This is a genomic window from Pectobacterium parvum, from assembly GCF_020971565.1.
GTDB classification, from domain to species: domain Bacteria; phylum Pseudomonadota; class Gammaproteobacteria; order Enterobacterales; family Enterobacteriaceae; genus Pectobacterium; species Pectobacterium polare.
The window spans coordinates 2,362,418-2,477,760 of the sequence record NZ_CP087392.1; the positions used below are offsets into that span (position 1 = coordinate 2,362,418).

The following is a 115,343-nucleotide window of genomic DNA, read 5'->3' on the forward strand; positions in this document are numbered from 1 at the left end:
GCTGGCTGTCCGTTGCCATTATGGGGGCTATTTGGCCGCTGCTGGTGATGACCGGTATGCACCGCGTGTTTACCCCGACGATCATTCAGACCATCGCTGAAACCGGCAAAGAAGGCATGGTAATGCCGTCTGAAATCGGTGCGAACCTGTCGCTGGGCGGATCTTCACTGGCGGTTGCCTGGCGCACCAAAAACCCGGAACTGCGCCAGACGGCGCTGGCGGCGGCGGCCTCGGCCATTGTTGCCGGGATCTCTGAACCGGCGCTGTACGGTGTCGCTTTGCGTCTGAAGCGTCCGCTGATCGCCTGTTTAATTACCGGTTTTATCTGTGGTGCCGTTGCCGGTATCGGCGGGTTGGCAAGTCATTCAATGGCGTCGCCGGGGCTGTTTACCAGCGTGCAGTTCTTCGATCCGACCAACCCGATGAGTATTGCCTGGGTATTCGGTGTCATGCTTCTGTCCGTCGTGATTTCCTTCTTTGTCACCTTGCTGCTGGGCTTTGAAGACATCCCAGTCGAAGAAAAACCGGAAGAGAAACGCGTGCAGGGCGATGAGGTTTCCGCGCCGCAGCACGCAGCGAACACGAATTAAATGAAGCACTAATTAGTACAAAGGAGAATAGCGTATGTCTGCATCAACATTTCCCAATGGATTCTTATGGGGGGGCGCGATTGCGGCCAATCAGGCAGAAGGCGCGTACCTCGAGGGCGGTAAAGGGCTGACGACGGTGGACATGATTCCCCACGGAGTCAATCGTCTGCCGGTGAAACTGGGGCAAGAACCGCGTTTCGCGCTGCGTGAGGATGAGTTTTATCCCAGCCATCAGGCGATCGATTTCTATCATCGCTATAAAGAAGATATCGCGCTGATGGCGGAAATGGGGTTCACGGTGTTCCGTACCTCGATCGCCTGGAGCCGACTCTATCCGAACGGCGATGAGTTGACGCCCAACGCGGACGGCATCGCCTTTTATCGCGATATGTTTGCCGAGTGCAAGAAGTACAACATCGAGCCGCTGGTGACGCTGTGCCATTTCGATGTGCCGATGCATCTGGTCACCGAGTACGGTTCATGGCGTAACCGGAAAATGGTCGAGTTCTTCGCCCGCTACGCACGCACCTGTTTTGAAGCCTTTGACGGGCTGGTGAAATACTGGCTGACGTTCAATGAAATCAATATCTTGCTGCATAGTCCGTTCTCTGGCGCGGGGCTGGCCTTTGCCGAAGGGGAAAATCAGGAGCAAGTGAAATACCAGGCCGCGCACCATGAACTGGTAGCGAGCGCGTTGGCGACGAAGATTGCGCATGAGGTTAACCCGGAAAATCAGGTCGGCTGTATGCTGGCTGGCGGCAATTTCTATCCGTGGTCGTGCAAACCGGAAGATGTCTGGGCGGCGCTGAATAAAGATCGGGAAAACCTGTTTTTTATCGACGTGCAGGCACGCGGCACCTATCCGGCGTATACCGGCCGTTTGTTTAAAGAGAAGGGCATCACGATTGCGTCCGAGCTGGGCGATGATGAGATTCTCAAGAACACGGTGGATTTTGTGTCCTTCAGCTATTACGCCTCCCGCTGCGCCTCGGCGGATATGAACGAGCACAATAGCAGCGCGGCGAATATCGTTAAGTCGTTAAAGAACCCGCACATCAAGGCGAGCGAATGGGGTTGGGGAATCGATCCGCTGGGCCTGCGCATCACCATGAACATGATGTATGACCGCTATCAGAAGCCGCTGTTTTTGGTCGAAAACGGGCTGGGCGCGAAGGACGAGATTAACGCACAGGGCGAGATTGATGATGACTATCGCATCAGCTACCTGCGCGAGCACATCAGCGCGATGGCGGACGCCATTGGTGACGGTATTCCGGTCATCGGCTATACCTCATGGGGCTGTATCGATCTGGTCTCTGCCTCCACCGGTGAAATGAGCAAACGCTACGGTTTCATCTATGTCGATCGCGACGACCGGGGCGAAGGGACGTTAGCCAGAAAGAAAAAGAAATCGTTCTACTGGTATAAAAAGGTCATCGCCAGCAACGGAGTTGACCTAAGCTAAAGGCAATAAGGTTACTCAGCAATTCCTGTTATAGCACCCTGACGGAGACGTCTGGGGCTATTTTTTGTCGTGTACCTGCTGAACCATATTTATGAGGATATGGCTTCGGGTCGGCGCGATGATCGCCCCGGATTGACTGCCTGCCTGAAAACACTCCGCGAAGGAGACACATTGATGGTATGGAAGCTCGACCGTCTCGGTCGAGACCTGCGTCATCTCATCAACACCGTGCATGACCTGACTGTGCGTAGAGTTGGATTGAAATTGCTGACAGGGCACGGCGCAGCGATCGATACGACGACGGTGGCCGGTAAACTAGTCTTCGGTATTTTTGCGGCCCTAGCGGAATTTGAACGTGAGTTGATTTCTGAACGGACGGTTGCCGGATTGGCTTCGGCCCGTGCGCGAGGACGTAGCGGCGGTCGGGCATTCAAGATGACAGCGGCCAAGTTGCGTCTGGCGATGGCGGCAATGGGGCAATCGGAAACTAAGGTAGGCGAGCTTGGCATTACCAGACAGACGTTATACCGACATGTTTCTCCGAAAGGTGAATTGCGACCAGATGGAACAAAATTGCCAAACCGGAATTAATGTTTTTGGTTTTTAGATAAAAATAGAAATATGCTTTTATTTTATAAAAAATTAATCTGAGGAATATAAATGAAAGTTTCCAGTATTAAAGAGCAGCTGGTTGTTTTATCAGAATATAATAATTCAGCAGCAATCATAAAAAAAATCTACCCAGATATCAGAGCTTCTTTTTTTTCAGAAAAACCCAATGTATATGACCAAAGTTACATAATAGGTTCAACCAGAGAGGCAGCAACGTTTAAACTTGATGGATACATTAATAAAAAAATAGCCATAGATTCTGATATTAAAAAGATGTACTCGGAATGCTTAATTAATACTGACGGCATTTCCCCCAGTGAGGCTAACACCCGAGAGGGAAGTTGGGGGACTGTTATTTCAGGGAGGCGTCCAGTGGGACAATTTTCTGTTGATAGCCTGTATTCACCAGAATTACACGTAATACTTGAATTGCCAAATATCGGTTGTAAGATTTTCCCCAAAGAAAACAATGATTTTTTATATATGATAGTAGTATACAGAAAAAATTGTGAACAAGGGGAAAAGCATGCAAATCGTTTTGTTGAATTATACAATGAAAAGATAGAGTTAATGAGTGCGCTAGCAGATGAATCGCATGAGACGAAAGTTATAAAGTCAGAACTGGTTATTGCGAGGGAAATGGGCAGAATATTAAGCTATTTGCCAGAAGAAATAGACAACTACATGCATAAACTGAATTCGTCTGCTTTACAAACGTCAGCAACGCCACACATTAGTGATAAAGTAAAAAACAATTCTCGCCATACAAAAATAATAATAGGATGTGGAGAGTTGCACAAAAGGAAAATGATGGATGAAGGAACCCATATAGGCGAACATTTACAATGTGATACTATGGATTTAGATCCAAATATGGGAAGCAGCATTTTAGCTGACGTAACGTTACCGTTACATCCGCAAATGCATAATAAATACAATGCAGTAATGTGTGAAGGATTACCGCCGGAAGTGTATCATTCTGATATGTTTTATACAAATCTTAAGTTGATGACGCAAAACAAAGCATCATTTGTTTTTAGTGGGCTAACAGAAAACACCAAAAAAATTCTAACTGAAAAATTGAAATCTCACAGGCTGAACTTCTCAGAAACTGAAAGTATATCAGATCTCCCTCAGTCACTGTTTATAGATGAGGAATTGTTCTGGAATATGAGGTTAGAATACTCAGCAGAATTTAAGAAGCATCCACCAGTTGTTGCTAATAAATAAATTAGCCAATAAAAGTACGAACACGCTAAGTTTATTCATTAAAGAAATTCTTGGGAAATCAACTTATTCCCCCGAGCTAATTTCTGAACAGACAGTGCCGGATTGGCTTCGGCTCGAGCACGATGACGTAGTCGCGATTAGCCTTTGAAGATCTTTGTGCATAATCGAACGAATTAATTATGCAAGATAGCGCACAATCGAGCTATGGTGAGCATTCCGGTTTATCATCGTCAGTACTCAACAACGCCGTTATGCCAACGCGATAGGAAGGTAAAACACCATGAGTCAGTCGCTTCCCGATATTCCCTTTTTTCATGAACTCGCCACGCTGGCCAGTCAGGAAACGTTACCGCGTTTTCGTGCCCTTACCGCAAACCAAATTGAGACGAAGCCAAAAGAGGGCTTTCGCTTTGATCCGGTCACGGAAGCTGACCGAAAGGCTGAGCGGATCATCCGTGAGCACATCACTCACCATTACCCCGGTCACGCGATTATGGGCGAAGAGTTTGGCCTGAGCGGGGAAGGTCCGGTGCGTTGGGTCTTGGATCCCGTTGATGGAACCCGGCCTTTCTTATGTGGGTTACCCGTGTGGGGAACGCTCATCGGCCTGCTGCACCATGAACGCGCCGTGATGGGGATGATGAGCCAGCCGTTTACTGGGGAGCGTTTCTGGGCCGATGGTTCACAGGCATGGCGTAGCGATCGGCATGGGGAAATGCGTTTAAGCACGCGCAAAGGCGTGTCGCTCGAACAGGCGATTCTCCACACCACCGCCCCGGAACCGCTGGCGATGCACCCTGCGGTTCGCTTCGCCGATCTAGCAGAAAGCACGCTCATGACGCGCTACGGCGGCGAATGTTACGCGATGGCGATGCTGGCAGCAGGCCAGATTGATATCTGCGTGGAATTTGCATTACAGCCTTACGATATTGTTGCGCTGATCCCGATTATTGAGCAGGCGGGCGGCATCATTACCGATCTCAACGGACAACGAGCGGAAGCGGGCGGCACGGTAGTCGCGACCGGTAATCCCGAGCTACACCAACAGGTGTTAGCCATTCTGAATGGAACGCGGTCATAACCGCTTGTTTGTAAACCAGCAAAAGATAACTGCTAAGAAGGAATCATGATGAAAGTGGCACACGTGGCGTTATGGACGGCCGATCTGGCCGCGCAGGCGGCATTTTGGCAAGAGTTATTCTCCGCTCAGGTGGGGGAAAAGTATGTGAGCCGGAATCGCCCCGGTTTTGAATCGCATTTTGTTCAACTGAGTGAAGGCGCATCTATTGAGTTGATGACGCTGCCAGTGCTGGCAGAAGCCTTAACCAATAAAGAAGGCTGCGGCTGGGCGCACGTCGCGATTTCGGTCGGGAGCAAAGCGGATGTGGAAGCGTTAGCCAGCAAAGCAGCGGAACGCGGCATTCTGATTGCCCAACCTCGAATGACGGGGGACGGATTTTACGAAGCGATCGTCAGCGACCCAGATGGTAATCTGATTGAGATAACCTCAGATTGATTCGAGACCTCTTCCACCTGATAGCACGGTCCCTACGGTATCTCTTTGGTGCATTGAAGCATCTACGTAAAAAGGCCAGACACTGTCTGGCTTTTTATCATCTGGCTATCATCTAATTCTTCACCAATAGCACGTCATACTGTCATGTGTGTGACGTGTTCCGGCGAGTTATCAGGCCGAGGCTGTTGTAGTGACGGCGTCCACAGGCGCGTCGGTGACATCCTGCGTCATGCGCGTCAGTTTCGGCGCGGTCAGCAGCATCAGAACGGCGATGACGCCCGTGACGATACCAATCTGCATGAAGACATTGCTATAAATCTCAAGAGACGCGTGCGGATCTACGACGTTCTCAGGCACGGCCATCATATTAGCAACGTAGCCCGCGATAATGGCGGCACCCGCTGACGTCAGGAACCAGGCCCCCATAATGAAGCCCATCAGACGCTGTGGTACCAGTTGAGCGACCATCGCCAGACCCAGACCGGAAATCATCAACTCCCCGATACTTTGCAGGCCATAGCAGAGGATCAGCCAGTTGACGGACACAATACCCTGTTCGTTTGCCATGCTGGCACCCCACGGCAGCACCAGAAACGCGCCGGAGCATAACACCATACCCACCGCAAACTTGTGCGCCATCGGCAGCTGGTCGCCCATTTTGTTGTAAACCGCAGCCAGAATCGGGCTGGCAACCATAATCCAGAACGGGTTGAGCGCCTGATACTGCTCTGGCTCAAAGGTAAAACCTAAAATCGAGTGTTCAACGTTGCGAATAGCAAAGAAGTTCAGCGATGTTGGCATCTGGTTGTACAGCACAAAGAAGACAACGGCTTCCAGCATCAGCAGTAGTGCGACAATCATTTTCCGGCGTTCCGCACCGCTCACCGCCAGCATCTCTTTGATGAAAATGGTAACAACGGCCAGTGAAATAAGCGTCAGAATCCAGCGTGCGACGCTCTGGTTGTGCAGCAGCCAGGTGGAAAGGGCGACCAGCGCGACAATACCCGCGAGCGTGACGGCGAGCTTCGGCAGATTGATCGGTTGGAAATCTGGCTGAGAACCTTGTGTGCTAACCCACTTGCGGCAGAACATAAAGTTAATCAGCGTCAGAATCATACCCACTACGCTCAGGGAGAAGGCTACGCTCCAGCCATAGTTCGCGGCAAGTACCGGTGTAGCCAGCATAGAAAAGAAGGAGCCGATGTTCACCGCCATGTAGTACATGGTGAAAGCACCGTCCAGACGCGGATCGTCTTTCGCATAGCTGGTAGACAGCAGGGCTGACGGGTTGGCTTTAAACAATCCGTTACCGACGGCAATGGTCGCCATACCGATGTACACCCACGTCACGCTGTGGCCTGAATAGGCAATCATGGTGTAACCGATCGCCAGCACGATAGCTCCCAGCACGATCACACGTTTGGTGCCGAGGACTTTATCACCCAGCCAGCCGCCAATGGCGACGAAACCGTATACCAGCGCACTGAATGAGGAGAAAAGGGTAATGGAATCTGTTTCGGACATGCCCAGCATTTTGACCAGATAAACCGCCATAATGCCTTGCAGACCGTAGTAACCAAAACGCTCCCACAGCTCGATGCTAAAGATGAGATAAAACGCTTTTGGTTGTTTGAAAGCGTTCATGCTGACGCTTTCAGGGGATTCGCTGTTGTTGTTTGCTGTTGACACAAAGACCTCTGATTTTACCTGTCTCGTTTTTTTTAACGAGAAAATAACAAGAGTGAAGCAGTGAAACTGCAACCTCTTTTGACTAGTTATGGGGAGGAAAAACGGCGCTATATTGACGCGATTTTACGGACAGGCAAGTCATTTGACATGTTTTGTTACAAGTGGTTTTGGGTGTTGGATAAAACCAGAAATTAAATGTTATGCAGAGTTTAATTTCATAACTTTCTTTTGCTTCAAATGATTATATTGGTTTTACCTATTTGTTTTTCACAAAAGGGATATAATCTTCCTTTTACTTAAAATCAAGACAATATCATTAACTATGAATGAATATGCGGTTTAATATTTTGCATATCACTAAATATGCAGTGAGTATAAAAACACATCAATAGCGTGCAATAAGATAAATATCGATATAGTCACGCTGTGTGACTTTAAATCACTAAATTTTCTATTAAAAATAACTTATTAGCCTTAAATAGTGGTTATCTGTACTTTTATACAGGCTTTTTGATAGAGGAATACGCTACAGCACATCGAGTAAACCGCCTGAGATCATCGTTGTCTGAGCAGTAAGATGCAGAGAACACACAGATCACGCCGATCGTGGGGGAGCAAAAGACGAGGTGGGGTGAGGAATAACGGAGAAGGCGATCTGGTGAGAAGGATTCCACCAGACCATGATAGATCAGGCGTCTACCTTTTCGCCAAATTCACATAAATCTTCAATCAGGCAGGAACCACAGCGCGGTTTGCGTGCGATACAGGTGTAACGACCATGCAGGATTAACCAATGATGGCAGTCGACTTTAAATTCTGCCGGAACCACTTTCAGCAGTTTTTCCTCTACCTGTTCGACATTTTTACCCGGTGCGAATCCTGTCCGGTTACTGACGCGAAAGATGTGCGTATCAACAGCAATTGTCGGCCAGCCAAACGCAGTATTCAGGACGACGTTTGCCGTTTTTCGTCCTACGCCGGGTAAGGCTTCCAGCGCGGCGCGATCTTCGGGAACCTGTCCCTGATGCTTTTCCAGCAATAAACGGCAGGTCTTGATGACATTTTCTGCTTTGCTGTTAAACAGGCCGATTGTCTTGATGTAGTCTTTCACACCGTCTACGCCGAGCTCAAGCATCGCTTCCGGCGTGTTGGCAACAGGGTAGAGCTTTGCGGTTGCCTTGTTCACGCTGACATCGGTTGCCTGTGCGGAAAGTAATACGGCGATCAGCAGTTCAAACGTCGTGCTGAAATGTAACTCAGTCGTCGGATGGGGATTGTTGTCGCGTAAACGCGTTAAGATCTCAACCCGTTTGACCTTGTTCACAGCGATTCCCCTACAGCACCCGTTGTTGGCACCGCTTTCCCTTCGGCGGCAGCGGCACGGGCTCGGCGTTGTTTCATTTTCTCATCGATCAAATATTTCACGGCCAGCAACAGTCCCAGACCGATAAACGCGCCCGGTGGCAGCATCGCCAGCAGGAATGGGGAATCGAGGTGGACAACCTCAATGCGCAGAGCTTTAGCCCAACTGCCCAGCAGCAAATCTGCGCCGTCGAATAATGTGCCGTTACCCAGAATTTCACGTAAAGAGCCGAGCACCACCAGTGCGCTGGTTGCGCCTAACCCCATTGCCAGACCGTCAATAGCGGAGGGGAAGACGGCATTCTTGGAAGCGAAGGCTTCTGCCCGACCGATAACGATACAGTTCGTCACGATCAGCGGGATAAAAATCCCCAGCGATTGATATAAGCCATAGGCATAGGCGTTGATCAGCATCTGCACGGTACTGACCACCGAAGCGATGATCATGACGTAAATGGGAATACGGATTTCCGCCGGTACCCAGCGACGCAGCGCAGAGACGGCCATGTTGGTACAGGTGAGAACCAGCGTAGTTGCCAGCCCTAATCCCAGCGCGTTAGTCGCGGTTGATGACACGGCCAGCAGGGGGCAAAGGCCCAGCAATTGAACCAGTGCCGAGTTGTTCTTCCATAATCCGTCAATGAAAAGTGCTTTGGTCTGACTCATTGATTCTCTCCACAGGCGGACAGTGTGTTGATTTGTGGCGGCAGCTTTTGCAGGTAAAGGGCGCTGCGTTTTACGCTGTTAATGACGGCGCGCGGCGTAATGGTGGCGCCGGTAAATTGATCAAACATTCCGCCTTCTTTCTTCACAGCCCAGCGGACATCCAGCTCGTCCTGTACCGTTTGTGCACTGAATCGGGTGATCCACTTCGAGATTCGCACTTCGATTTTATCACCCAGTCCAGGTGTTTCATGATGCTCGGTAACGCGAACACCGAGTACTTTACCGTGAAAATCGGCCCCGACCAGCAGCCGAATAGCACCCGAATAGCCATCCGGCGCAGTACTTTCCAGTGCGGCGGCAATCGGCTCACCATTCTGGCGGGCGATGAACACGCGGTGTGGCGCTGACGATCCGAGTGCAGGGTTAGTGACAATGTAACACTCTTTTTGCATGTCACTGTTGTATAACTCGGCGGGAACCACCTGATCCAACAGCATCTTTTGCTGCAACATCGCCTGATGCGAGATCGTCGGTTCCGTCAGCATATTCACCACGGCGGTTAATGCAGTCGTGCCAGCAGCAAACAGGGCCAGTGTTGTCGCGTGGCGGCGCATTGTCGTCATCATGGGCATCTCCTCAGCGATGGTGGCCATAAGCGCGTGGCTTGGTGTAATAGTCGATCAGCGGCACAGTGATATTTGCCAGCAGAACGGCAAACGCGATGCCGTCCGGATAGCCACCGTAGGTACGAATAAGCCAGACTAGTAACCCAATCAGTGCCCCGAAAATCAGACGCCCTCGGTTGGTGGTTGATGCGGTAACGGGATCGGTGGCGATGAAAAATGCGCCGAGCATGGTGGCACCCGACAGCAGATGTAGCATCGGTGGCGCGAATTCCTCAGGCGAAATGATCCAGCTTAGCGAAGCGCAGAACATCAGCGACAGCAGGAAACTGACCGGAATATGCCAGCGAATGGTGCCGCGCATCAGCAAAAACAGTCCGCCGATAAGAAAACCGATATTCACCCACTGCCAGCCAATACCGGACAGCGATTGAGCAAACATCGGCTGTTGCAGAATGTCCTGCGGCGTTTGGCCAGAGCGCAGGCTGGTTTTAAACGAATCCAGCGGGGTGGCTTGGCTGACGCCATCAACGTTGTGCATCAGCTGCTGCATGGTGTACCCGTCAGGCGTGTGTCCGGTAAAAATGATAATTAACGCATCATGGAAGCCGACGGGAATGGTTTGCAGCGGCGCGGGCGGCAGCCAGCTTGTCATTTGAACTGGGAAAGAGATTAGCAGCACCACATAGCCAATCATCGCGGGGTTAAAAGGGTTTTGCCCTAAGCCGCCATACAGTTGTTTAGCGATAATGATCGCGAAGACAGTTGCCATGACCACCATCCACCAGGGCGCAAGTGGCGGCAGACTGATGCCGAGCAGCACCGCGGTCAATAGTGCGGAGTTGTCTGCCAACGTGGTGCGTACGGCAAATTTCCTCAGTGACAGTGTCACACCTTCTGCAATAAGCGCGGTGGCCGACGCCAGCCCGACCTGAATCAGGTTACCGTAGCCAAAGAAGTAATACTGCGCCAGCATACCCGGTAGACAGGCCAGAATGACCAGCAGCATGATGCGCTGTGTGCGCTGCTGGTTATGCGTGAACGGTGAACTCGCAATTCTAAAAGCCATTTATTCCTCTTGATATGACGATGCCTGCGCGGCTTTACGGGCTTTAACGCGAGCGATAGCGGCGGCAACGGCAGCCTTACGCGGATCTTCCGGCTCTTGTACTTCAACAACGGCAGTCGGTTCTGCTACTACGTCAGGAGCAGCCGCCGAAACAGGCTCTTCAGTGTTTGTTGCAGCTTGCTGCGCGGCTTTACGGGCTTTAACGCGAGCGATAGCGGCGGCAACGGCAGCCTTACGCGGATCTTCCGGCTCTTGTGCTTCAACAACGGCAATCGGTTCTGCTACTACGTCAGGAGCAGCCGACGAAACCGGCTCTTCAGTGTTTGTTGCAGCTTGCTGCGCGGCTTTGCGAGCTTTAACGCGCGCGATAGCGGCGGCAACGGCAGCCTTACGTGGATCTTCCGGTTCTTGTACTTCAACGACGGCAATCGGCTCTGCTGCCACCGCCGCTTTGCGTGGGTCATCAAGATCGGCAGAAGGAACATTGGCCGCAGGCGTTTCCTGCTGCGCCCGTTCTTCACGCGCTAAGGCTTTGCGGGCAGCGCGCGCGGCGATGGCCGCGCTGTTATCCGGTTGTGCATCGGGGATTACCTCGATTGGCGAACCGACCTCTGTTGCGGCGGTTTGCTTACGGCGTACGCGCTCCAGTGCGGCCTGAACAGCATCTTTATCCGTGGTGGATACGCCAGCCGCCGCCTGTTTATGGCGCAACTCGCGAGCGGCTTTTTCTCGTTCCAGACGGGCTTGTTTAGCGTCAAAGCGCACTTTGGCCTGCGCGGCACGCTGTGCCTCTTCATCGATGGCCCGAATTTCAGCCTTTTCCTGACGGTAATACTGCACCAGCGGAATATTGCTAGGACAGACATAAGCGCAGGCACCGCATTCGATGCAGTCAAACAGATGGTGATTGCGGGCTTTTTCGTGTTCCTGCCCGCGGCTGAACCAGTAAAGCTGCTGCGGCAAGAGTCCCGCCGGACAGGCATCGGCACATTTGCTACAGCGAATACAGGATTGTTCTTCAGCAACTGGCTCCATTTCTGCATGTGACGGCGCGAGCAGGCAGTTGCTGATTTTGACGATAGGGACATCCAGCGACGGCAGGGTAAAGCCCATCAGCGGCCCGCCCATCACGACCCTCGGCTGCTTATTGACGTGGAAACCGCCCTGTTTGAGCAGGTGGCGTACCGGTGTCCCTAGTCGTGCCCAGACGTTGCCAGGTTGGCGCAAAGCTTCACCAGTCAGCGTCACCACGCGTTCGGTGAGTGGTTCGCCGTCGATCACGGCACGTTTGATAGCAAAGGCCGTACCGACGTTCTGCATCAGTACGCCAATGGCGGCGGAGTGTTTACCGAACGGGACTTCCTTGCCAGTCAGAATCTTGGTGAGCTGCTTGGCACCGCCTGACGGATACTTGGTTGGGATGACGCGCAGCTGTATGTCGCTGCGTTTACCCAAGGCCAGCCGCAGGGCGCTGATGGCTTCCGGTTTATTATCTTCGATACCAATCAGAATGCGTTTGGGCTGCAACAGGAATGACAAAATCTCGACGCCCTGAATAATCTCCTCGGCGCACTCCTGCATGAGTCGATCGTCGGCGGTGATATAGGGTTCACACTCTGCGCCGTTGATAATTAGGGTTTCAATCCCGCGCATCCCGCCTTGTAACTTGGCTGCGGTAGGGAAACCGGCGCCGCCCAATCCCGCGATACCAGCCTGATGCAGATGGGCAAGCAGGGTATCGACGCTTTGTGCACGGTAATCCGTCAAGGTCTGGCGTTCGCACCAGCGATCCTCGCCATCCGGCACGATGATAATACTGAGTTCGGACAGGCCAGATGGATGCGCCGTCATATGCTGACGAATGGCGTTCACCGTTCCCGATGTCGGTGCGTGAACGGGCAAGGTGCGGCCTTTTCCCCGCGTTAACGGCTGACCGCGCAGGACTTTATCGCCGACGCTGACACAGATCTCGCCTTCCGGCCCTAGATGCTGCTTGAGCGGAATAATGAACTGTTCTGGCAGCGGGATCTGGCGCAGTGGTATCTGGCTGGACTGCGTCTTCATTTCCGGCGGATGAATGCCGCCGTCGAAATCCCAGATCCTGTCTTTTTTAAAGGCGGAAAACAGCTTAAGCATGTCGTTCTACTTGAATAACGCGTACTGGAATCGTATCGAGATCCCATTTCCAGTTAGCGGGAGTCGGCGCGATAGGACGTAATTCGATACAGTCCGTCGGGCAAGGGGAGACGCAGAGATCGCAGCCGGTGCACAAATCGCTGACGACGGTGTGTACAGCTTTGGTACTGCCGATGATGGCATCAACCGGACACGCCTGAATGCACTTTGTGCAGCCGATGCAGTTGCTCTCATCGATCCAGGCAACCTGGCGTGTGGGAGTTTGAACGTCGGCATCGCCTTCCAGCGGTTGCGGATCGACATTGAGCTTTTCAGACAGCTTCAGCATCATCACTTCGCCGCCAGGGCCGCATTTATTAATATTTTCCCCATTCAGCGCGACCGCTTCGGCGTAAGGCCGACAGCCGGGGTAGCCGCACTGGCCGCACTGGCTTTGTGGCAGCATGGCTTCCACTTCTTCCACGATCGGATCGTTTTCGACCTCAAACCGACGGGAGGCGTAGCCGAGCACCAAACCGAATACCAGCGCGAGAGCGCTTAATGCCGCAATGGCAATCCAGATAGGGATCATCAGAATTTCACCAGTCCGGTAAAGCCCATAAACGCCAGAGACATGAGGCCTGCGGTGATCAGCGCGATAGACGAACCGCGGAACGGCGCAGGAATATCCGACACGGCAAGACGTTCACGAATGGCGGCAAAAAGCACCATCACCAGCGAGAAGCCGGCCGCCCCGCCAAAACCATAAATCGTCGATTGCAGGAAACCGTGTGACAGGTTGATGTTGAGCAGAACAACGCCAAGTACCGCACAGTTGGTGGTAATAAGCGGCAGGAAGATCCCCAGCAGGCGATAGAGCTCAGGGCTGACTTTGCGCACGAACATCTCGGAGAACTGTACCACCACGGCGAGCACCAGAATAAACGCCATGGTGCGCAAATAGAGGATATCGAGCGGAACAAGGATAAATTCGTTGATAAGCCAAGAGAACATGGAGCCCAACGTCATAACAAACGTGGTCGCCATTCCCATGCCAATTGCCGTCTCCAGCTTTTTGGACACGCCCATAAAGGGGCACAGACCAAGAAACTTCACTAAGACGAAATTATTTACCAGAAGGATGCTAACAAAGAGCAATGCGTATTCGGTCATTACGGTGCCTAAAAAACAAAACCTGACTATTATCAGGCATTGTTGGGTTTTCGACAACATACCCAAAGTAGGGTTATCACCATTCTTCTCCAAAGGGAGAAGGTCAGATTCGCTTAATAAGGGAGGATCCGAGCTATCATACAGCAAATGCACGGTGCGTTCTGAGTAATAGCTCGAAAGGAAATTATTGCATAATTATTCTTTTTCCCGCTAATAACTATATTGATTGCTAACCACGACTAAAGAACGTGGTGCCATACGGATTTTGGTACGCAACCGAGATCGAACAAACGCCCGCCAGATGCTAACTCAGCCCGCCGATGGTCCGCAGCACGGTACATGTTGATGATTTCCTGACTATCGGTCAGAGAATAGTTGAGATGATCAAAGAGTTTTTCCAGACTTTCTGTTGAGCTGACTTTTCTGAATTTGAGCAAATAATCATGAACGGTCATGGTGATTGGTCTAATAGTTATGTAATTGAGATGACTAAGTATATGCAAGCAAGAAAGCCTGTCTAGAGGGGGATGAAAAAAGTACGTTTATTTGTTAATAACAAATAAACGTAGATGAAGAATGATGAGTTGACAGGAAAATATCGCTGATTTTAATGCCAAATCTAGTATCAGGAGGTGAGAATCAGACGATAGGAGAAGTTGAGAGCGAAAGGACGATAAGAAGGGGCAGATTATTAACGCATAATTTGCCCCTGGCAATAGTGTTGTTTATCGATTACAAAGTTTGTAATACACCTCGTTCCAGCGCAGCGCATCTTTGAATTCGTGGAGTTGGGTTTCGTTGTCGATCACCAGCAGTTCAATGTTCTGCATCTCGGCGTAGAGCCGTATGTGTTCGAGATCCAACGCCTGACTAAAGACGGTGTGGTGCGCACCGCCGGCCAGAATCCAAGCTTCGGCCGCCACTTCCAGCGATGGCTGCGCTTTCCAGATGGCGCGGGCAACCGGCAGTTTCGGCAGCGGGCGCGGCTGTTCGATGGTATCGACCAGATTAACCAGCATCCTGAAACGGTCGCCCATGTCGATTACGCTGGCGTTGAGAGACGGCCCAGCCGGCGTTGAGAAAATCAAACGAGCAGGGTCGGCTTTGCCGCCAATACCAAGGTATTGCGCATCCAGAATCGGTTTCTGCTCTTTCGCAATCGTTGGGCAGACTTCCAGCATGTGGGAGCCGACGACTAGATCGTTACCATTCTGGAAGTTATAGGTGTAGTCCTCCATGAAGGACGTACCACCCGGCAACCCGCCGGCCATCACTTTCATAATGCGCAGCAGCGCGGCGGTTTTCCAGTCGCCTTCACCACCGAAACCATAGCCTTGCTGCATTAGGCGCTGTACCGCCAGACCCGGCAGCTGTTTCAAGCCGTACAAGTTTTCAAAATCGGTGGTGAACGCGTGATAGCCGCCTTGCTCCAGAAAACGTTTCATTCCGAGTTCGATCTGTGCCGCATCCAGCAGGTTCTGACGATTAGCGCCGTTGAGTTTCACCGCGTCCGTTAACTGGTAGCTGGCTTCGTATTCTTCGACCAGCGCATCGATATCGCCTTTAGTTACGGCATCGACCACGTCGGTTAAATCTCCTAATCCCCAGGCGCTGACGGAGTAACCAAACTGGATCTGCGCGCCGACTTTATCGCCTTCGGTGACGGCGACTTCACGCATGTTGTCGCCAAAGCGCGCAACCTTCAGCTGTTTGCTTTCCTGAATGGCGGCGGCAACCCGCATCCATTTGCCGATACGATCATGGGCGTTCTTATCCTGCCAGTGGCCGACGACAACCTGATGCGCCTGCCGCATCCGGGCACCGATGAAGCCAAATTCACGTCCACCGTGTGCGGTTTGGTTCAGGTTCATGAAATCCATGTCCATGGTGTCCCACGGTACTTCGGCATTGAACTGGGTATGGAATTGCAGCAGGGGTTTACTGAGTACGCTCAGGCCGCCAATCCACATTTTGGCCGGAGAGAAGGTATGCAGCCAGGTCAGCAGGCCGATACAGTTATCCTGATAGTTGGCATCGCGACACAGCGCCAGAATTTCGTCCGGCGTTTTCACCAGCGGTTTCAGTACCAGCTTAACGGGCAGGTTGGCCTGTTGATTCAATCCGGCGACGACTTTTTCCGCGTTCTCTTTTACCTGACGTAACGTTTCCGGCCCGTAGAGATGTTGGCTACCGATGACGAACCAGACTTCAAGCTGCTTAAAATGATCCATGATGACTCCTGTAACGTGATCCCCTGAGGGATAAAATTAGTTTTTTTCCGTAGACATTGGGCTATAGGCTGGTTCCGCGAGGCGGCACCACTGCTGATAGCGCTCATAAAGCTGCTGATAACGGGGGACGCGCTGGCTGTCTGGCATTAAGGTGCGCTCTATGCCGCTGGCCATATGCTGCTGTGCCGTGGGGATATCGCCGTGAACGCCAGCGGCGACGGCGGCAAAGATCGCGGCACCCAGAGCACAGCACTGATCGGAGGCGACAATCTGCAAGGGGCGATTCATCACGTCGGTACAGACCTGCATGATGACGGGAGATTTCCGTGCGATGCCGCCCAGCGCCAGCACGTTCTCGACGGGTACGCCCTGATCTTCAAAGCATTCCATAATCGCGCGTGCGCCAAAGGCCGTGGCAGCAATGAAACCGCCGAACAGCGTGGGGGCATCGGTGCCCAGATTGAGATCGGTAATCACGCCTTTCAGTCGCTGATTGGCGAACGGCGTTCTGCGGCCATTAAACCAGTCCAGCACGACAGGTAGGTGATCCAGCGTCGGGTTTTCCGCCCAGCTGTGCGTCAGTCGCTCCAGCAGTTTGGCTTCCATCGCCTGTAATGACGTTTTGAGTTCAGGATTGTCTTTCGCGGCTTCCTGTAACGACCAGCCCAACAGTCGCCCAAACCAGGCGTACATGTCGCCGAAAGCGGACTGCCCAGCTTCGAGACCGATATAACCGGGAACAACGCTGCCGTCGACCTGCCCACAGATACCGGCGATGGTGCGCTCGGCAATGCGTGCGTCGTCGGCGATCAGAATGTCGCAGGTGGACGTGCCAATGACTTTGACTAGCGTATAAGGTTGTGCGCCCGCGCCGACGGTGCCGACGTGGCAGTCAAACGCGCCGCCCGCCAGAATAACCGTTTCGGGGATGCCGAGCCGCTGTGCCCACTCGGCGGTGATGGTGCCGACCGGCTGTTCAGCGGTCCAGGTGTCGGTAAACAGCGGGTACTGTAATGTCTCGGTCAGGCAGGAATCGAGTGCATGCAAGAAATCTTTCGGCGGTAGTCCGCCCCAGCTTGGGTGCCAGAGTGATTTGTGTCCGGCGCTACACCGTCCACGACGAATATCGGCTGGCGCTTGGGTACCAGAAAGCAGGGCGGGTACCCAGTCACACAGTTCTATCCAGGAAACGGCCGCCTGACGCACCGCGGCATCGTCGCGGGAAACATGCAGAATTTTGGCCCAGAACCACTCGGACGAATAAACGCCGCCGATATAGCGGGTGTAATCCGGGAATTGGCCGCTACGGCACAGCGCGTTGATGGCTTCTGCTTCTTCTATTGCCGTGTGGTCTTTCCACAGCACGAACATCGCATTGGGGTTGTCGGCAAACTCGGGGCGTAGTGCGAGGATCTGGCCTTGCTCATCAACCGGTGCAGGGGTTGACCCGGTTGAATCCACGCCAATACCGATGATGCTCTGCCGCTGTTCAGGCGTCAGGCGAGAAACCACGATCTTAACCGCCTGTTCCAGCGATTCAATATAGTCCAATGGGTGATGACGGAACTGGTTGTTGGCAGGCTGACAATATTTCCCCTCGCGCCAGCGGGGGTAGTAGACCACCTCTGTTTCCAACTCTTGCCCGCTTTGGCAGTCAACGGCTAAGGCGCGTACCGAATCACTGCCGAAGTCGAGACCAATCGTAATAGCGCCCGCACTCATGCTTTGCTCCTCATTAATCCCAGAACGTTGGTGTTTACGATGGCAGGGATAACGAGAGGCGGTGAGGAGCGGTTAGCTGGAAGTATGTATTTTTCTGTCGCCAGCAGCCATTTTGTGATGCTGGTCAAAGGTTAATGATTGGTTAAATTCGCTAAATGTATGCACAAACCTGTCATTGTTCCGGACTGTGATAAAGCTCTACATTCTTGCCGGGAATAACGACTAAAACATAAAGCGTCTGAATGCTACTGAGTAAAGGAATCGTGCTAAGCCTGTGTTTTTCCTTTATCCAGACCGGAAATACCCTACCAGGAACTCGAACTCGTTTCAGCGTTGCTGACGAATGAAAAGATAATTACACCGGAGAACATCATGCATAAATTCACTAAGGCGCTGGCAGCAATCGGGTTGGCCGCTGTTATGTCACAATCAGCTATGGCAGAGAACTTAAAGCTGGGCTTTCTGGTTAAACAGCCGGAAGAACCCTGGTTCCAGACGGAATGGAAGTTCGCTGATAAAGCAGGGAAAGACCTTGGTTTTGATGTGATAAAAATCGCAGTTCCTGATGGTGAAAAGACCCTGAACGCGATCGACAGTCTGGCGGCCAGTGGCGCGAAAGGCTTCGTTATCTGTACGCCGGATCCAAAGTTGGGGCCAGCCATTATAGCGAAAGCACGCAGCTACAATCTGAAAGTGATTGCGGTTGATGACCAGTTCGTGAATGCCAAAGGCCAACCGATGGATACCGTGCCATTGGTGATGATGGCGGCCACCAAAATTGGCGAGCGTCAGGGGCAGGAACTGTATAAAGAGATGACTAAACGCGGCTGGAAAGTAGAGGAAACCGCCGTGATGGCGATTACCGCTGATGAGCTGGATACCGCACGTCGCCGCACGTCTGGCTCTATGGACGCGCTGAAAACCGCAGGGTTCCCAGAAAAACAGATCTACAAAGTGCCGACCAAATCTAACGATATCCCCGGTGCATTTGACGCCGCTAACTCCATGCTGGTTCAGCATCCGGGCGTGAAAAACTGGCTGATTATCGGCATGAACGACAACACCGTACTGGGCGGCGTGCGTGCAACGGAAGGTCAGGGCTTTAAAGCCGCAAACGTCATTGGTATCGGTATCAACGGCGTGGATGCGGTGAGTGAGCTGTCTAAAGGTCAGGCAACGGGCTTCTTTGGTTCACTGCTGCCAAGCCCGGATATCCACGGTTACAAGAGTATCCAGATGTTGAATGACTGGGTGACCAAAGGCGTTGAGCCGGAGAAATTCACCGAAGTGACCGACGTAGTGCTGATCACTCGTGACAACTTTAAGGTCGAACTGGAGAAAAAAGGCCTGATGTAATCACGCCTGATTTCGTAAAGACGCGGATAACACCGATCAGCATGACGCTGGTCGAGGTTATCCGCGCTCTACCTGCATTGTTATGAGGAAGCAGACATGACAGCACAGTCACCCTATTTGTCGTTTCATGGGATTGGCAAAGAATTTCCCGGTGTTAAGGCGCTTTCGGATATCAGTTTTTCCTGCCATGCCGGCCAGATCCATGCATTGATGGGGGAAAACGGGGCGGGCAAGTCGACGCTGTTAAAGATCCTGAGTGGTAACTATTCACCGTCAGCGGGCGAAATTCATATTCAGGGCAAGCCCGTGCAGTTCAACAACACGATGGATGCCCTGAATGCGGGCGTTGCCATCATTTATCAGGAACTGCATCTGGTGCCGGAAATGACGGTCGCCGAGAACATCTACTTAGGTCAGCTGCCGCATAAATATGGCATGGTGAACTATTCGCTGCTGCGCTATGAAGCCAAACTTCAGTTGCAGCATCTGGGGTTGGATATCGATCCTGATACCCCGCTGAAATACCTCTCTATCGGGCAATGGCAGATGGTGGAAATCGCCAAGGCGCTGGCCCGTAACGCCAAGGTTATTGCTTTTGATGAGCCGACCAGTTCGCTGTCTGCCCGTGAAATCGAGCAGCTTTTCCGCGTGATTAAGGAATTGCGCAGTGAAGGCCGGGTCATTTTGTACGTTTCGCACCGGATGGAAGAAATTTTTGCGCTGAGCGATGCCATTACCGTGTTTAAAGATGGCCGCTATGTGCGCACGTTCGACGATATGCAGCAGGTGAACCATGAGTCGCTGGTACAGGCGATGGTAGGGCGTAACCTGGGGGATATCTATGGCTATGCGCCGCGTCCGCACGGCGAAGAGCGTCTGACGCTGAAAGACGTGAAAGCACCGGGTGTGAAATCCACGGTTTCCCTGAACGTGAAGCGGGGGGAAATTGTCGGGCTATTTGGTCTGGTGGGGGCGGGCCGCAGCGAACTGATGAAAGGGCTGTTTGGCGCGACCAAAATCACCAACGGTCAGGTGCTGCTGGATGGCAAACCGCTGGTGGTGAATTCCCCCATTGATGCGATTCGTCAGGGCGTGATGCTCTGCCCAGAAGATCGTAAAGCCGACGGCATCATTCCGGTGCACTCGGTGCGTGACAACATCAATATCAGCGCAAGGCGTAAGAGCCTGAAAGCCGGTTTTATTATTAATAATCAGTGGGAGGCGGATAACGCCGCGAAGCGCATTGACGCGTTGAACATCAAAACGCCGTCCGATGAACAGCTGATTATGAATCTTTCCGGGGGAAACCAGCAGAAAGCCATTCTTGGCCGTTGGCTGTCCGAAGAGATGAAGGTCATTTTGCTCGATGAACCCACGCGCGGCATTGACGTCGGCGCGAAGCACGAAATTTATCATGTCATCTATGAACTAGCGAATCAGGGGATCGCGGTGCTGTTTGCCTCCAGCGATTTACCAGAAGTGCTTGGGCTGGCCGACCGGATTATCGTCATGCGCGAAGGTGCCGTCTCCGGCGAACTGCTGCATACCGATGCCACGGAGCAGAAGGTGCTCAGTCTGGCCATGTTACGAACCCCCGATATCGAATCTGCGGTTGCCTGACCGCGAAGGAGCAAAATAATGTCAACGGTTACGTCTGCAACCTCAGAAAAAAAGAAAAACGGCGCGGGATTATCTCGCATTTGGGATAACTACGGCATGCTGGTGGTGTTTGCCGTGCTGTTTCTTGGCTGCGCGATTTTCGTCCCCAACTTCGCCTCGTTTATCAATATGAAAGGGCTTGGGCTGGCGATCTCCATGTCCGGTATGGTCGCCTGCGGAATGCTGTTCTGTCTGGCTTCCGGTGATTTTGACCTGTCGGTCGCGTCTATCATTGCCTGTGCTGGCGTAGCGACGGCGGTGGTGATCAATATTAGTGAAAGCCTGTGGATCGGCGTCGGTGCCGGGCTGCTGCTGGGCGTGGCGTTCGGTTTGCTTAACGGGTTTGTGATAGCTCGTTTGAAGATCAATGCGCTGATCACCACGCTGGCAACGATGCAGATTGCGCGCGGTCTGGCGTACATCATTTCCGATGGTAAAGCGGTAGGGATTGAAGATGAGCGTTTCTTCGAACTGGGCTATGCCAACTGGCTGGGCTTGCCTGCGCCAATCTGGATCACCATCGGCTGTATGATTCTGTTTGGCCTGCTGCTGAACAAAACCACCTTTGGCCGTAATACGCTGGCGATTGGGGGCAATGAAGAGGCCGCGCGTCTGGCTGGGGTGCCGGTCGTACGTACCAAAATCATCATTTTCGCCTTGTCTGGTCTGGTGTCGGCGGCAGCGGGGATCATTCTGGCATCGCGTATGACTAGCGGCCAGCCGATGACTTCCATCGGGTATGAGCTGATCGTGATTTCTGCGTGCGTGCTGGGCGGTGTGTCGTTGAAAGGCGGGATCGGTAAAATTTCCTATGTCATCGCCGGTGTGCTGATTTTAGGTACGGTGGAAAACGCAATGAACCTGCTGAATATCTCGCCGTTTTCCCAGTATGTGGTACGCGGTCTGATTCTGCTGGCGGCGGTTATCTTCGACCGCTACAAACAGCTGTCGAAGAAAACGGTATAAATGCCCGTGCGGCAGGTCAGAGCCTATCCCAGTAGGCGTTATTGGTGCAGTCAGTTTGGACTCGGACAGCGCGCAGAAACCGGAACGTACACGTAGTACGTGAGGATGTCGAGCACTGCCCAGGTTCAAAATGGCAAATAAAATAGTCCTAATGGGATGGCTCTAAGTGAGCCTGCCGCTTTCTCTCATTACTAGTGTGTACCGGAGGCTCGATGTATCACCGTATGGCGCATGACTCTCAGCCTAATCCGCTGCTGCCGGGATATTCGTTCAACGCTTATCTTGTGGCAGGTATGACACCGATTCTGGCAGAAGGGCCGCTCGACTTCTTTATCGATCGGCCCGATGGCATGAAAGGCTACATCATTAACCTCACTATGAAAGGTCAGGGACAGGTCTTTGATGGCGATGAGACCTTTTTCTGTAATCCTGGTGACCTGCTGCTGTTCCCGCCGAAATCGAAGCATTTTTATGGTCGTTCATCTAGCAGCGACTGCTGGTATCACCGCTGGGTCTATTTTCGCCCGCGTGCCTACTGGGCTGACTGGTTGGAATGGCATACCAAAAGCAGCGGTATTGGTCGCATGAGCCTGCCGAATAACCAACTGTTGCTGGAATTCGACAGGCTGTTTGCCAATATCGAGCAGACCCAGCGTTCCGGGCGTCGCTTTTCAGAAGAGTTGGGTATGAATCTGCTGGAGCGACTGTTGCTCCGCGCGATGGAAGAAGATCCGCAAAGCCCGCAGAAGATTATGGATCCGCGTGTGATAGAGGCCTGCCAGTTTATTACCAGCAATCTGGCTGGAGAGCTGCGTATTGACGAAGTCGCGCGGCACGTTTGTCTGTCGCCTTCTCGACTGGCGCATCTGTTCCGTGAACAGGTAGGCATTAACATTCTGCGCTGGCGTGAAGATCAGCGCGTGATTCGCGCCAAACTGTTATTGCAGACGACGCAGGAATCTATCGCCAACATTGGTCGCGTGGTGGGGTATGACGATCAACTGTATTTCTCACGCGTGTTCCGTAAGCGGGTTGGCGTTAGCCCCAGCGATTTCCGCCGTCGCAGCAGTGAAATCAACTATCCGGCAGCCAAAACGCTGCCCGTGGCGTGGGAAGAACGGATGCCCAGCGCTGTGAGCGGTTAGCGAGCCAAAACGAATCAGATTCCCCTGGCTATTATCCCACTCTGCAATCTGGCGGATGACGGGTATATACTGAGTGAGAAATCACAAAGTTAAAATAAGCTAAGGGGAATCGTCATGAGTGAGACCGTTCGTGTTGGACTGCTGGGCTATGGCTATGCCAGTAAGACATTCCACGCGCCGTTGATTGCAGGTACGACGGGTATGGAGCTGGTGGCCGTGTCCAGCAGCAGTGCTGAAAAAGTGCATGCAGATTGGGCAAATCTGCGAGTAGAGAAAGACCCTCAGGCGTTATTTAACGATCCCGATATTGACCTCATTGTTATTCCTACCCCCAATGACACGCACTTCCCGCTGGCGAAACAGGCGCTGGAAGCGGGCAAGCATGTCGTCGTCGATAAACCGTTTACCGTGACGTTGTCACAAGCATATGACTTGGGTACCATCGCCGACCGCGTTGGAAAAATGCTTTCTGTTTTCCATAACCGCCGTTGGGACAGCGATTTTCTGACGCTGAAACAGCTGCTGGCGGCAGGAACGTTAGGAAATGTGGTGTATATGGAATCGCATTTCGATCGCTTCCGCCCCGAAGTGCGCCAGCGCTGGCGGGAAGACGGCAGTGAAGGCAGCGGGATTTGGTACGATCTTGGACCGCACTTGCTGGATCAGGCGCTGGAGCTGTTTGGCTTGCCGGTGGCGATTCAGGTCGATATGGCACGGTTGAGACCTGGCAGTAAGGCAATAGATTATTTCCACGCAACGCTGATTTACCCGCAACGCCGGGTTGTCCTGCATGCCAGCATGCTGGTGGCGGCGGCGTCTGCCCGTTATATCGTGCATGGCACACGCGGCAGCTTTGTTAAATACGGTCTTGACCCACAAGAAGATCGCCTGAAAGCGGGCGAACGTCCACCGCTGGCCGACTGGGGACAGGATAAGCACGATGGCGTGCTGACGTTGTCTCGCGATGGCATAACGGCGGAGCAAACGATCGCCACGATTCCGGGGAACTATCCGGCTTACTATGCGGCAGTGCGCGATGCGCTGACGGGTAAAGGCGAAAACCCCGTCAGCGTGCATCAGGCGATTCAGGTGATGGAACTGATCGAGCTAGGGCTGCTTTCCCACGAGCAGAAAAAAGCCGTCACGGTGAAAAATAGCTAGATTTACCGCGTTTTATTCCAGATAGTTAATGGTTTGTTTAAACAGGCGATCTATAGGATCGCCCTAGATTGCTGAGAAAATCAATCGAACGGTGAATGGGTCGAGGGTAAAAATGCGGTATATGCGTCTTTTTACGCCCGATTTACGATGTTCGGAAGGCGCTTCTGATGCCTTTATCTCATTACCACCGTTTTCTGTCTGTAAACAGATTTATCGGCTCAGATTTCTGGATTCACATTTAGTCATAGATAACTTTGGGCGATCTTCGAATCGCCCGTCTTGTTAGGGTGTTCATTCGGCTGATAAGAGGCTAGGGGAAAGGTGTTGAGCATGGGGTGGTTACAACGGTTACGCATTGATAAATTCTTATTGGTTCTGATTCTGGTGGTGGTGACAGCGTCGGTTCTTCCGGCTGAAGGCTCCGTAAAGGTTTTCTTTGAGCATCTGACCACCGCGGCGATTGCTCTGCTGTTCTTTATGCACGGCGCGAAGCTATCGCGGGAAGCGATTACCACTGGCATGGGGCACTGGCGTTTGCATCTGGTGGTGTTTGCCAGCACGTTTATTCTGTTCCCGCTGCTGGGAATCGGCATGAGTCTGCTGTCGCCCGTTGTGCTGACGCCGACCTTGTATCTGGGCTTCCTCTACCTGTGCGCGCTACCAGCGACGGTACAGTCAGCGATTGCTTATACCTCAATGGCGGGTGGTAACGTCGCAGCAGCGATTTGTAGCGCCTCGGCATCCAGTATTTTGGGCGTATTTCTCTCGCCGATTTTGGTCGGTTTGCTGATGCATACGCAAGGGGGAGAAACGGATACGCTGCACGCTATTGGTTCTATTATCATGCAGTTAATGGTGCCTTTCGTGATTGGCCATCTGTCTCGCCCGTTGATTGCCAAGTGGGTTGAGCGTAACCGTAAGCTGATTAATATTACTGACCGGTCATCGATTCTTTTGGTGGTGTATGTCGCCTTCAGCGAGGCGGTTGTGCAGGGGATTTGGGGACAGATCAACGTCTGGTCATTGCTCGCCGTCGTCGGCTGTTCGATAGTGCTGCTAGCGATTGTGCTGGTGGTGAATACGCTGGTCGCCCGTAAGCTGGGCTTTAATACTGCCGATGAAATCACCATCGTATTCTGCGGTTCGAAGAAGAGCCTGGCGAATGGGATCCCGATGGCAAACGTGCTATTTCCTGCCGCTGCGGTTGGTGCGATGGTGCTGCCGCTGATGATTTTCCATCAAATTCAGCTGATGGTCTGCGCCGCGCTGGCCCAGCGCTATGCCAAGCGGATAAACAAGGAACAGGATACGCACCGTCAGTAAGAGATTATCGGTCTCTCGTATCATGCAAAACGCCCTCGGTCTTACACAGGCCGAGGGCGTTGTCATTTGTAACAAACACGTGTAACTACGCGGAAACACAAGAAATAATCTATTACAGTGATAGTTTCGCAGGGGTGTTACTTTTCTGTTGCGTTACGTTATAACAATAGTCGCTCATCGAGATGTGTTAGCGATAGAGCAAGACACAGTTAATGATAATTATTATTTTGAGATCGAGGGAAATATGTTTAAAAAAACGGTGTTAACTTTAGCGATGTTAGGGACGCTGGCTTCCGCATCTGTGCAGGCTGCTCAGGGTACACAATGCGTAAAAACCAGTCAAAAAGAGATTGCGTCGTTATTTGACCGTTGGAATGCATCGCTGAAAACGGGCGATGCGAAGCAAGTTGCGAAAAACTATGCGTCAGACGCGGTGCTGCTGCCAACGCTGTCCGATCAACCGCGTACGACTGACGCAGAGCGTATTGATTACTTCGAACATTTCCTGGCGAAAAAGCCGGTTGGTAAGATTGACACCAGCACGATCCGCATCGGCTGTAATAAGGCCGTTGATACCGGAACCTACACCTTCACATTCGGTGATGGTAGCGTAGCCAAAGCGCGCTATACCTACACTTACGCTTGGGACGTGAAACAGAAGCAGTGGTTGATTACGTCGCACCACTCCTCAGCAAACCCAAGCTGATCTCTGTAATTTATCTTTAACAGGTGCGTATCAAACGGCTAACAAAAGTTAGCCGTTTTTTGTGTGCTGATGATAAAAATTACTGCGTAGCACCGCGTTTGCGCAGAACCTTTTCACGCAGTTGCTGCTTTTCCTGCTCGCTGATAAACGCAATGTTCAGGCCGTTTTCCTGCGCTTTGCGCGTTTCTACCGCCGTCAGGCCAGCAAGCGGGGCTGCGACCTCATATTCGTGACGAATCTCTATACCCTGAACTGCTGGGTCGTCCGTATTAATAGTTGCAGGGATTTCATAACGCAGGAAGTGGATCAGCGGATGTTTATCCAGTGTTTCCACGGTGCTGGTTTGAATGTTAGAGGTTAGGCAGGATTCAATGCCGATCCCATGCTCTGCCATGTGCGTCATCAAGCGAGGATCGATAATGGCGGTGACGCCGTGCCCGATGCGCTCTGCACCCAGATGGTTAATCGCTTGCCAGATACTTTCTGGCCCAGCCGCTTCCCCCGCATGAACGGTGATATGCCAGCCGGCATCGCGAGCTTGTCGGAAATGCGAAGTAAACTGCGCGCCAGGATAGCCCAACTCATCACCCGCCAGATCGAGTGCGACGATGCGATCGCGTTGTGACAGCAGGGCGTCCAGCTCTTGCTGGCAGGCCTCAGTGCCGAATGTCCGACTCATGATGCCAATCAGACGGATATCGGTATCGAAATCACGACTGCCAGCAGTAATACCGTCGATCACGGCTTCAACAACGCCAGCAATCGGCAGTTTATGATTCATTGCCATATAGTAGGGAGAGAAACGCAGTTCTGCGTAATCCAACCCAGCTTTCATGGCATCTTCAACGTTCTCGTAAGCCACGCGGCGGCAGGCATCCAGTGAACCGAGTACGGCTACGCCCCAGTCGAGCTTTTGTAAAAAGCTCAGTAAGTCAGGTTCATTCTTGGTGACTTGGACGTGAGGGCGGAGCATGTCAAGATCGCTGGCAGGTAATGCAATATTGTACTGGCGGCCTAGCTCCAGAATACTCTGGGCGCGGATATTGCCATCCAAATGGCGGTGGATGTCTGTCAATGGTAAGCGAGAATCAATCATAATATTATTGTCTGATTACTGTTTTTCGTACGACAAAGTATAAAAAGAAATCGTGGTAAATAGCTAATTGTTACCGTCGAAATTCATGTGATATGGACAATCATTGAGCAAAAACAATCTGTTATTACTTTTCCTGACCCGTAGAACGGGCGTTCAACTTAGGAATAACGCGGATATAAATGAGTTCGCTGAGCAACTCGACTAACGTTTGGCAGACAATCACGGCCGGAAGCAGCGGCAGTGCGCCGGGTATTGCCAACGCCAGCGGCAGAATAACCAGAGAATTTCGCGTGCTGGCGCTGAAGGCCACGGCACGCCCGCCAGCCGAATCCAATCGAAACACGCGGGCAGTGAACCAGCCGAGCAGTGGTGCCAGCAGCGCAAAGAGCAGATAAAACGGCACCGCGAGCAGCACCGATGCCCAGGTGGTACGGAGTTGAGGAATGACCGCCGCAATGACGATAAACAGCACCAGAGCGGTAACCGGAACGGGAAGATAGCTCAATGCATTCGCAAATGTTGCCATTGTGCGTTGGCGCGCCGCTAGCCATTGCAGAAGCGCGGCCAGCGCTAAAGGCACGGCAATCAGCCAGATAAACGCGTCGATAAAGGGCGCGAAGACGATAAGCCCCGCAGCATCGTGGCCGAGAAATAGCGTCAGGTAGAAGGGCAAGGCCAGCATTTGCAGCAACAGTAAAATAGGCGTTGCGGCCAACAGGCGGGCGGCATCGGCCCGACCCAGATATGCAAATGTCACTACGTAGTCAATACAGGGTGCGAGTAACACCAATATGATGCCCAGCTTCACCAGTGGATCGGCGGGGAGAAAGGGCAACAGCGCCGCGACCAGCAAGGGTATCACGATGAAGTTGGCAGTCAGCAACGCGCCGATGAATCTGACTTGAGTGATGCTTTTTCCGATGGTGGTCAGCGGCACTTGCAGAAACGTGACAAACAACATCAGCGCCAGCGCCGGATTAATCACGACATCCAGTTGCTCTGTCCCCGGCAGCGCCAGAGCTGCTGCCACTGCCGCGATCACGGCAACAAAATAGATCGCGGCCTGATGGGCTTCCATGAAGGGCTTCAACGCGGACATGGTGTTATCTCAAAATCAAACTGGAGAGGTAGGGCAGGAAAAACGGTGGCGGCAAGTGCGGCCACCGTGTGTTTTAGCACGTCATACGATGTGCTGACTTATTGCGCCGGAGGTGTGACGGGTTCTTCCTGTGCGCCAGGCAGAGACTCTTCACCTTGTTCCGTTGGAACGGAGAAATACGGCGCGATGAAATCAGCCAGTGGTATTTTGTTGCCGTTGAAATCAATTTGACCATCGGCATAGTGCAGTGAACTGGTAATGGCGTTGTCTTTTGTGACGCTCAGTTGGTTACCCTCACCAATCTGGGCCATCATTTCAACCTGTTGTTTCGCCATGTCAGCGAGCTGCTTTTGCTCTTCATCGTTCGCCGGTTTCGGTGCTGCTTGTATCATTAGCTCTGCCAGCATATCCAGCGGAACATTGAGTTTGGCATCGAGTTTTTTGACCGACTGACGAATAATTTTTTCTTCATCCGACAGGGTGGCATCGTTCGCTTTATCTGTGCTCTGCAACGGGTCGGTTAAATCCAGCGCCAGCGTGAACGTGCCTTCACCCTTGCTGTTTTTCCAACTGATCGGGGAAATCGCAATGCTCGGGTTGCCTTTCAGCAACTGTGGCAGATATTGCAGAACAGACATGGCGACATCCTGCTGATAAGCGTCAGGATCGATAGCGGCCGGATCCTGCAACAGTTTCTGCACTTTTTCCTGATAGGCGGTGAGGAACTGTTTGGTGCCCGCGCCATCAAGCTGTGAAATGGACATGCTGACGTTACCAGAGCCCAGATTGCGGTCGCCGATGATTAACGATCCCAGCGTCACGGCCATTTTGCCTGCCAGATTCTTGTCGTCTTCCGTTGCGCTACTTTTCAGGGAGAAATCGTTCAACGTAACGGGCTCGCCACCTTCTACGGTAAACGTCATCGCTTTGAAGGACAGATTACCATCGCCTAAATCCAGATCGAATTTGCCTTTTTGATTGGTGCCTTTGATGGAGAAATCGGTGAGATCGACGTTCTCTGTTTGACCCCAGGCATTTTTCCTTTCCATCTTCACGCTGCTGATGGTGGTATCCAGCTTGCTGCTGCGCAGGTCGTGTCCGATATCCACCACGGCTTGCGCGCCGCTGAAGGAAAATTTCTGTTCTGGTGTCTGATGGTCGATAGGGGCCAGCGTAACGAGTGACTGCGTATCACCGCTGTAAGCGACGCGAGTTTCGGCCGTAAAGAACGGCTTATCTTTCGTCAGCTCAAACCAGGCTTTGATGGCGGGTGTGTTGGCCAACTCGGTATGGACAGATGCCATCGCCGGAGCGAGGTTGAATTTCTTGAGCTGTGCTAGCGGGAACGGCCCGTGATACACGGTTTCGTTGAAGACCAGTTCTTCGCCAGGCGCAAGGAACTGCGCCCCTTTTGCTGTGCCGTCTGTCTGTAAAACATAGGCCAGGGTACTGCTGAAAATGCCGCCCTGGTAGTCGCGATAGACCACTTTCAGGCCCGCGTTCGGGTAGGCTTGCTTGAGCTTGGTATTCAGCGTATCGGTAAAACCATCAATTTGCTGAGCCATCTGTTTGCCGGTGTACCAGGAGGCGCCGGTCCAGACTGCACCCAGAGCAACAATAACGCCTACGGCGACTAACGACTTCTTCATTTTTATTCATCCTTTAGTAAAAAAATGCGCGTTTTCAACGCGAAACGCTGGCAGCTTACCCAGAGATAACTGCTGCGTATGGAACAAGTTATCGGTTAAATACGCGAGCGAGACGCCCCTGTCCCTCAACCGTTATCGGTGACTCACTGGCTGAAATGAAGCAGGACTCTCCCGGACGTAGCGAGAGCCGCTGCTCATTTTTTTGCAGGACGGCATCGCCGTCAATACAAAATACAATGGCGGCACTGTTCTGGCTGAGCGTCTGTGGGCTTTGGCTCAGTTCGTGCAGCGAAAAAGCAAAATCCTCAACAGGAATCGGGAAGCTGAGTTCATTACCCTGTCGGTGTGGTGTCGTCAGCAACTGGTTTGCGGGTTTGGCTTCGAACATGACATTATCCAATAGCTCTGGAATATCAATGTATTTCGGCGTTAACCCAGCACGCAGCACGTTATCCGAATTCGCCATGACTTCTAATGCCACGCCTTTCAGATAAGCATGCGGCGTTTGCGCAAACAGGAACATGGCTTCGCCGGGTTGCAGCGTAATGACGTTCAGCAGCAGCGGAGAGAACAATCCGCTGTCGTCGGAATAGTATTGGGTGATCGCGCGGATGGTCGCCCAGGGCTCGTCATTTTGACTATTTAGCGCGGCCTTCAAGACGCCGAGCGCCCGCGATTTTTGCTCACCTTCCATACTCAACAGGTTGGTGAACAGCATGGCGAGATTCTTCGCGTCGGGCTGTTGTAAAAACGCGGTGATTGACGGATGTGCGCTGGCGACGGGCTCTAGCAACTGCACAATTTCAGATAATTCTCGGAACCCATTCATAGCCTGAAAGGGCGTTAATGCGTAGACCAATTCCGGTTTGTGATTGGCATCTTTGTAGTTTCTTTCGGCCGCATCGAGCGGGATGCCCGCGGCATTCTCTTTCACAAAGCCTTGTTCTGCCGACGATTTACTGGGGTGAACCTGTATGGAAAGCGGCTGTTCCGCGCACAATACCTTAAACAAAAAGGGCAATTCGCCAAAACGTTGCGCGATCGTTGCGCCAAGATGGGTGGTCGCGTCTTCGGCAATCACATCTCGCAGGCTGCGGGTGTTGCCTTTTTCATCAATAATCGCCGAACTGCTTTTAGGATGGGCGCCCATCCAAAGTTCTGCCATCGGTAAATCGTTAGGGTTATCAATGCCATATAGCTCATTTAAGGCGTGCTTGCTGCCCCAGGCGTAGTGCTGGACGCAATTGAGCATTTTTTGCATGTCGGCTCCCTGCTATTACATTAATTGTTAATTTCTGTGATGCTGGCTGTTAATTACCTGAGTGATTATGAATACACTGCATCTTCTTCGCTTCATGGTAATGTTTTATGTAGCGCGATACCAGACAGTGTTAGTGGGCCAATAAGCGCGATAAGGCCAGTGAGTGTTATCAGAATAGGCCCAGCGATGTGATTCGATGTCTTCTACTAGTTGAATGTGTATTTTAAGGAGGAAAGGTAATGAGCACGACGCGTAGTGAAAAAGACTCAATGGGACCGATTGATGTTCCTGCTGAACGGTTATGGGGCGCCCAAACGCAACGATCGCTGGAACACTTCCGTATTTCTGAAGAGAAAATGCCCCGTGCGCTGATTTATGCGCTGGCACAAACCAAGCGAGCGGCAGCCCGCGTCAACATGGATCTCACGCTTCTGCCAGCCGATCGGGGAAATGCGATTATTCAGGCGGCGGACGAAGTGTTGGCTGGCCAGCATGCCGAGGAATTCCCGTTAGCGATCTGGCAGACGGGGTCTGGCACGCAAAGCAATATGAATATGAACGAGGTGTTGGCTAACCGCGCCAGTGAACTGCTGGGGGGAGTGCGGGGCAACAATCGGCTGGTTCATCCCAATGACGATGTCAACAAAAGTCAGAGTTCCAACGATGTCTTCCCGACGGCGATGCATGTCGCCGCTGTAGTCGCGATCAACGAACACCTGATTCCTGAATTGAAAGCGTTACACGCCACGCTGGCGTCGAAGGCTGAGCAGTTTAAGGATATCGTCAAGATCGGCCGTACGCATTTACAGGATGCCACGCCGCTGACGCTGGGGCAGGAAATCTCCGGCTGGGCCGCGATGTTGCAGCATAACCTGAAGCATATCGAAAACAGCGTGCCACACATTTGCGAGCTGGCGCTGGGCGGCACGGCGGTCGGAACAGGGTTAAACACGCATCCCGAATATGCGGTGCGCGTGGCGGCCGAGCTGGCGACGCTGACCGGTCAACCGTTTGTGACTTCGCCGAATAAATTCGAAGCGCTGGCGACCTGTGATGCGTTGGTTCATGGGCACGGTGCTTTGAAAGGGCTGGCTGCATCGTTAATGAAGATTGCCAACGATGTACGCTGGCTGGCGTCCGGCCCGCGCTGTGGTATCGGCGAACTGAGCATTCCTGAGAACGAGCCGGGTAGCTCCATCATGCCAGGCAAGGTCAATCCGACCCAGTGCGAAGCGCTGACGATGCTGTGTTGTCAGGTGATGGGCAACGATGTCGCGGTGAATATCGGCGGTGCGTCTGGTAACTTTGAGCTGAACGTATATCGCCCGATGGTGATTCATAACTTCCTGCAATCGATTCGCCTGCTGGCTGATGGCATGAAGAGCTTCGATGAGCACTGTGCGGTAGGAATCGAACCGAATCGCGATCGCATCAATCAGTTGCTGAATGAATCGCTGATGCTGGTGACGGCGCTCAACACGCATATTGGCTATGACAAAGCGGCAGAAATTGCCAAAAAAGCGCACAAAGAAGGGCTGACGCTGAAGGCAGCTGCGCTCAAACTGAACTACCTAACCGAAGCACAGTTTGATGAGTGGGTTCGACCGGAAGAGATGGTCGGTAGCCTGAAAAAGTAATGGCGCGGTATTAGCGCGTTATCCCGCAGCCTGCTGGTGTTTATCAGCAGGCTTTTTCATTCTGGAGCATCGGTATACCGATGCAAATGTGGTATCAGCAGGCGAAGTTCGGCCGCTTTCGGTTTGTGCTTACGAACGATAGACCATTTAGTAAAATACGAATATAAATATGAATTATTTTTCAGCATCAATTAATTGTTAGTTAACATAAAGGAAAATCGCGAATTATGATATTTTTATTTTTCCTTTCAGTTATAATTAAGTTCATTTAATAAGCATATTGAGAATAAAATTATGAATAATTTATCAGCATCAGTTAGTCATTCTCAAAAATCTGTAGTTATTAACACTAAATCCCTCCCAGAAAGTAATAAAAAAGAATCATGTGGTTTATTATCAAGACTTTTTAAAATAAAAAATAGAAATTACAATATAAAATTCAATACAAAGCCATCTGAAGTTGTAAAGATATTTTCAAATAATTATGATTCGAAAAATGGAATCATAACAAAGACAAGGTATGAGAGTCATTTCGGTTGCAGTCAGGAACCTGCGCTTATCATATCTAAAGATAGAGATAATAATTTTTTATATTACAAAGGGAACACCGTAGATAACAAAGACATTAATGGTGAAAAAATCTCTTACTTACGATTAAATAAAGACGATTTTGCATATCAAATTAAAAAAGATTTTAATTTACCTCCGTTTGATATTCGTAAAATATTAACTATTGAGATAAGCGACTACAAATATTGATTTTTTTATGTTGACGGTAAAGTAGAGGGCGCTATGTAAGCGAGTTTATGAGGATCATAGGCCATGAGAGCGTAAAAGATAAAGAGAGTAGCGCGGAGTTTACCTGAATGTAGGTAAACTCCGGTAAGAAGGGCGTTTAAAGGCGTTTTTTAAGCATCAGACTCACTCCCAGCGCGAGCAGTAAGAGTGCGCTCAAAAAGACGGTGATACCCATCCACCCAAACGCGTGCCAGAAGAATCCCCCCAGCGTGCCGGCCAGACTGGAGCCCAGATAGTAAGAAAAGAGATACATTGATGATGCCTGACCTTTCGCGCGCCGCGCCCGTTGACCAATCCAACTGCTGGCTACCGAGTGGGCGGCAAAGAAACCCGCGGTAAAAAGCATCATCCCGCCAAAGATCGCGAAGAGCGGGCTCAGTGCCGTCATTCCCAGTCCCGCTAGCATCAGGAGGATAGCGACGCTTAGCACCGGAGCGCGTCCATAGCGGGCCGTTAATGCGCCGGCTTTCGGCGAGCTGTAACTTCCGGTGAGATAAACCACGGAAAGTAAGCCAACCACCGCCTGACTGAGTAAATAAGGCGCAGCCAGCAACCGATACCCAATGTAGTTAAACAGGGTAACGAACGCGCCCATCAGCAAAAATCCCTGAAGGAACAGCAGTGGCAAGCCCGCATCGCGCCAGTGCAGTTTGCTGTTCAGCAACAGCGTTTTCGGGCGTAGCGAACCGGGGCGGAAATGGCGTGATTCTGGCAGGATACGCCAGAACGTGATCGCGGCAATGAGCGCCAGTACGCCGATCGTACCGATGGCGACTCGCCACGGGAAATAGTCCGTTAAGACCCCGCTGACCAGACGTCCACTCATGCCGCCGATTGAATTACCGCTGATATATAACCCCCTCGAAAACGCCAGCACGCTGGGGTGAATTTCTTCACTCAGGTAGCTCATGGCGACGGCCGCAACGCCGCTTAGCGACAGCCCCATCATCGCCCGCATGATCAATACGCCGTTCCAGCTGGTCATAAATGCGCAAATCACGGTACAGATCGCGGCCAGCATCAAGGACACGACCATCACATTCTTACGACCGATCGCGTCGGAGAGCGGTCCGGTAAACAGCAGCCCAAACGCCAGCATTACCGTTGAGACGGAAAGCGACAGGCTGCTGGTCGCTGGCGAAATACCGAAATCCTGAGATAGCACCGGCAGCAGCGGCTGAACACAATACAGTAGGGCAAACGTTGCTAACCCAGCAGAAAACAGCGCCAGCGTGACGCGCATAAATTGTGGCGTACCACGCGTGATATAAGGCGTTTTACCAGAAGATTTCGGGGCAGTATCATCCGCATCGTCGGCCGCAGGAATAAGCCAGTCGTTCGGTGCAGAAGATGGCGGGTTATTCACAATAATTCCTTACCAGAAAGGGTAAATCAGGCGTAAAACAACAATGAGAGGATCATAGAAGAGTGATATTATTTTGTATAATATATTAATAATCATGATTGATATGTTTAAAGTATGAATATCGAACTACGTCACCTTCGCTATTTTATTGCGGTCGCTGAAGAGCTGCATTTTGGCCGAGCCGCAGAACGATTACGCATTTCACAGCCGCCACTGAGCCAACAGATTCAGATTCTGGAGGAGCAGGTGGGAGCGAAATTGTTGGCGCGCAACAACCGGAATGTCCAACTCACGCCAGCAGGCGAGATGTTCCTGAAAGAGGCCTGGTCGATTATCAGTCAGGTCGATCAGGCGGCGGAACGGGCGTCCCGCATTCAACGCGGCGAGATTGGGGAATTAACGATCGGTTTTACGTCCTCTGCGCCGTTTATCAAAAAGATCTCCAGCAGCCTGCTGCGTTTTCGCCAAACCTACCCAGAAGTGCATATTCAGATGATGGAGCTCAATACCAAGCAGCAAATTGAACCGCTGCTGAACGGTAAGCTCGATATCGGCATTATGCGCAATAACCCGTTGCCGGACGCATTGGATCATCAGTTGCTGCTGTGTGAACCGCTAATTGCTGTCGTGCAGGAGTCCCATCCTTTAGCGCAACAGAAAACAGGGCGGGCCATCAGCATTACACAGCTGGCGAATGAGCCGTTCGTTTTCTTCTCCCGCGCGGTTGGAACGGCGCTGTATGACGATACGCTGACGCTACTGAAACGCTATGGCATCAGCCCCTACATTACGCAGGAAGTGGGCGAGGCGATGACCATCGTCGGGCTGGTATCCGCGGGATTGGGCGTGTCCATTTTGCCTGCATCGTTTTTGCGTATTCGGGTCGATGGTGTGAAATATTTGCTGCTGGAAGAAGAGGACGCCACAACGGAAGTCTGGCTGGTGACGGCACGACATCAGCCGCAAAGTGCGGCTGCGAAAGTGCTGATTTCGCTGATGCTGGGCGGATAATCGTTAAAATATGCGCGCTAAATCACATAACGAATCAAATATTTGACGAGTTTAGTGAAAAGCCCCACCATACCCGCAGTTTTTTTATTTTGCAGCGTGAAAAATAGTCATGCCGCAATAATAAAGATAAATTTTTCAACAGCAGTGCCAGATATACCCTAAATAATTCGGGGTGCAGGACAAAACGTATTCGTTTTGAACAACGCGAAGCGTTAGCCCTTTAGGGCGATGCTCAGTCATGAGCATCGTAACGCGGCAAGGGAAGGAATCCCGATGAGCTTACTGAGGTAAGTGATTCGGGTGACTGAGCGAAGCCAACGCACATGCAGCTTGAAGTATGACGGGTATATAATGAGTAGGAGCCAGGTTTGTGATAGCCGACGGTCAACCAGGACACATCGATCAAATTAAACAAATGAATGCCGGTGCAGTGTATCGGCTGATCGATAAGTACGGCCCGATATCACGTATCGAACTGTCTAAACGCGCTCAGCTCGCGCCCGCCAGTATTACCAAAATCGTCCGCGAACTGCTGGAAGCCCATCTGGTACAGGAAACTGAATATCAGGATGTGGGCAGCAGAGGGCGTCCCGCTATCGGCCTGATTCTCGATACCGAGGCCTGGCATTATCTTTCCGCACGCATCAGCCACAATACCCTGTTATTGGCGCTGCGCGATCTCAGCAGTAAGCTGGTTGTGGAAGAAGACATCCCGCTTCCTGCCACATCGCCACAGCCACTGCTCGACCGTATTTTGAATGAAATCGACCAGTTTTTTATTCGTCATCAAAAGCGGTTGGAGCGACTAACGGCAATCGCGATTACCGCACCGGGCATGATTGATGCCAGTAAGGGCATTATTCACCGGATGCCATTTTATGACGTTGAGGAAATGGCGATTGGCCCAGCGCTGGAACAGCGCACGGGGTTGCCAGTATATTTGCAGCATGATATCTGCGCCTGGACGATGGCCGAAGCGCTATACGGCGCATCGCGCGATTGCCAAAATGTGATTCAGGTGGTGATCGACCATAACGTCGGGGCGGGTGTGATTACCGGTGGCCGCATCCTCCATGCGAGAAGTCGGAATCTGGTCGAAATCGGGCACACGCAGGTCGATCCCTATGGCAAGCGTTGCTATTGCGGCAATCACGGCTGTCTGGAAACGGTCGCCAGCACGGAAAATATGCTGGAACTGGCGCAACAGCGCATGAATACGTCCATGAGTTCACTTCTGCACGGTTCACCGCTTAGCGTTGAGAACCTGTGTGACGCTGCGCTCAAGGGCGATCAGTTAGCCAAAGATATTATTAACGATGTCGGTCATAACGTAGGCCGCATTGTCGCTATCATGGTGAATCTCTTCAATCCCGATAAAATTCTGGTGGGATCTCCTCTGAATAAAGCGGCCAGCATTTTACATCCCGCCATTTTAGGCTGTATTCAACAGCAATCATTCCCGCCCTATAGCCACAACCTCCAGGTGGAAGCGACTCAATTCTACAATCAGGGCACGATGCCCGGTGCAGCACTGGTCAAGGACGCGCTCTATAACGGATCGCTGCTGGTTAAACTGCTACAGGGATAACCATAAAGGCGTAGAGCAACAAAACATTGCGCTAACGCAAACTGCCCGAATGAGGCATAGCCTAGACTTTCACGCTTGGAAAGCATTTTAGCTGTGCTTGTTTTTTGATATTCAGGTGGTCTGGAGTTATCCCATGTTGAAACGTATTTTTGTCACTGGTACTGATACCGCCGTTGGCAAAACAGTGGTATCCAAGGCGCTACTGCAAAAACTGGCGCTGGCAGGCAAATCGGTTGCGGGCTACAAACCGATAGCAAAAGGGTGCGAAGAGACGGAAGCGGGTCTGCGTAATAAAGACGCGCTGTTGCTACAGGCGGCCTCTACGCTGGAATTGCCCTATAACATGGTTAACCCCATCGCACTGCGGGAAGATGAAATCAGCGCCAGTGAAGGAACCATTGATTACTGCACGATGACGCAAGGTCTGCGCCACATGGGCGAGACAGCGGATATCGTGGTGGTTGAAGGGACAGGCGGATGGCGAACCGTTATGAACGATCTGCGCCCGTATTCCGAATGGGTGGTGCAGGAACAGCTGCCTGTTGTGCTGGTTGTTGGCATCAAACTGGGCTGTATCAGCCATGCACTGCTGACCGCACAGGCGATCATCAACGATGGTTTACCGCTGGTCGGCTGGGTCGCTAACCGTATTAACCCAGGACTGGCGAATTACGCAGAAATCATTCACGTTCTGCGGAAAAAAATTCCGGCACCGCAGCTGGGTGAACTGCCTTACTTGCCGCGCGCCGAACAGCGGGATCTCTCGTCTTATATCGATCTTTCTGCCGTCAGCTATTAATTTCTTTCGTCTTCTATTCCCGCTTCTCTGCGGGAATAAATTTTCTCCGTCACGCCACCTGTTATACTCACAGGCAGTTTTTCTTCTTACCCTGAAAATATAATGAAAACAGAGAATAACCCGCAGCAAACACCTGTCCCACATCGCCATTGGATTTTAATTGCCTGTATGTTGGCCATGTTCACGGCCGCGATTGAAGTGACGATTGTCGCCACCGCGCTGCCCACCATCATCGCGGATTTAGGCGGGTTTTCCTTATTGGGCTGGGTCTTTGCGGGTTATTTGCTGACGCAGTCGATCAGTATTCCGATTTATGGCCGATTGGCCGATCTGTATGGCCGCAAAAAGATATTCTTCTTCGGCATGATCGTGTTCCTGCTGGGGTCTATTCTGTGCGGATTCTCGACGCAGATGGGCTGGCTGATCGTCTTCCGCACCTTGCAAGGGCTGGGCGCGGGCGCGATTACGCCGATTGCCTTCACTATTGTTGCTGATGTGTACAGCTCGACCGAGCGCCCGAAAATACAGGGCTATTTGTCCAGCGTGTGGGGCTTTTCTGCGATTATCGGCCCGCTGCTGGGGGCGTTTATCGTGCAACACTTCAACTGGGCGCTGGTCTTCTGGGTCAACGTGCCGATTGGGTTATTCTCTATCTTCCTGCTGGCTCGTTATCTGCCGACGATGAATGCCGTACGCCAGCATCAGTTGGACTGGATGGGGGCGTTCTATCTGATTGTGTCCGTCGCCAGTTTGCTGATGGCGCTGCTACAGGCTGAGGTGTTCGGCTACTGGGTGATCCCGCTGCTTGCGATCTCCGCCGTGGGCAGCATTCTGCTGGTTCGACAGGAAAAGCGCACGCCGGAGCCGCTGTTTCCGCTGGCGCTGTGGCGCAATCGGGTCATTATCGCTGGTAATCTCGGCGGATTGGTCGTCGGTGCCGCCATGATGGGCGTGAGCGCCTTTTTGCCAACGTTTATTCAGGGCGTAATGGGTAAAACGCCGCTGGAAGCTGGCAGTATACTGGCGATGATGTCGATTGGCTGGCCGTTGGCCAGTACGCTGAGCGGGCGCTTAATGCTGTGGACGTCTTACCGCTTTACGGCAATGCTCGGCGGCGTTGTGCTGATTATCGGCAGTCTGACGCTGCTAACCGTTCAACCGGACAGCAACCTTATGTGGGCGCGGCTCGCGGCATTTCTGATCGGTTCGGGAATGGGGCTGAGTAGCACAACGTTTCTGGTATCGATACAAAACTCGGTGGACTATTCCATCCGCGGCATTGCGACGGCTTCCGCCATGTTTACCCGCATGCTAGGTTCCGCGCTGGGAACAGCCATCCTTGGCGCCACGCTGAACATCAGTCTGCACTGGCGATTGCCGGACGTGAGCGATCCGCTCCAGACGCTAATGGACCCGGCCAAGCGCATCCTGTTGAGCGTCAACCAGCTCGATACGCTGGCATCGCAAGTCGCCTCATCAATCCACGGCGTATTTATCGTTTCTGCACTCATCGCCGCCATTACGCTGCTTTCCGCCAGAATGATCCCGGCAAGTCAGCGGCCGGGGCAGGCTGAAACCAGACAAAAATAAGGCAAAAGAAAAGGCGCGAAAGCGCCTTTTGAACATCTATGCTAGAACACCTAGAGGAAGGGCTACGGTGTGGTCGTCGGCTGGCCTTCTGTTGGCGCTGGCGCACTTTCCGTATTGGCGTCGCCCTCAGCATGGCGGGTGTAAACAATCTTGTGAGAATCACTCTCGCAGTGACCAACCACCTGACCACCGGCCTGATTCACCTGATCGTTCGGGACGATATCCAGCGTAAAACCGGATTCTGGTACGCCATTGGCGATGATTTTCTGGGTAATATCCGCTTTCACGCTTTCGCAAGATGCCTGTGCAGCCAACGGAGCAACCAGGAATAACGCGGCACCAAAAATGACGGTTTTTTTCATCTTTTGATCCTTTTCTCTGAAAAAAGTCCCTTTGAGTATATCAAACGATGACGATAACGCGAAAAAGCCGCGAAACCCGGCCATCAGTGATGGCCGGAGAAAGCTAAACGCAGGGCCCAGTGGCGCAGCCATACATCATAAAGAGTGGGAAAAGGATAACAGCCGGAACCATGAGGGGAGCAAGTAGCACTTCTTCGCCGGAGTTATCGCTGTTATTGATCACCACAGGAATGGGCTGCGGCAGGCGACCCTGTGTTGTCGGGCTGACCAGTGAGCCGTCTTTTTTACTAAATGTGCCATTCGCGCTAAACGTGACTTCACCTTTTCCCATTGCTGAAGGAATTCTCGCCGCGTAAAGCTCGCGTAAATCGACCAACTGCTCTTTGGTTAGTTGGCGTGTGTCGATCATGTTTTTATAGCTTGCATAGACTTGACCATTATTACGGAGAGAAAAATCGACCCTCACGCCAAGGATGATGTCTTTGTAATCACGATAAAACCCATAATAGTCCTGATACTCTTTTTGAGTGCGTGCGTCGGAGAACTTATAAACGTAATTAGCAGACTCCGCGATAAGCGTCCCATTGTCATTGGTGATATTCGTGATGTTGTCCGTCTTCGGATAGGTGTTTGCACACGAACTGACCAATAGACACATAATAAACACACCCCACAGTTTGATGTGAAAAGGGCGTGAAAGTAACTGCACGAGATCCATATTCATCCTGATGCACTCCATTTTGGATAACAATGCGTGTTGCTACGATACAGCGATAATCGTTGAGTTTAACGGTGATGTCCCCTCGGGTGCAGGCTAATTTTCTGCATTATTTTGCTGCGCTATTTTGTTTGCTGCACTACGAAGAGAAAAGGGGAAACCCACACCAGAAGGCGTGGGTGAAAAATCAGGGGGTAACGGGGCGGCCAGTACGACGATCGAGGCAGCGATCGGTGGTGTTTTCCCAGTAAGCATTGACGTTGTAGCTGGCGTTGCATTTTTCACGCCCATCAATCGCTTTTTCCGTTTTATCGAATTCTTTCTCAACGCGGTTATTGACTTTGTTACGCAGTGAGCGGGTTGAGTCCCATTGCTCTTTGCTTTGACGCGCCGCTTCTTTCGACAACGCGCTGTCGCCGGAATCAACAATGATATGGCGTGTCTCTGCCAGTGCGGCAGGCTGCCAGGCAGCGGAAACGATAACCAGAGAAAGCGGGATGAAGGCCCGAATCAAAGAAGAGAAAGAGTAGTGGTTCATGTTTCACCTTGACAGAACGAATGATAAAAACAAACGCCGGTGCCGCAGAACGATAAAGCGCACGGCAAGCGATAGACAACAAAAGGCGACCGCCGTTCCCTGTAACCTCCGCGCTTTGTGCAAAAGGAAGGTTACCTATAACAAGAAGTATACATCCTTCGCTTCAACGGCACTATAACCGCACAGCACTGAAAGGAAAGGGGCGCTGACAAAAGAAAAGGGCATGAAACAGCGTTCATGCCCTTAATTCTTGTGTTTCAGTAATGATTAGCCTTCGCGATGTACGCTTAGCCCAGCAAAAGACTGGCTGACGGGCATCATTTCCAGCGTATTGATGTTGACGTGTGCTGGCAGGGTGGACACCCAGAAAACGGCTTCGGATACATCTTCAGCGGTCAGCGGTGTCGTGTTGTCATAGGTTTTACTGACTTTGTCATCGTTACCCTTGAAGCGCACGGCCGAGAACTCCGTTCCACCGACCAAGCCCGGTTCGATATTTGTTACGCGGATTCGGGTGCCAGACAGATCGGCACGCAATCCCAGGCTAAACTGCTGCACGAACGCCTTGCTGGCCCCGTACACGTTACCGCCCGCATATGGCCAGTTTCCTGCGGTAGAACCGATGTTGATGACGTGACCGATATTACGCTCCACCATGGCGGGCAGCAGCGCGCGCGTCATGAACACCAGCCCTTTGTTGTTGGTATCGATCATGTTTTCCCAATCGTCGACCGATGCTTTATGCGCAGGTTCCAGACCCAGCGCCAGTCCGGCGTTGTTCACCAGCACATCAATGGCCTGCCATTCGGCTGGCAGGGAGGCAACGGCTTGTTCAATCGCCTGACGGTCACGCACATCCAGTTTTAGCGGATACAGCGCGTCGCCCAGTTCTGCCTTCAGCGCATCCAGACGTTCCTGACGGCGGCCGGTCGCGACCACTTTATGGCCCGCACTAATAAATTTACGTGTAATTGACTCACCAAACCCAGCCGTTGCACCGGTAACAAAAATAATCATGCTCTTATTTCTCCCTGACCGTTTTCATATTTTGCTTGTGCCTGATATCAATATAAATAATGAAAGGCATGCGATCATTTAGCCGTGCAATTCCCCGTGGGTCAAGCGTTACTCCGGTTTCAACAATGCCGTTCAGGAATAATCGCCCCTCAAAACGAGAGGCGAATGTCTTGCCACGGCGATGCGGTAAGGTTGGTATGACGAAGGATTAAATCCAGTTCTTGTTACGGAATTCGCGCATAGTATCCGCGACCCACTGCATTTCCTGCGGTGTCCCTAACGATATACGACACCAGTTATCCGCCGGAGGAAACGCACGGCCAATCAGCACGCCCGTGTCTGCCATATGCTTTTGGTAATCCTTAAGCGGCACGACCAACTGGTGGAACACAAAATTTCCTTCTGACGGTAAGTAAGGCAGTCTCAGGTCATCTAGCGCTTTCAGCAGGATCTGACGCGACACATCATTACTCTTTTTGCTGTAGGTAATGAATGCCGAGTCGTCCATAGATGCCAATGCGGCATCCACACCGCTAAAATTGATTTTTTCGCCCGCGACATACCGTCCCATCAACGCAATGACTTTGGGATGGGCGACGGCATACCCAACGCGCATACCGGCCATAGCGTGTATTTTGGAGAACGTTTTGAGCAGAATAATGTTCTCTGCACCCTGCGTGATCATCGGTGAAATTGATCGAAAACGCGGGTCATTGACGAATTCGGCATAAGCCTCATCGACGATAAACATCGTATTGGCTGGCTTGCTGGCAATCCACGGTTCGATTAAATCCGCTGGCGTAATCGTGCCCGTTGGATTGTTGGGATTAACCAGATAAACGATGGAAGGGCCGCTGTAACCTGCCACGGCGGCTTTCAGTCCTTCAATATCAAACACCCAGTTGTCGAGCATTTTGACTTTCGTGACTTTAATTCCGGCAATTTTCGCAAAGTGTTCGCCGTCGCCGTAGGTTAATTCAGGAATCACCAACTGTGCATCCAGCGAGGCGTAGGCTTCAATGGCCGCCCGGATGCCTTCGGACGATCCGGCCGTCAGCAAGATGGAAGGGGCTTCAACCTGATGATGCGCCGCCAGCTTATTGCCAAGCAGTAAAATTTCATTTTTTGCATAGCGGTTGGCTTTCACGACAGCCTCGCGCGCGGCGGCTTGCGCTTTGGGCGACATGCCCAGTGGGTTCTCATTGAAGTTAATACGGATTGGGTTAGTGGCCGACGGCGCGGTAAATGCGGCATTCTCAGGTTGAGTCTCGGCAAAAGCCCGCGAACTTAACCCTGTTGTTACCGCCGCCGTTCCCAGCAGGGCGCCAGAAAGTTTTAATAATGCTCTGCGTTTTGGGTTTAACACGTCGCTTTCATTGATTAAAAAATTCATCAAAACACTCTCCTTAGTTACATAATGACAGGAGAGCTAAAGCATAAATCGCGCCAACTTCCATAATCAATTGAACGCTAATGCCTTGTCAAATAGGTGAAATAATATTTTCTTACGACACGCATGCCCGTCTGGCGGGAAATGTTGGATTTTCTGATGTGTCGATTAAAGGTAAAGAAAATTGGTTGATTCATCGAGTGATTAAATCGAATAATATGAATTGCTTATGCAAGGGATGCATCATGATGCGTTTGCCCTATAAGATAGCGAGTACATAGCGGAGGGCATCACATTTCCTGATTGTCGGCTTCTACCGCCGCATACAACCTCTCAAGGATATCGGGAAACGCAGACTGGACGCGGTTCCAGCTCGGCACAAACGGTTTATCACCCAGGACATCGCTATAGGCATGACCAGCAAAGGTGATGACATCAGAAAATAACTCCACCGCTGACTCCTCTTTATGACGGTCGAAACTCAGGCCGTTCATACGTGCGTCATGTTCGAAAGCATCGATCATATCAAGCGCGGTGCGATAGTAGGTCGCCCGCAGGACGCGGAAAGAGTCTGTGGTGATATCCACGCCGAGAATCGCCAGCTTGCGATACAGCGCTTTTGTGATGTCCGCCGCCATGCGCTGCAATCCCGCGTTAGGATCGTCTTCAGACATCGGCTGATGTTTATGGTCGTAGCGATCGGCGATATCCACCTGACAAATACGGCGAGTTGCGGTGCCGCGATAAATTTCTGACAGCACGCCAATTTCCAGTCCCCAATCGCCAGGAATGCGCAGATTGTTCAGAATAGTGGTGCGCATCGCAAACTCGCCGGAAAGCGGATAGCGGTAACTGCGCATGTAATCCAGATAGTCGGAATTGCCGTAGACCTTTTGCAGCGATTTCAGTAACGGATAGACCAGCAGACGCCCCACGCGGCCATTCAGTTTTCCCTCTGCAACACGGGAGTAATAGCCTTTGCAGAAGTCGTAATTAAAGTGCGGATTCGCCACGGGATAGAGCAGGCGAGCCAGCATCGCACGGTCATAGGTGACAATGTCACAATCGTGCAAAGCAACACAGGCAGAACGACGCGATGCCAGCGTGTAGCCGACACAAAACCAGACATTCCGGCCCTTGCCGGGTTCCTCCGGTGCCAGTGATTTTTCTGCCAGTTCGTCGCTGAGTGCTTTCAGGCGCGGGCCATCGTTCCATAGGATGCGATGTCGGTGCGGCAGGCGAGAGAAGAACTTTCGGGCGTAAAGAAACTGCTCCCGATCGGCGCGATCGAGACCGATCACAATTTCGCCAAGGTAAGAAACCTGAGACAGCTGATCGACAATGTGGCTCAGCGCAGGGCCTTCCAGCTCCGAGTACAGCGAGGGCAGAATCAGTCCCATACTGTTTTGCCCGGAAAATACCTGAAGTTCATACTCCAGCTCTGCCGTGCTTCTCTGAGTGAGATTGTGAAAATTGGTAATGATGCCATCTTGATAAAATTCGCTCATCCTATGCTCCCATACCCTTCTGCGGCTACGTCATGCCGAGAAATGATCGTTGCCAATAAAATGCTCCAGTCCTTCACTCCAGCCTTGAGGACCTGAATTCTGCGTGCAATATTGCTTGCCGCCGTATGATTCAGGTAGGTTAACAATTTGATTTCCCTTGCCTTTAATTAATACGGCGCAGTCCACCGCGCATAACAGAGATATATCGTTCGGACCGTCGCCCAGACCAAGCGTTTTGACGTCAATACCGTATTTTTCGATATACTGTGTTTTTATCCAGTTAACCATAAGTCCCTTACTCGTCTGAGCACTCATGACGTGATAAAAGCGACCACCTTGGGTCAGAATCAGACCCGCCTCTGCTAATAACTGGCAAAAACGCGGTAGGGCATTTTGCTCGTCCAGCCACAGCAGCGGTTCAGTGGCTTCTCGCTCTTGCGCTCGCTGGGCGTCTTGCTCGGTTAATCCCGTCATTTCTGCTATTTCCGTACTGCTCATATCGCCAAAGCCTTTGAAACGGAAACCGGATGCGCGCAGCGACTCCAACTGAGTGCGGATAACGGAATACCCAGCACCCATCCTCTTCCTTGGATAATCAGGATGTGATTGCCATGTCGGCGGCAGCACGGCAATGGCACCGTTTTCCGCAATATAGGGATACGGTTCCAGCCCGAGCGCCCGCCGTAAGGGCTCAACTTCAGCCGCCGTTTTACTGGTGGTGATAATCAGTGGAATTCCCTCATTCGCCAGCCGTGTCAGCCACAACTGTGCGGCATCCCACCGATAAGTCTCATGATCGAGCAACGATCCATCGAGATCGCTGAAGATAATCAGCTTCGTATTATGCGTTTGCATGGGTTCTCCATGTTTTATCGTGGATAAACAGAGAGTAACGATGGACGATTAACGTTAGTCAGAAAGGGCGTGTGTTTGTCAGTGAAGTGTTGTGTTCGTGGTATTGATGACTGTGAGCATCATCACACTTTAAGGATAGGTGGCAATCCGTATCTTCACCAATAATATAATGATCTGGCTATTTTTCGGCAGACGCTGAACATCAGCGGGTGCTTCTTTTATCCTGAAACGTTTTACGCCAGTCGGTCGGGTTCACTCTAAAACGCTGTTTGAATTGCTGTCGAAAAGTGACTACTGACTGAAAACCCACGCTATCCGCAATCGCTTCGATGGAGTGAGAGGTCGACTCTAGCAATGCCTGGCTATGGTGAAGCCGTTCCGCCGTTAACCAGTCGCTAACCGTCATGCCTGTGGCTCGGAAGAAATGTCGGGTAAATGTCCTGCGGCTCATCTGCACGCGGCTTGCCAGCGCATCCAAAGAGTGGGGCGAACGGAGATGGCTACGCAGATAGTCCAGCAGCTGATTGATTTTACTATCCCGCGTATTTTCCGGCACCGGATGTTCAATAAACTGAGCCTGTCCACCTTCACGGTAAGGTGGGATCACCAGACGGCGGGCGGCACGGTTAGCGATAGTGCTGCCGCAATGTTGACGAACCAGATGAAGGCAGCAGTCTATTGCTGCCACCGTTCCCGCAGACGTAATCAGATGTTCGTCTTCGACATAGAGCGCGTTGGTATCCAACTGCACATGAAGAAAGCGAGCGATAAAATCCTGCTCAAACGCCCAGTGTGTCGAGGCGCGGCGGCCATCTAGCAATCCGGCATAAGCCAGCACATAAGTCCCCAAACATAATCCGGCGATCTGTGCTTTACGGGTTGCGGCAGCGCGTAACGCATCCAGAAGCGGTGCAGAAGGGCGCGTCTCTGGATGGCTCCAGTGCGGGACTACGATAAGGTCGGCTTTCTCCAACGCGGAAAAACCGTGTTCAACGTTGATAGAAAACCCGTGTTCTGATGCCACCATGCCCGGCGTTTCCGCACAGAAAAAGAGCTCAAATTGTTTTTCTTCATAGAGCATGTCGCTGAAAACCATACTCGGTATGGATAAATGAAACGGGCTAAAATTCTCGGAGACAATCACCGCAACGGTTAGCACAGCCATAATAGCCCTCATCAAATAATCAATAGGTTCCGGTTACTGTCCGGTTCAGAATTGCACGCTTTCGCCATCGTTCGGTACGTGCGCGACGGATTGAAGCTTTTCTTCATGCAGATAGTCACGCAGTTCAGCACGACTCAGAAGGCAATGGTTCACCGCTTCCATATGTGTTGCGACTATCGTCGCATTGGGTACGAGCTGATGCACACGCCGTACATCCTCTTTTCCCATGATAATAGAACCGAAACCGGGAATGACCGCATTGCCGATATTCAGCGCCACCACATCGGGCGTGTGATGCGTCAGTGCAGCAATAACATGCTGATTCCAGACGGTATCGCCAGCCAGATAAAACGATTTCTCATGCGCATGTCGAAAGACAATCCCGCAGACATCACCCAGTCGTTCCGCCATCTGTGGATTAGCATAGGTTTCATCAGAACCGTGCTGGCCAGACGTTTTGATCAGCGTTATACCGTCATATTCCGTCTGCTCATCTAGTACACACACAGAGGTAAACCCCGCCTGCCGAATGAGGTCAGCATCCTGCGCATTTTGGCTAAAGATCGGCATCGTTTTCGGGATAGCGTCGATGGCTGCATCATCCCAATGGTCGAGGTGCGTATGCGTCACAATTACGGCATCAACATCCAGAATTGTCGCCATAGGCAGAGGAAGATCGACCAGTGGATTACGCAGATGTGCATTTGCCGTTCCCGGGAAGCCGGGATAGGTCGCCTTTGGTGCCAACATCGGGTCAATCAGAAACGTTTTCCCACCAAATTCCAGTCGTAATGTCGCATTGCGAATCTGCGTTATTTTCATCTTATTGCTCCCATATCCGGTTAACTGGCAGCGCTGTTACGCGCCAAACAGGAGCAGTATAAGAATCTGGCAGATCGCTAACAGTGGCCTGAATGACACACTTCGATGAGTTTAGGCCAATTTGTCTCAAGCGGATTGTTTATCATCGGGCGAACTATACTATTGCCGTCTTCATGCGCACTAGCTATCTTAACTCACTGGCTAGCTTAACCAACGTGCTGTTTCATCACTGAAAAGGACTATTCCATGCCCCATATCGATGTCAAACACTTCCCAAGGAATCTGTCTGAAGAAGAGAAGAAAGCCGTCGCGGAAGATCTTGCTGCGGTCCTGAAGAAACATTTCGGTTCCTCCGACGAATCGCTTTCTGTCGCGTTAAACGAAATCCAGCCGGAGCGCTGGAAAGATGACGTTTACGACCCGTTTATCAAACCGCAGTTGGATACGTTGCCGAAAAAGCCGGGATATTCGTATTAATTTTCCCCGCATCCTGGCGCATTAATTGGCCTGCTCTGAGACGTTTTTCAAGGTGGCGGTGTAGAACGTAAAAAGCCGATAACCTATTATTGCTATCGGCTTTTCACGATGCAGTAAAGCAGGGGAATTACGCAGTCAGCAGAGGCTGTGCCGTGCTTTCAACCAGATCCAGCAGAACTTTGACATCGTCCAAGCTGACCGTTGGGTTCAGCAACGTCAGTTTCAGGCAGGTAACACCGTTAAATTCGGTGACACCTACGTTGGCACGACCTGATTCCAGCAATGCATCGCCAATGCGTTGGTTAAGTAATGCGATAGTCGCGTCATCCGCTGTCGCCAGCTGCTGCGGGCGGAAACGGAACAGAACGCTTGCCAACTGTGGCTGCATCACCAATTCCAGCGAGGCATGTTCATCCACATACTGTGCAACCTGCTGTGCCAGCGTAACGCCGTGATCGATGATCGCCGCGTACTGCTGTTGACCCAATGCTTCCAGACCCATCCACAGTTTCAGCGCATCAAAACGGCGCGTCGTCTGCAATGATTTCGACACCAGATTAGGGACGCCCTGCGCTTCATCGAACTCAGAGTTCAGGTAAGCCGCCTGATAGCGCATCAGCTCATAGTGACGTGCTTCTTTCAACAAGAAAGCGCCGCAGCTGATGGTCTGGAAGAATTGTTTGTGGAAATCCAACGTAATGGAATCCACCAATTCAATGCCGTCCAGATAATCGCGATACTTCTCGGACAGCAGCAGTGCGCTGCCCCAGGCTGCATCAACGTGTACCCAAATCTGATGTTCTGCCGCCAGTGTTGCAATCGCCCGTAAAGGATCGATCGCACCCGCATCAGTGGTACCGGCCGTCGCCACAATCGCCAGAATCTGCTCGCCGTTAGCCTTGGCCTGCGCCACTTTCTCCGCTAAATCGTTCAGATCCATCCGCGCGAAGCGATCGGTTTTCACCAGCGTAACGCATTGATAACCCAGACCCAGTAAAGCCATGTTCTTTTGCACCGAGAAATGGGCATTTTCAGAACAGAACACTTTAATTTTCTTCAGGTTACCAACCAATCCATCTTGCTGGATCGAATGTCCCTGACGGGCAAAGAAGGCATCACGCGCCAGCATCAGCCCCATCAGGTTACTCTGGGTGCCACCACTGGTGAATACACCAGCATCGCCAGACTGGTAGCCAACCTGAGTACGCAGCCATTCAATCAGCTTCATCTCGATGATGGTCGCTGACGGGCTTTGATCCCAAGAGTCCATGCTCTGGTTCGTGGCGTTAATCAAGACTTCCGCCGCCTGACTGACCACCAGACTCGGGCAGTGCAGGTGAGCGACACACTGTGGGTGATGCACCGACAGGCTGTCTTTCAAAAAGTACTCAATCGCACGCTCGATAGCGGCCTGGTTACCCAGGCCCTGCGGATTAAAATCCAGCGTGATGCGTTCACGCAGTTCAGCAACGGTTTTGCCCTGATACATCTCAGGTTGTTGCAGCCACTGCATGACGGCTTGGCTACTCTGCGTAATCGCTTCCTGATAGGCTTCGATACTCTGTGCAGAAGAGGCCAGAATCGGGTTGATTTTTGTTTCCACTGCTTCTGTTTCCACTAATTGGGACATCGTGGTCATTCGCTCCACTCAGACTGGCTTCACGCCAGCAGACAGCAGGGCGTTTTCAAATTTATCCAGGAAAATTTCCAATTCAGCATTGCTGATCAGCAGGGAAGGCAGCAGACGCAGAACGCAACCATGACGGCCACCGCGCTCCAGAATCAGACCCGTTTCAAAGCATTTTTTCTGCAACAGGGCAGACAGCTCACCGTCAGCCGGATAGCAACCCATGTGATCCTGCGCTTCATTAGGCTTAACAATCTCAATCCCGATCATTAATCCCAGACCGCGAATGTGGCCGATCACCGGATAACGTTTTTGTAGCTCAGCCAGTTTGGCTTTCAGCCATTCACCTTGCTCAGCGACTTTGTTTGCTACCTGATTGTCTTTGAGGTGCTTCAGCGTCGTCAGGCCGGTTGCCATCGCCAGTTGGTTACCACGGAAAGTACCGGTATGGTGACCCGGGGCCCAGGCATCGAACTGCTTCTTGATACCCAGCACAGCTAATGGCAAGCCGCCACCTACTGCTTTAGACATCACGATGATGTCAGGCTCAATACCAGCGTGTTCAAAGGCGAAGAATTTACCTGTACGTGCAAAACCAGCCTGAACTTCGTCGATGATCAGCAGAATACCGTGTTCCTGCGTGACTTTACGGATGCGCTGTAACCACTCGACAGGTGCTGGGTTAACGCCGCCTTCACCCTGAACGGCTTCCAGAATGACCGCCGCCGGTTTGCGTACGCCACTCTCAACGTCGTTGATCAGGTTTTCAAAGTAGTAGGTCAATGCTTTCACGCCAGCTTCACCGCCAATGCCCAGCGGGCAGCGGTACTGATGCGGATAAGGCATAAACTGGACTTCAGGCATCATGCCGTCGACGGCTTCTTTAGGTGACAGGTTACCCGTTACCGACAGCGCGCCATGCGTCATGCCGTGGTAGCCACCGGAGAAGCTGATCACACCAGCACGACCGGTGTATTTTTTTGCCAGTTTCAGCGCAGCTTCAACAGCATCGGCACCAGAAGGGCCCGTAAACTGGAGGCAGTACTCTTTGCCCTGACCAGGCAATAAGGAAAGCAGATATTCGGAGAACTGATCTTTCAACGGTGTTGTCAGATCGAGTGTATGTAACGGCAAGCCGCTAGTAATGACACGTTGGATGCTTTGCAGCACGTCAGGATGGTTATGTCCAAGCGCCAGCGTTCCCGCCCCAGCCAGACAGTCAAGATATTGATTATTCTCAACATCGGTGATCCACACGCCTTCGGCTTTCGCAATTGCCAGAGGCAATTTGCGTGGATAACTCCTCACGTTCGATTCAAATTCAGCTTGTCTTGCCAAATAGGTTTCATTGTTTCCGTTTAATGAATTCGCACCTAAACTGTCAATACGGACTTTATCCGTCATCATATCTCTCCTACAACCGTGAGCTCGCAGGCAACCACAGTTGAATAAATGAATTAAACACGTAACTACTATAAGAAAAACGCGGCCAATATAGGTTTTTTCAGTCACCGACTCAATGATTTATTTCGTTTCGAAACTTTTATTTTTTCACATAAAAATCAACTGGTTGATTGGTTTTTTACGAATCATGATGTCATAGCTACTTTACATGCTTATTAAATAAGCAAAAAAAATCCGCCTACCGCAGAATTCTTGAACCGAAAAAGCGGCAATAAGAGGGATAAACAGCACGTTTAGCTATAGCGATCAGGGAGAAAACCACAAGTAAGAGAGAGGCATGATCATGCTTTACACATTGTTTTCAGTCTATATAAAGACTAAATTAAGACTGAAACCGATATCAGGAGGAAAGCATCATGAAGATCGAAACGATTAGCTATATAAAGAAAAACGCAGCCACGCTTGACCTCGCTGAACCTATTCTGGTGACCCAGAATGGCGTTCCTGCCTACGTTATTGAATCCTACGATCAACAGCAGGAACGGGAAAATGCTATTGCACTGCTGAAGCTTCTAACGCTGTCTGAGAAAGATAAAGCTGAAGGAAAAGTGTTCAGCAGGGATCAATTGCTGGATGGGCTGGAATTCTGAACTGACAATGTCATCAGGAAGGGACGCTAAATGGAAGAACCGAGAGTAACGATAGAATACACCTCGACGGTCAGAGTCTGTATCAGCGATATTGTCAGCCATCTCCGCCGTGTTGATGTAGAACCCGGCCCGGTGATCAATGAAATTCTGGACCAATTTGAGAGTAAAATCCGGCAGTTTCCGTTGAGCTGTCAGATCAGCCCAGAACTGTTAAAAATCGGGTGCGGAAAATACAGGGAATATAATACTTCGGGAGGATATCGAGTCCTCTATTCAATCGAAAATAATCTGGTTACCGTCCACGCTCTTCTTGCTCACCGACAAGATATTCAGCAATTATTATTTAAGCGCTTGATTCAGGCATGAATCAGTACCAGAGGTAGGTGCAGAGGTTTTGAAGCCTCTGCCGTTCGTTAAATTGGATTCCAGCGGTTTCTGAGGTAATTAACCGCTTCTTGGGTTTGTGGTTGATTGAGATAGTTCTCTCTGAACAGAATCGTCCCGTTGATTTGCGGAATAGACTCGTTCAAATCGAGCTGCTTTTTCAGCTCCGGCACGCCGCCATTTATCGTCCAGTCAGGCTCATTCTTTGAAGGCTCACCCACTTTATACAGCGCAACGCCAATATAGAGACGCGTATTTGTGGGCTTCACCACATCCGCCCACCATTTTGCCAAGACATCATAGCGAGCCGCATCGCGCGCGAAGGGCCAGTAGATCTGCGGGGCAATGTAATCCAGCAGCCCTTGTTGCACCCACAGGCGGGTATCAGCATACGCTTCATCGTAAGCGGCCGCACCTCGCGTGTCGGAACCTGCTGCATCGTGTGACCTGTTGCGCCATACGCCCGCTGGGCTGACGCCAAATTCAATCTCAGGTTTCAGTTGCTTGATAGTGCGCGACACCTGCTCAATTAACAGCTGTGTATTGTACCGCCGCCAGTCTGCCTTTGAGCCAAATCCCTGACCCTGTTTTTTAAAGGTTTCACCATCGTTAAGCATCGAGCCGGATGATTCTGCATAGAAGTAGTCATCAAACTGCACACCATCAATAGGGTAACGCGCCACGACTTCAGCCACGATACTGGTGATCCAGTTTCGTGCTTCTGGGATACCTGGGTCGAGCACAAAGCGATCGCCTGCCGTGCGAATCCAGTCACGATGTAACACAAATACGCTGGCCGGATTTTGCGACAGGGTGCGATTTAGCTTCGTCACAGTTGACTGCTTCGTGTTAACGGAGACGCGATAGGGATTAAACCAGGCATGGACTTTCATACCACGTTTGTGCGCTTCATCCAGCATGAACTTGAGCGGATCGTAGCCCGGATCCTCACCAATATTGCCCGTTAGCATATCTGACCAGGGCAATATTTTAGAAGGCCAGAGCGCGGTACCATCAGGCTTAACCTGAAAAAATACGGTATTGATACCGAGACTTTTCAATTTATCCAGCTTGCCTGTCAGCGCTTCCTGCTGCTGAGTTATGCGGATCGCAGGGCTACTGGCATTGACGGATGCTATCGGCGGCCAATCCAAGCGGGAGACGGTCGCCAGCCAAACACCGCGCATGGGTTCCTTATTCTGCTGCGATTTCGCCGGAAGCGGCGGTTTAACAGGAGGAAGCGGGGTGACAAGCGAACTCGGTGGTTTAGACGCGCAACTGACAAATAGAAGCGCAGCGGCAATAAGTACGACTGGCTTTTTCACGTTGGTTAGCTCTTATTTTTGCGACTATTAGCCCAGGGATCAGCAGCGCTATCATCTGATTTTACGGGAGCGGAACCGTCCAGGGAATCAAGGTACAGAGCTTCAACTTCGGCACGCGCCCAAGGTGTCCGACGCAGAAACTTTAAACTGGATTTGACGCTTGGATCGCTTTTAAAGCAATTGATGTTGATCCGTTTACCCAACTCAACCCAGCCAAAACGGGCAACCAACGCATTGACTTGCATTTCAAGTGTTACGCCATGCAAAGGATCTTTAGAAGTATGAGCTGTCATGTAACGTCCGGTAGTTTCAGATTTTTGTGTTCAGGATTAGGCTTGTAGCAAGGGAGGTTACAAGAAAGCGGGGCGAGCGGCAATGCTCCAGACCGCGCTGATTTGTACCTTCATTTCCCAGCGACCAATTTTCGTGTTGTATTGGCAGATATCGCAATTTGTGGAGGAAGTGAATCCACAATCCATAGGGTAAGTTTGCGTGGGTTCGCAGCAGCAAGAGCGTTATCTACTAGTCCATATTTAATTTAACTTATGTTGATCGAGAATCCAGTTCATAAGGTAAATATGCTATATCTAATTGTTCTAAATGAATACTTTTAATGTGGATACCAACTCAATTCCAGGTAGCTTCATGAACTAACAGAGAATCCGCTTCTTATGGGCATTTTCTGTCAGCTCATTTTACTCCAGTTCATGAACTATTCGCATAACCAGGCCCATCAACTTTTAGGGGTTATCTGATTGTCTTCTTGAACAATTTATGAATTTCGGTAACATTTAGATACATCAATACTTAATCAGAACTGATATCTCTGAGGGCGGTAGCGTTGTCAAAGTGTAGTGGTTTAATGAATTTGGCCAACTGATAATGTAAGTAGACCGCTTTTAGGTAGAACTGAGGCTTGTCAGTTACGAGCAACCGGTACACAGATATAAACGCGGTAGGCAGGAGCACATAGTTATACCGAATCATCTTGATCGCCTGTTCGCTGTACCAGTGGGCTGGGCATATCAGGTTTACAGCCAAAGCGCTGGAAGGTGATTCAGCAATATATGCATACAGCACGTTTTTCCTTTCTGAAGAGATGTTGAGGCGTTAACACCACAGAAGCTCGACAAAACAGCCCTGAATATAAGTTGACCCCGGCATAGAATGAAACCTTTAGTGCTGCCAGTAAGATCACTGAAGATGTACTGCTTTGATATTTGGCTAGCTGGTTTATTGTGGCTTTATTCTTTACTATGGAGTATTTATGAGCAATCTAAGAAATCCAATAAAATCAATAGTTTTACCTAGTTCCGCGTTTGGTATTATAAATAAACCAGAAAACTATTGGGCCATGTTTTACTATGCAATTATAAAAACACTACGATACCAGATAACTATTTCCGTTCCTTGGACGGAAAACGAATTAAGTCTTAGCGAATACAAAGGTGCCCCTAGGGAAGTAATGCCAGTCAGTTAAGCAACTGACTGGCTGTTTTTCTTCGCTTTTCGATATTTATAAGGCCTTTCTTTCACCACTCTCGGGAAGGTTCTTTCTCTTCTTATCGGCAGCTTCACCATCTGTCCCATACTCTCCAGATCTCGCAGTAGTTCAGGGATACGACCCGGCGATGCACCCTGAAGCGTCATCAACATCCTCATGACCAGCCCGCAGGATTCTGAGAAGCTCAGCTGATTTGGCCAGTAACCTTTCAGTTGACTGGCCATTTTAATCATCTGATATCTCACGAGATTATACGCCAGCAGCACACCCCATAACTCCTGCTCCACAAGTTCCGGTTTTTTGCTTCTCAGTGTCAGTCTGCTCAGTTGCATTGTCTGTTTGATTTCACGGTAACCCAACTCGATTTCCCAACGGTGACTGTAAAGCTCAACCATTTCACCTCCCGGATAACGCATGCCATCAGTCATCGAAGTCAGTAACTGATAGATTTTTCCTTTACGGCTATAGGTCAGTAATCGGGCTGTCACTTCTGTACTCAGTCCCGGCCATTTTTTGCGGGATTGTGGCGTAGTTTTCAACTGTACCAGATGATCGCCTTTTCCCAGTTTCCGGACCTCCTCGTAACGGGTACCTTTCTTAAGCGGTATCATCCAGTGTCGGTGTTCTCCCGCACGCTTCCAGGCATTCAGCAACCCTAATGAGTAATACCCTTTATCGAGCAGCGTCAGCGTATTATCTGCGGTCTGGTCTATCAGTTGCTCAGCCAGGGTATATTCGCTGTCTTTCATCGTACCGAAGGCTGCTGCGGTTATCAGATGGCTGGTCAGCTCCATCTGACAGACCATTTTGACCTGCGGGTAGGGGCCAGGTTGGCCGCAGTAAGTCTGGCGCGGGAAGGCGGTATCATTTTCAGGTGTTTCCTGTGTGCGCCAGACGACGCCATCCATCGCCAGTAACGTCAATCCACACCAGTGGGGATGCGCCACAGCGTTGTGCCACAAGTGAGCGGTGTGCGTGAACACCCGTCGAACGGCGTCACTTCCGAGCCGCTGTCGGGCCTGGATAACCGCGCTGGGAGCAACAAAGGGACGGTTACCGGGCAGCATAATATCCAGCCGATTGACAATCTGATGAAGCGGCTCCTTACGTTCAAGCGCCATGCCGACAACGCACCAGACCATCATTTCGAGAGGAAGACGGCGTTTACGCAGGGTGACCACGCCGGACTCAGCAAGGCAACGGGCAATAAGTTCTGGGTCAAGAAAGTCGCCAAGAGAAGTCAAAGGATTACGGGTCGAATCGTAACGTGAAACGAGGTCGATGGCCTGAGAGATACGCATAAAAAATCCGGAAATGAAGAACACTTCCGGATTCTTACACAGCTATTGGATCGTTCAACTGATCCTTAACTGATCAGCATTACCCCTAGGGAAGGCGGTATTTTTCAGAGAATGAAAAATACCATTACAAATCATGCTTTTGAATATTTAATGGAGGATTTTTTTCTCAGTACAAATGGTGAGAAAATCTTCAAGGAATTTTGCAATCTCATTCTGGAAGGATACAATATTCACGATTTTCAAATTAAAAAAATGGTAGTTCTTAAAGTTGGTAAGGACACCTCCCAGGTTGACTATAGAAAAATTATTTTAACTGAAAAAACCAAATATTTACTTCCTAATAAATTGCAGACAGATGGTGTGCTTATAAATACATTAAAAAAAAGCGATATAATTAAAAACACAGATTTATTGGTCGCTATATCTGACGGCACTAGCGATTATGCCTTTGTTGGTGAGGTTGAAGGTCACCATGGTGAATCACTATATCAGCCATCATATTTTTCCAAAGGCGGTGGTATAAAGGCTTATTATTCATCTTTTTTCATTGGAGCATCGGATAAAACCAAAGGGGCAGGGAATATTGATATCAAAGGAAAAGTATCATTTAATCAACTCACTAACGGCCGTTGGGTTTTAAATTTCTCAGAAAACCATTTTTTTATTAAAGACTATAAGACTGTGATTAATTGCATGCAAGGAATTATTGATGGGCATTTCTCCGTAATTGAAAACATATCAGATGAATCTCACAAAAAAATAATCAACTATATCATTAATGGTTGGCAGATGAATGTTTGTGAGTTACTTTTCAACATGAGAACAGATTTTGCTCTTTACATACATGGACATGATACTTATCAGGCAGGAACTGACCCCAATAGTATTGTTTATAGACCAAGTTCTGACCCATCATTGAAACCACTTGAACATATGTTATTACAACTTGTTAATATTGATAAATCCTCTATCTAATCGATGAATGCTAGATCGGATCTCAGATAAAATATTGACTATGTTCATATTTCTCTTAACAACTATTTAAGAATAATTCGCTCCCGCCAATTCAAAAAGCAGATCCAGATTGGCAATTTAAATGAACTGAACCCAATACAGGAAGTGAAGATGCAGTGGATCGATGAAAAAGATCTTGTTACGTGGGCGAAACGTACCGACGCTCGTGCATTGCTGATCGATATGGTCGCCGACCTTATTCGTGCAACCATCCCAGATGCTAATCGCTATCGTTTCCGGTTCCCCGGCGGAGACGTAGGTCAAGTCAGAGGCTGGGATGGCGACTTGGAAACCGTTGAAGCCGTTGGATTTGTACCAGCCGGCAAGTCTAAGTGGGAATTCGGAGCTGGTGCCGGAGCTGCTAAGGCGTCAAAAGACTACGGAAAGCGTACAGAGAAGACTGCTTCTGAAATCATGACCGAAAATGCATTTGTATTGGTCAATCTCGAAGCGTGGGACACACCACGAGAGATGCTGACCAAATGGGAGGACGAACGCAGGGCTGAGGGCAAGTGGCGAGAGGTTAAGTACATTGATGCGGTGACGCTGGTACACTGGCTCGACAGCCACCCTGCCGTTGCGGCCAAGTATGCTCGGAATGTGCTCGGAAATGCGCCGAAAGAAGGCGCGCTAAGCACTGATGAGTACTGGGAAGAGTTTAGTAACCAGTTCACTCCTAGGCTTAGTGAAAAGGTTGTCATTGGTGACAGGCAGAAAGCTGCGGGCGAGCTCATAACCAAACTCCTCGGCCCGTCCGGTACCATCTTGATTGGTGCAGAAACAGCAGAAGACGTAGTTGCTTTCGCAGTTGCGGCAATCCGTAGCACCGAGCCTGAAAAGCGCGTTTTGCTTGAATCGAGAACGCTAATCGTGCGTACCGAATCAGCCGCCCGCGAGTTGAGCAGAAAGTCGTGTCTGGTTTTTATTGCAACCAAAGGCGCTGAGACACTCGCTGGTGTACTTAGCGTGAATTGCCCTACGCTGTCTGCAGCAACTGGCGCGCATGCTCGCAAGTACCAACCACTAGAGCGCCCCTCTGCCAGCAGCATGGCTGAAGGTTTTGTGCTTATGGGACTCGACCGAGATCAGGGGTATGAACTCGCTCAACGGTGTGGGCGCAGCTTGACGATTCTGAAGCGGCTAATTCCTAATGGTGCCCCCGTGCAGCCCGAGTGGATATTTCAGGCTGCCGCGCTCAAATCGGCATTTCTTGCAGGTGGATGGTCTTCCAATGTGCAGATGGACTGTGATTTGCTGAAGGAGCTGGGCGGGTTTAACTCCTACACCGATTTGGACAGTGTGCTGATGCCGATGTTGGCACTATCCGACCGTCCGATCGATAAAGTTGCAGAGGTCTGGCAGACACGCGCACCAGTAGATGCGTTCTACTTTTACGGCCAGCAGGTCACCGATGCAGATCTCAATCGCCTTCGTGACGCTATCGTAAAGGTTTTTAGTCATGTTGCGCCCCCCCCTGAACGCAACGAGAAATTCACTCTCACCTATGCAGCACCGGCAGACTACAGCAATTGGTTACGGGATGGTTTGGCGTTAACTCTGGTAATTATCGCATCCATGCATGGCGTTGCCGGACTTCATATCAACGGTAAGTCGCCCCAACAATACGTAGATGAGGTCGTAGCTGCTTTGCCTGACTGGGGAAGAAGCCACCACTCCATTATTCGACTGGGGGACCAAGCTGCGCTTTTTGCGGAGGCAGCTCCAAACCCTTTTTTGACGGCCCTCGAGTCTATCCTCGAGGGCTCCCCTGACGAACTGGTAGAAATTTTTGGGAAAGAGGATGGCAGCATTTTTGGGCCGTCGAGCCCACATATTAAATTCCTCTGGGGTCTTGAGGCTATAGCTTGGGACCCGAAGTATTTGAACCGTGCAGCTCTCGTGCTAGCCAAGCTCGCCGAAATTGACCCGGAGCCCGATTCCAATCTCGTCAACCGTCCGATTAACAGTTTACGCGCGATTCTTCTCAGCTGGTCTCCAAACACCTATGCACCACAGGAACGGAGAATCGCATGCTTAGATGCGATTTTGGGTGCTTACCCTGAGGTGGGCTGGCAATTGCTGGTCAAATTGCTGCCAAGACAACACGACTCATCCTCGCGGACGCATCACCCGAAAATTAGAGACCTTGCACCAAAGGTTACCGAGGAAATGACGTTTGGCTTGGTATGGGACTTTGAGGCTGCGATTGTCAACCGCGCATTGGCTTCGGCTGGCAATGACGAAGATCGTATCACAGTGCTGATCGGCTCTTTCGGGGCTTTCCAGACTGGCAGTCGCGCATCGGTACTTGCCCAAGTCGACAACTATCTAGATTCCTATCAGACCGATGAAGGATGTAAGGTCTGGCATGCTCTCCAAGAAGAAGCTGCGCGTCACAACTATTTCTCCGATTCTGACTGGGCGATGAAGCCCGAAGAGCGAGCGTCGATTGCTGAGGTTGTTGAGCGCCATCGCCCCGCTGATCCTCTGGTAAAGGATCGACAAGCTTTCGACGACTGGTTACCGCACATCGGAAAGTACCAAGCTGGGGGCGGCACATTTACGGACTTTGATGAAATACGTAAGGAAGTATTGGAACGAGTTCTCATTCGGGACGGTGTGAAGGGTATCTTGCGGCTAGCTCTGATGGTCAAACTCCCGAATCTTATTGGTCCAACGCTCCGGCATACCTCGATTTCAATGGGGCAGATGATTGAGTTACTCCATGGCACATTCAATCATGGTGCCCTGAAAGAGCTGGCTTTTAACATATCTGCAGCAGGTGCCGCACGTTTTGGCGATCAATGGAAGGAAGCTTTCTCCGAGCGGGTACTAGCCCACGTTCAAGACGAGCCGACTAAGGTTCGGTTGATACTTGGCTGGCCGCAAGACGAGGCGACATGGTCGCTGCTCGACAGCTTGGGAAGCCAAATACGCGAACTGTATTGGACACAGATCTATTTGCTTCCTATTCACGGCACACTCGATCAATTGCTGTACGCCATTGAACAGTTGCGCCAGCACAACCGAGATATTGACGTGCTCGGCCTCGTGCATATGCGATTAAAGGATCTGTCAACAGACCTGATTCAGGCTCTCTTAATCAAGGGTGTCTCTCAAGTGGAAGAGGCGGAAAAGCATATGGGCACAATGCTTTCGTACTACGTCTCGCAAGCACTTACAGAGCTGAGGAATAGGAGTGATGCCCAAGAATTAGATATAGCCAAGATCGAATATGCTTATCTCCCCGTCATCCGTTTCGAGGAGCAGTCACTGAGTATTATCAGACTGATGGCGCGTGTCCCCGACATATTTGTTGATGTGCTATCTCACGTGTTCAGAGGTGAAAGTACCGCGCCAGCAGAGGTTGTTACTGACGAAATGAAAGCACGTGCCCGCGCGTCCTATAGATTGCTGAACGTATTCAAGACAGTACCAGGAATAAAAGGAATGGAGGTGGATTCTGACATTCTCGCAGAGTGGGTCTCACAAGCTCGCAGTATTGCCGCGGCAAAAGATTTGACCGAAATTTGCGACATCCATATCGGAAAGCTTCTTGCTCATGCTCCAAGCGACACGAATAAGACTTTTTGGCCGCCATCAGCTGTATGCAAAGTCATTGAGGACACCGCCTCTAGCGATCTAGAGAGTGGCTTCAGCATAGAGTGTCATAACAAGCGCGGTGTATATACAAAAGCTCCCAATGAGGGGGGGAGCCAAGAACGACGCCTTGCGGAGCAGTATCAACAATGGGCAGATAGCATACATTTATACCCAAGGATATCGGTAATGCTGGCAAATATTGCTGACAGCTGGCTCCGTCAGGCAGCAGATGAGGACATCCGAGCGGAACAAGGCAAAATGAAATGGTAGAAGGCACCGAGTCGGTCGGGATTGTCTCTGAGTTTATCATGAGGCTAATACCCCAGCATTGATTGTAGTGGTCAACTAAAACTGGCCACCTCGTTAGAGTTTTTCCAATATCGGTTTTCCGATTCGTTTGGTGGCAACCTACCGTTATATTCATGTGGCCTGAGTGCGCTGTAATACCCAACGATATAGCCCGTTATTGCGTGGGCTGCATCGCTGAAGCTTACGTAACCCGTCACTGGCACCCATTCATTCTTCAGACTCCGGAAGAAGCGTTCCATTGGACTATTATCCCAGCAGTTTCCACGCCGACTCACACTCTGCCTGATCCGGTATCGCCACAGTAACTGCCGGAACTGTCTGCTTGTATAATGACTCCCCTGATCGCTGTGGAACATTACTCCGACGGGCTTGCCGCGCGTTTCCCACGCCATTTCCAGTGAGTCTGCTGTCCGGTGAGAACGACATTGCCCAGCCCACTGGTTTCCTTGCAAACAGGTCGAGAACAACGGCGAGGTACGCCCAGCGCTTACCTGTCCAGATATAGGTCACATCACCGCACCACACCTGGTTTGGCTCGGTTACGGCGAACTGTCGCTCAAGATGATTCGGGATAGCAACGTGCTCATGACCGCCACGCCTGTACCGGTGAGTCGGCTGCTGGCAACTGACCAACCCCAGCTCCTTCATGAGCCTGCCAGCGCCCCATCTGGTAGCCCCTCTGGGTTGCCATTGTGGCGATGCTTCTTGCTCCGGCCGAACCGTGGCTGATGCCATGTAGCTCAAGTACCTGACTGCGTAATACAGCCCGTCTGCCGTCTGGTTTATCAGGACGGTTTTTTCCAGTATTTGTAGCTACTGCGATGAACCCCGAACACGTGGCAGAGAGTGACCACAGGATAACGCGCCCTGAGTTTCCCGATTATCGAGAACTGTTCAGAGAGTCCGACATCAAGAACGCGGTAGCCTTTTTTAATATTTCGTTTTCCATTTCAATGCGTTGTAGCTTTTTCTTTAGCTCACGTATTTCGATTTGTTCCGGAGTTATGGGGGAGGCTTTTGGTGTTTTGCCCTGGCGCTCATCACGCAGTTGTTTGACCCATTTCGTCATCGTGGAAAGACCAACATCCATAGCCTTAGCCTTAGCAGCGTCAGAGACGGTGTAATTTTGGTCGACAACCAGCTGAGCTGATTCGCGTTTGAATTCAGGACTAAAATTTCTTCTTTTCATTGGTGCACCTGTGTTGTTCTGAGGTGAGCATATCACCTCTGTTCAGGTGGCCAAATTCAGTGTGCCACTACAGTTATGCTTTTGGGGAGAGGAGGGGGCTATTATACCGTACAAGCTGATCACCATAGCACCAGTTAAGCTCTGAAATCCCTGGCTACTGTGACTGCGTTGCGAAGATTTCCTTGGTGTCGTCAGTGTTCGATAGTTGTCCCGGCAAAGATGCAAACGGGTATGTAAACGTGAAGCCACAAGTGATAATGCTTTGGGAGAATCATCACAAAATGTTGGTGATATATAAGTGTTAATTAAAAAAGAAATAAAGTGAACCACCGCCCTAAATCGGGCTGCGTTAGTAGAACCGTGGGGCTCAGAGACCGTCGTAAATGGCAGTCGCTTTGACTGGATGATGCGACCATTTTCAAGATACAGTAAAAAATCGGGCATTTCCCCGATAGCAATGTCCGGATTATGGCCAGATGAATAGAAGCTGTAGCAAAACGTGACGCGATGCTTTTGCTGCCAGAATTCGTAGAAGAATTTCACAGCCTGTAGCGAAGCATTCTGTGTGGACAATGAACGATGAGCAAGATGATCAATGTAATACCTGAGTGGATACAACAATGGCAAACAGGTTGCCATGTCCATCAGGATCCATTGCCGTTTATAGTCGGAGATAACCAACTGATTGAGTGAGTACATGACTTAACCTCATAATGATTGTGGTTATGAAGAAAATGTACTCTGAACCTAACGCAAGAAACGAGAGGGAAGTCAGAAATTACTAACGTATTGATTTATCGTAACGTGGATGTGACTTATGAACTTATTAACCACCACAGGTGATTTAACTTATGTTGCGTGAGAATCCAGTTCATAAAGGAAATTCTCAATCTATCTTTGATTTAAATGAGTATTTTTAATGTAAATATCAACTCATTTCCAGATAACTTCATGAACTAACAGAGAATCCGCTTCTTATGGGCATTTGCTGTCAGCTTACTTGACTCCAGTTCATGAACCTTTTCCCTCCGTAATCGTATAACCAGCCCCATCAAGATTTAGGGGTTATCTGATTGTCTTCTTGAACAATTTATTAAATTTGATAGCATTTGGATACATAGATACTTAACCGGAACTGATGTTTCTGATGGCGGTAGCGTTCTGAAGGCTGGCTGGGGATATCTGAGGATATATCGGTAGGGAAGCTTAAGCTAAAGGAGTGTCTTTATTAAGATTGAAGTCCATTTTGCTTGAATGGTACCGACGATACCGAACACTCCAGAATTATGGTCGAAAAATATAAGATCCACGAGCCTTATGTCGGTATGCATACATAGACATGGCATTATCGTAACGTTGCCCCTTAACGGTATGGTGTAATTGCAACCTTATCCACGTATAGTCAGAGAATAAGATACTTTTGATTAGTAACAAGCCACAAAGAAAATAAACAACCTGGATTAATGATATAAATATATGGCAAATATAAAAGCTTTAGAGGCTGGAGCCCTTTTTGATAATTGGGTTTTAGTAGAAAAAAAAGGGGCTGGCGGTAACGGAGAAGTTTGGCATGCAAAAAATGAGACGGGTCAAAGCTGCGCAATTAAATTTCTAAAAAGTGGAAGTCAGGAAAAAATTGAGCGATTCAGGCGTGAAATAGAAATAATTCAACTTCATAATATTACAGGCGTAGTGCCCGTTATCGACTTTCATATACCTGATGACTTTAATCGAAATTATGCTTGGTATAGTATGCCATTAGCTACTTCATTTGAAGATTTCACTAAAGATATAACAATACAGAAAATTGCTAAAGCATTTCTAGGGCTAATTGAAACTTTAAAAAAATTACATGAGTTAGGAGTATCTCATAGAGATATTAAACCCGATAATTTCTTATATTATAACGAAAGACTTTGTTTAGCTGACTTTGGATTGGCTAAAACATCTGATAGTGGAAATCTCACACCAGAGAGAAGAGATGTTGGTGCTAAATTTACAATGGCACCTGAAATGAGAAGGACAGCATCCACTGCAGATGGAAAGTTAGCAGACATATTTTCTCTTGCTAAATCGTTATGGATTGCATTAACTAAACAGAACCTTGGCTTCGATGGTCAATACAATCCCAACAGTTCATTAGCTTTAAGTAACTTTCACTCTAATGTCTTTTTCTCACCATTAGATGAATTTCTATTAGCGGCAACTCAGAACAGCCCAGAATTAAGACCATCTCTTGATGATTTTACGTCATCAATTAATCGGTGGTTATATTTTACTGAGCATTTTCACGAAAGGAATCAGGCTGAATGGCAATGGTTTTTAAATAAATTATTCCCAGTAGGTTCACCCAAAAGAGCTGAATGGGAAAATCAAGAAGATATAATATCCATATTGTCATTGCTTTCCAAAAACAGTAACTTAAATCATATGTTCTATCCTGATGGTGGAGGCAATGACCTAACAGGTATAAGTAAGGCAGCCGAACCAGGGTTCATAGCACTTCATGTTGATGAAAAAAGTGTAGAACTCATCAAGCCACTTAAATTATGTTTTGAGTCATTCGGATTTTCTTCAGAATGGAATTATTTTTGGTTAGAAGTGGATAATATTCCAAGCATAGGGATACCAAACTGTATGCGGCATAATGACGTTGCGGAAGACTTAACTGAGATTTCACCAGGTTCTTATGGAAGTATAGGTTGCTGGGAATATAATGAGTTTAATGGCGAGCCTCTACCAAATAATTCACGTCCTGTGACCCGCTATTGCAAGGGGGCTTTTGTTTTTTTCTGTAAAAGGTCTACCTATAATCTAAATTCTTCAACATACGACGGACGCCATTACAAAATGGGAGAAATAATTTTTCGAGAATATATAGAAAGAAATGCCAAGTTTCATTGCAAGCCTTCCGGGGCACTGTAGTATGCAGCTAGCAGATAACGTATCTATCGTGCTAATCCTTACTAAATCCTTATATCTTTTGGGCCGAGAAAGGAGGGTAGATGTATAAGAATAGATTTCCGAAAAGAGATAATAACCACATCAGAGAAACTTTTTCGTACAAGGTTTTTAGTAACTCGATCCCTAATCAATGGATAATAAGAGATTTAACTGAACGAGACTATGGGACAGATATTTTAATTGAGTACGTCACTTGTATCTTGAACTAGGTAGTGGGTGATGGTTAGCTACCATCACCTGAAACAGGGTGAATCTGGTACGTCCTATAAGGTCAGACCTTGTCTTACAGCTGAGATCCCCTGTTTCACCTTTCACGCCAGCATCAACTTTGAACGGTAGCCAGGAGCATAGACTCCGCATGAACAAGGAAAATGGGCGTGATGGTTATATGTGAAAGGAGACACGTATGATTCAGTTAGGTATTGATGTCGGAAAAAGCAAAATAGACTTATGCCTCAGGCCAGATGGCCCGGAAGGTCGCAAGAAAACCAAAATACTGACTAACGGACCTGATGTCGCAGTCAGCGTTCTGGAATGGCTGGCAAAGCAGAAAGTCGCTCCCGCGGATGTTCAGGTGGTGATGGAGTCAACGGGCACTTACCATGAACATCTGGCTTACGGCCTTTATGAGCGGGCGGTACGCGTCATCATTGCCAATCCTGCTCGCGTCCGTGCCTTTGCTCAGGGCATGGGTATCCTCACTAAAAATGATACTGTCGATGCTGACGTTTTAGCCCGGTATGGTGCTATGCGTCAGCCGGATGTGTGGCAGCCCCCTTCTCCCGCTATCCAGGAACTGAAAGCACTCCTCAGCAGACGTGATGCGTTGGTACACGATGTGGGTCGTGAACAAAGCCGACTCGAGAAACTTCTCTCAACGCGATGTTCATTGCTGGTTGAAGCCTCTGTCAGAAAGATACTTCAGGTGCTGAACAACGAACTGCAGGTGGTACAAGCGCTGATTGATAACCATATCGATAACCATCCTGAGCTGAAACGGGATATGGAATACCTGACGTCGATAAAAGGGATAGGGTCAGCAGTCGGGAGTACAATGCTGGTAGTCCTGAGGGGAAATCACTTCATCAGTGCAGAACAGGCAGCATCCTGGGTGGGGGTTGTCCCTAAGGAAAAACGTTCAGGAAGCTCTGTCCGCGGCAGAACAAGACTCTCAAAGAATGGTCCTCCAGAAGTGAGAGCCAAACTCTTTATGGCTGCAATAGTTGCCGTCAAACACAACCCTCTACTCAAACAGTTTTATGACCGCCTTCTGGCGGCGGGAAAAGCGAAGATGTCAGCGCTGGGTGGGGTGATGAGAAAGCTGGTACACATCTGCTACGGTGTTGTGATGAAACAGCAAAAGTATGACGAGAATTACGCTACAGCAGCTTGACGCTCAAGACGGTAGCTGATAGTGGTGATGTAACCGGGTATAGTGGGTGTAACAGGCAGCACAAATCTGCTGCCCTCGGGAAATAACAAACCAAAGCTGGTTAGCGTAGCTCTCTCGTCACTGAGGCAGCCAGCTCCAGACATAGCAGGAATATCGGATAGGCAGTCCCCTTGTTAATAATTGCGCCATTCTGATGTTGCCCAAAATCACCAAAACTTTGCGTTGAATTGATCAGATAAAACGTCGTTTTGCTAATTTTTAACGCCCTAGGTGAGCAGTTTTCAGTGCCTGTCATTAATTTCAACAAATAGACTCGTTTCCCTCCCTGAGGGAATCCCGACGTCAGGCCATAGATGCTTTCATTATTGGACTGCCAGTAATTTAACCAGTCAGCAGGGATGCTTCTGCCCGGTAACTCAGCAGCCCAGATAAGCTCAAAGACACGATCGACGATTCCTCGGATGTTGGTCATAAAGACACTCGGATAATCGGGTAGGTCACCAATGGCTCGCTCAAGATAACGTTTTAACTCAGGGTCAATACCTGCAATATGATCAATTCGCCGCTCAAAAACCGATTTCATGTTAGAGTGATAGTTATCAGGGGTGCCAAAGAGGCGCATTAATGCATTGCCTTCATTTGGCTGATCTTTCAGGTAGCTGGTCAGCAGCCGACAAGGTTTCTGTATTTTGTTTCCAGCTTGAGTAACAAAACCTTTTTCGATCAAACGATCGATGTCGCTTTGTGCGACCCCGGATCTCAAAATAGCTTTTTCGTCCATGACCCGAAGGAAGAGATCTTGTGATGAAGCAGGGCAGTCAACCCATAATGATTCTAACTGGTCCCGTAAAACAGCTAAAGCCTGGATGGCCACATCGCACACGATTTTTGAACTGACGGTTCCACTGTAGGATGTATTGTCAAGGACATTGAGTATCCCCAATAGTAAAACCGGATAGCCATTGCTTTCATTCCAGAGTTCAGAGATTGCACCCTGGTCGAAATTCATACCAGGCAACTTACCAAGCAGTTCACCGAGGTCATTGTCATCAAAACATCCGATGTGGACGGGTTCTGAGTTGAAGATATTCCAAAAATCACTGGTCTGCGCTTGCGGATTTCTGATTAACTCCCTTAATCTGCGCCGACTGGCGGTTATCAACCTAAGACTAGGTAATTGAGCAAGTTCACGCAACTGGTCCCATAAATTCCTCGTCAATTTACCATTTTCGAGCGGTTTATCAAACCCGTCCATGATCATCAGGACACGTTTATTCTCCGCTTTTAACGCCTCAAGTACTTCGGTGATGTCAGCATACAACTCGTCTTCCGATGTCTGTAAAAGCGTTGCATAATCTGGATAATTTTTTGCTAAACCAAATGCAAGCTTCTCTGCGAAAGCAGATAAAAACTGTTCATCTGTAGCTGGGGTCTGGTGACCTAAATCCCACATTAGCACGGAAATGTAGGTGCTATTGTCTTGACTTAATATGTTGACAAGCTCCTGCAGGACGACCGTTTTGCCTGCAAAACGTGCTCCCGTTACTTGTAGATGGTCTGGAAGAGGTTTTGTAAGCGAAGCTTTCATTCTTCCTATAACATTCCGCCTTCCAATTGCTGGGGGAATACTGGTCCCAAGGATAGGGAAACGCATATCAGACATTTTCTTCCTCTGCTTCTGTCCGGGCGTGACTTAACACGACATTAATATCCTGCTGCTGAGCTATCCATTCAGCCATGAGTGGGATGGCGAGTCGATATTCTCCACCATCAAGTTGTCCTGAATAATCAATTAACTCAAGTTCTCTGAGATAGGCCAAATCTGTATCCAAAGCATCCTCATGCACATCGACACCATTTTGCGTGAGTAGCTCCTGTAATGAACCAAAGCTAAGGGGTTCATTATTTCGACTGGACTGGGTGCAAAGCATTAACACTAATTGTCGGCGATAATATCCGGTAGCAGGACCTTGCCCCGCATAATCCCATAAAGTTGCAAAATGTTCGTTGTCACGAGCCAGTTCTTTGGCACAGCTGTCAATAAAACTGGCGGTGATGTTTTTACTGCGAGTTTCAATCGAGAAATCAAAAACCTTATTACACAAACACTGCAACAAATAAGGATGCATGGCGGTGAGTTGCAGTGCTTTGTCAACTGCATCAGGCGCAAAAATAAGTCTGTCACGGACGGGTTCGGTAACAACTTTACTAGCATTGAGCTTATCAAGTGCTGTGACCTGGACGCTAGTGCCCAAGCCGAATAATGCGGACCAGTACTCTTCTCTCAATCGTTTAAGTCGCCGGGAACCGGTGAGAATGGCAGAGAAACGAGGATTATTTTGTATCAGATAACGTATGTTTTCGGGCACCTGGGGTGAGGTTATACCGCTATCAATACCTTCCTGGAGCTTATCGAACTCGTCCAGCATTAAAACGAGACCCAATTTCAAAGGGGCCAATACCTTATCTATGTCATCCAGATACACTGAAAAATCGACAAAAGGTTCTGCTTCACTGATACCTTCGCGGCAGGCTTTTGATATAAGGCGTGCGGTACCTAACTGTTGAGCCCCACCCGGTATCATATTTCCGTCAGGTAAGGGCAGATCGATACTGTTTTTATTAAGGGCTGTAGCAATACTTCTGGCCATACCTCTGAATACTTCGACCGAAGGAACGCCGGCGACATTCGATGCCCCACCGACACCTTGCAGGCTACAGTATACTGATAGCCAGCCGGGAATAATATCCTTGCCCTCCAAGTGTTTTAATATGGAAGTTTTCCCGGCGCGTCGGTTCCCTTCGAGTAATACGACATTTCCATGGGTTAATATTTGTCGACGAATACGCTCAAGAATAACTTCGCGGCCAAAGAACACATTATGTCCACTCTCTGGCTCTAAAGGACTACCCGTTACATAGGGACTACTGCTGAGATCCTGATCGGTAAGCCTGCTTACCTCGCGGGTTTCGGAAACTATGAATGCGAGTTCTATGATTCCGTTGTTTTCCCGTCCAGATAAGCCAATGGCTTGCCATTGTAGACGAATATTAAAGCGGCCTTCGACTTGGGGGGTGTCGCCGCGCAGGTTTAGTGAGAAACTGGACTTTTCAGGAAGATAAGCCAGATATTCGGATCCCCAGTCAGGTTGAGTTTGAATCCGGAGGCCTCTTAGTGGTAAAACGCCCGGGTTCTCAATTTCAATAAAAAACGAATGATAGCTATCTGAAGGAAGTGACACTGGTGCTTTTAAAAGCTTCAGTTCAACTGACGCTAAGAGATCAGTTATGGCGGCTTTTAGCCATACTCGTAAACGTTCAGCCGCATACCGTAACGGCGTGTCATTATTAAGCAGATTTTCATGAACTGAAAATAATACGCGTTCTGATTCCTGTAATACGTTGAGCAGTCCTGTCCCCGAGGGAATTTTTCCTACATCTTCAAGTAAAGAGACAGCCTGGAGAAAAGGGGGAATACTCCTCGACATGCGCTCGTCAGAATAAGAGGCCAGAGGGTGTTTCTGGGCATTACGAACCAAATCGACAATGGATTCAAGCAGATCCAAAGAAGGTGTGGCCTCCACCCCTGGAACGAAACGCGGGAGCTGGCTTTCAATCTCAAGAACCAAGCTGCCAAAGGTATCCATTTCGCTATAATTGGCGAGCGTCGAAATAAAGGTAAGAATATCAGTGCCTGACTGCTGGTATCTGGCTACTGCGCGTCTCTGTATAGGTAAAGGGAGCACAGGAATGGGTAATTTCAAAACGGTATCACGATTAATGTTTTGAATTGCTGTACCGCGAGCGTGCGCTGAAAACCAATTTTGACAGGCGCGGCTATTTATATATGCAAGTAGATAATCAGAGTCTAAATAGTTTTTATCAGGGCGAATGATATAAAGCCCGTGTCCTGCCAGCGCCCCCGTTGCAGCCTCACTGACAACGGCATTTTTACCAATTGTTCCTGAGCGTGAAATAAGGATATCGCCGGGTTGGAGGTTCACGTGTGAATTATAAGGGACATCGGGTTTTAACCAACGCGACACCCGGACGATCCTGCCATGAGCAAGATCGCTAATCCGGATGTAGCTCTTGGCCTGCACGTCATGCGGCGCTAAGGTTAAATCGATTGCCTTAATCGTGCGTCCCGCGAAAATAGAGGACATTGTGGAAAGCTGATCGACATAACCTGGGGCAGACGCTTTTGTGAAAGGTTTCAGGGCGTTAAGTAATTCATTTTTTTCTCGGCGACGAGGCGTGAGATCCCAGTCTGTGTCGGCCAGCTCGGTTACTGAAACTTGCCATCCAGCATATTCTTCCGTGTCTTCATCCCCCCAGATCGTCGTTTCGTCTGGGTAGAAACGTAATGAAGAATTCCCTCTTTCTAGATCATATCGTCCGAGAATAAGGCCACTGAGTTTTTCAGCATCCAATTGAAGGGGGGAGGACGCTTTGCTGACTGCTCTTAGCCCGGCCAGGTTCGTTGCATCCACCATTTGTACATGCTGAAAATCGCCAGTTTTATTCAGTATTAAAAGACATCCTCGAATGCTGGAGCCGGGAATAATGACGCCTGCAGGCAAGCCTACGACAGCCTGAACCATACCTTTTCTCAGCAGATGCTTACGTAAATCCCGATCAGCACCTCCCCTGAATAAAAAACCTTCCGGAACAACGATTACTGCACGCCCATTAGTATTTAAGCGGGATATTGCTTGCTGAACGAACAGACCAGTGATGTCAGGTGATTTGAACTGGAAGTGACGGTAATAATGGGCGGTTGAGTGCGTTTTGATGCCAACCGGAGGATGGGCGACGACAATATCAAATGTTCCATCTTTACCTGCATTATCGTCAAGACTGTTCCCAAGAGTCAGCTGCGTCGACGAAATTCCAGAAAGCGTTATTCTTGTCAGACCCGTGAGAAACGCGCTGATATTTACATCATTACCACAGACCTGTAATGTGTTGCTTGAATTTTGCTGTTTATTCTGACGCAGCTGAAACAGGTTCCACGCGGAAATAAGGAAATTGCCAGATCCAAAACAGGGATCATATATTGATTCGCCAGGCTTTGGATTAATAAGTTCTGCTATCAGGCGAGAAAGGGATTCCGCCGAAGAGTATTCGCCGTCGTGCGGATCTCTGGTTTCAGTTAGGATGCGTTCAAAAATATCAGACAGAGTTTTGGGAGCCGTCAATGGGGTTAGTTGAAGAGAACAGAGCCACTGAATGACGGGCATCAGGAGTGATGCATCGATACTCTGAATGTGCCGTAATGGGTTGTTGAGGTATTTTACATAACCAAAACCAGCAGCATTAAACTCTTCAGCATTGTTCCATTCGATATGCGAGGCCAGTGCATTGATGTTTTCTGTCACGTCTGCAGGATTAATCAGGTCTGCCCAGTTGCGCATCTGCAGAGCGGTGGGAAGCAAAGGAAGATACTCGCTTCCTTCAAATTCTGCGATAAACTGCTTTTCTTCATCTTTTACATCTTGCCATCGCAGCAATAAAAAAACGGAGAAGAGCTCCCGGAATGATTGAGCTGACAGAAAACGTTTGAGCTCTGCCATGCAGTTAGTTGCTCTGAAGCTTGTCTCGTAATTATCTGGTTTTGTATTCATCTCTCACCACAGTGTCTTCAGCTCCTACGCGGGGGTGTACAGCTGTTTTTTTATCCGTTCCAGGTCCGTTCGAAACGCTTGTGCGCAGCCAAACTGTCGAACAATTTCTACAAACCCACCAAACAGTTCGACAAAAAGAGGCGAATTATAGGTATCTGCCAGCTCAAGTTCATCAACCCCACTATGGCTGTAGTGATCTAATACAGCCTGCCAGAATTGGGGCATAAAATCGGTTTGTTGTGTATTTCCGGATGCCCGTCGCCACTCATTTCTCTTTTCCAGTAACTGCTCAACGCGTTCTGCTCTGGTTGGGATTTCAGTGAGCTGGAATCCAATTTTCGCAATAATATCGATTTCATCAGAATCGGAGAGGTGCAAGTATTGTCTCAAAACAGGAATATTGACGTACTGGCTCTGTAGCTGGTTACGAAGTGAAACACGGGCTTCTTTACTGATCCAAAGTTGATAAAGCTCATCCATATCGTTATGGCATGCAGACTGAATAGCAATTTGCGCGAGATCCAGATATTCATCAACAGAAAGTAAGCGGCCATCGGCGAGATGAACTTCATTACCAGTTATTGACGCAGAGGACGACAATTCCCAGAAGGGATTTCTAGCAAGGTCATGGGAGTGCCGATTACCTGCACTTGATACTTTTGGATACTTACCGAATAGCTTATCTTGCAAGCTTTCTTCCAAAAGAGTAGCACCTGAATAATCATAAATGGTGAGGCGAGTTTTCCCTATTTGTGAACAGGGTCTTGAGCCAATACCTTTCATCTGTCTGAAATGGAGAATATTGTTGATATGCCGGATAAAAACAACGTTTTGAATATCCGGGACATCTAATCCCACGAACATATCAACCACGACAAGTATTCTGGGATAACTTTCTCCAATGCGCGAAAAAGATCTTATTATTTGCGCTGAGTTTTCTTGAACAGTCGTTAGGCTGGCTACATAGTCTGAGCTACCTGATAAACGCTGTAGCTCACTGACTATCAACGAAGCATGGGTAATGTCGGAACTAAATATGACGGTTTTTTCGTCCCTTGCCTTGCGTTCACCGAGTAAATTCCATAAGTCCTTTACAATTTCACGCGTGCGCGAATGCATACGCAGATTGAGGTTTTGGTCAAATGCTATAGAGGCGTTTCGCTGTGGGGAGGTATATCCCTTCCCTTTGTCATCAGGCAGGCGCTGGATGATGTAATCGGGCACCAAATATCCGTCATTCATTGCCTGCGTTGAGGTATAGGCGAAAACGGGAGGGCCAAAATACTCATTTGCACGTTCAGAGTACGACAATTTGATACTGTCTTTTTCCTCAATATCCAGACCATTGGATATGCGTAGTTGCAATGCATTATTAAAATATCTAAGGATATTAATAGTTTGCTCATTTAATAAGCTTGAAGTATCATTCAGAACGATCAAGTCAAAAAAATCAGGGGATAAGTATCTGAAAAGAGTGAAATCATTCTTTTCATACAAACGCTGGACCGTCGAAAAGTAAAGCTTTTCAGGCCCTGAAAAATCATTTTTAGCTAATTCATATTCGATCAGATGACGTTCAGAGTAAGGAAATGAATTGAACAGTTCGTGCATTTGTAGGTTGAGAGTTTTACGATCTGTCAGAAAAAGAACCCGTCGCTGAGCGGTGTTCTGCTCCAGAAATTTCCATACAAGTTGAAGCATAACAAGGCTTTTGCCTGAACCTGTAACCATTGAGATTTGTGCCCGACGGTTACCCTGCGCGAAATGCGTTAACGTGCGTTCAATGGCCATTTCCTGTTGAGTGCGCAGAGACATGTCGTTCAGGTATGGAGAAGATAAAACGTTACCCCATTGTGCCCATTTAATTGACCAGCCAGCACGTTTGATGAGTTCTTCTGGGGAGGGGGGGGAAGATAATGTTTCAAATTCACGTGTCGTGTTATCGGTGAGGATCCAGTCGTGTCCATTTGTCGAAATGGAAAAACGAATGAACAGCAGGTTTGCATAATGAGATGCCTGCCGCATACCTTCCGCAGCCCCCCTGAACTCTGCTTTTACATCAAGTACCGCCAAGGTGATGTTGCGAAAAGTCAAAAGGTAGTCAATGAAAATGCGAGAGGCATCTTCATTCGGACCTATGCGCACATCTTGCTTCCATTCCCATCCGAATTTCATGAGTGCCGGTTCGATAAGTTCAACACCGATTTGCTTTTCGCTACGTTCCATTAGTTTGTCCTGATACTCTTATTTATCAATTCCTTAGCGCTGTTTTGGCAAGGGCGGACAATTGACTCAGCGCCGGCTGACTGTCATTATATCTAACGAGGCCATGTTTTCGAAAGATTTAAGCATATTTATCAAGGGATGAATATTGATAAACACCGTGGTTTTTTCATCGTACTTACTGAGTCTGTAACGGAATAGTTTTAACAGGGTAGGGGTAGTAGCGCTGATAACTCGTCCGTATTTTCGAGTTTTCTTGGCATGTTACCCCCATCAACCAAAAATATTAGTTTAGTCAGGTGTTACATTTTAATTCGCTAATAAAGGAATTGGTGGTATTCACTTAGTTGGAGTATGAATTCGTATTTATAGATGAGTAGGATTATGCAAGAAGAAAAGTTTATATGTTATCAATGCGTACTGGATGAACACGTAAAAGCAAAAATAAAAAATAAAGGGAACTATGAGCAAAATTGCAGTTATTGCCAAAAACGGTTGAAAAACATCAATATTGAACAACTCGGCGAATGGATCGATAGTATGTTCAATGTTTACTATGAGTTGGCCGGATATGATTACTATGGCAATGCTAGGGGCGATGAGGCCACTGACATTATCCAGGATGAACTAGGTGTTGAATACGACATAGCCGCTGATATTTATGAATCCATGAAAGATAATTTTTCTATCGCGAATTATTATTATGGCGATGAGATTAAATATGAAGATGATTCCACTTTTGTTCCTGCTCAAAATAGAAGTGGTAATTATGATACGAAATGGGAAGAAATCACCCGGTCGTTAAAACATGAATCTCGCTTTTTTAACAAGGATGCGAAAGCCTTTCTAGATGAACTTTTTAAAGATATTCACGCCATGCATACCAATGAAAGTGGAACGGCAATAAAAACATATACTCCAGAGAACGTGTTCTATCGCGCGCGGTATTTTACTGAAATCAATGAGGTTGAAAAGGTGCTATCTCAACCGGAACGCTATTTGGGACCACCGCCACCTGATAGTGCAAAATCGGGACGTATGAATGCTTTGGGTGTGCCTGTCTTTTATGGTGCTCTTGCGCCAGAAACGGCAATTGCAGAAATTAGGCCGGTAGTCGGCAGTTGGGTCATCGTCGCTCAATTTAGACCCTTGCGTGCGCTACGAATACTGGATCTCTCCTCAATGAACTTCGTGTCTTCCGTGAAAACTAGTAAATTTGATCATACACAACTACAGATAAGAGAAAAAATATTTTTTTTAAAAACTCTGTCACATAAACTGACTTTTCCTGTGTTAAATGGCGCCAATGGGAATGAATATTTAATGACACAAGCGGTGGCCGAATATCTTGGACTAGATGAAGAACTTGACTTGGATGGTATATCCTTTTCATCAACTCAAGTGAATAAAGATGATATTGACAATACTAATATTGTGTTATTCAACAAATCCTCAAAAGTAAAAGGGGCAGGTTCAGAAGAGAAAGTTTCAGAATACAATGTATCCCTGTATGAATATGAAGAATACGATGATGATGTTTATGAGTCACTCAATCCTAAAATAAGAAAAATCATTAAAAAAAAGCATCAAAATAAATTTAATTCAAGATATATAGTTATCAATGAATCAAAATTGGTTTTGGCATTGGATATGGAAAATATCATTATAAAGTACGTGAAGGGAATCAGTTTCTCCGTGGATGATTACCCGGTTAGCCTAGAGTACAATACTGAGTCTCAGCATTGCTACTCAAAAAATGATGATGAACAGGAGTTTTAAATGTAAATATCTTGGTAAACCGGACCATTCACATTTAGAGATCTTCCGACATACTGATTATGTTCCTTTGAGGAGAGCACGATGCGCAAAGCCAGACTGTAAGCATCCCTGTTAAACGGACCATTCATTTTGGTCGCGTTAAGGAAAAGTCGCCAGTGCAACCTACAGGATTACTAATACGGCAGTCGCCGATGTTTTGGGCAAGAAATTAGACATACAAGCCACCCCAGCACGGGTCTCGTAATAAAAAACGATATTACTTACCCCCATAACGTATAAGGAATTTTGCAATGTCAGCGAGAGACAACTTCACTGTATCCACTAAAACAGCACTTGCCAGACGGGCAGCACACTTTTGTTCCAATCCGCGTTGTCTCAAACTCACTGTCGGGCCTTCTTCGGTACCAACTAAAGCCCTGACCACGGGCCATGCGGCTCATATACATGCAGCGTCCAAGTTAGGTCCCCGCTACAAGGCATCGCAAACCCCTAGTGAGCGTAAATCGATTGAAAATGGCATTTGGCTGTGCAGGGAGTGCGGCGTCCTCGTCGACAACGATGAGGACGGATACACAGGCGATCAACTGAGAAAATGGAAGATTAACCACGAGGCCATGATTTCGGAGGTTCGTACAGAAGGGTATTCGCGCAGTCTCGCCTTGCTTCAATCCGGTCGCATGGAACCGCAGATTGCAAAGAAAATTATTGCTTCCATGGAGGATCGTAGGTCACTGTGGGTCACCTTCGATGCCGAATTTCCTGACCGTGTCCGACTGTCACTCGACGATCTTCGCTCGCGGTTCATTGCCATTCGAGGCGATCTTCTGGATGGAACGCCCCTTGATGGAATTTTATTGTCGCTGACCAAGACAATCCTGACGTTCTTCAATGCAGTTGAGTCATCTAATCTGCAGACATTACGATGTAATTCGAACGATCCTGAGTGGCTCCAATTCAACGATGCACTGGCGATACTCAGAAAAGCCATTGGACTGCAGATTGCTAATCTCGCATATGCCTATGACATTACGCTCAGTGAAGATCTGCAATCTATTGCACCGTTCAGAGTTTAATTGCACTCAAGCGCATATATATAGACCGCAGCCTCGGTGTAGCTTGTTTAGCACCTGCAAAGCTCCAGATCTGAATACGTGGGTACCGTTCTTTTCTTCAAGAAATATTACATGAAGCCGGTGTTTGTAAAGAAAGATCTTGCAATGCTCCTGAAAAGTGATGAGATCTCTTTACCTATTAAACAAGTAGTTGTTGTGCAGAGGAGTGGCATAAATGATAAAGAAAATACGCATTTGTGGATATCGCATTTATAAAGACTTCCTTCTTATTCCTAATCCTAAACTGAATATATTGGTCGGGGGGAATGACGCAGGGAAATCCACACTGCTGGAGGCTATTTCCCTTGCTTTGAACGGTCGGATTGGAGGAAGAGGAATACTAGAAGAATTGAATCCTTACTGGTTCAATGCTGAAATAGTATCTGATTTTGTTGCGCACAGAAAATCAGGAATGAAGCCTGCATTACCAGAAATCCTCATCGAGATTTACTTGCAGAATAGAGACGACCTTCAAGTATTATGTGGGGCAATTAATACTGATATTCCTACTAATGCTTGTCCAGGTGTTTTTTTGCGTATTTATCCAAATGATGAATATCAGGACATGCTGGATGAATGGTTAAAGGAACCTAGTTCTTTACTTCCAGTAGAATATTATACATATGAATGGCGCTCTTTTGCGGACAAGGAACTCACCAAGCGGCCCCGAGCACTATCTGTGGCCACTATCGATTCACGTACAATTAAAGCCTCAGCCAGTGTTGATTATCACTTGCGACAGATTCTTAATGATAACCTAGAAACATCTGAGAAAGCTGCAATTTCCTTGGGCTTTCGTAACGTGAAAGCATCTATGACTGAATGTGCACTCGCTCCCGTTAACAGCCGCTTATCTACATTAAACGCATCCCTACAGAATGAACTCATGGCGTTGGCTATGGATCAGACAACCAGAACATCATGGGAGAATGTTATTACTCCTCATGTTGATGGCCTACCGTTTGCTATGGCTGGACAGGGACAACAGGCAGCTATTAAGATCTCGCTTGCAATGAAACGTCACAGTGAGAAAGTTAAAATAGTCATGATTGAAGAGCCAGAGAATCACCTTTCTCATACCAGCCTGACAACCTTACTTGATCGCATTCAGTCATTAGTAACGGACGAGCAACAGTTATTTATTTCAACTCATAGTGCATATGTTCTTAATAGACTTGGTCTTGATGCACTGCACTTACTGAACCGTAATAAACTATCTAAAATTACCGAACTTACCCCTGATACTGTTAGCTATTTTCAGCGTTTACCTGGTTATGACACCTTGCGCCTAGTTCTGGCAAAGAAAGTTGTGCTAGTTGAGGGACCATCTGATGAAATAATTTTCGAACGAATATATTTAGATCTGTTTGGTCACCAACCAATGGCAAATGGTATCGATGTTATAAGTATGAGAGGGCTGACTTTGGCTCGTTGCTTGGAACTTTGCGCAGCAATAAACAAACCTGTAGCAGTGATGCGCGATAATGATGGAGAAAATCCTGCGGGTCTTCGCCTATCAGTGGAGAAATGGCTGGACGGTAAAATAAGTGAATTATTCGTAGGTCCAATTATTGACGGAAGAACTCTTGAGCCCCAACTCATTGCAGCTAATGGTGAAGCTCACTTAAGAAATGTTATGGGGATTACTGATGTAGCTAAATTGGAAATATGGATGTCACGTGAAAAAACGGAGGGTGCTTTGCGTATAGCTAAGTCTAAAAAAGAGATAGTGCCTCCTGCATATATGAAGGCTGCTGCAGAGTTTATCCATAATGTCTAATTACCTGACATTAGCAGTAGCGGGCGGAAGGAAGACCCAAGGACTGATAGATTACTGCCGATCAATGTCTGTCGAACGGCGGATTGCATTCGTCACTTTCACACAGACTAATCAACAAGAAATACGGCACCGTCTTGCAGTTCAGGCCAGCGACCACCACAATCTTGAGGTTCTTGGGTGGTATTCTTTTTTGCTCCACCACTTCGCAAAGCCGTTTCTACGCTTCAAATTCCCAACATTGCGAGTCGGCGGATTCGACTATGAAGGGCGTCCTAACAGAATGGCAACAGGAAAGAACAGGTTCATGAACCAAAGAAACGAGATCTATAGCTGTGAACTTGGACGTTTATCTGCAGAGTTAATGAACCACACTCCGGCGTTGTTACGGAGACTAGAATGTATTTATGACGAGCTATTGATAGATGAGGTTCAGGATCTAAGTGGGTACGACTGGGAAATACTCCGTGCACTCATGAAATCACGTATCACTATCCGCTTAGTGGGTGACGTTCGCCAAGCTGTTCTTTCGACCAATCCTCGCGGTCAAAAAAACAAACAGTATGGATATGCTGCTTCGCTCGAATGGTTTCGCCAGTGTGAAGCGGAAGGTATTCTTAACATTAACTATGCAACAAAAACTTATCGTTGTCGTAAAGAAATCGCTGAATTTTCAGATTCAATTTTCGATTCATCATGGGCCTTTCCACCCACAATATCAGAAAACGATGCAGTAACTGGTCACGACGGAGTTTTTTTGGTTAAAAATCGCGACGTTGAATCGTACATTGAGCAATTTCAACCTCAATGCCTGCGTAATACAGCGGCTTCAGCAAAAAAACTGCCGTTAAACTTCATGAATTTCAAAATTTCCAAGGGCGCGACTTTTGCGCGGGTTTTAATCGCGCCGACAAAAAATATTGAGGAGTTTGTCAAACAGAATATATATCTTGAAGCAACCTCAGCCGCGTCATTTTATGTTGCGGTGACCAGAGCGGAGCAAAGCGTCGCCATAATTATTGATAATCCTGGAGAATCGAGATTACCGGTGTGGGCACCATGAAAAGGGCATAGAGGCACTCAATCATTTTTTACAATCTGAGGCTCGTTTAAAGTGGAGCGATAATATGCAAAGTTATTTATTCTAAACTGTTTATGGATAAACGCCATGCTGCAACTGAGCGATCAACCTGAGAACGGTATCTATTCCAGTTGGGGCCGGCAACATTTCATTAGGAGATATCCATCCTAATGCCCGATTTGGCTCCGCTAACCATTTTTTAGCCAGATCAGCATCGCCCTCAAATAATTCTATCGCACGTTCTGATATCAATGAAGACCGCAATGTGTCTTTTTTATATGCGTCATCAAATGATTTTTTCAGCAGCGTCATTTCGTGTATTTTCCTCTGAATCAGCGTCATTTTTTTCAAGCTGACAATGTCAGTCATCGTGGAATTTCGCACTGATTTTTTCATAGAAAACACCTATAATAATTTAATACTAAAAATAACGTTATACTTATTAGTATACTAATCGCTCAGTTAAGCTATGACCTCAACGGATAGCAGCGTTTTCCTTTATACAACGTCAGAAATATGAGATTTTATTCTACCAATTGCGTTAATTTTACCCATTAAACGAAAAACCTGCTTATTAAGTTCATCTGAAATTGTCGTGAACTCCAGCTTATGCTCTGGAAAATCGGTGATTATTTCATCAAAAGCCTCTTTCTCACCAATTACATGAGCGAGTTCCGTTTCATATCTAATTCTGTGTCGATTCAACTTAATTGCATAACTTTTTTTTAATATTTCATCGGTTCCGTTAGTTTTTAGTTCATTATTTAGGCTTTCTGATTCAAACTTTAGAAGTAAGGAAGAGCTCCTCATTTCAGAGACGATGTTAAAGAATTGCTTAGTTAATGTATATTCAAATTGGTTGATGCTTTTCATCTTTTTTCTAACGAGTAAACCTTTTTTGATCATTTTCTGGAATTGGTGATATACAAAATTTCTGGCATTGCCAGCATTTTTTTTGACTAAGAATTCACCAACAACAATAGATGCAATTTCATTGACTGTGAAGCTATCTCTATCTACCTTTTTGATTGCAGCATAAATATAAGCTTCAGCATTGGCTACCCGAGTATTCATAGCGATGTGGTTCTGTAAAATTGTTGCTTAGGATTGCTAAGTATACAGCAATGCAAGATACTTAGACAATCTAAGCAACACTAGGCTATTCAAGATGATTACGTGTCCACAACCAACCCAATACCAGAACGACTCAAAGAAGCCCGTATCAAAGCAGGCATCTCGCAACGAGCGTTGGGTATACTTGTCGGTTTTGATCCAGCCTCAGCCAGCAGTCGCATGAATCATTATGAGAAGGGGAGACATATCCCTGACATTGACACATTGCGCCGTATGGCAAGTGAACTGGGAGTTCCTCTGAACTACTTTTTTTGCGACGACCAGATAACAGCAGAGTTATCATTGCTCATATCTAAGATGACGCCAGAAGAACGTATCCAGTTGATCGAAAGGTTGAAAAATCAGAGCTAAACAGTCGTGAATATCAAAAATTAGAGCATTTTTCAAACAGTTACTGCACTTTCGGCGCATCACAACTAACCACCATGTTATTAGTGATAGCCTTCATCCAATTGTTTCATTACGATTTATGCAACTCTTTGATTACGTGCGGTGCGAGCAGACTTTCCACCGGAATCGTTGTATTAATTTTCACCGCTTTAACAATTGCAATCAGGGCAGTGGTATTTTGTGCCAGTTTATCGCGTAGCTCATTGATTTCATTCTGTAATTGCTGATTTCGTGCCAATAACGCCTGGCGGGTTTTACGGTTAACATATTGCTGTTTTTCTTTAGGACGTAAGTTCAGGGGATTGAGCTGCTGATCAACGTAGGCTGCAATAAGCCGCTTTCGCTCCAAGCTGCTCAGTGTGCTTAAACCTCCGTTGAGAATACCCTTTTCCTTAAGGCGGGTATGCAAAGCTTTGGCAGAAATAGGCGATTTATCAAAGCCTTCAATCATCATAAGTTGTAGTTCATGTTCAATCAGTGTGTCCAGTTCTTTTCCACGCATCAGAGGTTCCCCCTAGTCAGTTTTTTGTGCTCTAAAGCAAAGAGTTGTGACAATGTCTTTATTTCTCCTTCAACTTTTATCTCTCCTGACAGCACATTTTCTGTTGAGATTAACCGTTGTGCTTCAGCGCGACTCAACCATTGTGATTGAATAGTATCCAGATGTTGCAAACTTTGTTCGATCTGAGCCAGTTTGGACTGGTAATCCGTTTGGTGTTTAGCAAGCTGAGTCAGTTTTGAGTGTGATTGCAGTAGTGCCTGTTTTTTCGCGAAGAGGTTGGACAACTCATCAATGCGTCCTGTAAGGGTGAAATGCTCGCAAAAAGCCACACTCTGGCATTTCAGCCGATAAGGACACCCCCAGAGATTAACTGTACGCGTACAGGAACCGAATTTCAGTGGATGTAGTACAGCATGTCTTTCCACCATCTCGGTTGCTTGTTCTGGGCCTTCATTGTTACTGATTTCTTCAAAAGCTGCGGCAATATCCTCAAATAAACCATCGGCAAATGACGCCTCGATAAACCCAGCCACATCGTTGCGATCATCAAAGGTGTGTAGATTGGCTTTAATGTTGTTATCAAGCACCATATTCTCTGTGACCACCATATATCCCGTGTGTTTTACAATATCCAGCGGCGTTGTAACTGAGGAGGAATGAGGTTCAGTGGCTAATGCTGTGGATGTTGACTGAAAGCCAATCAGTGAAGCCACTTTTCTACGTTCAGCAAGTGCCAGATGTTGGTAATGTCTGTTTTGCGTAATATCTACACGTCCCATCAACATAGCCTGTAAATGATCAGAAACCTCCGCAATAGCGAGGAAGGTATTAATATTATGCCGGGGAATATGGGTACGCATATGAGTAGGGATGCCGTCATCTTCCAGCAACTTGTATTTACTGAATATCGACCCATTAGCATCAACATTGCCCAGAAATTTATTCATTAACTGGTTACTGAGCGGTATGGGTACAGCTAGTAATGCTAGGGTACGACGCAACGCCAATGATCCTTTTACATGTATGAACAGCAATTCTTCATAGTTGATCGTATACTTCTTGCCGCCCTCGGACCAAGCGTGAGTGCAGGGAGAACGAGTATTGTCCCCTCCAAATTCAGCTTTTAGGTACCGGTCTAGATCTGTTTTGAAATAATAAATGGATTTACTGTTTTGCGATTCCAAAATTTCATTAGCAGGAAAAATGCTACGCTTTGTCAGCGCCTTGATAGCCTTATCTCGCCGTCCAGCGCGGCCACGATGATTTGATGAAGTTTGGACGATATGTCTTACCACATTATCCAATTCGACTAACTCACCGGACAGGTTGCTGATGCCCATTGGCAAAAAATCACTAAACGATTTTTCCCGCAAATAGATCAGATGGCGACGCATCGGAGCGGTCAACTGTTTGACCACTTTGAATATGTTCTCAACCAACGGTACCGCTAACGGTTCTATCCAGTGCGTGCGTTCTCCAGCGCCTTTAACACCAACATAACGTATGCCAAGGAAATAATCAGGAAGTCCCTTGTCCTGAAGTCGCTTACGTGCTGCTGAGTCATCAATATGGCGTTTAACCAGAGCATCCTGTCTGAGGTTGAATGCTTCAACAGAACGAAAACCAGTAATAATTAGTAATAACAAGCAATTCAGAGCTATCTTCTCGGCATCACTTTCTACTTGATGGATTAAAGCAACAATGTTCAAGAAGCCACGAATAGTAATCAATGAATCCTCACCATCGGTCGCCATATCCGCCAGCTTATCTTGGCGTTTTAGTGCAATGGTTTCCTGAGCCTTACGAGTCAAATTCGTTTGGTTGGTATATTGGTTATCAGAAACATATTGCAAAGTGACGAGGGTAAATGCCTGATGATTTATAAATTTTTGGAGACTCACACAGCGACCTTTGTAATTAGCCGTATTAGGGTCGCCTGGTGTTGATGCGGCGCTGAGGACATCCATTGCACGGAGAATAACGTCTGTGGTCAAATAGACTGGGTGAGTTTGTCCGGTAATTTCCACCAATGCGTGGTACCAGCGTTTCAAAATCATCATCGTTGCAGTTGCTACAGCAGCAGATATGCTTCGGTTTTTTCCTTTATATACGAGAATCAGCATCGACTTCATAAACTGTCTATAGGCATCATCTATTGCCAGACTTCCTTCAATGCCTTTTAAACGGCCAATTTTATCAAACTGCAACGAACCTTTACCGTTGCCACGTAACCAACCGCTACCTTTAGTACCACATGTCCATGCAGAGTCATCCCATGATTGGGCAAAGTCAGTTGCAAGATGTTGTTCAAACCAGGTTTGTTGTTCGGTAATGAACATTTGAAATTGCTCAAAGTTTTTTTTCATCATGTACCTCTTTTTTCAGATGAAAACGGCAACGAGCAATAACAGACTGGATTTCAAATTGCGTGGTTTCATGGATGGAAATGAGAGGATTACGCGCGTTACCAACACTATCTGAAATGGTTATTAATTCATCAACTTCTTTGATTACACTATCCAGAACTGCCTGATGATCGCCGTCAGTGAAAGGGCGGTAATACAAACAGCCGTAACAGCATCGCACTTCACAGAAAGGACACTTACCATCAGTTCTGGAGCAACCACCTATATCATAATGCAATTGGTCGCCAACCACTCCTGTCACTCGGTAACCTTGCCAATCTTGAGCGGATGTCAGTTTTCCTGTCAACATCATGGCAACCATATTTTGCCAGACAGGATTAACACCGAGCGCTTTGGCTCTGATCAATGCCAGCGCTGGTGTAGCTAAAATATAATGTTTTGCGGCCACCAATGAGGAATGTCCAAGTACATGGGCTATTTCCTCAGCGCTTGCACCTTGCATGGCCAGAGAGTGACCAACGTTGTGACGTAAATCAGTAGGTGTAATTATGGGTTCGGCAGCATCTCCGCGAGCGACTGCCGCCTGATAATCTGGCGGACTGAAGTTAAGTATGGCGCGGTTGATAGCATTGGAAACAAATTCAGGTGCTGAACAGCCTGTCTCAAATAGCTTGTCGTCTGGTTTGAGTTGAGTACGTTCAATATAGTGCCGAATAAGCCCTCCGATTTCCGGTGGGATCGCCAAAAACAATCGTTCAGTGGTGACACGACGCTGCTTTGCGTAGGGGAGAAGAATACTATAGCGAATTAGTCCAGTATCAAGACTACGGGTATCAATACGCAAATCCCTTACTGCAAGTTTAGCCAGTTGAACTGGCCGAGCACCGGTGACATAGATCAATCCAAGGATGGCGACATTGCGCAGAAATTTTCGGCTGTAGGGCTTGCCTTGGCGTATGTTAGCGTCTATTTCAAACAGTCCCTTACTGATCATGTTTTTTTCGAGTGGATCTAAGACGTTATCTATTTCTTGGTAGACTCCCCAGCCGTTGGAATGTGGACGAGCAATGAATTCAAGGTCTTCATAGTCTTCGATGGTAAAGCCTGGAAATTCTTCGATACAGAACACCTTGAGACCAAAAATGATGAAGAAAAAATATGTGGAATGAATATCTTTGCATTCAAGATAATTTTTTATGACCTGAAAGTTAAAAGCTGACTGAGTATTGCAATACTCAATAACATCTGACCATGCCTGATATACTCGATATAATGATGCAGGAGATCTAGTTGAAGCATAATGAAACAGAATGTACTTAAGTAATCTGTTGCTTTTTTTATCTTTTTTGAAGTGAATATACAAACGGCTACCAGAATAGTCGAAAATCCAGTCGTTACCTTCTGAAATTATATGCTTATCGTCAAATACGTCAGCCGATTTCAGGTATATTTCTGATGGGATTTTAAGTTTCTTGATTTTCTCAACCTGTTTAACGTCATAAAAATTATTTTCAAACTCACCAATTTCCAACTGATTATTATTCATGTATTTATTTCCGTAAATGCCTTAGCAGTAATATCAAAAAGATTGTCATCTGAGGTATCTGTGATAATTCTGTTGATATTTGCTATATTCGCTCGTTCTGACAGGAAGCGACGTGCGTAAAGATCTGGCATGTTACTGTCGTGGCTCCAACCTCCTAGAATTCTTAGCTCATCCTTGGCTTCACTCATCAAGCCAGCAATGGAGAAATCAAATCCAGAAAGCCGTGAGTTATGTTTAATTTTATGATATTTATCACGGTATATTTTTTGCAAAGTCAGGTAAGCCCATGTGTGTCGAGTGACATGAGGGGTTATATTATAGACAGAATCAAAATACTCTGTTTTTTTGTATTTTGAAAATTTATTCTCAATGACCTTATCTATTTTAGTAAAAAGATTATATACAGAGTGATAGGATAATGGGGCGTTATTATTTACAGTAGAAACAAATACAAAATCATGCGCCACCTGACGTCGTATCTTATTGATATAGATAATTAAATGTTGATAATCATGTAATTCAAGAGCCAACACTCGACTTGCCCAAATGTTTTTTAGAGTTGGCAGTCGTTTTCTAGGATCCCTGACATCATCTTCGACAGATGATACTATAATACTGAACTGGTCTCCCTTGATATTGGTTTTTATTGAATTTATTTCCAGAAGTAGGAGTTCACTAACACGCAAGCCATAATTTAGCAAAAGACGACAAATTAAATAATTACGAAACTGAATTTCGCCGATAGGGAAGGGATTAAGAGGATTCGCTCGGGAACGTGAATTTGGCCTGATAATCTCGTAAAAAAATCTTACCATCTCTGGCGTTAAGCTACGGAATTGTTTATGAGATTTTTTAATTTTACTAGTTTGAAACTCCTCCCGGATCATCGATACTCGATTTGTCAATCTTGAGGAAAGACGAGACAGTTCCTTGGGAGATTCATCCATATACCGTGGTGAAATATAAGTATTAATCATATATGTGATAAAGCGAATAACAGCATGCACATGCTTTGCATTCGTGCAACTTTGAGTAGCAGGTTTTTGGTGGTTTGCAATCCTAAGTATAGGAACACTAGATTTTCCGCATTCCAAATAATGGAAAAAAGCTTCCAACTCTTCAATAGCAATCAGAGGATTATGTCCCGACTGGTAAAAACTGAAGCAAAAAGTTACTCCATATTTATTAAACCAAAAATCATAGAAAAACTTTAGCGCCTGGAGGGTAGTTGCTTGAGTGGACACAGAACGCAAAGACAGGCGATCGACAAGAAATCTAAGTGGAAACAAAAGTGGCAGGCTTGTTTCTGAATCGACCAAAACCCACAGTCGCTTATGCGGTACAACATTGAGTTGAGTGACTACAAACATCATAAAGTCCTCATCAAATGCATGGATATGAAGAAAGTAACTCTTAAACATAACTACTGCAATGAAAAGGTGAGTGGCGCTTTAACTACATGATTTTTAGTGGTGAGAATTGGTTCGTGAAGTAATTGTGCATTAAACAAGATTTAACATAATATACATTATGCGAACCAATGAAGGCGTTCGCGGGAACTGGCCGTTCCGTTGAGTAAATCCCCGCATCCACAAAACTCTTTTTTGCCTATAATGCACTGAACTAAGCGACGAGTTTAAATCATGGCGATGGCAATTCTACAAACTGAACAGGAATATCTGGCGGCTCTCTCAGAGGTTGAACCGCTGTTCGATCTCGACATGACTGTAGGTTCGGCTGAAGAAAACCGATTTCTATCGTTATGCACAGCTATTCATGAATACGAAAAAATACATTTTACTGAGTGCTACAAAAACCAGCGCAGCTAATCTGCCGCGCCGCAATCAGTACCCAAAATACACTCAGGAACTATTGCGGCTTGGCCAACGGCGGTCAGCAACAAAAGCAAGTTTTGTTACTGTCCGTCGTTACGATAAAAACAGAAAGCTGTGTTGGTAAATCTGTACCTGCTTGCATAAAAATCAATAAAAACAGTAACTAAAAACCTCAAACAACGTTATGACAGTGTGCTGACGGGGCTCCGCACCCATCAGCACACCATCATAACGCCCGAATAACATGCGCAGTCAGCAACACGTACATAATGCGCTGATTATTGCTGTCAGAGTGACTTTGGAATAACCAGCCGATGATGGGGATCTGGCTGATAAATGGCACTGAGCGTTCTCCTTCTGTCTGCGCAGTATCAATTAACCCGCCTAGCAAAAGAGTCTGGCCATCCTTAATCTGAACCGTAGTCTGTATCTGGCGTTGATTCGTAACGATATCGGAGGCCTGTTCATCATTATTGATTGAGTCAGCGCGGGTGTCGATCGTTAGAACTAACTGACTGTTACCCATGACAACAGGTGTAACCTTTAATGAAATCCCAATATCATGGCGTTCAATTGTCTGGAAAGGATTGTTGACCCCAGCAGCTTCCCCCGTTACACGTCCTGTGATGAAAGGTACATTTTTACCAACGGAAATATACCCTGTCTGGCCTGACTGCGTAAGAATGCGCGGAGTTGATATCACTTTTGAATTAGCATTGCTTTGAACCGCACGAAGCGATAATGCCAGTACATTACCGTCAAATATACCGAAAGAGCCGCCTGCTGTAGAAAGTGCGTTACCCAGCACGGAAGTATTAAAGCCCCCTGCTACCTTATGCCCTGATGCAGATCCCGCAGCAAAAGATAAATCGACACCATCAGACAGGCTGGTTTCAAACATCAATGACTGAATAAGCACCTGGTCACGGGCAACATCCACTGACTGAATAAATTCAGCCAACATTGGTAAGATTGATTCCGGTGCAGAAACGATAAGTGCATTATTTCCCGGATAATCAACAACATTACCGCCACCGTTAGACTGCAAAAAAATCTTAATCAGTTCCTGAACATCGGAGGATCGGACCTGATGCAGTTTGAAGTTACGAATAGCCAGTTCAACCGTTTCTGGCATGGGTGTTGCCTGATATGTATCATAACTAGCTGATTCATAGCCACTATCCTCAGTAATTTGAGACGGAAGCTTAGACGGCAATGACACAATAGCGGGATCGCCGGCGATCATAATAAAGCCGTTAGCATTTAAGACGGATTTAAAAAAATTGTCGACGTTATCCTGATTAACATCTGCATTGAATACGGTGATATTTCCCTTAACATCAGAATTAATAATAACCGCCCTCCCCGTTTTTTCTGAATACCATTGAACAAAGGATCTAATCGGAGAATTATTAAGGCTAACAGGTTCAGCATACACATGAACAGAGAAACTAAGAATAAGTAAAGTGAGTAATCTTCGCATAGATATCATTCCTGACAGGTTATTGTCTGAACGTAATTGTTTTTCTTGACGATAATTCGACATGCACTTTTTATTTCTATCACATGCCCTTTCTTTATCAGGTCGAAACTGTTATATAAGTTTCCTTTTTCATCTCGAAATGTAACTGATGCATCAAGACCAAACTGAGAAAATGAGAAAATAGATAACCGAGGTAAAGCCTCATCTTTTTCTGTAGATAACGATGGGATTGTTTTGACAGAGACTGACTCACCTGCATCTTTATACTGTTGATAATACATCCCACAGGCAATACCGAGAGCAAGAAATGAAGCCATCATAAAAATACGATTTCCACGTCTAAACCAGATTTTAGTGATTCTCATGTAATAACTCATTCCTTTATTAACTGAAAACTGACCATGCGTGAGATAAGGTGGAAGATAACAGAATGCCCCATTTGGATAACTATCTGAGAAAGCTTGCTTTGTATTATATGCAGCGTAGAGACTGGCACCTGTATAAACCCACTTATCTACAGTTATAGAATTAATATTATCTCCGTATTTTACAATACCAAAATGGATCTTTGGAAAGCTAAATCTGGAATTAGCAATAATGGATAATAACGTCCCAACAAAAGGTATAGCTAACTTATCCGTTCGCCGACAATAAACTACATGTTCAGCCAATGCCAATCTGGCTTGCTTATCCATGATGCTAATATCTTGAATAAGAAAAATGATATCCCACCCAAATTTACGGGCGTGTAAAAACCAGTTAATAACATCCTGACGCTCTTTATCAGCCCAAGAGCGGCTATTAAACCATGTGCCGCATTCATCAAGAACTAACAGGCCATTATCTGACTCATCGTAAGATGTGTTTCCATAACCTAATGATTGCAAGTCACAAATGTTCGGTTTGTCAGGTATTCTTATTACTCGTGTTCTTTTTGCATTACGGCCAACATCAGGCATGTTATGCAACTTTAAGTCTAAATTAGTGGCAACGGTACATCCTCGAACCAGTTTTTCTTGAATTTTTGACACGCTGACAAGCGTTTTTCCTGAACCTAATTTCCCAGTAACAACATAAACGGCCATTCATACAACCTTATTAGCAATGGATATAAACCGTTCTTTAAGGTCAAAAACAAAAACAGATATTCTTGTTATCATTAAAGTATTAACACATTCCTGAAAATGATCGGGGAGTATTGAAGATATTAAATTTGAAAAATCAGGAGGCATCACCCCGCCAATAACTGAGGAAAGGTGTTCTGTCAGTAGACCAACAGTTGCTGAAATCATAGCAACAAAAACGAAAGCAATAATTCCCCCTCTGGTTACAAGACGAGAAAAAAACTTTGCTATATAGCCTAAAACCAGAGGGACAAATCCAATAAGAAGACGGAATAAAACAGGAAGACCGAGAAGAACTGGCATTAGTTACTCTCCTTTCCGAAGTAAAGAGGTAAATGATGTAAACACATACCAGAAAGTTAATGCGTAAAACACCCAAGATAATGTTTGTTTAATAGTCACTAGCTTAGTACAGTCAATTTTTATCTGATATATCTCACCAGAAAACATAATAAAATCAGAGCATCCATTCCCATTAGGCAGCGTTGGAAGTAATGCACCCTGACTTAAAAAAGCCTCCCAGGTGGAACCATGTGAGTTTTTATCAATTCCATAAAGTGAGTCAGCCAAATCTGTCGCGTGATCTAACTCAGAGTACTCTGTACCATATTGAGCTGCGCGATTAGGATCAGCATAACGTGCCGCACCACGTACTAAATTATCCAGTGAAGCGCCGATTGACGTTACATAAGTCTGAGACTGTTTATCAGAGTCAGCTGTGAATTTTGTTACGTCACCCTTTTCTGTCAATTGCGAAGCAATGGCGTCGGATTGCAGAGCGTTGTTTTCTTTCAGAGATTCACTAACCGCTGATTTAACGTCACTTTTAGTTAAAACTGAACCAGAAGGCTCTGATGGTTCGTCAGTGGACGAGTTATCACTTATAACGGATGATGAGGGATAAGAATCATTAGTTAATTGCCCTGTAGATACCCAACTTGCTGTGCATGTTGAACCATCCGAACGACAAACGACGACTCCTCCTGCCTCATACTGGCAATTATTATAGTTAATATAACGGTTATCTTTATCGGAGTAGACATTGTTAAACACACCATCAATAGCTGGCCGAGACAGACATTCTTTTTGCTGTGATGATGTCGCATTAATATCTTCATCTGTCACCGTGTAAGTAATGGTTATTTTTATATTAGCGGTGTCAGCTATTGGTTTTGATGACGGTATACCGGTAACTGCAATAGTTCCACAACGAGAAAAAACATAGGATGAATCAACTTTTTTCCCAAAAGACGATTGCAAGTTAGCTATAAAATATTCTTTCTGTGCCAACGCATTATCTTGTGCCAACTGACAAAGGCTTTGCTGGTCTTCAGGTGATGCCACATATTTCCCATTACTATTTTTTGTTTCATATGCTGTTGTGGCTTCACCTCTAAATACCTGCGTATCTGCTGCATAACTAAAAACTGGTACAAGAAATAAAGTAAAGATCGTTTTCTTCATATAACGCCCTATAAAAAAGGGCGCACAGCGCCCTAATAAAATTGATGATGCGTTATCAAACGGCTTTGGAAGAAAATTTCTTAAAGAGTCGAATCGCCAGACCTGCGCCAACAACAGCAACCACAACAGGCCATACTTTAGCAATAAGATCGTTTGCCTGAGTCAGTAAAGAGTCCATCGCCTGCCCTGCATAATCCGTTGAGCTGTCAGCAGCAAAAGAACTTGCGGAGAAAAAAATTGCAAAAGATGCGGTGGTAATTTTTGATTTAATAACTGTAATTAATTTCATGAAAACACCATTTTTACGTTAAATTAAACGATCGGTTATTGACTTAAAAGAACCTATCGCATAAAAAAGGGCAAAGCCCATTACATATGCTCCGAAAAAATAAGCAATATACATTATCGGAGAACTCCTGCTGTTATTGCGCCCAGACCAAAAGAAATAACAATGCCAGACGCGATAAGAATCTGAATGATATCCTCCATGAAATACATTTATTTAGATTGATCTTGATAAGGGACAAGTACTATTTTTCCTACCCTCAATTTCTGAAAGTCTCCGACATAAATACTGGACTCATGAAGAGAGTAGATCCCAGCAGGATATGGCGGTTGTCCATTCTCAAGATTTATCTTGAACATCTGAGGATAATCGCCACCGAGAAAAATATATGCCGATTGCTCAGAAATAGTATAAGGCTTACCTGTTGCCTTAGAAACACCACTGCGTGTATCGGCAACTGCTTGTGAGGGCTTTATTTCAATTTTAATCATTTATAATCTCTCCATTATCTTATCGCCAGTTACTGGCATGTGAAATACGGCTGTAATCAAAAATCAATCCTTTTTCATGAACCCATGCAGGGATTTGGGCTGATTTGGCTTCCAATGTTCTGACGAGCGGCACGACATTATTCGAATCTGGCGATTCACAATAAAAATTTATATCTATTCCAAATGAAAGTAATTCTTTTCTATGACGGTAAAAAGTTGGTTTAGGTAGCATTTCCCTCATATTAGCCCCCTGCTTCCATAACAAATAAGTAGATTGAATTTTTCTTGGCAATCGAGTTATTTTCTCATCATTTAAAATTGTATTCTGATTCATTTCTATCCTCCCTATATAGTCAGAGAATAATTTACGGGGAGTCTCAATATCCCACTTAACACCAAGTGTAAGATTCAAATCAATTAACTCAGTTGTTCTGACTGTTAATTCAATACGTAGTTTGTCTTTAGACCAGTCGAGTAACCCTGCCTGTACAAATTCGTCTGCAATTTGGTGACCTTTTTTTCCCGATATGTGCTCATCATATTTTGAATAAAACTTCAGGCTCCAGCGACGAGAGTTCTTACCCAAATAAACAGTTCCACCCTTTCCACAGGCTCGGCCATGACGAGTTTTTGCCTTAAATTCTGCGGCATAAAGCCATGCTCTGACATTTTCTAATGTCGATAAAGAATACATATAGTTAATATCAACGCGGGAAATTTTATACTGACCATCCATTACCATTCGATAAGAAGGAAGATCATGAGGGATAGACAATAAGGCCAGTATTCTTGCGTAAGCAGTTAATATAAGTCCCTGCAAGTCATCAGAACCGATAACAGAATGCCCTTGTAAAAACTTGGACGGATTGCCATCAATGTAGAGATGTGTTGCATGGCCTTCACCATCAGATCCTATAGATCTTACTTTCATCGTTGACTCATGAGAGCCGCGAACCGTCAACCGCTTTACTGTTTCCCACTCAATAGCGCCATCGGCATCAACGCTAACGACACTCCCAGACGGCAATGGTCGGTGTGTACAGGGTAAAACGCCAGTAAACCAGTCAATCATCAGGATTCACACTCATCAAAATACGTGTCAATAGTCACTTTTGAGCACATCTAATAGCCATAATGTAATATGCTCAGATCTGACAGTCAATTCATTTGCATTGTTTGAATTGTCAGAAGTGAGCATCAAAACGACCTACTGAAAAACCACTGTTAAGATGGAGTAAAACTGATGGGCAACACTGAGCACGAAGTTATGGCGGATAAGCAGAGAGCAGAGCGGATCAAAAAAGCGATCCTGGAACATTCGACTTATGAAGAGCTAGCCGAAAAATCAGGGATTAGCGTGAGTACGTTGGTCAGAATAGCGTCTGGTAAAACTGAACCAAAATTCAGCGATATCATCCAGATAGCCAGAATCACAGGGGCAGATCTGAATACTCTGGCTCATGGTGATGCGCTTGCCGTTAAAGAGGATGCTACGGAAAGGAAATTAATGACTTCCGCTGATGGCTATACAGATAAAGAGACCACAAACGCCCACAACTTCATTGTCTGGAACATCAGAACGCTGGAAAAACAAGATATTCTGGCTCTCGCCAGACAGGTTTCTGCCTTAAGTTCATATACTTACAGCACAAAAATGTTTATAAAAAAGGAACTATCAGAAGAGGAATAACAGAGGCATAGTCTCAGGAATGAGACAAACGTGCAGTATTACCTACACTGCACGTTTTGGATTGTGCGATTTTTGAACATAATGATAGAAGGACGAATCATGAATAAAACCGTATATGTTCCCAGTTTTTTCCAGCCAATCTATAAAGAAGTTACAGTAAAAGTCCCAACAGGAAACACAAAACGTTTTCTTGGGATCATCGATATTGATGAAAAAATACGCCAAAAAAAAATCATTCAGGATGGATGGTCTGACTGTCAAATCGATGGTGAAAGACTAAATGAAGATATAAACAATGCTTTAAATAAGCTCAATCAGGATAATTATGAAGTCATATCCATATCACCGATTACATCAGGAACATGGGCATATAAATATCAACAAAATGATATTAATAATGGAAATGGTAAAGGTAGTTATGGGTATGGTTATGGGTATTCTTATACGGAAGGTGTGGTTATTTTAGCCAAAAAAAACAAAAATCCGGAGGTGTAAAATGGAAGGAAATAATTATAAAACAATGAGTTGTGAAGGATTGGTTAATCGTGCATTAGATTTGATAAAGGCTAGTGATGGTTACAAAATAAATGGAAGATGGCTGGCTAATCAAACAAACCTAAACGGCTCAAGCGATGATGAAATTCAGCCTGTTGTAAAAGCACATCTAATTACAGCATTAAGTATTTTTAATTTAGACTGTAATGAAAATGAACTGGACGATGACATAGTTAAATTAGTCGAAGCAAAAACAAAAGGTGAGGTTCGAAAAATATTAGGTGAAGTTATGCCAAAGTTATCAGATAAATAAACTCATCAAAACCAAAAGATAAGAAGTTAAATACCGAGGGAAACCACGGTAAAGTTCGGGGCTCAGTGCCCCGAACCGCTTCGCGGCGTTTAAATGATAGATTTTTGCAACAGCCGCCATCGGTAAAATAAGACTAACCAGAGCCTATAATGAATAAAATAAAAGTAAAAATAATCACCCTCGGACATATGCCAGCAAGATTTGATAAGAATAAATTATTGAAATGGGAGTCATCACATTTTTTTATTGACCAAAGCATTGATGATTATACATTAACCTGTGACTCTGACATAGAAGACTGGGCTTTCTCAGATAGGTTAATGCTAGAGCAACTCCCTTCATTAAGTGAATATGATTTTCTAATAGCAATAACAAATGTTCCATTAGAGGATAATTGGTACAGTCGGCGCTTGGGTAACAATAAGGTATTATTTACCTTTCATGAAATCAAAGATTACCTTGCGTATGCAAATATTCCTTTAGAGAATGCAATTCTTAGGGTTTTGTATGCATATTCAATGGTTTACATGAGAAATTGCAAAAGCATCCCTGATTATGACACTGCACTTGGTTTTACTCATGACGAAACTAAAGGCTGTTTATTTGATATGAATGGAATAAAGACGGATTTAATCGAATCCTGTGCACCTCCAATAATATGCAGTGATTGTGAACATAAGTTTTCTGGTAAAAACATACCGATAAATTTAGTTCAAAGAATTAAAAAAGAAATAAAGAGAATAAAGAAACCTTTATACTATCGTTGGGTTGATTTTGTGAAAATTCATCCAGTTAGATCGCTGATTTTATCGGCGCTCACCGTTATTACGTTAGGTATATTAAGCTCTATATTTGCAACATTAATCTATGAGCATCTAGTTAAATAGAGAAAAGATTACTCAATAATAAATATAGGTTCGCATAATAACGTTATGCTAAAGAGGCCGCTGCGGGAATGATTTTCGCAGCGGCCTTTTCAACATAACGCGTATCACATTATACGCACCAATGTAGAGATAGACGCGATTTAACGGTTCTGTGGTCATGACTGGACTGATGCGACAACGCCGGTGCTTTGCTCTATCATCGCAGATGCAGCTTGTAAGCGATTATGCTGAGCGGATGGCCATGTTGCTGCGGCACCGGCTAAGACATGGCGAAGCGTCTGCGACGACACAGGCCGGATGAATTTAACGGTAATGCGATGGCTCATAACCTTACTTGTCTCTTGCCGTAGAAAGAATCCTGTTTCCTGAAGTTGTTAGGCTTCAGGGTCGCTACAGCTGCATCTAAACAAATCGCTGATACATTCGCTCGTCTTCGACCGTCAGATGCTTAAATCGCTTCTGAGGCTGCCAAAAGCAAAACCCGCTTTGCAGGACTGGATGGGATCGGTGTTTCTCTGAGATGTTGCGCCGCTGCGCGGGTTTCGGCGGTCAGGCGATAACGCAGCATGCAACGAACGCCACACCGCCTTCCATGCTGCAAGCAGCATCCAGTTCACGACCAACGTCGGCAAAGGTAGCCAATTTTCAGGCTACAGGTAGACAGATTTCAGGATAAAGCCGCCTGTGCTGACGGCTTGCAAAGGATCACTTGCTAGAAAAATCCTTCAGCCATTTTTTAGCATTGGCTTTATTCACTGCTGTTTTGGCATTTTGGCAATTGTCGCCGGAAACATCACCATTCTCACATTTTTGTACTACTTCTTTTGCTTCTTCAATATGAGCACTGTAATACGATTCGTCATAAACCTTTGGCTCACAAGCTGAGATAAATAAACATCCCGCTGTAATAATGATTACTTTTTTTAAGTCAATCACCCTATTCTCCTTGTATATTAAGCCTCGTAGAGGCAATCACCGAAGGGTTTCAAAGGGACACCCTTTGGCACGCGATTATACAACCCGGAACGGGCGTGTATACATCGGCAGCGTGCCTATCTTTTCCTTCGAATATTTCAATGCACACATAATGCACACACTCTACATACAGAACGCACACGCTTTACACACAGATTTGCTATCTTAATGCTCTCCGATTGCTATCTGTGTGCTCACAAAACGCTATCTTTCTGCAATCCAAATGCTATCGACTACCCCATTCATTACCCTCTCTCTTTTCATTTACCTCAAAATATACCTCATTTTATACCCTTTAAAATTATGATGTTGAAACACAGGCACGTTATCGATGTATACACGCCCGTTCCGGGCTATATAATCGTGGTGCTGATATCTCTACGAGCTATTCATAATTAATTAAACCTGTAAACGTTCGCCATTGAGTGGAGAGATGTCAAGGCTCGCATAGCGACCGCTTGCGGCATGGCCTTTACATCTCGTAGCGTTATATAGAATACCGGGCGGTGGTTGTCTTCACGCAGTGAGGGCAACCACCTGCCAAAAAGATTTACGCTCCTTTAATACCTGATTTAAGAAAGTTAGAAACAACAGAACTACCCTTCGCTTTCATTCCCTGAGCTAAACGTTGAACGCCCCCAGTACCTTTTCCCATTAAAGAATTCGTTGCGCCGGTTAACCCATTAATTCCCATGCCGCCGGTTAAAGTTGAAACAAGAACGCTAATTTGCTGAATAATAAAAACACTAATGAAGAATACAATGATAATTTGGAATGCAGATACAAGGCCGAAATTATCAAAATCAAATTTGCTCATAATAAAAGCATTCAATATCCCAATAGTTATTGTATACATAATACTTAGCAAAATATAATTTAAGCATTGACCACACCAACTTTGAAAATATCCGCGAGTTGTCGGGTAGAATGAGAAACATATAAATATCGTACCTACAGATAATAATAAACCAACCATAAACTTAGCTACTAACAGATATGCAGCAGCATAGAATATAAAAATAAACGATCCAATATAGGTTAATCCCACAGCAAAAACCGTCTGAAATATTATATCCAAATCAGAGCTGAATAAGCTAAAATGCATTTCTGATAGCATTTTATTTATGCATGCACTCGTATTGTTAATCATTGAGTCCAGTGCCGTTGCTGTGGCTGGACTTCCCGTGATAGCCGAGCTAATTTGATCTCCAGCACCCATTACGAATGGCACGACGTACTGCATGTAATATGGCGTACTGGCAGCGAATGCCGATACGAGAGCCAATGACATTACATTCTTTATAATTTCTGACATAAACACTTCATTGTTTGTATATATTATTTTGTAGGTAATATAAACGACATAGACACATAGAGCTGCACCCATAACGGGAGCAATGGATGTTGTTATAGAAGAGACTGTACTACCAATTTGCCCCTCTATAACCGACGATAAATCATTAAATAATTCGGTTATTAAATTCTGAATAGCCATGTGGTCACCTTTGATAATGTAAAGTGCATAAAATGATTGGAATTTACATTTAAATACTAGTTTGTTTATTACTGTTTCTCGTATATTCCCCAAAGCGTCCTGAATATAAAAATTGTCCTTATGGATTCTATCGAGTCTACATTAAGAGCTTCTTTGCAACGCTGAAGCATCTTCTTCGTTGCCTCATAATTTCGGTTATTAATCGAAGACGTACGAGATACACTTCTTCCCATTGCATATGTTGCTGCTACATGGAATTGCTTCTCTGTTAACTCGGGGAAAAATTGCTTTAGATTTAGCATAGCGTTAGCCATGCGCATATCAGTGACTGTGGGGCTTGTATTTGGCATGTAAAACACTCCTAAATACTATTTATCTTTTAATGGAATAAGTTTTACACGCCCAACAGTAAGCTTATTGAACTGACCAATATACAATGATGTTTCATGCAAGCTATAGAAGCCAGCCGGGTATGGTTCTTGCCCTGTTTCCAATGTGATTTTAAATAGCTCAGGATAATCCCCACCGAGAAATATGTACGCTGATTGCTCTGATATTGTATAAGGCTTACCCGTTGTCTTTGATGTGCCGCTGCGAGTATCTGCAAGAGCCTGAGATGGTTTTATTTCAATTTTAATTAATGACATTTTAAGCCTCATAATTATGCTACACGTAAGTGATTAGCTTTTTGATACCAAGATGGAATAGTGCAATCGGACACAACAACTTCCCTTTTCTGCTTTACAATAACCGGGCTGAATTTAGCGATATTGCAATGTTGAGCAATATCAATACCTATCCTTCGCAATCTTGCTCTATGGACTTTAACCTGAGACTTTGAAAGATCGAAAGTATGACCATGAAACCACTGTAAAGCATACATTGCTGTTGTATTTGCAGCTCTTACCGTGTCAACAATTCCAGTTGAAATAAGATGTTCACTTATAGTTTCAAAATCCATAGCAGTCACCGATAATGTTTTGTCCAGATTAATGAATTGGTTGTGTAATTTCTCAAGTTGAGAGTAATCGGATAACCCCCAGAATAAGTAACCATGTTTTTGCAAAAATCGTGATTTAAGTTTTTGTTCAAATCTGACTATTCCATTTTTTTTGCAAAAACTAATAACTTCGTTTAAATATTTAAACTCGGATGAGTTTTCTCCAAATCTGTTTTTTATTTTCTGTACCGTGTGAAGTTCCAGCTCATTAGCTTTATTATAAACTGTAGGGTAAATCAATGTTGCATTTCCCTTTTTAGATAACCAATCAACTGATTTACCATTGCTGTGTAGCCGAGGGACACTGTTACGATAAGGGAGTGTAGAGATCGCTGAGATATAAGCATCTTCATTACCCTCTCCCACCGCCCGATTTGAAGTTATGTGTATTTCACGAATTATTCCGCCATCAGCAACAAGTGAAACAGATTCATTTTCTTTTCCCTGTCGTGGCATTAATCGAGTACAGCGAGTGAATGTCGGTAGCCCAAGCGATAAAACGATCTGGTTATAAACATCTACACACGCATCAACAGATTTGAGGCCAAAAAGATTGTCTACCCTTCCCCATCGCGACGGATTGCCAGAAACTTTCAGCGAGGATCCCCTGATTGAAATAGAGATCACGTCGCAAAATGATCCTTTATGCTGAAAAGTTGGCTGGCATCAGTGCTGATGCTTCACCACTTTCGATGTGAATCCGCTGATAGGCTATATCGCCAAGAATAGGCAACTGATAGTCAAAATCCTGTTCAATGGTCAGCCAGTCGTAGAACATCATAGAATCCATTTGCATGTAAGCATGTAGGCATGCGATAAAAAAATCATACACCATGTGCATGCAGTGATGCACACCATACCTTAAAAAGGTATATTGCACGCATGTATACTTACATACAGCTTCTACAATCTAACCAGGTGAACAATGCAACAGCCCAAAAGAACATCAATGGCTATTACTGCTGAGAGAAAGCTAAAACTGGAAAGGATAGCGATTGATGCAAGCCAGAAAGCTGGCAAACAGATTACATGGACAGATATTGTGAACCATCTCATTGATGACTACGCAAAAGAAGCCGCAGAAGAACTGACGGAAAGAGCAAAGATTGAACACGAGATAGCCACGGCTCATCATCGTTAAAAAGTACGGGTTATCATACTAAAGTTCGGGTGTCACAGAACCCCGAACCGCTTCGCGGTGAAAAATTGAACGCTTGAGAGAATATGGATTACAACACACTGCTCGGAATCATTGGAGGCTTGGGAATTGGCACTTTGCTAAATTCTGTCATCTCCAACTTGATGGCAAAAAAAGCAAAACAAAATGAGCGACTTTATGAAGAAAAAAAAAGCGCATATTTGGGGTTGTTAACAGCACTTCATAAAGCAGCCGTTAAACCATCAGCCGAAGCATCAAAAGAATATGCTCTATGGCAAACACATTGCACTCTATTCGGTTCTGATAAGGTTGCTTATTACGCTCAAAAAATTGTCGATACCAATGATGGCCCTCGTTCAGAAAGGGACATGGCTTTTAATAAATTAATAGAATCCATGAGAAATGATCTTTCTAAATGAGTGGTAATTTTTATGGCAAAGAAATCAAGAGTTTATGGCGTAAGAGTTAGAACTGCCCAAGATGGTGTTTTTATATACAAAAAACCCGTCCCAGGAATGAGTAAGAATCATGTGTTTAATGAAGTAAATAGCCAATTGATGGCCGTGCTTGAAGTTAAATATCTTGGCTGGTATGACATTACTTTAACAGCATATAGCCCAACAGATTACTTCTTCGAGCTTACCTCCAAGAAGAGCGGAAATACGTACACTTTTGAGTCCGGTGATTTTGGTTGGGGTCATTTAAACTACCAGTTTCAGCAAGATGTTGATGAAATGGTTGAGATTATGGATTCCGATTATTAAAGAGAAAATATTGGTTCGTACAATGACGTTATGTAAAAGAGCCGCCTGCGGGATTCTATTTTCGCAGACGGCTTTTCTACATAACGCGTGGTACATTATGCGAACCAGTAGATAAGGAGGCGGAATCTGGCGTTCTGGCCAGCGTGATTGGTTTATCCGTTATCGCTGATACGTTATCTTGTCTTCGACCGTCAGCCGCTTAAATCACTGTTTAGTGCGTCACAGATAAAACCCGCTAACGCGCTGCGCTTGTTCAACACCTCACGCCAACAAATTAAAATTTGTCAGCGCTCGCTGTTCCGGTTGCCAGCCGTTCTGTCTTTCCGTCATATTTATACTGTGCTTAATGACTCTACGGGCTCAAATCATGACGACTAAATTTCTACAAACTGAACAAGAATACCTTGCAGCACTCAAGGAAGTCTCGCCGCTGTTTGACCTCGACTCCGCTGAAGACGACCGATTCTTAGAGTTATGCACGGCCATTCAGGATTATGAAAAAAGACATTTCCCTGAATTTAATGTGAACATAATTAAATATACAATCTGCATTCATCAAGCTGAAAATGGCGATCATTCCGGTTTTGTGCCCGATATCACCGCATGAAATAAAAATTTATGGTTTAGAAAGTCAGGAAACATCTGTTACTAGCAACCCCATATCAGTTGTTGAGAAAATAATACAACGTTTTCATGCAGTTGCGAAGCAAATGCGTCATAGGTATAACGACAGAGAAACCATTGAGATAAAAGATGAATATGATGTCCAAGACTTATTACATGGCTTGCTGAAAATTGATTTTGATGATGTTAGGCCGGAAGAATACACGCCTAGTTATGCAGGTGCTTCAACAAGAGTTGATTTTCTTTTAAAGAATGAAAAGATAATAATAGAAGTAAAAAAAACCAGAAAGGGTTTAAATTCCAAAGAAATTGGCGAGCAGTTGATTATAGATATTGCGAGATATAAGTCTCATCCTGATTGCGAGACTTTAATTTGCTTTGTTTATGACCCAGAGGAACGAGTAGCGAACCCAGTTGGTCTTGAGTCGGACTTAGAAAGAAACACCTCTGACATTAAAGTGAAAGTAATCATATCGCCCAAATAAAGTTTGGTTCGTATAATAACGTTATGCTAAAGAGGCCACTGCGGGAAAAATTTTCGCAGCGGCCTTTTCAACATAACGTGTAGCACATTATGCGCACCAATTGATGTAGAGGCTCAATGCTAATGTCTATTTGTGGTTCATTAGGAATGTCCAGGCTATAGTTTTCAAACCTGTATGCCTAAATAGCTGCGCCTAATACCGCTCCACTTTTGCCAACCCATGTTTACCTCCCAAGAATGGACTGACAGTTTTCATAAAATGGTGAACCTTTCTCAGTAACTGCCACATCGAACGGCACTGATGGTTGCGGGTTATCGTGTCGTGAAGCGCCTGCCATAGACGCTCAACGTGGTTCACCCACGGCGAGTAGACCGGCTGATAAATTACGCTGAATTCGGGTTACCTTTCAGCCAGCGCTGTGTTTCACGGCTCTTGTGGATGATGTAGTTATCCACTATAAGCGTGACGGTTTTTGCCCGTCGATAAGTGGATTTCAGGTGCTTCAGCAGGCCGATGAACAGTACCGTACTCTTGCTGTTGCCGCCAACGTAACTGACTTTACCCTGCTCAAATGTTTTCGTGTATTTTCGTGAAAACAAAAAATAAACACTTAAAAATCAAATGCATAAAAAAAGACTGAATACGATTCCTGTATTCAGTCTAAGGAAATGGCTCTTGGGAGAGCCGTGCGCTAAAAGTTGGCATTTATACAAGCTGTACTAGCCCTGTAGAGTTAAGCTTAGCCAACTCCCCTGCGTTTTCCAGCCTTAACCTATTCGCAATCATCACAAATGGAACATGTTTCACACTTTACCTTAACCACAAAGAAATAATTATTTAACATTGATAATTAAATCAATCACTTCATGGTTTAGCATCTGGCTGACACAGCTGCTCCGCACGTTCGATAAAGGGCTGAAGGCTTTTCTTCTGTCCGGGATGCTTAGGGTCATCCAGCCGGATCGCGTCTATCGGCTGCGCACTCACCTGCCCAGATTTCATTTGCGCAATGGCAATATCATTTAGTGGATATTGCATCAGCGTCCCGGTATGTAAGGCATACAGCGCATTGCCAGGGCGGCAAATCAGTTGAACTTCTTCACGCGTGAAAGCCCAGCGATCGCCGTATTCAAACCGACTGACATTTGCCAGTTTAGCGGCAGCAAAAGCATTCACAGAAAGTGAGGCAAGCACGATAGATAGCAAAAATTTCTTCATCATGATATTCCCGACATCGCGTATTCAGGCAAGGATGTGTGTGAGTTTGGCGGTCTTATCCGAATCAGAGAAAGACAGCCTCAAACCTTATAAAACAGAATGTTGTATATCGCTACTGAGACGATCATAGCGACAGAGGGAGGTGAAGTCGAGTGCGGAATTCAGGAATAACATCGCTAGCTTGGGTCAGGTAGAAGGGGCGTTCGGCGGGGAAAAATGGCGGGATAAGGAGAATGTTATCCCGCGTCATTCAAATCATCATTGGTCGACAGAAGTGTCGCTTGTCGTTAGGCTGACGGTGCCGCCATAGACATTTTTTTCAGATCCTGATCGATGAAGAACAGGCCGCCTTCGCTGGCTTTGACTAACGCCAGTTTGTCCAGAATAGAACGGAACAGTTTCTCTTCTTCGTGCTGCTCAGCAACGTACCATTGCAGGAAGTTAAATGTGGAGTAATCCTGCAGCGCCATCGCCTCATGTGCCAGCTCATTAATTTTTGCTGTAATTAGCTGTTCGTGTTCATAGGTCAGCTTGAAAACATCAGCCAGTGAATCAAAATCAATCGGCGGTGCAGCAATCGCGCCTAATACAGGCAGGCTTCCGGTGTCGTCCAGATAGTCAAACAGACGCTGCATGTGCTGCATTTCTTCCTGAGAATGCGTTTTCAGGAAACTGGATGCGCCTTCAAAACCTTTGTCACCGCACCATGCGCTCATTTGCAGATACAAATTCGCGGAATAAAATTCCAGATTAAGTTGCTCATTCAGCTTCTGAATCATTTCTTTTTTTAACATACTAACTCCCTATTTTCCCGGCAGGTCAAATTATTCAGGGCATTATGCCTGAAAAAACAAAATAAAAAACACTTTATTAACATTGATGAAAGGTCAAAATAAAATACATAAAAATCAATAATTTGAATACAAATTGATTGATATTTATTATCATTTAACCCTTGGTTTAAATATATTATTGCGAATCGTTTTTATTATCAAAAATAACAACCACGAGCGATATCATTTATGGCACCACTGTATTAAAAATGATTCCCATTTCATAATGAGAATAATAAACATACACATGCTCAGGTGAACACTTGCCATTTTCCTGTCGCTACTTTACCGTGGCACACATCAATTTGTGGTAAGTAGGCAGGAGAAAACGGTATGTGATACAATCTGGCAGAATTGTCCAAAGAAGAGATGGATAAAGTTAACGTAGATTTGGCGGCCTCAGGCGTTGCCTTCAAAGAACGTTACAATATGCCGGTCATTCCAGAGGTCGTTGAGAGAGAGCAACCTGAGCACTTGCGTAACTACTTTCGCGAACGCGTGATGTTTTACCGCCAGCGTTCACTGCAATTTTCTCGTTTACCCTACGAACCCAAGTCTAAATAGCGATTCCCCTCGTTCCCATCCTAAGGCTGCTTTGCCGTGGAAAACATCGCTTTCCACGGGTTACACTCTTATACAGCAAAAACAATTTTCTGCTTACATAGCGGCCCGCACAGGAGGTTAATGGAGTGGCAACCTACCCTTTTATCACGCGAGGCAAGATATGAGTAAAGGTCTGGATAGCAAAAAGAACAGTAAGAAGAAGCCCCTGAAAACGGCAGCCGAAAAACGGGCTGATAAAAGGGCAAAGAAACCGCAGGTTGATATTACCTGAGTTGTGATGTGATCTAAGTAATGAGTCATGCCAATCGGGTAAACCCAAAAATGGGTTTACCCGATTGGCTGTAATTTAAATTGTATAATTACCTGTTTTTGATATGTTCACTCCAGTAAAAAAGACAGATGAAATATATAAGATTGAAAATTAGCGACCATACCTTGAGTCGCTAATTTCCTAACTGACTTACCAGTCATAAGTTACCGCATAAAGTAATACCCGACGCTTATGCTTTTGCTGCAGATAACGGGCAGAGCGAATATGGCGATACATACGTGATTGAGCCTCCAACCAGCGACATCTTCTACGTTGAACCTGGCGCAACATCCGCCAGCGCCCCACTTCGTTCCGACTGCGTTTCATTATGCGACTATAATTCCTCCAGTTAAACCATCTCAGACCCATAACATTAACTATAATCCAACGAGCAGTACGTTAACTATTCACTTCAATGTGAACAAAAAATCAGTTACTCATGTAGTACCATGGGATCATGGTGGAACACTGCTGTAAAACGATCTGGCATTCGTCGCCGTAATCCGTACCATACGCGCCATACTTATGCTTGCTGGTTACTCTCGGCAGGTGCAAACCCTTCGTTTATTGCAAACCAAATGGGACATGAAAACGCGCAAATGGTGTATGAAATCTATGGGAAATGGATTGAAGACATGAATGAAGATCAGGTTGGCATGCTGAATCGGAAACTCGCGCTGTGAATCGTTTTGCCCCTTCGGTGCCCCTTATGGGTGTAGGAACAAAATAAAATGCAAGAAAATCAACAAACTAACCAGAAACAGCAATACAATTTGAACAAATTGCAAAAGCGCCTGCGGCGTAACGTCGGCGAAGCTATCGCTGATTTTAATATGATTGAAGAAGGCGACCGCATCATGGTGTGCCTGTCCGGCGGGAAAGATAGCTTCACCATGCTGGAAATTCTGCGCAATCTGCAACAGAGCGCGCCGATTAACTTTTCTCTGGTCGCGGTGAATCTGGATCAGAAGCAGCCTGGGTTCCCGGAGCACGTTCTGCCGCAGTACCTTGATAGCATCGGCGTGGAATACAAGATCGTCGAAGAAAATACCTACGGAATTGTGAAAGACAAGATTCCTGAAGGGAAAACCACCTGTTCACTGTGTTCACGCCTGCGCCGTGGGATTTTGTATCGTACTGCGACGGAGCTCGGCGCAACGAAAATCGCCCTCGGTCACCACCGTGACGATATTCTGCAAACGCTGTTCCTGAACATGTTCTACGGCGGAAAACTGAAAGGCATGCCGCCGAAGCTGATGAGCGACGACGGTAAGCATATCGTCATCCGCCCTCTCGCTTACTGCCGTGAAAAAGATATCGAACGCTTTGCTGAAGCCCGTCAATATCCGATTATTCCGTGCAACCTGTGCGGTTCGCAGCCAAATCTGCAACGTCAGGTGATTAAAGATATGCTGCGTGATTGGGACAAGCGTCACCCAGGGCGTATTGAGACCATGTTCAGCGCCATGCAGAACGTTGTGCCTTCTCATCTTGCCGATCATGCGCTGTTCGATTTTAAAGGCATTCGTCACGGTAGCGACGTGGTGGATGGTGGCGATCTCGCTTTTGATCGTGAAGACCTGCCGTTGCAGCCCGTTGGCTGGCAGCCGGAAGACGATGACGACGCGCCGTCAATGACCCGCCTTGACGTGTTGGAAATAAAATAAGCGCGACTTTTCCGAAAGAATAATGACACGGTGGCAAAAAGCAACGGTTGTTTCGCCACACTTTCATAACGCCGTTTGGAATGGACAGGCAAAAGTTGGATCGAGGGACAAAAAAATGCCGACAAAACTGTCGGCATGGTGTGAATCAATTGTGCTATGCAGTAATTCAAAAAAGGAAGTAAGACAATATGGAGCGCAACGCCCATCGCTTGACGTTGCATTCACCTGCGGGAATGATAGTGCCGCACAACAAGGTAAAAAATGTTGATATTGCTCAATTTACACGTGGTTTTTTAGCCGTTCGCGACAGTTTGTGATTATCTGCGCACCCATTCGCCGCAAGTCGTTATAGCCATTTACTGCGTTTTAACCACCATGCAACGCCGCCCACCAATATCACCAACATCAGGCAGAACGTGAAAAAACCAAACGGCGCATCGCCGCCAGGAATTCCCCCTAAGTTGACGCCAAATAAGCCGGTTAAGAACGTCGTTGGCAAGAAAACCATCGCCAAAAGCGACATTGTATAGGTACGGCGGTTCATCGCTTCGGTCATTAGCGCAGTGATTTCATCCGACAGTACCGTGGTGCGCGCAATACTGGCATCCAAATCCTCCAGCCCACGCCCTAATCGATCGGCGATTTCCTGCATTCTGCGGCGATCGTCATCCTGCATCCAGGGCAGTTTCTCGCCGGAAATACGCGAAAATACATCACGCTGTGGCGTCATATAACGGCGTAACACGATAAGCTGCTTGCGAATCAGCGCCAGCTCGCCGCGCGGCGGAATTTTTTGCTCCAGCAAATCCTCTTCCAGATCGATGATTTTCTCGTGCAAATCATCAATAAACTCGCTGGTATGATCGGTCAACGATTCCGCCATGGAGACGAGCCAGCTTCCGCTGTCCGTCGGGCCATTTCCTTCCTTCAGGTCGGTAAGAATCTCGTCGATAGCCAGAATCTTACGGCGTCGGGTAGAAATAATCAGTTTATCGGTAATAAACACCCGAACGGCCACTAGCTGATCCGGCCGCGCATTGGCATTCAGGTTAATGCTGCGCAGCGTGATCAGCGTACCTTCACCCAAACGCGTGACTCTGGGGCGGGCGCTTTCCCCCGCCAGCGCATTGCGTACGCTATCCGGCACCAGCGTCGTTTTATTCAACCAGCGCACGCTAGCGGGCAAGGTAGAATCCAGGTGTAGCCAGCAGGGTTTCTCGCTGTTAACCACATCCTGCTCACCAATCGGGGTCACGCCCCCTTTTCCATCCAACTGATACGCATGAACCGCACCGCTGTGTTGCAACTCTTTTCCTGCCAAGGATTCCACGTCTTGCCTCCAACGGTTTTGCTATCAGCTTTTTTGCTATCAGTGTTGCGCTCTGCCAGCCGGAGCGGCCATCACGATCGCTCCGGCTTTATCGCCACATCATTCGATACCTTAATACGGTACTTAATGCTTTTCGATGTAAAGCATGTGGCTGTATGCCACGTCTTCAGGGTTAGTAATCGGGTAGCCCTTCACCCACGGTTTGATCAAGCGTCCGTTGGTGTATTGATAGATCGGCGCAATCGGTGCTTCATCCATCAATATTTGCTCTGCTCGGTTGTAGTCCGCATTCAGCGCCTGCGGGTTAGTCTGATTCCCCGCTTCATCTAGGACGCGATCGTAATTCGCGTTTTTAAAGCGCGCGATATTCCCGCTATGGTGCGAGGCCAGCAGCGAAAGGAATGTCGACGGTTCGTTGTAGTCGCCGACCCAGGACGCTCGCACGACGTCAAAATTACCGCTATTGCGGCTGTCGATATAGGTTTGCCACTCTTGATTGGACAAACGCACGTCTACGCCCAGCGTTTTCTTCCACATGGAGGCCACGGCAATCGCGATCTTCTGGTGGCTTTCCGACGTGTTGTACAGCAGCGATAATTTCAGCGGATTGTTTGGACCATAGCCCGCCGCTGCCATCAGCGCTTTTGCCTGTGCATCCAGTTCATCCTGAGAATACTGCTGCAACAGGCTTTCCGCCGGTTTGAAGCCCGCGGTGACATCCGGCGTAAAGTGCCAGGCCGGTTTTTCCCCCGTGCCCAATACTTTTTCCGCAATCACTTTACGATCGATGGCGTAAGACAGCGCTTTTCGTAGTCGGGCATCGTTAGTCGGCGCACGCTGCGTGTTAAACGCGTAATAGTAGGTGCCAAGCTGATCTGGCGTATAAACCTGGCCGGGCAAGTCTTTCAGCAGCTTCTGGTACAGGTTTTTAGGAAACGACTCGGTGATATCGATATCGCCGGACAGGTAGCGCTTCGTCGCGTTCGATTCCTGATTGATCGGAACAAAGGTCACCTTTGTCAGCCGCGTGTTAGCGTTATCCCAATAATATGGATTCTGCGTGAGCACCAGCTTCTCATTGACGACGCGCTGATCCAGCTTAAACGCGCCATTGCCAATCAGATTGCCCGGCTTCGTCCAGTCGTTCCCGAATTTTTCTATCGTGGCCTGATGTACCGGAAATAGGCTGAAATTCGCCGTCAGGCTGACAAAATAAGGTACGGGCTTGCTGAGCTGCACTTTCAGCGTGTGATCATTGACGGCCGTCACGCCAAGCTGATCGACGGGCTGCTTGCCCGCGAGAATCTGCTCGGCGTTTTGAATCCCCGCCAGTCGAGCAAACCAGGCAAACGGCGAGCTGTTTTCAGGAGTGACCAGACGACGCCAGCTGTAGACAAAATCCTTTGCCGTCACGGGTTCACCGTTAGACCAGCGGGCATTATCACGCAGGGTAAAGATAAACGTGCGGTTATCGGTCGTCTGCCAACGCAGCGCTACGCCCGGAACCAGGTTCCCCTGCGCGTCCTGATTGACCAGCCCTTCAAACAGATCGCGTGCCACCTGAGCTTCCGGCAACCCCACAGCTTTGATTGGATCGAGAGAAGCCGGTTCATCTTTAATGTGCCGGACGATTTCCTGTTTCTCAGCCAGAACCGTTCCCGCTGGAACCTGCGCCGCAACGGCATTGCCCGTCATGGCCGCCATTAACGCGGCATAAAATGCAGAATATCCATAGTGCATGATGATTTGACCTGAAAGCGTAATGAATTGATTGAAGAATATAATAGTCAGAAATCAGCGCTATCATCCAGCGATACCCCCGCAATTTGTCAGCTTGCATCGCCGTTTGCGTCTCCGGGCCGATTTTTTTATGATGAAACGCATAGGTAATCACAGGGCGATAACATGGAAAACCCGATCATTCCGCTTCAGGCACGCCAGCAACGAGGCAATTTACCGTCGCTGGGCGAACCGTATTGGAAATCGCTGCTGGGCGCGCCGCTGCTGTATTTCCCAGCCGAATTAGCCCCTTCAGAGAGCGGGCTGATTATTGCCGGCACACACGGCGATGAAACCGCCGCAGTCGTGGCGCTGTCCTGCGCGCTGCGTACCCTTTTTTCAGGCCAGCGTCGCCACCATGTGATTCTTGCAGTGAACCCAGATGGCTGTCAGTTGGGTCTACGTGCCAACGCTAACGGCGTCGATCTCAATCGCAATTTTCCGGCCAGTAATTGGCAGCCGGGGAAGACGGTCTACCGCTGGAATAGCGCCGCAGATGAACGTGATGTCGAGCTCTCTACCGGTGAAACCGCAGGTTCAGAGCCGGAAACAAAAGCCCTTTGCACGCTGATTGAGAAACTTAATCCCCACTGGGTTGTCTCTTTTCATGAGCCACTCGCCTGCATTGAGGATCCACATCGTTCCGAACTGGGTCGATGGTTGGCGCAACAGTGCGAGCTGCCGTTAGTATCGAGTATCGGTTACGACACACCTGGCTCTTTCGGAAGTTGGTGCGCCGATCGTTCGCTTCATTGCATTACCGCTGAGCTTCCGCCAATCTCGGCTGATGCCGCCAGCGAATGCTACCTGAAAGCGATGGTCGCGTTGCTAAGCCAGCAATTTTAATCGTAATTTTTATACCAATGTTGCTAATGTTGCCCTAAACTGAGCAGCGTGTTAATCACCTGTAATTAAGGAAGCAAACATGTCACAGAACGTACATTTTCAAGGCAATCCTGTGCCAGTAGCAGGGTCATTCCCAACCACAGGAAGCAAAGCCCCAGCATTTACTCTGGTGGCTAAAGATCTGTCCGATACCCCGCTGAGCAACTATGCTGGCAAGCGCAAAATCCTGAATATTTTCCCAAGCATCGATACCGGTGTTTGTGCCACGTCCGTGCGCAAATTCAACCAACTGGGTTCTGAACTGGATAACACCGTTGTTCTGTGTATCTCTTCCGATCTGCCGTTCGCGCAGTCCCGCTTTTGCGGCGCGGAAGGTCTGAACAACGTGGTTGTGCTGTCTACCCTGCGTGACGGTGAGTTCAAAGAAAGCTATGGCGTTGCTATCGCCGATGGCGCGCTGAAAGGTCTGACCGCGCGCGCAGTTGTTGTACTGGATGAAAACGACAACGTGCTGCACAGCGAACTGGTGAACGAAATCACCACTGAACCAGACTACGACGCAGCACTGGCTGTTCTGAAATAAGCCATACTGGCATTACGTGAAAAACGGCTGCGCAAGCAGCCGTTTTGTTATCTTAGTATCTATCGATTTCCCATACATATAATTGGGTTACTCTGTTAATCACCTTGTATCTATTTGAACATGAATTTTTATTAATGATTTATTTCATCATGCTTATGATATGAAGGTATCTGTTTTTTGATACTCCCCGTCTTATATAGACTTTTTCGCCACGTTTTGGCGTTTTCATCACGACAAGTACGATGCCAATAATAACCACTATTTTCTGTATGGAATAATGGACATGGTAAAGAGAAAGTAATTGCACCATAACTAACTCTGATATGTTAGTGCTATTCAAAGGAGTGATGACTGTTGAGAATATTATTACTTCCCCTTCAAATAACCATTTTATTTTCTGGACTTGCTTTTAGCAAGAGCAGTGAAGCGGCATTCACGTTTGATCCACAAAAGTGCCACGTCCCTGACCCTGAGGGCAAAGCCTATGTAGCCCTACGTGATACGGTATTCCATATCTCTATCGATCAACTCAGTATCCTGCACGACCCTGTTTTACGCGATGGAGAAAACCTGCCACTCCCGCCCGATCCTAGCGAGCCTCTCGGGTGTAAAGGTAATCCGCTAAGCCAGCAAAGTTTACTGTTCAGTCGCAATTTCAACGGAAAGCTGGGAGACCGTCCTGACTGGCCCAAAGCCTGGCCGTTACGAAAATTTCAGCTATTCAGCTCAACGCCGAGTCATTGGGGATTTCAACTAGACAAACTCTACGACAAGATGTGTGAAACTCGACCAAAACAAACAGGGCTGATACCCAACATGACAGCCTGTTTATATGAGAAGAATCCTGAACGCCTAGATCGGTATGACGTCGAGGAGGCAGGAAGCTGGCTGATTGATCCTGAGGTATATTCTGCTCCGTTTAATAAGAGACTCGCTATTTTTTGTATGTTTGCCATTTCTGGAGGAACCGACTGCGAAGTCGGTTATAAAATTTTCCCTACGGTGAACCTTCACTATGAATTTAAGCCCAAGGAATTTTCACTTACCGAGGTTATTAATTTTGATAAACATCTGAGGGCAGAACTAGAACAGGCTGTGGTTAAAGATTATCCCTGGAAGAAGAAAACTCGCTAATTTAACCTTATATAATATGGAGATAAATATATGGCAATCACCTATGAATATCATTATGGAAATGGTGGGTTTATTCTATCTGAATCACAACAGAAAGAACTTGAAAAATTACTGATTAAACAACTAGCCTTGGCTGGTACAGGAGCAAAATCGCTCGCCGTCCCACTATATGATAAGATCCTCAGTTATCTTCCTGTACCCGATATAAATGTAGGTGAATACTTCAAGATATATACCTGGTTACAAGGGGCCCGTGAAGTTAATAATGATTCGAGTGTCTACTCTGTTTTTATTAGAAATTACACCAAAATACAGTATGAGCTACGTCATGGAGAATTAACCGAGCCTGAATTAGATATACTTGACAATAAAATTAATGAGGCATCAAACAATATAGGATTTGAGTTGGTTAGAAATATAATTAACCACAATGGTTTACTTCCAGGATTAGAAGGACTAGGTGTATTAGACGGTGGTGAAGCTGCCAGAAAGGTATTTCAAGGTGACATTTATCCAGAAGGTGACTTTACCGGCTGGGCTGGCACAATGCTTTTCCCTTTCTTAGGCTATGATCGGTTTTATGAAGAGTGGTTATTAACCACAGAAGAAATTAATGCAGAAATCCGCACGGGGAGCGGTATTGTAGACCGCATCATAAAAGAGCATAGCGGCACTTATGACTTGATTGCAGCACTACAGGCTAATCAGGAAACCATTGATAGTTATAATTTACTAGAATCTATTTACGCTGTCATTCGTAGCTTTGAAAACGTCGATAAATCACAGCAAGAAATTATCGAACAAACCAATAATTTTATTAGCACAACCTATGCGCTGCCAGTCGATCATCCGTTTTTAGCCGGTAATAAATTACCTTATGATAAAATCTTATTTCAAACTACAAATTTAGGATTCTCATCTGGTAGTCAAGTCGATGATGATTATAAGGACTTTTGGATAGGTGACAGAGCAAACTATCTTAATTACATCGTGCATGCCGGTATAGGAAATGACAACATCCTTGGCGTCCCTACGACTTATTTAGGTCTAATTCCCGGCAGTGCTCTGATTGATGGTGGGCCAGGTTACGACACGTTATCCTATCATGCGACTCGTGATGGTGGAGATAACGCAGTCCCCCTTAAACTCAGTATTAGTTTTGAGAAAATAGATAGTCCTT

The 115,343-nt window shown here is 47.3% G+C and carries 106 protein-coding genes and 4 pseudogenes (2 of these 110 running past the window's edge); 50 read left to right on the top strand and 60 right to left on the bottom strand.

Annotated features, from left to right (window positions below; genetic code table 11):
• From ascF to LOZ86_RS10745, 6 genes are all read left to right on the top strand, one after another.
• A protein-coding gene (gene ascF / locus LOZ86_RS10720; protein ID WP_165707484.1) for a PTS cellobiose/arbutin/salicin transporter subunit IIBC crosses the window boundary here: on the top strand, positions 1-590 show its 3' portion. It extends 871 nt beyond the left edge of the window; the window shows 590 of its 1,461 coding nt (coding positions 872-1,461); its start codon lies off the left edge, out of view; the stop codon is at positions 588-590.
• Between the two features lie 34 nt (positions 591-624).
• Positions 625-2,055 (top strand): 6-phospho-beta-glucosidase, encoded by a 1,431-nt coding sequence (locus tag LOZ86_RS10725; protein WP_230241847.1) that lies wholly within the window; start codon positions 625-627, stop codon positions 2,053-2,055.
• A gap of 99 nt (positions 2,056-2,154) precedes the next feature.
• Positions 2,155-2,646 (top strand): recombinase family protein, encoded by a 492-nt coding sequence (locus LOZ86_RS10730; RefSeq protein ID WP_080728090.1) that lies wholly within the window; start codon positions 2,155-2,157, stop codon positions 2,644-2,646.
• Positions 2,647-2,715: 69 nt separating this feature from the next.
• Positions 2,716-3,897, top strand: coding sequence for an NleE/OspZ family T3SS effector cysteine methyltransferase (locus LOZ86_RS10735; protein WP_072012430.1), 1,182 nt, complete (start codon positions 2,716-2,718; stop codon positions 3,895-3,897).
• A 280-nt stretch (positions 3,898-4,177) separates the two neighbouring features.
• Positions 4,178-4,978: a histidinol-phosphatase gene (hisN, locus tag LOZ86_RS10740; RefSeq protein WP_230241862.1), complete on the top strand. Its 801-nt coding sequence runs from the start codon at positions 4,178-4,180 to the stop codon at positions 4,976-4,978.
• 48 nt (positions 4,979-5,026) lie between these two features.
• A complete protein-coding gene (locus LOZ86_RS10745; RefSeq protein ID WP_039486926.1) occupies positions 5,027-5,413 on the top strand; it encodes a VOC family protein in 387 nt (128 codons plus the stop codon).
• A gap of 171 nt (positions 5,414-5,584) precedes the next feature.
• On the opposite strand, the gene dtpA is transcribed toward LOZ86_RS10745, so the two are convergent.
• The 11 genes from dtpA to LOZ86_RS10800 form a co-directional block, all read right to left on the bottom strand.
• The gene (dtpA, locus tag LOZ86_RS10750; protein WP_072012429.1) at positions 5,585-7,102 is read right to left on the bottom strand and encodes a dipeptide/tripeptide permease DtpA; all 1,518 of its coding nucleotides are present in this window, start codon (positions 7,100-7,102) and stop codon (positions 5,585-5,587) included.
• A gap of 688 nt (positions 7,103-7,790) precedes the next feature.
• Positions 7,791-8,426 (bottom strand): endonuclease III, encoded by a 636-nt coding sequence (nth, locus tag LOZ86_RS10755; RefSeq protein ID WP_039486923.1) that lies wholly within the window; start codon positions 8,424-8,426, stop codon positions 7,791-7,793.
• Positions 8,423-9,130 (bottom strand): electron transport complex subunit E, encoded by a 708-nt coding sequence (locus LOZ86_RS10760; RefSeq protein WP_039486922.1) that lies wholly within the window; start codon positions 9,128-9,130, stop codon positions 8,423-8,425. The genes nth and LOZ86_RS10760 overlap by 4 nt, the downstream gene beginning before the upstream one ends.
• Positions 9,127-9,756, bottom strand: coding sequence for an electron transport complex subunit RsxG (gene rsxG, locus LOZ86_RS10765; protein WP_039486920.1), 630 nt, complete (start codon positions 9,754-9,756; stop codon positions 9,127-9,129). The genes LOZ86_RS10760 and rsxG overlap by 4 nt, the downstream gene beginning before the upstream one ends.
• Before the next feature lie 10 nt (positions 9,757-9,766).
• Complete coding sequence (gene rsxD / locus LOZ86_RS10770) at positions 9,767-10,822, bottom strand: electron transport complex subunit RsxD (RefSeq protein ID WP_230241871.1); 1,056 nt, start codon at positions 10,820-10,822, stop codon at positions 9,767-9,769.
• Positions 10,823-12,958: an electron transport complex subunit RsxC gene (gene rsxC, locus LOZ86_RS10775; protein ID WP_230241873.1), complete on the bottom strand. Its 2,136-nt coding sequence runs from the start codon at positions 12,956-12,958 to the stop codon at positions 10,823-10,825.
• A complete protein-coding gene (gene rsxB / locus LOZ86_RS10780; RefSeq protein WP_039513604.1) occupies positions 12,951-13,529 on the bottom strand; it encodes an electron transport complex subunit RsxB in 579 nt (192 codons plus the stop codon). The genes rsxC and rsxB overlap by 8 nt, the downstream gene beginning before the upstream one ends.
• Positions 13,529-14,110: an electron transport complex subunit RsxA gene (gene rsxA / locus LOZ86_RS10785; protein WP_011093834.1), complete on the bottom strand. Its 582-nt coding sequence runs from the start codon at positions 14,108-14,110 to the stop codon at positions 13,529-13,531. Before rsxA ends, rsxB begins: the two co-directional genes overlap by 1 nt.
• 239 nt (positions 14,111-14,349) lie before the next feature.
• Positions 14,350-14,565 (bottom strand): transcription modulator YdgT, encoded by a 216-nt coding sequence (gene ydgT / locus LOZ86_RS10790; protein WP_010275188.1) that lies wholly within the window; start codon positions 14,563-14,565, stop codon positions 14,350-14,352.
• Positions 14,566-14,835: 270 nt separating this feature from the next.
• A complete protein-coding gene (gene araA / locus LOZ86_RS10795) occupies positions 14,836-16,341 on the bottom strand; it encodes an L-arabinose isomerase (protein WP_039513606.1) in 1,506 nt (501 codons plus the stop codon).
• A gap of 36 nt (positions 16,342-16,377) precedes the next feature.
• Positions 16,378-18,063, bottom strand: a complete 1,686-nt coding sequence (locus LOZ86_RS10800; RefSeq protein WP_111778683.1) for a ribulokinase — start codon at positions 18,061-18,063, stop codon at positions 16,378-16,380.
• A gap of 372 nt (positions 18,064-18,435) precedes the next feature.
• Between LOZ86_RS10800 and LOZ86_RS10805 the strand changes: the two genes are divergently transcribed.
• The 7 genes from LOZ86_RS10805 to LOZ86_RS10835 all read left to right on the top strand — a co-directional run bounded on the left by LOZ86_RS10805 (position 18,436) and on the right by LOZ86_RS10835 (position 26,379).
• Entirely contained in the window at positions 18,436-19,419 is a 984-nt protein-coding gene (locus tag LOZ86_RS10805; protein WP_039486909.1) for an arabinose ABC transporter substrate-binding protein, read from the top strand.
• Between the two features lie 96 nt (positions 19,420-19,515).
• A complete protein-coding gene (gene araG / locus LOZ86_RS10810; RefSeq protein WP_039486907.1) occupies positions 19,516-21,039 on the top strand; it encodes an L-arabinose ABC transporter ATP-binding protein AraG in 1,524 nt (507 codons plus the stop codon).
• Between the two features lie 18 nt (positions 21,040-21,057).
• A complete protein-coding gene (gene araH / locus LOZ86_RS10815) occupies positions 21,058-22,044 on the top strand; it encodes an L-arabinose ABC transporter permease AraH (protein ID WP_039486906.1) in 987 nt (328 codons plus the stop codon).
• A gap of 212 nt (positions 22,045-22,256) precedes the next feature.
• Positions 22,257-23,189 (top strand): arabinose operon transcriptional regulator AraC, encoded by a 933-nt coding sequence (gene araC, locus LOZ86_RS10820; protein ID WP_039486905.1) that lies wholly within the window; start codon positions 22,257-22,259, stop codon positions 23,187-23,189.
• A 114-nt stretch (positions 23,190-23,303) separates the two neighbouring features.
• On the top strand, positions 23,304-24,350 hold the full coding sequence (locus tag LOZ86_RS10825) for an oxidoreductase (protein ID WP_039486904.1): 1,047 nt from the start codon (positions 23,304-23,306) through the stop codon (positions 24,348-24,350).
• Positions 24,351-24,680: 330 nt separating this feature from the next.
• Positions 24,681-25,673 (top strand): bile acid:sodium symporter family protein, encoded by a 993-nt coding sequence (locus LOZ86_RS10830; protein WP_039486902.1) that lies wholly within the window; start codon positions 24,681-24,683, stop codon positions 25,671-25,673.
• 244 nt (positions 25,674-25,917) lie between these two features.
• Positions 25,918-26,379 (top strand): SgcJ/EcaC family oxidoreductase, encoded by a 462-nt coding sequence (locus tag LOZ86_RS10835; protein ID WP_039486900.1) that lies wholly within the window; start codon positions 25,918-25,920, stop codon positions 26,377-26,379.
• Between the two features lie 79 nt (positions 26,380-26,458).
• On the opposite strand, the gene add is transcribed toward LOZ86_RS10835, so the two are convergent.
• From add to manA, 4 genes are all read right to left on the bottom strand, one after another.
• The gene (gene add / locus LOZ86_RS10840; RefSeq protein WP_039486898.1) at positions 26,459-27,475 is read right to left on the bottom strand and encodes an adenosine deaminase; all 1,017 of its coding nucleotides are present in this window, start codon (positions 27,473-27,475) and stop codon (positions 26,459-26,461) included.
• Positions 27,476-27,599: 124 nt separating this feature from the next.
• Positions 27,600-28,574: a bile acid:sodium symporter gene (locus tag LOZ86_RS10845; protein WP_039486896.1), complete on the bottom strand. Its 975-nt coding sequence runs from the start codon at positions 28,572-28,574 to the stop codon at positions 27,600-27,602.
• Between the two features lie 98 nt (positions 28,575-28,672).
• The gene (locus LOZ86_RS10850; protein ID WP_039486894.1) at positions 28,673-30,223 is read right to left on the bottom strand and encodes a YdgA family protein; all 1,551 of its coding nucleotides are present in this window, start codon (positions 30,221-30,223) and stop codon (positions 28,673-28,675) included.
• Between the two features lie 88 nt (positions 30,224-30,311).
• On the bottom strand, positions 30,312-31,484 hold the full coding sequence (gene manA / locus LOZ86_RS10855; RefSeq protein ID WP_111778681.1) for a mannose-6-phosphate isomerase: 1,173 nt from the start codon (positions 31,482-31,484) through the stop codon (positions 30,312-30,314).
• A gap of 239 nt (positions 31,485-31,723) precedes the next feature.
• On the opposite strand from manA, the gene fumC reads away from it, so the two are divergent.
• Both fumC and LOZ86_RS10865 read left to right on the top strand, forming a co-directional pair.
• The gene (gene fumC, locus LOZ86_RS10860) at positions 31,724-33,121 is read left to right on the top strand and encodes a class II fumarate hydratase (protein WP_230241875.1); all 1,398 of its coding nucleotides are present in this window, start codon (positions 31,724-31,726) and stop codon (positions 33,119-33,121) included.
• Between the two features lie 294 nt (positions 33,122-33,415).
• The gene (locus LOZ86_RS10865; protein ID WP_039486889.1) at positions 33,416-33,880 is read left to right on the top strand and encodes a hypothetical protein; all 465 of its coding nucleotides are present in this window, start codon (positions 33,416-33,418) and stop codon (positions 33,878-33,880) included.
• A gap of 136 nt (positions 33,881-34,016) precedes the next feature.
• On the opposite strand, the gene LOZ86_RS10870 is transcribed toward LOZ86_RS10865, so the two are convergent.
• Positions 34,017-35,285, bottom strand: coding sequence for an MFS transporter (locus LOZ86_RS10870; RefSeq protein ID WP_230241877.1), 1,269 nt, complete (start codon positions 35,283-35,285; stop codon positions 34,017-34,019).
• A gap of 114 nt (positions 35,286-35,399) precedes the next feature.
• On the opposite strand from LOZ86_RS10870, the gene LOZ86_RS10875 reads away from it, so the two are divergent.
• The 4 genes from LOZ86_RS10875 (at position 35,400) to LOZ86_RS10890 (ending at position 40,273) form a co-directional block, all read left to right on the top strand.
• On the top strand, positions 35,400-36,296 hold the full coding sequence (locus LOZ86_RS10875) for a LysR family transcriptional regulator (protein ID WP_039486885.1): 897 nt from the start codon (positions 35,400-35,402) through the stop codon (positions 36,294-36,296).
• Positions 36,297-36,666: 370 nt separating this feature from the next.
• Positions 36,667-37,884: a sugar metabolism global transcriptional regulator Mlc gene (gene mlc, locus LOZ86_RS10880; protein WP_039486883.1), complete on the top strand. Its 1,218-nt coding sequence runs from the start codon at positions 36,667-36,669 to the stop codon at positions 37,882-37,884.
• A gap of 133 nt (positions 37,885-38,017) precedes the next feature.
• Positions 38,018-38,683: a dethiobiotin synthase gene (gene bioD / locus LOZ86_RS10885; protein ID WP_010296067.1), complete on the top strand. Its 666-nt coding sequence runs from the start codon at positions 38,018-38,020 to the stop codon at positions 38,681-38,683.
• 102 nt (positions 38,684-38,785) lie between these two features.
• A complete protein-coding gene (locus LOZ86_RS10890; RefSeq protein ID WP_039486880.1) occupies positions 38,786-40,273 on the top strand; it encodes an MDR family MFS transporter in 1,488 nt (495 codons plus the stop codon).
• 62 nt (positions 40,274-40,335) lie between these two features.
• On the opposite strand, the gene LOZ86_RS10895 is transcribed toward LOZ86_RS10890, so the two are convergent.
• The 9 genes from LOZ86_RS10895 to LOZ86_RS10935 all read right to left on the bottom strand — a co-directional run bounded on the left by LOZ86_RS10895 (position 40,336) and on the right by LOZ86_RS10935 (position 48,648).
• A complete protein-coding gene (locus LOZ86_RS10895) occupies positions 40,336-40,635 on the bottom strand; it encodes a DUF1161 domain-containing protein (protein ID WP_010296060.1) in 300 nt (99 codons plus the stop codon).
• Between the two features lie 103 nt (positions 40,636-40,738).
• A complete protein-coding gene (locus tag LOZ86_RS10900; protein ID WP_165708222.1) occupies positions 40,739-41,359 on the bottom strand; it encodes a hypothetical protein in 621 nt (206 codons plus the stop codon).
• Between the two features lie 181 nt (positions 41,360-41,540).
• Positions 41,541-41,891 (bottom strand): DUF1283 family protein, encoded by a 351-nt coding sequence (locus LOZ86_RS10905; protein ID WP_039473112.1) that lies wholly within the window; start codon positions 41,889-41,891, stop codon positions 41,541-41,543.
• Between the two features lie 267 nt (positions 41,892-42,158).
• Entirely contained in the window at positions 42,159-42,908 is a 750-nt protein-coding gene (ydfG, locus tag LOZ86_RS10910) for a bifunctional NADP-dependent 3-hydroxy acid dehydrogenase/3-hydroxypropionate dehydrogenase YdfG (protein WP_039486877.1), read from the bottom strand.
• A 208-nt stretch (positions 42,909-43,116) separates the two neighbouring features.
• Positions 43,117-44,301, bottom strand: a complete 1,185-nt coding sequence (locus LOZ86_RS10915; protein ID WP_039486875.1) for a pyridoxal phosphate-dependent aminotransferase — start codon at positions 44,299-44,301, stop codon at positions 43,117-43,119.
• A gap of 287 nt (positions 44,302-44,588) precedes the next feature.
• A complete protein-coding gene (locus LOZ86_RS10920) occupies positions 44,589-45,806 on the bottom strand; it encodes a glycosyltransferase family protein (RefSeq protein WP_039486873.1) in 1,218 nt (405 codons plus the stop codon).
• A 30-nt stretch (positions 45,807-45,836) separates the two neighbouring features.
• Complete coding sequence (locus LOZ86_RS10925) at positions 45,837-46,661, bottom strand: mannosyl-3-phosphoglycerate phosphatase-related protein (RefSeq protein WP_039513618.1); 825 nt, start codon at positions 46,659-46,661, stop codon at positions 45,837-45,839.
• Between the two features lie 202 nt (positions 46,662-46,863).
• Positions 46,864-47,826: a GlxA family transcriptional regulator gene (locus tag LOZ86_RS10930; protein ID WP_039486870.1), complete on the bottom strand. Its 963-nt coding sequence runs from the start codon at positions 47,824-47,826 to the stop codon at positions 46,864-46,866.
• Between the two features lie 45 nt (positions 47,827-47,871).
• On the bottom strand, positions 47,872-48,648 hold the full coding sequence (locus tag LOZ86_RS10935) for an MBL fold metallo-hydrolase (RefSeq protein ID WP_039486869.1): 777 nt from the start codon (positions 48,646-48,648) through the stop codon (positions 47,872-47,874).
• A gap of 246 nt (positions 48,649-48,894) precedes the next feature.
• On the opposite strand from LOZ86_RS10935, the gene pptA reads away from it, so the two are divergent.
• Positions 48,895-49,125 carry a tautomerase PptA gene (pptA, locus tag LOZ86_RS10940; RefSeq protein ID WP_014915392.1) on the top strand — a complete coding sequence of 77 codons (231 nt, stop codon included), beginning with the start codon at positions 48,895-48,897 and terminating at the stop codon, positions 49,123-49,125.
• A 127-nt stretch (positions 49,126-49,252) separates the two neighbouring features.
• Here pptA and LOZ86_RS10945 read toward each other — a convergent pair whose 3' ends face one another.
• Together LOZ86_RS10945 and LOZ86_RS10950 are read right to left on the bottom strand one after the other, a co-directional pair.
• Positions 49,253-50,755, bottom strand: coding sequence for a pyridoxal phosphate-dependent decarboxylase family protein (locus tag LOZ86_RS10945; protein WP_400291858.1), 1,503 nt, complete (start codon positions 50,753-50,755; stop codon positions 49,253-49,255).
• An 18-nt stretch (positions 50,756-50,773) separates the two neighbouring features.
• On the bottom strand, positions 50,774-52,159 hold the full coding sequence (locus tag LOZ86_RS10950) for a diaminobutyrate--2-oxoglutarate transaminase (protein WP_029367562.1): 1,386 nt from the start codon (positions 52,157-52,159) through the stop codon (positions 50,774-50,776).
• 413 nt (positions 52,160-52,572) lie between these two features.
• Between LOZ86_RS10950 and LOZ86_RS10955 the strand changes: the two genes are divergently transcribed.
• Both LOZ86_RS10955 and LOZ86_RS10960 read left to right on the top strand, forming a co-directional pair.
• Complete coding sequence (locus LOZ86_RS10955) at positions 52,573-52,806, top strand: type II toxin-antitoxin system Phd/YefM family antitoxin (protein WP_039486865.1); 234 nt, start codon at positions 52,573-52,575, stop codon at positions 52,804-52,806.
• 30 nt (positions 52,807-52,836) lie between these two features.
• Positions 52,837-53,172 carry a type II toxin-antitoxin system RelE/ParE family toxin gene (locus LOZ86_RS10960; protein WP_039486863.1) on the top strand — a complete coding sequence of 112 codons (336 nt, stop codon included), beginning with the start codon at positions 52,837-52,839 and terminating at the stop codon, positions 53,170-53,172.
• Between the two features lie 47 nt (positions 53,173-53,219).
• Here LOZ86_RS10960 and LOZ86_RS10965 read toward each other — a convergent pair whose 3' ends face one another.
• Both LOZ86_RS10965 and LOZ86_RS10970 read right to left on the bottom strand, forming a co-directional pair.
• Positions 53,220-54,515: a glycoside hydrolase family 10-like protein gene (locus tag LOZ86_RS10965; RefSeq protein WP_039486861.1), complete on the bottom strand. Its 1,296-nt coding sequence runs from the start codon at positions 54,513-54,515 to the stop codon at positions 53,220-53,222.
• 5 nt (positions 54,516-54,520) lie between these two features.
• Positions 54,521-54,808 carry a VF530 family protein gene (locus LOZ86_RS10970; protein WP_039486860.1) on the bottom strand — a complete coding sequence of 96 codons (288 nt, stop codon included), beginning with the start codon at positions 54,806-54,808 and terminating at the stop codon, positions 54,521-54,523.
• 144 nt (positions 54,809-54,952) lie between these two features.
• On the opposite strand from LOZ86_RS10970, the pseudogene LOZ86_RS10975 reads away from it, so the two are divergent.
• Positions 54,953-55,042 (top strand): annotated as a pseudogene (locus LOZ86_RS10975) (hypothetical protein); the annotation flags it as partial.
• A gap of 949 nt (positions 55,043-55,991) precedes the next feature.
• Here the strand turns inward: LOZ86_RS10975 and LOZ86_RS10980 are convergent.
• Positions 55,992-57,320: an IS4 family transposase gene (locus tag LOZ86_RS10980; protein WP_161546580.1), complete on the bottom strand. Its 1,329-nt coding sequence runs from the start codon at positions 57,318-57,320 to the stop codon at positions 55,992-55,994.
• Positions 57,321-57,431: 111 nt separating this feature from the next.
• Between LOZ86_RS10980 and LOZ86_RS10985 the strand changes: the two genes are divergently transcribed.
• On the top strand, positions 57,432-58,295 hold the full coding sequence (locus LOZ86_RS10985) for a hypothetical protein (protein WP_230241880.1): 864 nt from the start codon (positions 57,432-57,434) through the stop codon (positions 58,293-58,295).
• A 150-nt stretch (positions 58,296-58,445) separates the two neighbouring features.
• Positions 58,446-62,207 (top strand): hypothetical protein, encoded by a 3,762-nt coding sequence (locus LOZ86_RS10990; protein WP_230241882.1) that lies wholly within the window; start codon positions 58,446-58,448, stop codon positions 62,205-62,207.
• A 71-nt stretch (positions 62,208-62,278) separates the two neighbouring features.
• Here LOZ86_RS10990 and LOZ86_RS21410 read toward each other — a convergent pair.
• Positions 62,279-63,435 (bottom strand): annotated as a pseudogene (locus tag LOZ86_RS21410) (IS3 family transposase).
• 42 nt (positions 63,436-63,477) lie between these two features.
• Entirely contained in the window at positions 63,478-64,134 is a 657-nt protein-coding gene (locus LOZ86_RS11010; protein WP_230241898.1) for an integrase, read from the bottom strand.
• Between the two features lie 777 nt (positions 64,135-64,911).
• Between LOZ86_RS11010 and LOZ86_RS11015 the strand changes: the two genes are divergently transcribed.
• Positions 64,912-66,360 (top strand): protein kinase domain-containing protein, encoded by a 1,449-nt coding sequence (locus LOZ86_RS11015; protein WP_230241906.1) that lies wholly within the window; start codon positions 64,912-64,914, stop codon positions 66,358-66,360.
• 445 nt (positions 66,361-66,805) lie between these two features.
• On the top strand, positions 66,806-67,792 hold the full coding sequence (locus LOZ86_RS11020; protein ID WP_127110982.1) for an IS110 family RNA-guided transposase: 987 nt from the start codon (positions 66,806-66,808) through the stop codon (positions 67,790-67,792).
• A 100-nt stretch (positions 67,793-67,892) separates the two neighbouring features.
• Here the strand turns inward: LOZ86_RS11020 and LOZ86_RS11025 are convergent, their stop codons facing one another.
• From LOZ86_RS11025 to LOZ86_RS11035, 3 genes are read right to left on the bottom strand one after another with little or no spacing between them, the layout of a single operon-like run.
• The gene (locus LOZ86_RS11025; RefSeq protein WP_230241908.1) at positions 67,893-69,455 is read right to left on the bottom strand and encodes an ATP-binding protein; all 1,563 of its coding nucleotides are present in this window, start codon (positions 69,453-69,455) and stop codon (positions 67,893-67,895) included.
• The gene (locus tag LOZ86_RS11030) at positions 69,448-73,419 is read right to left on the bottom strand and encodes an N-6 DNA methylase (protein WP_230241921.1); all 3,972 of its coding nucleotides are present in this window, start codon (positions 73,417-73,419) and stop codon (positions 69,448-69,450) included. Before LOZ86_RS11030 ends, LOZ86_RS11025 begins: the two co-directional genes overlap by 8 nt.
• Before the next feature lie 24 nt (positions 73,420-73,443).
• Complete coding sequence (locus LOZ86_RS11035; protein ID WP_230241930.1) at positions 73,444-75,645, bottom strand: type I restriction endonuclease subunit R; 2,202 nt, start codon at positions 75,643-75,645, stop codon at positions 73,444-73,446.
• Between the two features lie 381 nt (positions 75,646-76,026).
• On the opposite strand from LOZ86_RS11035, the gene LOZ86_RS11040 reads away from it, so the two are divergent.
• The 4 genes from LOZ86_RS11040 to LOZ86_RS11055 all read left to right on the top strand — a co-directional run bounded on the left by LOZ86_RS11040 (position 76,027) and on the right by LOZ86_RS11055 (position 81,373).
• Positions 76,027-77,421, top strand: a complete 1,395-nt coding sequence (locus LOZ86_RS11040) for an RES family NAD+ phosphorylase (RefSeq protein ID WP_230241932.1) — start codon at positions 76,027-76,029, stop codon at positions 77,419-77,421.
• Positions 77,422-77,711: 290 nt separating this feature from the next.
• A complete protein-coding gene (locus LOZ86_RS11045; RefSeq protein ID WP_230241933.1) occupies positions 77,712-78,494 on the top strand; it encodes a DUF6650 family protein in 783 nt (260 codons plus the stop codon).
• Between the two features lie 214 nt (positions 78,495-78,708).
• The gene (locus LOZ86_RS11050; RefSeq protein ID WP_230241935.1) at positions 78,709-80,313 is read left to right on the top strand and encodes an ATP-dependent nuclease; all 1,605 of its coding nucleotides are present in this window, start codon (positions 78,709-78,711) and stop codon (positions 80,311-80,313) included.
• Positions 80,306-81,373 carry a UvrD-helicase domain-containing protein gene (locus tag LOZ86_RS11055; RefSeq protein WP_230241944.1) on the top strand — a complete coding sequence of 356 codons (1,068 nt, stop codon included), beginning with the start codon at positions 80,306-80,308 and terminating at the stop codon, positions 81,371-81,373. Before LOZ86_RS11050 ends, LOZ86_RS11055 begins: the two co-directional genes overlap by 8 nt.
• Before the next feature lie 90 nt (positions 81,374-81,463).
• Here the strand turns inward: LOZ86_RS11055 and LOZ86_RS11060 are convergent, their stop codons facing one another.
• Positions 81,464-81,787: an MbcA/ParS/Xre antitoxin family protein gene (locus tag LOZ86_RS11060; protein ID WP_094433190.1), complete on the bottom strand. Its 324-nt coding sequence runs from the start codon at positions 81,785-81,787 to the stop codon at positions 81,464-81,466.
• Positions 81,788-81,889: 102 nt separating this feature from the next.
• Complete coding sequence (locus LOZ86_RS11065; protein WP_230241946.1) at positions 81,890-82,465, bottom strand: hypothetical protein; 576 nt, start codon at positions 82,463-82,465, stop codon at positions 81,890-81,892.
• A 102-nt stretch (positions 82,466-82,567) separates the two neighbouring features.
• Here LOZ86_RS11065 and LOZ86_RS11070 point away from each other — a divergent pair, with 102 nt between their 5' ends.
• Positions 82,568-82,876 (top strand): helix-turn-helix domain-containing protein, encoded by a 309-nt coding sequence (locus LOZ86_RS11070; protein WP_125259515.1) that lies wholly within the window; start codon positions 82,568-82,570, stop codon positions 82,874-82,876.
• Positions 82,877-82,985: 109 nt separating this feature from the next.
• Here LOZ86_RS11070 and LOZ86_RS11075 read toward each other — a convergent pair whose 3' ends face one another.
• The 4 genes from LOZ86_RS11075 to LOZ86_RS11090 are packed head-to-tail and all read right to left on the bottom strand — an operon-like array spanning position 82,986 to position 88,699.
• On the bottom strand, positions 82,986-83,417 hold the full coding sequence (locus tag LOZ86_RS11075) for a hypothetical protein (RefSeq protein ID WP_230241959.1): 432 nt from the start codon (positions 83,415-83,417) through the stop codon (positions 82,986-82,988).
• Positions 83,417-85,783: a hypothetical protein gene (locus LOZ86_RS11080; RefSeq protein WP_230243159.1), complete on the bottom strand. Its 2,367-nt coding sequence runs from the start codon at positions 85,781-85,783 to the stop codon at positions 83,417-83,419. The genes LOZ86_RS11075 and LOZ86_RS11080 overlap by 1 nt, the downstream gene beginning before the upstream one ends.
• The gene (locus LOZ86_RS11085) at positions 85,767-87,329 is read right to left on the bottom strand and encodes a site-specific integrase (protein WP_125259517.1); all 1,563 of its coding nucleotides are present in this window, start codon (positions 87,327-87,329) and stop codon (positions 85,767-85,769) included. The genes LOZ86_RS11080 and LOZ86_RS11085 overlap by 17 nt, the downstream gene beginning before the upstream one ends.
• Positions 87,326-88,699 carry a site-specific integrase gene (locus LOZ86_RS11090; RefSeq protein ID WP_230243160.1) on the bottom strand — a complete coding sequence of 458 codons (1,374 nt, stop codon included), beginning with the start codon at positions 88,697-88,699 and terminating at the stop codon, positions 87,326-87,328. The genes LOZ86_RS11085 and LOZ86_RS11090 overlap by 4 nt, the downstream gene beginning before the upstream one ends.
• A gap of 273 nt (positions 88,700-88,972) precedes the next feature.
• Between LOZ86_RS11090 and LOZ86_RS11095 the strand changes: the two genes are divergently transcribed.
• The gene (locus tag LOZ86_RS11095) at positions 88,973-89,158 is read left to right on the top strand and encodes a hypothetical protein (RefSeq protein ID WP_230241966.1); all 186 of its coding nucleotides are present in this window, start codon (positions 88,973-88,975) and stop codon (positions 89,156-89,158) included.
• A gap of 232 nt (positions 89,159-89,390) precedes the next feature.
• On the opposite strand, the gene LOZ86_RS11100 is transcribed toward LOZ86_RS11095, so the two are convergent.
• From LOZ86_RS11100 to LOZ86_RS11130, 8 genes are all read right to left on the bottom strand, one after another.
• The gene (locus LOZ86_RS11100) at positions 89,391-90,647 is read right to left on the bottom strand and encodes a secretin N-terminal domain-containing protein (RefSeq protein WP_230241968.1); all 1,257 of its coding nucleotides are present in this window, start codon (positions 90,645-90,647) and stop codon (positions 89,391-89,393) included.
• Positions 90,648-90,652: 5 nt separating this feature from the next.
• The gene (locus LOZ86_RS11105; RefSeq protein WP_230241970.1) at positions 90,653-91,732 is read right to left on the bottom strand and encodes a zonular occludens toxin domain-containing protein; all 1,080 of its coding nucleotides are present in this window, start codon (positions 91,730-91,732) and stop codon (positions 90,653-90,655) included.
• A complete protein-coding gene (locus LOZ86_RS11110; RefSeq protein WP_230241972.1) occupies positions 91,733-92,074 on the bottom strand; it encodes a DUF5455 family protein in 342 nt (113 codons plus the stop codon).
• A 3-nt stretch (positions 92,075-92,077) separates the two neighbouring features.
• Positions 92,078-93,235: an attachment protein gene (locus LOZ86_RS11115; RefSeq protein ID WP_230241974.1), complete on the bottom strand. Its 1,158-nt coding sequence runs from the start codon at positions 93,233-93,235 to the stop codon at positions 92,078-92,080.
• Positions 93,236-93,290: 55 nt separating this feature from the next.
• Complete coding sequence (locus tag LOZ86_RS11120; protein ID WP_230241976.1) at positions 93,291-93,524, bottom strand: major coat protein; 234 nt, start codon at positions 93,522-93,524, stop codon at positions 93,291-93,293.
• 113 nt (positions 93,525-93,637) lie between these two features.
• On the bottom strand, positions 93,638-93,733 hold the full coding sequence (locus LOZ86_RS21540) for a tail virion protein G7P-2 (RefSeq protein WP_416054240.1): 96 nt from the start codon (positions 93,731-93,733) through the stop codon (positions 93,638-93,640).
• On the bottom strand, positions 93,734-94,012 hold the full coding sequence (locus LOZ86_RS11125; protein WP_230241977.1) for a G5P family DNA-binding protein: 279 nt from the start codon (positions 94,010-94,012) through the stop codon (positions 93,734-93,736).
• A 19-nt stretch (positions 94,013-94,031) separates the two neighbouring features.
• Complete coding sequence (locus LOZ86_RS11130) at positions 94,032-95,084, bottom strand: phage/plasmid replication protein, II/X family (protein ID WP_230241979.1); 1,053 nt, start codon at positions 95,082-95,084, stop codon at positions 94,032-94,034.
• Between the two features lie 171 nt (positions 95,085-95,255).
• Between LOZ86_RS11130 and LOZ86_RS11135 the strand changes: the two genes are divergently transcribed.
• The 4 genes from LOZ86_RS11135 to LOZ86_RS11150 all read left to right on the top strand — a co-directional run bounded on the left by LOZ86_RS11135 (position 95,256) and on the right by LOZ86_RS11150 (position 97,397).
• Positions 95,256-95,702 (top strand): helix-turn-helix domain-containing protein, encoded by a 447-nt coding sequence (locus LOZ86_RS11135; RefSeq protein WP_181063645.1) that lies wholly within the window; start codon positions 95,256-95,258, stop codon positions 95,700-95,702.
• A 99-nt stretch (positions 95,703-95,801) separates the two neighbouring features.
• Entirely contained in the window at positions 95,802-96,197 is a 396-nt protein-coding gene (locus tag LOZ86_RS11140; RefSeq protein ID WP_230241981.1) for a hypothetical protein, read from the top strand.
• Position 96,198: 1 nt separating this feature from the next.
• The gene (locus tag LOZ86_RS11145) at positions 96,199-96,510 is read left to right on the top strand and encodes a hypothetical protein (protein ID WP_230241982.1); all 312 of its coding nucleotides are present in this window, start codon (positions 96,199-96,201) and stop codon (positions 96,508-96,510) included.
• Between the two features lie 149 nt (positions 96,511-96,659).
• Positions 96,660-97,397, top strand: coding sequence for a hypothetical protein (locus tag LOZ86_RS11150; protein ID WP_230241984.1), 738 nt, complete (start codon positions 96,660-96,662; stop codon positions 97,395-97,397).
• Positions 97,398-98,102: 705 nt separating this feature from the next.
• Here LOZ86_RS11150 and LOZ86_RS11155 read toward each other — a convergent pair.
• The 5 genes from LOZ86_RS11155 to LOZ86_RS11175 all read right to left on the bottom strand — a co-directional run bounded on the left by LOZ86_RS11155 (position 98,103) and on the right by LOZ86_RS11175 (position 101,648).
• The gene (locus LOZ86_RS11155) at positions 98,103-98,333 is read right to left on the bottom strand and encodes an EexN family lipoprotein (RefSeq protein ID WP_225969948.1); all 231 of its coding nucleotides are present in this window, start codon (positions 98,331-98,333) and stop codon (positions 98,103-98,105) included.
• A 589-nt stretch (positions 98,334-98,922) separates the two neighbouring features.
• Positions 98,923-99,867 (bottom strand): TrbL/VirB6 family protein, encoded by a 945-nt coding sequence (locus LOZ86_RS11160; protein WP_230241985.1) that lies wholly within the window; start codon positions 99,865-99,867, stop codon positions 98,923-98,925.
• A 368-nt stretch (positions 99,868-100,235) separates the two neighbouring features.
• Positions 100,236-100,514: a G5P family DNA-binding protein gene (locus tag LOZ86_RS11165; protein ID WP_230241987.1), complete on the bottom strand. Its 279-nt coding sequence runs from the start codon at positions 100,512-100,514 to the stop codon at positions 100,236-100,238.
• A gap of 14 nt (positions 100,515-100,528) precedes the next feature.
• On the bottom strand, positions 100,529-101,494 hold the full coding sequence (locus LOZ86_RS11170; protein WP_230241989.1) for a phage/plasmid replication domain-containing protein: 966 nt from the start codon (positions 101,492-101,494) through the stop codon (positions 100,529-100,531).
• A gap of 16 nt (positions 101,495-101,510) precedes the next feature.
• Entirely contained in the window at positions 101,511-101,648 is a 138-nt protein-coding gene (locus tag LOZ86_RS11175) for a hypothetical protein (protein WP_230241991.1), read from the bottom strand.
• 144 nt (positions 101,649-101,792) lie between these two features.
• On the opposite strand from LOZ86_RS11175, the gene LOZ86_RS11180 reads away from it, so the two are divergent.
• The 5 genes from LOZ86_RS11180 to LOZ86_RS11200 all read left to right on the top strand — a co-directional run bounded on the left by LOZ86_RS11180 (position 101,793) and on the right by LOZ86_RS11200 (position 103,899).
• Positions 101,793-102,008 carry a hypothetical protein gene (locus tag LOZ86_RS11180; RefSeq protein WP_039488084.1) on the top strand — a complete coding sequence of 72 codons (216 nt, stop codon included), beginning with the start codon at positions 101,793-101,795 and terminating at the stop codon, positions 102,006-102,008.
• Between the two features lie 83 nt (positions 102,009-102,091).
• Positions 102,092-102,445 (top strand): hypothetical protein, encoded by a 354-nt coding sequence (locus tag LOZ86_RS11185; protein ID WP_039488083.1) that lies wholly within the window; start codon positions 102,092-102,094, stop codon positions 102,443-102,445.
• A 12-nt stretch (positions 102,446-102,457) separates the two neighbouring features.
• Positions 102,458-102,790 carry a hypothetical protein gene (locus tag LOZ86_RS11190; protein WP_039488081.1) on the top strand — a complete coding sequence of 111 codons (333 nt, stop codon included), beginning with the start codon at positions 102,458-102,460 and terminating at the stop codon, positions 102,788-102,790.
• Between the two features lie 367 nt (positions 102,791-103,157).
• Positions 103,158-103,397 carry a hypothetical protein gene (locus tag LOZ86_RS11195; protein ID WP_181892600.1) on the top strand — a complete coding sequence of 80 codons (240 nt, stop codon included), beginning with the start codon at positions 103,158-103,160 and terminating at the stop codon, positions 103,395-103,397.
• Positions 103,357-103,899 (top strand): PD-(D/E)XK nuclease domain-containing protein, encoded by a 543-nt coding sequence (locus tag LOZ86_RS11200; RefSeq protein ID WP_052012133.1) that lies wholly within the window; start codon positions 103,357-103,359, stop codon positions 103,897-103,899. The genes LOZ86_RS11195 and LOZ86_RS11200 overlap by 41 nt, the downstream gene beginning before the upstream one ends.
• A gap of 192 nt (positions 103,900-104,091) precedes the next feature.
• Here the strand turns inward: LOZ86_RS11200 and LOZ86_RS11205 are convergent.
• The 3 genes and pseudogenes from LOZ86_RS11205 to ftnA form a co-directional block, all read right to left on the bottom strand.
• Positions 104,092-104,462 (bottom strand): annotated as a pseudogene (locus LOZ86_RS11205) (transposase); the annotation flags it as partial.
• Positions 104,463-104,763: 301 nt separating this feature from the next.
• Positions 104,764-105,120, bottom strand: coding sequence for a YebY family protein (locus tag LOZ86_RS11210; protein WP_181892597.1), 357 nt, complete (start codon positions 105,118-105,120; stop codon positions 104,764-104,766).
• 284 nt (positions 105,121-105,404) lie between these two features.
• The gene (ftnA, locus tag LOZ86_RS11215; protein WP_039480733.1) at positions 105,405-105,911 is read right to left on the bottom strand and encodes a non-heme ferritin; all 507 of its coding nucleotides are present in this window, start codon (positions 105,909-105,911) and stop codon (positions 105,405-105,407) included.
• A 408-nt stretch (positions 105,912-106,319) separates the two neighbouring features.
• Between ftnA and LOZ86_RS11220 the strand changes: the two genes are divergently transcribed.
• Entirely contained in the window at positions 106,320-106,514 is a 195-nt protein-coding gene (locus LOZ86_RS11220; RefSeq protein WP_230241993.1) for a DNA polymerase III subunit theta, read from the top strand.
• Between the two features lie 460 nt (positions 106,515-106,974).
• Here LOZ86_RS11220 and LOZ86_RS11225 read toward each other — a convergent pair whose 3' ends face one another.
• Entirely contained in the window at positions 106,975-107,151 is a 177-nt protein-coding gene (locus LOZ86_RS11225) for a YciY family protein (RefSeq protein ID WP_131522952.1), read from the bottom strand.
• 92 nt (positions 107,152-107,243) lie between these two features.
• On the opposite strand from LOZ86_RS11225, the pseudogene LOZ86_RS11230 reads away from it, so the two are divergent.
• The 3 genes and pseudogenes from LOZ86_RS11230 to LOZ86_RS21355 all read left to right on the top strand — a co-directional run.
• A pseudogene (locus tag LOZ86_RS11230) lies at positions 107,244-107,507 on the top strand (tyrosine-type recombinase/integrase); the annotation flags it as partial.
• Positions 107,508-107,555: 48 nt separating this feature from the next.
• Positions 107,556-108,491, top strand: coding sequence for a tRNA 2-thiocytidine(32) synthetase TtcA (ttcA, locus tag LOZ86_RS11235; protein WP_230242007.1), 936 nt, complete (start codon positions 107,556-107,558; stop codon positions 108,489-108,491).
• Between the two features lie 188 nt (positions 108,492-108,679).
• Entirely contained in the window at positions 108,680-108,808 is a 129-nt protein-coding gene (locus LOZ86_RS21355) for a hypothetical protein (RefSeq protein WP_258210223.1), read from the top strand.
• Positions 108,809-108,837: 29 nt separating this feature from the next.
• Here LOZ86_RS21355 and zntB read toward each other — a convergent pair whose 3' ends face one another.
• Positions 108,838-109,821, bottom strand: a complete 984-nt coding sequence (gene zntB / locus LOZ86_RS11240; protein WP_039480742.1) for a zinc transporter ZntB — start codon at positions 109,819-109,821, stop codon at positions 108,838-108,840.
• A 123-nt stretch (positions 109,822-109,944) separates the two neighbouring features.
• A complete protein-coding gene (locus tag LOZ86_RS11245; protein ID WP_039480744.1) occupies positions 109,945-111,561 on the bottom strand; it encodes a peptide ABC transporter substrate-binding protein in 1,617 nt (538 codons plus the stop codon).
• 165 nt (positions 111,562-111,726) lie between these two features.
• Here LOZ86_RS11245 and mpaA point away from each other — a divergent pair, with 165 nt between their 5' ends.
• The 4 genes from mpaA to LOZ86_RS11265 form a co-directional block, all read left to right on the top strand.
• Positions 111,727-112,446 (top strand): murein tripeptide amidase MpaA, encoded by a 720-nt coding sequence (gene mpaA, locus LOZ86_RS11250; RefSeq protein ID WP_230242009.1) that lies wholly within the window; start codon positions 111,727-111,729, stop codon positions 112,444-112,446.
• 79 nt (positions 112,447-112,525) lie between these two features.
• Entirely contained in the window at positions 112,526-113,029 is a 504-nt protein-coding gene (tpx, locus tag LOZ86_RS11255; protein WP_039480750.1) for a thiol peroxidase, read from the top strand.
• A 354-nt stretch (positions 113,030-113,383) separates the two neighbouring features.
• Positions 113,384-114,163 carry a hypothetical protein gene (locus tag LOZ86_RS11260; protein WP_039480753.1) on the top strand — a complete coding sequence of 260 codons (780 nt, stop codon included), beginning with the start codon at positions 113,384-113,386 and terminating at the stop codon, positions 114,161-114,163.
• A gap of 30 nt (positions 114,164-114,193) precedes the next feature.
• On the top strand, positions 114,194-115,343 hold the 5' portion of the coding sequence (locus tag LOZ86_RS11265) for a calcium-binding protein (RefSeq protein WP_039513620.1). It continues 971 nt past the right edge of the window; 1,150 of the gene's 2,121 nt are visible here — the first part of the coding sequence; the start codon lies at positions 114,194-114,196; its stop codon lies off the right edge, out of view.

What these genes read in the sequence shown, in the direction of transcription:
- bioD (WP_010296067.1), top strand. Translation starts at nt 38,018, where the DNA reads ATGTTGAAACGTATTTTTGTCACTGGTACTGATACCGCCGTTGGCAAA.
- LOZ86_RS10925 (WP_039513618.1), bottom strand. Translation starts at nt 46,661, where the DNA reads ATGCAAACGCATAATACGAAGCTGATTATCTTCAGCGATCTCGATGGA.
- LOZ86_RS11220 (WP_230241993.1), top strand. Translation starts at nt 106,320, where the DNA reads ATGGATAAAGTTAACGTAGATTTGGCGGCCTCAGGCGTTGCCTTCAAA.
- LOZ86_RS10950 (WP_029367562.1), bottom strand. Translation starts at nt 52,159, where the DNA reads ATGATGACGGATAAAGTCCGTATTGACAGTTTAGGTGCGAATTCATTA.
- LOZ86_RS11050 (WP_230241935.1), top strand. Translation starts at nt 78,709, where the DNA reads ATGATAAAGAAAATACGCATTTGTGGATATCGCATTTATAAAGACTTC.
- LOZ86_RS11165 (WP_230241987.1), bottom strand. Translation starts at nt 100,514, where the DNA reads ATGTCATTAATTAAAATTGAAATAAAACCATCTCAGGCTCTTGCAGAT.
- hisN (WP_230241862.1), top strand. Translation starts at nt 4,178, where the DNA reads ATGAGTCAGTCGCTTCCCGATATTCCCTTTTTTCATGAACTCGCCACG.
- tpx (WP_039480750.1), top strand. Translation starts at nt 112,526, where the DNA reads ATGTCACAGAACGTACATTTTCAAGGCAATCCTGTGCCAGTAGCAGGG.
- LOZ86_RS10900 (WP_165708222.1), bottom strand. Translation starts at nt 41,359, where the DNA reads ATGAATATGGATCTCGTGCAGTTACTTTCACGCCCTTTTCACATCAAA.
- ftnA (WP_039480733.1), bottom strand. Translation starts at nt 105,911, where the DNA reads ATGTTAAAAAAAGAAATGATTCAGAAGCTGAATGAGCAACTTAATCTG.
- LOZ86_RS11180 (WP_039488084.1), top strand. Translation starts at nt 101,793, where the DNA reads ATGCAACAGCCCAAAAGAACATCAATGGCTATTACTGCTGAGAGAAAG.
- araG (WP_039486907.1), top strand. Translation starts at nt 19,516, where the DNA reads ATGACAGCACAGTCACCCTATTTGTCGTTTCATGGGATTGGCAAAGAA.
- LOZ86_RS11085 (WP_125259517.1), bottom strand. Translation starts at nt 87,329, where the DNA reads ATGAATAATAATCAGTTGGAAATTGGTGAGTTTGAAAATAATTTTTAT.
- ttcA (WP_230242007.1), top strand. Translation starts at nt 107,556, where the DNA reads ATGCAAGAAAATCAACAAACTAACCAGAAACAGCAATACAATTTGAAC.
- LOZ86_RS10845 (WP_039486896.1), bottom strand. Translation starts at nt 28,574, where the DNA reads ATGTCCGCGTTGAAGCCCTTCATGGAAGCCCATCAGGCCGCGATCTAT.
- LOZ86_RS10830 (WP_039486902.1), top strand. Translation starts at nt 24,681, where the DNA reads ATGGGGTGGTTACAACGGTTACGCATTGATAAATTCTTATTGGTTCTG.
- LOZ86_RS10735 (WP_072012430.1), top strand. Translation starts at nt 2,716, where the DNA reads ATGAAAGTTTCCAGTATTAAAGAGCAGCTGGTTGTTTTATCAGAATAT.
- rsxC (WP_230241873.1), bottom strand. Translation starts at nt 12,958, where the DNA reads ATGCTTAAGCTGTTTTCCGCCTTTAAAAAAGACAGGATCTGGGATTTC.
- LOZ86_RS10930 (WP_039486870.1), bottom strand. Translation starts at nt 47,826, where the DNA reads ATGGCTGTGCTAACCGTTGCGGTGATTGTCTCCGAGAATTTTAGCCCG.
- LOZ86_RS11125 (WP_230241977.1), bottom strand. Translation starts at nt 94,012, where the DNA reads ATGATTAAAATTGAAATAAAGCCCTCACAAGCAGTTGCCGATACACGC.
- LOZ86_RS10895 (WP_010296060.1), bottom strand. Translation starts at nt 40,635, where the DNA reads ATGAAAAAAACCGTCATTTTTGGTGCCGCGTTATTCCTGGTTGCTCCG.
- araH (WP_039486906.1), top strand. Translation starts at nt 21,058, where the DNA reads ATGTCAACGGTTACGTCTGCAACCTCAGAAAAAAAGAAAAACGGCGCG.
- LOZ86_RS11195 (WP_181892600.1), top strand. Translation starts at nt 103,158, where the DNA reads ATGACGACTAAATTTCTACAAACTGAACAAGAATACCTTGCAGCACTC.
- LOZ86_RS10915 (WP_039486875.1), bottom strand. Translation starts at nt 44,301, where the DNA reads ATGAATTTTTTAATCAATGAAAGCGACGTGTTAAACCCAAAACGCAGA.
- LOZ86_RS11095 (WP_230241966.1), top strand. Translation starts at nt 88,973, where the DNA reads ATGGCGATGGCAATTCTACAAACTGAACAGGAATATCTGGCGGCTCTC.
- LOZ86_RS11245 (WP_039480744.1), bottom strand. Translation starts at nt 111,561, where the DNA reads ATGCACTATGGATATTCTGCATTTTATGCCGCGTTAATGGCGGCCATG.
- rsxG (WP_039486920.1), bottom strand. Translation starts at nt 9,756, where the DNA reads ATGATGACGACAATGCGCCGCCACGCGACAACACTGGCCCTGTTTGCT.
- LOZ86_RS11010 (WP_230241898.1), bottom strand. Translation starts at nt 64,134, where the DNA reads ATGTACTCACTCAATCAGTTGGTTATCTCCGACTATAAACGGCAATGG.
- LOZ86_RS11130 (WP_230241979.1), bottom strand. Translation starts at nt 95,084, where the DNA reads ATGATTGACTGGTTTACTGGCGTTTTACCCTGTACACACCGACCATTG.
- LOZ86_RS11175 (WP_230241991.1), bottom strand. Translation starts at nt 101,648, where the DNA reads ATGATGTTCTACGACTGGCTGACCATTGAACAGGATTTTGACTATCAG.
- LOZ86_RS11160 (WP_230241985.1), bottom strand. Translation starts at nt 99,867, where the DNA reads ATGGCTATTCAGAATTTAATAACCGAATTATTTAATGATTTATCGTCG.
- LOZ86_RS21540 (WP_416054240.1), bottom strand. Translation starts at nt 93,733, where the DNA reads ATGTATTTCATGGAGGATATCATTCAGATTCTTATCGCGTCTGGCATT.
- araA (WP_039513606.1), bottom strand. Translation starts at nt 16,341, where the DNA reads ATGGATCATTTTAAGCAGCTTGAAGTCTGGTTCGTCATCGGTAGCCAA.
- LOZ86_RS11090 (WP_230243160.1), bottom strand. Translation starts at nt 88,699, where the DNA reads ATGTTTGTAGTCACTCAACTCAATGTTGTACCGCATAAGCGACTGTGG.
- LOZ86_RS11055 (WP_230241944.1), top strand. Translation starts at nt 80,306, where the DNA reads ATGTCTAATTACCTGACATTAGCAGTAGCGGGCGGAAGGAAGACCCAA.
- LOZ86_RS11115 (WP_230241974.1), bottom strand. Translation starts at nt 93,235, where the DNA reads ATGAAGAAAACGATCTTTACTTTATTTCTTGTACCAGTTTTTAGTTAT.
- LOZ86_RS10745 (WP_039486926.1), top strand. Translation starts at nt 5,027, where the DNA reads ATGAAAGTGGCACACGTGGCGTTATGGACGGCCGATCTGGCCGCGCAG.
- LOZ86_RS11145 (WP_230241982.1), top strand. Translation starts at nt 96,199, where the DNA reads ATGGAAGGAAATAATTATAAAACAATGAGTTGTGAAGGATTGGTTAAT.
- LOZ86_RS10970 (WP_039486860.1), bottom strand. Translation starts at nt 54,808, where the DNA reads ATGACAGCTCATACTTCTAAAGATCCTTTGCATGGCGTAACACTTGAA.
- fumC (WP_230241875.1), top strand. Translation starts at nt 31,724, where the DNA reads ATGAGCACGACGCGTAGTGAAAAAGACTCAATGGGACCGATTGATGTT.
- add (WP_039486898.1), bottom strand. Translation starts at nt 27,475, where the DNA reads ATGATTGATTCTCGCTTACCATTGACAGACATCCACCGCCATTTGGAT.
- LOZ86_RS11040 (WP_230241932.1), top strand. Translation starts at nt 76,027, where the DNA reads ATGCAAGAAGAAAAGTTTATATGTTATCAATGCGTACTGGATGAACAC.
- LOZ86_RS11060 (WP_094433190.1), bottom strand. Translation starts at nt 81,787, where the DNA reads ATGAAAAAATCAGTGCGAAATTCCACGATGACTGACATTGTCAGCTTG.
- LOZ86_RS10800 (WP_111778683.1), bottom strand. Translation starts at nt 18,063, where the DNA reads ATGAGTGCGGGCGCTATTACGATTGGTCTCGACTTCGGCAGTGATTCG.
- LOZ86_RS10935 (WP_039486869.1), bottom strand. Translation starts at nt 48,648, where the DNA reads ATGAAAATAACGCAGATTCGCAATGCGACATTACGACTGGAATTTGGT.
- LOZ86_RS10730 (WP_080728090.1), top strand. Translation starts at nt 2,155, where the DNA reads ATGGCTTCGGGTCGGCGCGATGATCGCCCCGGATTGACTGCCTGCCTG.
- LOZ86_RS10850 (WP_039486894.1), bottom strand. Translation starts at nt 30,223, where the DNA reads ATGAAGAAGTCGTTAGTCGCCGTAGGCGTTATTGTTGCTCTGGGTGCA.
- manA (WP_111778681.1), bottom strand. Translation starts at nt 31,484, where the DNA reads ATGCAAAAAATGCTCAATTGCGTCCAGCACTACGCCTGGGGCAGCAAG.
- LOZ86_RS11030 (WP_230241921.1), bottom strand. Translation starts at nt 73,419, where the DNA reads ATGAATACAAAACCAGATAATTACGAGACAAGCTTCAGAGCAACTAAC.
- LOZ86_RS11080 (WP_230243159.1), bottom strand. Translation starts at nt 85,783, where the DNA reads ATGAAAAAAAACTTTGAGCAATTTCAAATGTTCATTACCGAACAACAA.
- LOZ86_RS10920 (WP_039486873.1), bottom strand. Translation starts at nt 45,806, where the DNA reads ATGAGCGAATTTTATCAAGATGGCATCATTACCAATTTTCACAATCTC.
- LOZ86_RS11210 (WP_181892597.1), bottom strand. Translation starts at nt 105,120, where the DNA reads ATGATGAAGAAATTTTTGCTATCTATCGTGCTTGCCTCACTTTCTGTG.
- LOZ86_RS11045 (WP_230241933.1), top strand. Translation starts at nt 77,712, where the DNA reads ATGTCAGCGAGAGACAACTTCACTGTATCCACTAAAACAGCACTTGCC.
- LOZ86_RS11075 (WP_230241959.1), bottom strand. Translation starts at nt 83,417, where the DNA reads ATGCGTGGAAAAGAACTGGACACACTGATTGAACATGAACTACAACTT.
- LOZ86_RS11190 (WP_039488081.1), top strand. Translation starts at nt 102,458, where the DNA reads ATGGCAAAGAAATCAAGAGTTTATGGCGTAAGAGTTAGAACTGCCCAA.
- LOZ86_RS11110 (WP_230241972.1), bottom strand. Translation starts at nt 92,074, where the DNA reads ATGCCAGTTCTTCTCGGTCTTCCTGTTTTATTCCGTCTTCTTATTGGA.
- LOZ86_RS10990 (WP_230241882.1), top strand. Translation starts at nt 58,446, where the DNA reads ATGCAGTGGATCGATGAAAAAGATCTTGTTACGTGGGCGAAACGTACC.
- LOZ86_RS10905 (WP_039473112.1), bottom strand. Translation starts at nt 41,891, where the DNA reads ATGAACCACTACTCTTTCTCTTCTTTGATTCGGGCCTTCATCCCGCTT.
- LOZ86_RS10955 (WP_039486865.1), top strand. Translation starts at nt 52,573, where the DNA reads ATGAAGATCGAAACGATTAGCTATATAAAGAAAAACGCAGCCACGCTT.
- LOZ86_RS11035 (WP_230241930.1), bottom strand. Translation starts at nt 75,645, where the DNA reads ATGGAACGTAGCGAAAAGCAAATCGGTGTTGAACTTATCGAACCGGCA.
- LOZ86_RS11150 (WP_230241984.1), top strand. Translation starts at nt 96,660, where the DNA reads ATGAATAAAATAAAAGTAAAAATAATCACCCTCGGACATATGCCAGCA.
- LOZ86_RS11025 (WP_230241908.1), bottom strand. Translation starts at nt 69,455, where the DNA reads ATGTCTGATATGCGTTTCCCTATCCTTGGGACCAGTATTCCCCCAGCA.
- LOZ86_RS10760 (WP_039486922.1), bottom strand. Translation starts at nt 9,130, where the DNA reads ATGAGTCAGACCAAAGCACTTTTCATTGACGGATTATGGAAGAACAAC.
- ydfG (WP_039486877.1), bottom strand. Translation starts at nt 42,908, where the DNA reads ATGATTATTTTTGTTACCGGTGCAACGGCTGGGTTTGGTGAGTCAATT.
- rsxD (WP_230241871.1), bottom strand. Translation starts at nt 10,822, where the DNA reads ATGGCTTTTAGAATTGCGAGTTCACCGTTCACGCATAACCAGCAGCGC.
- LOZ86_RS11065 (WP_230241946.1), bottom strand. Translation starts at nt 82,465, where the DNA reads ATGAATACTCGGGTAGCCAATGCTGAAGCTTATATTTATGCTGCAATC.
- LOZ86_RS10725 (WP_230241847.1), top strand. Translation starts at nt 625, where the DNA reads ATGTCTGCATCAACATTTCCCAATGGATTCTTATGGGGGGGCGCGATT.
- LOZ86_RS11020 (WP_127110982.1), top strand. Translation starts at nt 66,806, where the DNA reads ATGATTCAGTTAGGTATTGATGTCGGAAAAAGCAAAATAGACTTATGC.
- LOZ86_RS10980 (WP_161546580.1), bottom strand. Translation starts at nt 57,320, where the DNA reads ATGCGTATCTCTCAGGCCATCGACCTCGTTTCACGTTACGATTCGACC.
- LOZ86_RS11100 (WP_230241968.1), bottom strand. Translation starts at nt 90,647, where the DNA reads ATGCGAAGATTACTCACTTTACTTATTCTTAGTTTCTCTGTTCATGTG.
- LOZ86_RS10945 (WP_400291858.1), bottom strand. Translation starts at nt 50,755, where the DNA reads ATGTCCCAATTAGTGGAAACAGAAGCAGTGGAAACAAAAATCAACCCG.
- LOZ86_RS11135 (WP_181063645.1), top strand. Translation starts at nt 95,256, where the DNA reads ATGGGCAACACTGAGCACGAAGTTATGGCGGATAAGCAGAGAGCAGAG.
- LOZ86_RS10890 (WP_039486880.1), top strand. Translation starts at nt 38,786, where the DNA reads ATGAAAACAGAGAATAACCCGCAGCAAACACCTGTCCCACATCGCCAT.
- mpaA (WP_230242009.1), top strand. Translation starts at nt 111,727, where the DNA reads ATGGAAAACCCGATCATTCCGCTTCAGGCACGCCAGCAACGAGGCAAT.
- LOZ86_RS11105 (WP_230241970.1), bottom strand. Translation starts at nt 91,732, where the DNA reads ATGGCCGTTTATGTTGTTACTGGGAAATTAGGTTCAGGAAAAACGCTT.
- LOZ86_RS21355 (WP_258210223.1), top strand. Translation starts at nt 108,680, where the DNA reads ATGGAGCGCAACGCCCATCGCTTGACGTTGCATTCACCTGCGGGAATG.
- LOZ86_RS10875 (WP_039486885.1), top strand. Translation starts at nt 35,400, where the DNA reads ATGAATATCGAACTACGTCACCTTCGCTATTTTATTGCGGTCGCTGAA.
- LOZ86_RS10805 (WP_039486909.1), top strand. Translation starts at nt 18,436, where the DNA reads ATGCATAAATTCACTAAGGCGCTGGCAGCAATCGGGTTGGCCGCTGTT.
- LOZ86_RS11140 (WP_230241981.1), top strand. Translation starts at nt 95,802, where the DNA reads ATGAATAAAACCGTATATGTTCCCAGTTTTTTCCAGCCAATCTATAAA.
- LOZ86_RS11120 (WP_230241976.1), bottom strand. Translation starts at nt 93,524, where the DNA reads ATGAAATTAATTACAGTTATTAAATCAAAAATTACCACCGCATCTTTT.
- LOZ86_RS11200 (WP_052012133.1), top strand. Translation starts at nt 103,357, where the DNA reads ATGGCGATCATTCCGGTTTTGTGCCCGATATCACCGCATGAAATAAAA.
- rsxA (WP_011093834.1), bottom strand. Translation starts at nt 14,110, where the DNA reads ATGACCGAATACGCATTGCTCTTTGTTAGCATCCTTCTGGTAAATAAT.
- LOZ86_RS11225 (WP_131522952.1), bottom strand. Translation starts at nt 107,151, where the DNA reads ATGAAACGCAGTCGGAACGAAGTGGGGCGCTGGCGGATGTTGCGCCAG.
- LOZ86_RS10960 (WP_039486863.1), top strand. Translation starts at nt 52,837, where the DNA reads ATGGAAGAACCGAGAGTAACGATAGAATACACCTCGACGGTCAGAGTC.
- ydgT (WP_010275188.1), bottom strand. Translation starts at nt 14,565, where the DNA reads ATGACCGTTCATGATTATTTGCTCAAATTCAGAAAAGTCAGCTCAACA.
- pptA (WP_014915392.1), top strand. Translation starts at nt 48,895, where the DNA reads ATGCCCCATATCGATGTCAAACACTTCCCAAGGAATCTGTCTGAAGAA.
- LOZ86_RS10985 (WP_230241880.1), top strand. Translation starts at nt 57,432, where the DNA reads ATGAAAAATACCATTACAAATCATGCTTTTGAATATTTAATGGAGGAT.
- LOZ86_RS11015 (WP_230241906.1), top strand. Translation starts at nt 64,912, where the DNA reads ATGGCAAATATAAAAGCTTTAGAGGCTGGAGCCCTTTTTGATAATTGG.
- rsxB (WP_039513604.1), bottom strand. Translation starts at nt 13,529, where the DNA reads ATGATCCCTATCTGGATTGCCATTGCGGCATTAAGCGCTCTCGCGCTG.
- LOZ86_RS11185 (WP_039488083.1), top strand. Translation starts at nt 102,092, where the DNA reads ATGGATTACAACACACTGCTCGGAATCATTGGAGGCTTGGGAATTGGC.
- LOZ86_RS10835 (WP_039486900.1), top strand. Translation starts at nt 25,918, where the DNA reads ATGTTTAAAAAAACGGTGTTAACTTTAGCGATGTTAGGGACGCTGGCT.
- LOZ86_RS10865 (WP_039486889.1), top strand. Translation starts at nt 33,416, where the DNA reads ATGAATAATTTATCAGCATCAGTTAGTCATTCTCAAAAATCTGTAGTT.
- araC (WP_039486905.1), top strand. Translation starts at nt 22,257, where the DNA reads ATGTATCACCGTATGGCGCATGACTCTCAGCCTAATCCGCTGCTGCCG.
- LOZ86_RS10825 (WP_039486904.1), top strand. Translation starts at nt 23,304, where the DNA reads ATGAGTGAGACCGTTCGTGTTGGACTGCTGGGCTATGGCTATGCCAGT.